The 91,748-nt window shown below is 34.9% G+C and carries 77 protein-coding genes (1 of these 77 only partly in view); 27 read left to right on the forward strand and 50 right to left on the reverse strand.

The window, feature by feature from the left end; genetic code table 11:
- Together H2O64_RS19975 and H2O64_RS19980 are read right to left on the reverse strand one after the other, a co-directional pair.
- A protein-coding gene (locus H2O64_RS19975; RefSeq protein WP_187564000.1) for a hypothetical protein crosses the window boundary here: on the reverse strand, positions 1-1,810 show its 5' portion. Its footprint begins 728 nt before the window's first position; only the first 1,810 of its 2,538 coding nucleotides appear in the window; it begins with the start codon at positions 1,808-1,810; the stop codon falls past the left edge of the window.
- 292 nt (positions 1,811-2,102) lie between these two features.
- Positions 2,103-2,657 (reverse strand): YceI family protein, encoded by a 555-nt coding sequence (locus H2O64_RS19980; RefSeq protein ID WP_187564001.1) that lies wholly within the window; start codon positions 2,655-2,657, stop codon positions 2,103-2,105.
- A gap of 112 nt (positions 2,658-2,769) precedes the next feature.
- On the opposite strand from H2O64_RS19980, the gene H2O64_RS19985 reads away from it, so the two are divergent.
- A complete protein-coding gene (locus H2O64_RS19985) occupies positions 2,770-3,654 on the forward strand; it encodes a winged helix-turn-helix domain-containing protein (protein ID WP_187564002.1) in 885 nt (294 codons plus the stop codon).
- 193 nt (positions 3,655-3,847) lie between these two features.
- Positions 3,848-4,270: a hypothetical protein gene (locus H2O64_RS19990; RefSeq protein ID WP_187564003.1), complete on the forward strand. Its 423-nt coding sequence runs from the start codon at positions 3,848-3,850 to the stop codon at positions 4,268-4,270.
- A 42-nt stretch (positions 4,271-4,312) separates the two neighbouring features.
- Here H2O64_RS19990 and H2O64_RS19995 read toward each other — a convergent pair whose 3' ends face one another.
- Both H2O64_RS19995 and H2O64_RS20000 read right to left on the reverse strand, forming a co-directional pair.
- Entirely contained in the window at positions 4,313-4,762 is a 450-nt protein-coding gene (locus H2O64_RS19995) for a 3-oxoacyl-ACP synthase (protein WP_187564004.1), read from the reverse strand.
- A complete protein-coding gene (locus H2O64_RS20000) occupies positions 4,759-5,871 on the reverse strand; it encodes an NAD(P)/FAD-dependent oxidoreductase (protein ID WP_187564005.1) in 1,113 nt (370 codons plus the stop codon). Before H2O64_RS20000 ends, H2O64_RS19995 begins: the two co-directional genes overlap by 4 nt.
- Positions 5,872-6,082: 211 nt before the next feature.
- On the opposite strand from H2O64_RS20000, the gene H2O64_RS20005 reads away from it, so the two are divergent.
- Positions 6,083-6,751 (forward strand): hypothetical protein, encoded by a 669-nt coding sequence (locus tag H2O64_RS20005; protein ID WP_187564006.1) that lies wholly within the window; start codon positions 6,083-6,085, stop codon positions 6,749-6,751.
- 22 nt (positions 6,752-6,773) lie between these two features.
- Here the strand turns inward: H2O64_RS20005 and H2O64_RS20010 are convergent, their stop codons facing one another.
- From H2O64_RS20010 to pdxA, 8 genes are all read right to left on the reverse strand, one after another.
- The gene (locus tag H2O64_RS20010) at positions 6,774-6,983 is read right to left on the reverse strand and encodes a helix-turn-helix domain-containing protein (protein ID WP_187564007.1); all 210 of its coding nucleotides are present in this window, start codon (positions 6,981-6,983) and stop codon (positions 6,774-6,776) included.
- Positions 6,984-6,986: 3 nt separating this feature from the next.
- Complete coding sequence (locus H2O64_RS20015; RefSeq protein ID WP_187564008.1) at positions 6,987-7,544, reverse strand: DUF2975 domain-containing protein; 558 nt, start codon at positions 7,542-7,544, stop codon at positions 6,987-6,989.
- 298 nt (positions 7,545-7,842) lie between these two features.
- Positions 7,843-9,195: an acetyl-CoA carboxylase biotin carboxylase subunit gene (gene accC / locus H2O64_RS20020; RefSeq protein ID WP_187564009.1), complete on the reverse strand. Its 1,353-nt coding sequence runs from the start codon at positions 9,193-9,195 to the stop codon at positions 7,843-7,845.
- 90 nt (positions 9,196-9,285) lie between these two features.
- Positions 9,286-9,771: an acetyl-CoA carboxylase biotin carboxyl carrier protein gene (gene accB / locus H2O64_RS20025; RefSeq protein ID WP_187564010.1), complete on the reverse strand. Its 486-nt coding sequence runs from the start codon at positions 9,769-9,771 to the stop codon at positions 9,286-9,288.
- Between the two features lie 22 nt (positions 9,772-9,793).
- Complete coding sequence (locus tag H2O64_RS20030) at positions 9,794-10,795, reverse strand: beta-ketoacyl-ACP synthase III (RefSeq protein ID WP_187564011.1); 1,002 nt, start codon at positions 10,793-10,795, stop codon at positions 9,794-9,796.
- 170 nt (positions 10,796-10,965) lie between these two features.
- A complete protein-coding gene (gene rpmF, locus H2O64_RS20035) occupies positions 10,966-11,166 on the reverse strand; it encodes a 50S ribosomal protein L32 (RefSeq protein ID WP_187564012.1) in 201 nt (66 codons plus the stop codon).
- An 8-nt stretch (positions 11,167-11,174) separates the two neighbouring features.
- A complete protein-coding gene (locus tag H2O64_RS20040) occupies positions 11,175-11,714 on the reverse strand; it encodes a YceD family protein (RefSeq protein ID WP_187564013.1) in 540 nt (179 codons plus the stop codon).
- A 74-nt stretch (positions 11,715-11,788) separates the two neighbouring features.
- Entirely contained in the window at positions 11,789-12,835 is a 1,047-nt protein-coding gene (gene pdxA, locus H2O64_RS20045) for a 4-hydroxythreonine-4-phosphate dehydrogenase PdxA (protein ID WP_187564014.1), read from the reverse strand.
- A 56-nt stretch (positions 12,836-12,891) separates the two neighbouring features.
- Here pdxA and H2O64_RS20050 point away from each other — a divergent pair, with 56 nt between their 5' ends.
- From H2O64_RS20050 to H2O64_RS20065, 4 genes are all read left to right on the forward strand, one after another.
- Positions 12,892-13,488, forward strand: a complete 597-nt coding sequence (locus H2O64_RS20050; RefSeq protein WP_187564015.1) for a riboflavin synthase — start codon at positions 12,892-12,894, stop codon at positions 13,486-13,488.
- A gap of 528 nt (positions 13,489-14,016) precedes the next feature.
- A complete protein-coding gene (locus tag H2O64_RS20055) occupies positions 14,017-15,180 on the forward strand; it encodes an efflux RND transporter periplasmic adaptor subunit (protein WP_187564016.1) in 1,164 nt (387 codons plus the stop codon).
- A 3-nt stretch (positions 15,181-15,183) separates the two neighbouring features.
- Positions 15,184-18,468 (forward strand): efflux RND transporter permease subunit, encoded by a 3,285-nt coding sequence (locus H2O64_RS20060; protein WP_187564017.1) that lies wholly within the window; start codon positions 15,184-15,186, stop codon positions 18,466-18,468.
- Positions 18,458-19,774: a TolC family protein gene (locus H2O64_RS20065; protein WP_187564018.1), complete on the forward strand. Its 1,317-nt coding sequence runs from the start codon at positions 18,458-18,460 to the stop codon at positions 19,772-19,774. Before H2O64_RS20060 ends, H2O64_RS20065 begins: the two co-directional genes overlap by 11 nt.
- Before the next feature lie 297 nt (positions 19,775-20,071).
- Here H2O64_RS20065 and H2O64_RS20070 read toward each other — a convergent pair whose 3' ends face one another.
- The 10 genes from H2O64_RS20070 to H2O64_RS20115 all read right to left on the reverse strand — a co-directional run bounded on the left by H2O64_RS20070 (position 20,072) and on the right by H2O64_RS20115 (position 32,266).
- A complete protein-coding gene (locus H2O64_RS20070) occupies positions 20,072-23,116 on the reverse strand; it encodes an FG-GAP-like repeat-containing protein (protein WP_187564019.1) in 3,045 nt (1,014 codons plus the stop codon).
- Positions 23,117-23,173: 57 nt separating this feature from the next.
- Positions 23,174-24,271, reverse strand: a complete 1,098-nt coding sequence (locus H2O64_RS20075; RefSeq protein ID WP_187564020.1) for a hypothetical protein — start codon at positions 24,269-24,271, stop codon at positions 23,174-23,176.
- 141 nt (positions 24,272-24,412) lie between these two features.
- Positions 24,413-25,369 carry an ABC transporter ATP-binding protein gene (locus H2O64_RS20080; RefSeq protein ID WP_187564021.1) on the reverse strand — a complete coding sequence of 319 codons (957 nt, stop codon included), beginning with the start codon at positions 25,367-25,369 and terminating at the stop codon, positions 24,413-24,415.
- A 199-nt stretch (positions 25,370-25,568) separates the two neighbouring features.
- Positions 25,569-25,856, reverse strand: coding sequence for a hypothetical protein (locus H2O64_RS20085; protein WP_187564022.1), 288 nt, complete (start codon positions 25,854-25,856; stop codon positions 25,569-25,571).
- A 168-nt stretch (positions 25,857-26,024) separates the two neighbouring features.
- A complete protein-coding gene (locus H2O64_RS20090; RefSeq protein WP_187564023.1) occupies positions 26,025-28,184 on the reverse strand; it encodes a prolyl oligopeptidase family serine peptidase in 2,160 nt (719 codons plus the stop codon).
- 93 nt (positions 28,185-28,277) lie between these two features.
- Complete coding sequence (locus H2O64_RS20095) at positions 28,278-28,664, reverse strand: DoxX protein (RefSeq protein WP_187564024.1); 387 nt, start codon at positions 28,662-28,664, stop codon at positions 28,278-28,280.
- Between the two features lie 183 nt (positions 28,665-28,847).
- The gene (locus H2O64_RS20100; protein WP_187564025.1) at positions 28,848-29,837 is read right to left on the reverse strand and encodes an aspartate-semialdehyde dehydrogenase; all 990 of its coding nucleotides are present in this window, start codon (positions 29,835-29,837) and stop codon (positions 28,848-28,850) included.
- Positions 29,838-30,001: 164 nt separating this feature from the next.
- Positions 30,002-30,415, reverse strand: coding sequence for a large conductance mechanosensitive channel protein MscL (mscL, locus tag H2O64_RS20105; protein ID WP_187564026.1), 414 nt, complete (start codon positions 30,413-30,415; stop codon positions 30,002-30,004).
- Between the two features lie 87 nt (positions 30,416-30,502).
- On the reverse strand, positions 30,503-31,612 hold the full coding sequence (gene alr, locus H2O64_RS20110; RefSeq protein WP_187564027.1) for an alanine racemase: 1,110 nt from the start codon (positions 31,610-31,612) through the stop codon (positions 30,503-30,505).
- Positions 31,613-31,621: 9 nt separating this feature from the next.
- Positions 31,622-32,266, reverse strand: a complete 645-nt coding sequence (locus H2O64_RS20115; RefSeq protein ID WP_187564028.1) for a thymidine kinase — start codon at positions 32,264-32,266, stop codon at positions 31,622-31,624.
- A 103-nt stretch (positions 32,267-32,369) separates the two neighbouring features.
- Here H2O64_RS20115 and H2O64_RS20120 point away from each other — a divergent pair, with 103 nt between their 5' ends.
- Positions 32,370-33,164, forward strand: coding sequence for a hypothetical protein (locus tag H2O64_RS20120; protein ID WP_187564029.1), 795 nt, complete (start codon positions 32,370-32,372; stop codon positions 33,162-33,164).
- A 218-nt stretch (positions 33,165-33,382) separates the two neighbouring features.
- Here the strand turns inward: H2O64_RS20120 and H2O64_RS24340 are convergent, their stop codons facing one another.
- Positions 33,383-37,414 carry a DUF7933 domain-containing protein gene (locus H2O64_RS24340; RefSeq protein ID WP_187564030.1) on the reverse strand — a complete coding sequence of 1,344 codons (4,032 nt, stop codon included), beginning with the start codon at positions 37,412-37,414 and terminating at the stop codon, positions 33,383-33,385.
- Positions 37,415-37,595: 181 nt separating this feature from the next.
- Here H2O64_RS24340 and rsmI point away from each other — a divergent pair, with 181 nt between their 5' ends.
- Positions 37,596-38,270: a 16S rRNA (cytidine(1402)-2'-O)-methyltransferase gene (gene rsmI, locus H2O64_RS20130; RefSeq protein WP_187564031.1), complete on the forward strand. Its 675-nt coding sequence runs from the start codon at positions 37,596-37,598 to the stop codon at positions 38,268-38,270.
- Positions 38,271-38,507: 237 nt separating this feature from the next.
- On the opposite strand, the gene H2O64_RS20135 is transcribed toward rsmI, so the two are convergent.
- Both H2O64_RS20135 and H2O64_RS20140 read right to left on the reverse strand, forming a co-directional pair.
- Positions 38,508-38,942, reverse strand: a complete 435-nt coding sequence (locus H2O64_RS20135) for a glycosyltransferase (protein ID WP_187564032.1) — start codon at positions 38,940-38,942, stop codon at positions 38,508-38,510.
- A 156-nt stretch (positions 38,943-39,098) separates the two neighbouring features.
- Positions 39,099-40,253: a response regulator gene (locus H2O64_RS20140; protein ID WP_187564033.1), complete on the reverse strand. Its 1,155-nt coding sequence runs from the start codon at positions 40,251-40,253 to the stop codon at positions 39,099-39,101.
- A gap of 298 nt (positions 40,254-40,551) precedes the next feature.
- Here H2O64_RS20140 and H2O64_RS20145 point away from each other — a divergent pair, with 298 nt between their 5' ends.
- The 4 genes from H2O64_RS20145 (at position 40,552) to H2O64_RS20160 (ending at position 46,646) form a co-directional block, all read left to right on the forward strand.
- Positions 40,552-43,632, forward strand: a complete 3,081-nt coding sequence (locus tag H2O64_RS20145) for a hypothetical protein (protein ID WP_187564034.1) — start codon at positions 40,552-40,554, stop codon at positions 43,630-43,632.
- Positions 43,629-44,846, forward strand: a complete 1,218-nt coding sequence (locus H2O64_RS20150; RefSeq protein ID WP_235982966.1) for a hypothetical protein — start codon at positions 43,629-43,631, stop codon at positions 44,844-44,846. Before H2O64_RS20145 ends, H2O64_RS20150 begins: the two co-directional genes overlap by 4 nt.
- Positions 44,840-46,354: a glycoside hydrolase family 2 TIM barrel-domain containing protein gene (locus H2O64_RS20155; protein ID WP_187564035.1), complete on the forward strand. Its 1,515-nt coding sequence runs from the start codon at positions 44,840-44,842 to the stop codon at positions 46,352-46,354. The genes H2O64_RS20150 and H2O64_RS20155 overlap by 7 nt, the downstream gene beginning before the upstream one ends.
- Positions 46,355-46,427: 73 nt before the next feature.
- Positions 46,428-46,646 carry a helix-turn-helix domain-containing protein gene (locus tag H2O64_RS20160; protein ID WP_187564036.1) on the forward strand — a complete coding sequence of 73 codons (219 nt, stop codon included), beginning with the start codon at positions 46,428-46,430 and terminating at the stop codon, positions 46,644-46,646.
- Positions 46,647-46,820: 174 nt separating this feature from the next.
- Here the strand turns inward: H2O64_RS20160 and H2O64_RS20165 are convergent, their stop codons facing one another.
- The 3 genes from H2O64_RS20165 to H2O64_RS20175 all read right to left on the reverse strand — a co-directional run bounded on the left by H2O64_RS20165 (position 46,821) and on the right by H2O64_RS20175 (position 50,014).
- Positions 46,821-48,026 carry a glycosyltransferase gene (locus H2O64_RS20165; RefSeq protein ID WP_187564037.1) on the reverse strand — a complete coding sequence of 402 codons (1,206 nt, stop codon included), beginning with the start codon at positions 48,024-48,026 and terminating at the stop codon, positions 46,821-46,823.
- Between the two features lie 405 nt (positions 48,027-48,431).
- On the reverse strand, positions 48,432-49,685 hold the full coding sequence (locus tag H2O64_RS20170) for an oligosaccharide flippase family protein (protein WP_187564038.1): 1,254 nt from the start codon (positions 49,683-49,685) through the stop codon (positions 48,432-48,434).
- A gap of 50 nt (positions 49,686-49,735) precedes the next feature.
- Positions 49,736-50,014, reverse strand: coding sequence for a hypothetical protein (locus tag H2O64_RS20175; RefSeq protein WP_187564039.1), 279 nt, complete (start codon positions 50,012-50,014; stop codon positions 49,736-49,738).
- A 142-nt stretch (positions 50,015-50,156) separates the two neighbouring features.
- Here H2O64_RS20175 and H2O64_RS20180 point away from each other — a divergent pair, with 142 nt between their 5' ends.
- From H2O64_RS20180 to H2O64_RS20190, 3 genes are all read left to right on the forward strand, one after another.
- A complete protein-coding gene (locus tag H2O64_RS20180; protein WP_187564040.1) occupies positions 50,157-52,220 on the forward strand; it encodes a tetratricopeptide repeat protein in 2,064 nt (687 codons plus the stop codon).
- 67 nt (positions 52,221-52,287) lie between these two features.
- Positions 52,288-52,743, forward strand: a complete 456-nt coding sequence (locus H2O64_RS20185; RefSeq protein WP_187564041.1) for a helix-turn-helix domain-containing protein — start codon at positions 52,288-52,290, stop codon at positions 52,741-52,743.
- Positions 52,733-53,296, forward strand: coding sequence for a PIN domain-containing protein (locus H2O64_RS20190; protein ID WP_187564042.1), 564 nt, complete (start codon positions 52,733-52,735; stop codon positions 53,294-53,296). Before H2O64_RS20185 ends, H2O64_RS20190 begins: the two co-directional genes overlap by 11 nt.
- Positions 53,297-53,465: 169 nt before the next feature.
- Here H2O64_RS20190 and H2O64_RS20195 read toward each other — a convergent pair whose 3' ends face one another.
- The 10 genes from H2O64_RS20195 to H2O64_RS20240 all read right to left on the reverse strand — a co-directional run bounded on the left by H2O64_RS20195 (position 53,466) and on the right by H2O64_RS20240 (position 63,935).
- A complete protein-coding gene (locus tag H2O64_RS20195) occupies positions 53,466-56,063 on the reverse strand; it encodes a DUF6923 family protein (protein ID WP_187564043.1) in 2,598 nt (865 codons plus the stop codon).
- Positions 56,064-56,307: 244 nt separating this feature from the next.
- Entirely contained in the window at positions 56,308-57,018 is a 711-nt protein-coding gene (locus tag H2O64_RS20200; RefSeq protein WP_187564044.1) for a LytR/AlgR family response regulator transcription factor, read from the reverse strand.
- A gap of 94 nt (positions 57,019-57,112) precedes the next feature.
- Positions 57,113-57,430: an Hpt domain-containing protein gene (locus H2O64_RS20205; RefSeq protein WP_187564045.1), complete on the reverse strand. Its 318-nt coding sequence runs from the start codon at positions 57,428-57,430 to the stop codon at positions 57,113-57,115.
- Positions 57,431-57,444: 14 nt separating this feature from the next.
- Positions 57,445-58,494 (reverse strand): sensor histidine kinase, encoded by a 1,050-nt coding sequence (locus H2O64_RS20210; protein WP_187564046.1) that lies wholly within the window; start codon positions 58,492-58,494, stop codon positions 57,445-57,447.
- On the reverse strand, positions 58,495-59,634 hold the full coding sequence (locus H2O64_RS20215) for an FIST signal transduction protein (protein WP_187564047.1): 1,140 nt from the start codon (positions 59,632-59,634) through the stop codon (positions 58,495-58,497).
- A 2-nt stretch (positions 59,635-59,636) separates the two neighbouring features.
- The gene (locus H2O64_RS20220; protein ID WP_187564048.1) at positions 59,637-61,616 is read right to left on the reverse strand and encodes a PAS domain-containing sensor histidine kinase; all 1,980 of its coding nucleotides are present in this window, start codon (positions 61,614-61,616) and stop codon (positions 59,637-59,639) included.
- Positions 61,616-62,155, reverse strand: a complete 540-nt coding sequence (locus tag H2O64_RS20225; protein ID WP_187564049.1) for a heme NO-binding domain-containing protein — start codon at positions 62,153-62,155, stop codon at positions 61,616-61,618. Before H2O64_RS20225 ends, H2O64_RS20220 begins: the two co-directional genes overlap by 1 nt.
- Before the next feature lie 65 nt (positions 62,156-62,220).
- Entirely contained in the window at positions 62,221-62,634 is a 414-nt protein-coding gene (locus tag H2O64_RS20230; RefSeq protein ID WP_187564050.1) for a response regulator, read from the reverse strand.
- A gap of 196 nt (positions 62,635-62,830) precedes the next feature.
- Positions 62,831-63,331 (reverse strand): hypothetical protein, encoded by a 501-nt coding sequence (locus H2O64_RS20235; protein ID WP_187564051.1) that lies wholly within the window; start codon positions 63,329-63,331, stop codon positions 62,831-62,833.
- 13 nt (positions 63,332-63,344) lie between these two features.
- Positions 63,345-63,935: a carboxymuconolactone decarboxylase family protein gene (locus H2O64_RS20240; protein ID WP_187564052.1), complete on the reverse strand. Its 591-nt coding sequence runs from the start codon at positions 63,933-63,935 to the stop codon at positions 63,345-63,347.
- 217 nt (positions 63,936-64,152) lie between these two features.
- On the opposite strand from H2O64_RS20240, the gene H2O64_RS20245 reads away from it, so the two are divergent.
- From H2O64_RS20245 to H2O64_RS20270, 6 genes are all read left to right on the forward strand, one after another.
- Positions 64,153-64,575, forward strand: a complete 423-nt coding sequence (locus H2O64_RS20245) for an OsmC family protein (RefSeq protein WP_187564053.1) — start codon at positions 64,153-64,155, stop codon at positions 64,573-64,575.
- 186 nt (positions 64,576-64,761) lie between these two features.
- Positions 64,762-65,061 carry a GIY-YIG nuclease family protein gene (locus H2O64_RS20250; RefSeq protein WP_187564054.1) on the forward strand — a complete coding sequence of 100 codons (300 nt, stop codon included), beginning with the start codon at positions 64,762-64,764 and terminating at the stop codon, positions 65,059-65,061.
- 287 nt (positions 65,062-65,348) lie between these two features.
- Complete coding sequence (gene recJ / locus H2O64_RS20255) at positions 65,349-67,037, forward strand: single-stranded-DNA-specific exonuclease RecJ (protein ID WP_187564055.1); 1,689 nt, start codon at positions 65,349-65,351, stop codon at positions 67,035-67,037.
- Positions 67,038-67,202: 165 nt separating this feature from the next.
- Positions 67,203-69,278 (forward strand): glycoside hydrolase family 97 protein, encoded by a 2,076-nt coding sequence (locus H2O64_RS20260; protein ID WP_187564056.1) that lies wholly within the window; start codon positions 67,203-67,205, stop codon positions 69,276-69,278.
- A 101-nt stretch (positions 69,279-69,379) separates the two neighbouring features.
- Positions 69,380-70,480 carry an OmpA family protein gene (locus H2O64_RS20265; protein ID WP_187564057.1) on the forward strand — a complete coding sequence of 367 codons (1,101 nt, stop codon included), beginning with the start codon at positions 69,380-69,382 and terminating at the stop codon, positions 70,478-70,480.
- A 7-nt stretch (positions 70,481-70,487) separates the two neighbouring features.
- Entirely contained in the window at positions 70,488-71,756 is a 1,269-nt protein-coding gene (locus H2O64_RS20270) for an MFS transporter (RefSeq protein ID WP_187564058.1), read from the forward strand.
- 5 nt (positions 71,757-71,761) lie between these two features.
- On the opposite strand, the gene H2O64_RS20275 is transcribed toward H2O64_RS20270, so the two are convergent.
- The 7 genes from H2O64_RS20275 to H2O64_RS20305 all read right to left on the reverse strand — a co-directional run bounded on the left by H2O64_RS20275 (position 71,762) and on the right by H2O64_RS20305 (position 79,080).
- Positions 71,762-73,084 (reverse strand): sulfatase-like hydrolase/transferase, encoded by a 1,323-nt coding sequence (locus H2O64_RS20275; RefSeq protein WP_187564059.1) that lies wholly within the window; start codon positions 73,082-73,084, stop codon positions 71,762-71,764.
- A gap of 137 nt (positions 73,085-73,221) precedes the next feature.
- Complete coding sequence (locus tag H2O64_RS20280) at positions 73,222-73,977, reverse strand: UDP-2,3-diacylglucosamine diphosphatase (RefSeq protein ID WP_187564060.1); 756 nt, start codon at positions 73,975-73,977, stop codon at positions 73,222-73,224.
- Between the two features lie 160 nt (positions 73,978-74,137).
- Positions 74,138-74,590 (reverse strand): 6-pyruvoyl trahydropterin synthase family protein, encoded by a 453-nt coding sequence (locus H2O64_RS20285; RefSeq protein WP_187564061.1) that lies wholly within the window; start codon positions 74,588-74,590, stop codon positions 74,138-74,140.
- Between the two features lie 153 nt (positions 74,591-74,743).
- The gene (locus H2O64_RS20290; RefSeq protein WP_187564062.1) at positions 74,744-75,919 is read right to left on the reverse strand and encodes a hypothetical protein; all 1,176 of its coding nucleotides are present in this window, start codon (positions 75,917-75,919) and stop codon (positions 74,744-74,746) included.
- Between the two features lie 228 nt (positions 75,920-76,147).
- Positions 76,148-76,915, reverse strand: coding sequence for an enoyl-CoA hydratase/isomerase family protein (locus H2O64_RS20295; RefSeq protein WP_187564063.1), 768 nt, complete (start codon positions 76,913-76,915; stop codon positions 76,148-76,150).
- Positions 76,916-77,239: 324 nt separating this feature from the next.
- Positions 77,240-78,574 carry an MATE family efflux transporter gene (locus H2O64_RS20300; protein WP_187564064.1) on the reverse strand — a complete coding sequence of 445 codons (1,335 nt, stop codon included), beginning with the start codon at positions 78,572-78,574 and terminating at the stop codon, positions 77,240-77,242.
- Positions 78,571-79,080, reverse strand: a complete 510-nt coding sequence (locus tag H2O64_RS20305) for a GNAT family N-acetyltransferase (RefSeq protein ID WP_187564065.1) — start codon at positions 79,078-79,080, stop codon at positions 78,571-78,573. Before H2O64_RS20305 ends, H2O64_RS20300 begins: the two co-directional genes overlap by 4 nt.
- 202 nt (positions 79,081-79,282) lie before the next feature.
- On the opposite strand from H2O64_RS20305, the gene H2O64_RS20310 reads away from it, so the two are divergent.
- The 5 genes from H2O64_RS20310 to H2O64_RS20330 all read left to right on the forward strand — a co-directional run bounded on the left by H2O64_RS20310 (position 79,283) and on the right by H2O64_RS20330 (position 81,853).
- Positions 79,283-80,077 (forward strand): universal stress protein, encoded by a 795-nt coding sequence (locus H2O64_RS20310; RefSeq protein WP_187564066.1) that lies wholly within the window; start codon positions 79,283-79,285, stop codon positions 80,075-80,077.
- A gap of 143 nt (positions 80,078-80,220) precedes the next feature.
- Complete coding sequence (locus H2O64_RS20315; protein WP_187564067.1) at positions 80,221-80,391, forward strand: hypothetical protein; 171 nt, start codon at positions 80,221-80,223, stop codon at positions 80,389-80,391.
- Between the two features lie 18 nt (positions 80,392-80,409).
- Complete coding sequence (locus H2O64_RS20320) at positions 80,410-80,565, forward strand: hypothetical protein (RefSeq protein ID WP_187564068.1); 156 nt, start codon at positions 80,410-80,412, stop codon at positions 80,563-80,565.
- 251 nt (positions 80,566-80,816) lie between these two features.
- Positions 80,817-81,098: a hypothetical protein gene (locus H2O64_RS20325; protein WP_187564069.1), complete on the forward strand. Its 282-nt coding sequence runs from the start codon at positions 80,817-80,819 to the stop codon at positions 81,096-81,098.
- Between the two features lie 20 nt (positions 81,099-81,118).
- On the forward strand, positions 81,119-81,853 hold the full coding sequence (locus tag H2O64_RS20330) for a nucleotidyltransferase domain-containing protein (protein WP_187564070.1): 735 nt from the start codon (positions 81,119-81,121) through the stop codon (positions 81,851-81,853).
- Here H2O64_RS20330 and H2O64_RS20335 read toward each other — a convergent pair.
- From H2O64_RS20335 to H2O64_RS24345, 5 genes are all read right to left on the reverse strand, one after another.
- Positions 81,843-82,688: an alpha/beta hydrolase family protein gene (locus H2O64_RS20335; protein WP_187564079.1), complete on the reverse strand. Its 846-nt coding sequence runs from the start codon at positions 82,686-82,688 to the stop codon at positions 81,843-81,845. The two genes, H2O64_RS20330 and H2O64_RS20335, sit on opposite strands and share 11 nt — an antisense overlap.
- A 5-nt stretch (positions 82,689-82,693) precedes the next feature.
- On the reverse strand, positions 82,694-85,459 hold the full coding sequence (locus H2O64_RS20340; RefSeq protein WP_187564071.1) for a PD-(D/E)XK nuclease family protein: 2,766 nt from the start codon (positions 85,457-85,459) through the stop codon (positions 82,694-82,696).
- A gap of 70 nt (positions 85,460-85,529) precedes the next feature.
- Positions 85,530-86,900 carry an OmpA family protein gene (locus tag H2O64_RS20345; protein WP_187564072.1) on the reverse strand — a complete coding sequence of 457 codons (1,371 nt, stop codon included), beginning with the start codon at positions 86,898-86,900 and terminating at the stop codon, positions 85,530-85,532.
- Between the two features lie 120 nt (positions 86,901-87,020).
- Positions 87,021-88,214: a glycine C-acetyltransferase gene (gene kbl / locus H2O64_RS20350; protein ID WP_187564073.1), complete on the reverse strand. Its 1,194-nt coding sequence runs from the start codon at positions 88,212-88,214 to the stop codon at positions 87,021-87,023.
- Positions 88,215-88,416: 202 nt separating this feature from the next.
- Positions 88,417-91,563: a UvrD-helicase domain-containing protein gene (locus H2O64_RS24345; protein WP_317173850.1), complete on the reverse strand. Its 3,147-nt coding sequence runs from the start codon at positions 91,561-91,563 to the stop codon at positions 88,417-88,419.
- Positions 91,564-91,748 lie beyond the last annotated feature (185 nt).

The raw sequence follows: 91,748 nt of genomic DNA on the forward strand, positions 1-91,748 counted from the left end.
TTTTAATGTTTGTTGTTGTATACTCAAAATTATCGTCTAAAACCGCATTTTTGAATATATCAAATCGCGTTTGGACTAAAGCTTGAGTCATTTCGTAATTTTCGAGCTTTTGATTGATTATTTTCTGAGTTTCATCTAACAACTTACTAATTTGATTTCTCGATAAAACACTTGCCTCTAATTGTTGTAACTTACCTAATGCTGTTAAGCCTTGAAAAGCATCACTATCGATGTTAAAAGGAATTCTATTTTTTTGCGTAAAGTTTTTCAACCAACTGATAAAGTTGACTGTATTTAAAGCAACTTGACCATATTTTTTTGTTTTTACACCTTCGTGAAGTAAAGAGATATATTTAAACCCTTGAATGTATGTAGCTTTGTATTTTGATAGATTTTCTTTTTCTCCTTCAACGTTTGTCAAAAGTGAAATTCCGTCCATGCCGTTTTCCACCAAATCAAAAATCAATACTGTATACGAATTGAAAAGATCAATAGAAAAAGTTTGATCTTCTAGCGCGTTTATTTTACTTAATAAAGTATTGATACTGTTCACAATTTCAGAAGCTTTTACAATTTGTAGCTTCAAGTTTTGAATATTGGTATGCACATGTGAAAAGAATTTACTTTCATCACCATCTTTTACGTTGAAGGTAAACTCTAGCTTATCGCGTTCGCCTGTATATAATAATTTCCAAAGCATTTCCAATTCAAGCTGATTTAGCTTTAATATTTCTGCTGGAAGTACATATTTCAACTTGCCATCTTCTTCTTGTTGAATTGCTTTTAAAAACACTGTTAAACCTACAATGCTTCTATCAGTAATGGTTTGACTATCATTACCTTGTTTGGTTAAAAAGGTTTCTTCTCCTAACAATAATAATATTTCGTCGGGTTTTTTATTCTTATTAATTTCTCCAAAAACACGCGTAATAGCAGTAAGTCCTGAGATAAGTTCATTCTTTGCATCTTCCTTAACATTTATCTTTAATTTATCGATGACGAGTTTTGCAATTGCAGGCGCATTTTTTGGAATTCCATTCAAATCTTGTTTAAATGTTGCTTTCCAAGTATCGCCATCTGTATATATAGAAGTAAGATCAGAAGTTTCTAACATGGTTAATGAATTTGGGAAAGCTTCTTGTAATAATTCGTCATTTTGCAATTTTTCTAACCATTCACGCAAAAAAGCTTGCATTAATTCTTCTTGCGCTCTACTCAATGCCCAATCTGTAATTCCTTGTAAAATTTCTGCTTGCGATACGCCCAATAACGAACCGATTGCACCTACGGAAGTTCCATCGCCATAAGCGCTATTTCCTTCCAACACATTGATTGCTGCTTTTAAATATTTTAGCTGTTTTGATGAAACTTCTACATTTGCAACAAATGTATTTAGCCTTGTATCGTCACTAATATCTGAAAGTAAAAATTTGTAACGCTCTATTTCAGCATCTAGTTCTGCTATTGCAATATCAGTTACAATATTATTTTCAGGTTGAGCAATTTCTGCTTCTTGGTCATCAGGATCAGGAAAATCAGATCCGCCAGAAGTGCCATCTCCTTGTGGTTGCGCTACATCAGCGTTCATTTCTAATACTATTATTTTTTTAAATTCATCAGTGAAAATACTGTCAATATCACCTCCTTTGAGTTCAATTAGTTCTTGTAATCGAGCCAAGTTTTTGGCATCTTCCACATACGATTGAGCAAAGATTGGAGTAGTAAGTAAAAGCAAAAAGAAAAAGCAAAACGTTTTTAAACTGGTTTTCCCTATGGTCGTTAACTTGGTAATTGGTAGATTAGTTTTCATTATATAATATTTATGGTTGTAGTCAAAAAATAAGAGCTAAAAAAGCATTGATCAAGATATCTAAAAGATGATTTTTATTAGATATAGCGAAGCGCTTTGTTTAAAATGTTTTGGGGAAATAACACATTAAATATAGTAAGAAACTATAATCAAAAAGCTAAAAAAGGCAAATTTTTAATATAATTATATAGCAAAAGAGTCTTCCTAGTTTTAGAAAGACTCTTTTAAGAATTTTATTTCAAAATAATAATAATAAGCGCAACAGGTAAATTAAAACATACTAAGGTTCTAATTACAAACTCAATTTTACTTCAAAACCAATAGCGTCAGAAATGGCTTTATCTTTCAATTTACTATTATAATTAACTCCCCAAAGTGTTCTGTCAATCTTAAACTTCGTTGTCATTTCGGCTTTTTCAAAATCAATTTCAGCTTGAAACTTTACAGGTTGCGTAATACCTTTAATAGTCATATCCGCTTTTGCTTCAAAGCTTGTTGCATCATGATATCGAATCGCTGTAATCACTAATGTTGCCGTTGGATACTTTTTTACGTCAAAAAAATCAGGATCTTTCAAATGCTCTGTCAAACTTTGATTGCCTTCTTCGTTCATATCTTGCGCTCGTAAAGTGTTGAGGTCAATGGTGAAACTTCCACCAGTAATCATATCGTCTTTTTTTATAAAATAACCTTCTTGAAACTGAACAATTCCAAAATGACCACTAAAGTAAAAACTATAATCACAGGACCATTTTATTTCACTTTTAGATGTGTTGATCGGAAGTTGCTCTTGTGCATTCAAAAATGCTATTGAAAATAATGCAATGCAGGATACTAATTTTTTCATCTGTCTAATTTTTTAAATTTAATTTGTTCTCAAAACTAGATCGGAGACAGCCTAAAAAATGTCAAAAAAATGTAAAAGAAGTGTCAACAGTTGTAAAAAGTCATGAAATTGTATGTTATTTACACCAATTATGAGCAAAAAACGCATTTATTTATATAGTGGATTGATTCTTATTGCATTGATGACTTGGGTATTTTCACAACCAAGCAAGGAGCAAACAGACTTTTCTGAGAAGGTAAAAATAGCATTACGCGATGTTGGAAATAAATTATTACTGACCAATAAAGACACGACTTCGCTGATTTTACCCGTGAAAGAAATATCAAGATCAAAATATGAACTTTCGTTTCAAAGTCAGCTTACATTTGAGCCAACGGCATTAGTTTCCATTGTTGTAGAAAGTTTTAAAAAGGCAGCATTACCAACAGATTATCGTGTTGAGGTCATTCAATGTGCAGATGGAGAAGTTGGGTATAGTTATCAAATCACCGATAGCGAAGAAAGTACCATCATTCCATGCGCAGGACGCTTATTACCCAAAAATTGTTATACCATTCAAGTCCGATTTACGGAAATAAAAGCTTCCTTTTATAAAGTATCAACCTTTATATATATTTTCCTTTTGATGGTTCTCATTTTGATGGAAGTGTTCTTTTTTAAGAAAAAACAAGTCGTAAAAACCATTGAAAACCATGAAAATTATGCTTCTTTAGGGAGTTTTCAGTTTTATCCAACACAAAATAAATTAGTAAAACAAGCGACGGAAATCAGTCTTTCCAAAAAAGAATGTGAGTTGCTACAAATTTTCATCGCGAATCCAAATCAAATCGTAACACGTGACGAACTCACCAAAAAAGTTTGGGAAGACAATGGCGTTATTGTCGGAAGAAGTTTAGACACATACATTTCCAAACTCCGTAAAATTTTAAAAGATGACAAAACCATTAAACTCACCAATATTCATGGAGTTGGGTATAAATTGGAAATTGAAGTTTAGATTGTTGGACTTTTTGGACTTCTTTGATTTTTAGACTTTTTTCTTTTTCCGCAGTGTAGCAGACATTTTTCGTTAAGATTTTTTGAATCCACAACATTCCTAAATCTAAGTTTTCCATAAAATTCTTTTAGCTTTAATTTTTAACTAAATTTATCCATAGAAATTGAGTCAAATTATAAATTCAAAATCCATTATGAAATGGAAAATAATTAAAGAATATAAAAGAGAGTACGCTGACACATCCTATTATCTAAAAGCGGAAAGAGATGTGAAAGAAGGAATCCTTGTCATAGAAATTAACTGGGTTGAAAATTTCATGTATGATTTATCAGTTAATCTATACACAAAAAATACGGGTCTGAAATCCATTTTCAAAAAAATATCGAAGCGTTATATTTACGGACATTTAGTTTCTTGTAATGACCGTATTGAAAAATATGGACATCAAATAATGAGAATTACAGATGAATCGCCTATGAGTAAATTCAAAAGATTAGACTCACTTCAAAAGGATATTGTCCTGAATTGGAACTTATTTGATAAACGTAATATAGAAATTAAAACAAAATTACCTGAGAAAAGCATAATTAGAGAAAAAGCATATAACAAGGTGTGAAATATTCTTGAAAACTTACAAAGCATAATTTAATCTTATTCATCACAAAACCTTCTCAATAACAAAAACCTGTTCTCTAAACGAAACGGTATCACCCACTTTTTTGCCTAATAACAATTTCCCAATCGGTGTATTGGACGCAATTGCGTAGAATGTTGAGTTGTTTGCCGAAATTTCGCCAACACTGACGGAAATAAAATAATTAGCCTGAGAAGTATATATAATGGCTCCTAAAGAACCTTGTTTTGCTGTAATTGTAGGATTTACTTTTTGAAGAATTGCGGTTACTTTCTCAATTTCCAACAGTTGATTTCCTAGTTTTTCGCGTTCCAATTGCAACATCGCGCGACCAGTTTCGTGCTTATCGCCAGCCGAACTTTTGGTTTCGGACAACATCGCTTCCTGAATGCTCGCAAAATTTCTTTGAATATTGGCGTTTCGTTCGTTCACGATGTCCAAACACAATTGATGTAGTTTTTCTTTCAAATTCATACCAATGCTGCTAATTCTTTTCCTACCAAACTTCCAATGGCAACGCCCATTCCGCCTAAGCGAACGCCACAAAACACATGATTGGAAAGTGGTTTTACAATGGCTTTTTTCTGCGATCCAACACCCATAATTCCGCTCCAGCGATGTTCAATTTCAAAATTTGTATTCGGTAAAATAGTTGTTTTTAATAATTCTTCCAGCTTTTGCTGAATCAACTTGGTTTGCATCAATTCGGTGGTTTCTTCACCTTTAAAATCTAGATTTCGACCGCCGCCAAATAAAATACGATTGTCAATATTTCTAAAATAATAATAACCTTTATCTAAGTGAAAAGTTCCTTTGATCTGTAAATCAGGAATTGGCTTGGTAATCAATACTTGCGCGCGTGCAGGTTTCACTTTCTCATCGAGTAATTGTGAAGCAAATCCGTTGGTGGCAATCAAGAGTTTTTTTGTGTGAAAGTCAAAATGATTCGTTTGAATGTGCACAGAATTTTCGCTTTCGCTGAAACTTTCTACCGTAACCGAATTTAAAATTTGAATATCATTCGATAGTACTTTTTGTAAAAGCGCATGCATCATTTTTCCGGTATCGATTTGTCCTTCAAACTGATTAAAAATATAATTGGATTGAATCTGTTGAAACTGAAATTTATTCTCAACTTGACTAAACACAGCATCCTTAAAAATTGGCTTCAATAATTGATTGATGGTATCTTTCTCCGCCAAACACGATTCGTACAAGGCAGCATCTTCTTTGGTAAACAATTCATAACCGCCCAATTGCTGAAAATCGATCGTGGTATCACCTAAAGTTTCACGAAGCAATTGTAAGCCTTCATAACGTCTTTTAATGAGTTGAGTTACTTCTTGCTCAGAATGTGTGTTCAAATCGTCTAAGATCTCGGAGAGACTTCCAAAACAGGCAAATCCAGCGTTTTTTGTACTCGCACCTTGTGGCAGCATTCCTTTTTCGAGTAGGATGATTTTTGCGGCCGGATATTGCTTTCGAAGTTGCAACGCACAATTGAGTCCCACAATGCCGCTTCCGACAATAGTGAAATCGACATTTGATAACCACGTTTTATATTCCCAATAACTTAGGTTCATGTATATTTTCAATTTATTTAGCGTTTCAATATAACGAAACGAATGTAATCTTTTTACGGATGTATTAAAAATGCCCTTAATGATTTTGATTCTCGTTGAGATTCTTATAGTTTTAGCAATGCGTAAATCTTAAACTAATAGTTTTGTTTATAAAAAGAAATAAGAGGAATTCCAAGTATGCATTAATTGTAGGTAATTAAAAAAATATTTTATGTTTAAATGGTTTAAGAGAAAAAAACTAAAATTTGAATCTGAATTTCTGAAAACAAAATCTGACGAATATTCATTCCGTTGGTTGGAACTTGGAGATGATGACAATCCATTCAACAAAAAAGTCTTAGATATTAGTTCTTACACTAGCACTACAATGGCATTTACTACGGAAAAAGAAATTGCCGAAAAATATACTGAATTAAGAAGTTCTTTAGGAAAAGAATTAATTGGTTTTGATACTTCAAATTTTAAGAAAACACATGCTAATCTAGAATATTCACATAGTGGAGAACAACTAGAAGGAGTAGCTTTTAAAGCGGATTCAATGGATTGTAAATGGGATATATATGCTTATGACAATTACTTATTCTTTTCTCGAAGTTGGGATGGTAAATTAATCTATAAAGCCAGCTATACAATTACAAGTGACAAGATACTCATCTCTGAAATCTTGTTTAATGATTCCTATTCTGATGATGAAGCGAAAAACGATGTTCATTTTCTAATAAAATCTCATGCAACTGGTCAAGTATTTCCACATACAATCCCAAAAGAACTTACCTCTGATTCGGAAATTGCTCAGTGGTCTTTTGTTAAATTCGGAAATCGAGCTTATTGTGCTTGTTACGATAATATTATAGATACAGTGGTTGTTATCAAAGAATAACTAAAAACTCAACAAAACTTTTTTATTCCTCTCTCGAATACTCCAACAAATCTCCTGGTTGACATTCTAGTACTTCGCAAATAGCTTCCAATGTACTAAAACGCACCGCTTTTGCCTTCCCAGTTTTTAGGATGGATAGATTTGATAGCGTCAATCCTACTTTTTCTGAAAGTTCATTCAATGACATTTTTCGTTTTGCCATCATTACGTCTAAGTTTACTATTATCGGCATAACTTATATGGTTAGTTCGTTTTCATGTTGAATTTCAATCCCTCTTTTTACAATCTTTACAATGACAAAAAGGATTACTGCCATAAAAATCCACACATCAGCTCCTGATATATGCAATGATTCGAGGTTGGCTGTTTCTAATCCTTGTTTCGTAAGCCACGCAGCATATTTAAACCCAGAATAACAGAAGAAACCAATTGCGAAAGATAGATAAGATAATTTTAAAGTGAAACGCGTTAAATCTGAACTGAAAGGCTGAGACATATTGAGTTTTTTGTCCGAGAATAACGCTACTATATGGTAAAACATAATGACTTTTAACACTGCGACAATCGTCATGGTGAAGGTAATGGCAAAGAAATGTCCGTAATCAAAGGTGTAAAGGCTTGCTAAATAATCGGAACCTTCCCAAAAATTAGTGACACCATCTGGGTTTATAGCAAGTGTAATAAACGTGTTGAAAGCCGTTCCGCCAGCTTCAATACATAGACCAATAAAAATGATCCACGAAAGTATTTGCAGTACTTTCAAAATCTGATTTGTTGTGATTTTAATCTCCATAAGTATTCAGTAATTAATAATTATGAAGCAAATATCAATAATTATTTATTGATAAACAATATATTTTTATTCTTTCTTAACAAAAAATAAAAATGCAGTATGTAAAATCATATACAAAAACGTTGGACATATTATAAATGTAGCAGCAATAAGTTAGCTGATAAATTTACAATTATTCGATGCGTTTTTGCCGAGAATTTTACTAGTTGAATATAGATTCCTGCGTTCGCAGTAATAATAAAGCACAAAAAAAGCTCCTTAGATTTTAAGGAGCTTTTTGGTATATATAGAATACTATTTAGTCTTCTGTTTCTTCTTGCATTACGAAATCTTCCATAAACTTCGTTGTGTAGTTTCCTGCGACATAATCTGGATGATCCATTAATTGTCTGTGGAAAGGAATCGTGGTTTTAATTCCTTCGATAACGAATTCATCTAACGCACGTTTCATTTTGTTAATTGCTTCTTCACGAGTTTGCGCCGTTGTAATCAACTTTGCAATCATAGAATCGTAGTTGGGTGGAATTGAATACCCAGCATATACATGTGTATCTAAACGAACTCCGTGTCCGCCTGGTGCATGTAACGTAGTAATTTTTCCTGGAGAAGGTCTAAAGTTATTGTATGGATCTTCCGCGTTGATTCTACATTCGATAGAGTGTAAGTTTGGCGTATAATTTTTTCCTGAGATTGGCACACCATTCGCCACTAAGATTTGCTCACGAATTAAATCGAAATCAATTACTTGTTCCGTAATTGGGTGTTCTACTTGGATACGAGTATTCATTTCCATGAAGTAGAAGTTTCGGTGCTTATCTACTAAGAATTCTACCGTTCCAGCGCCTTCATACTTAATGAATTCGGCAGCTTTTACAGCAGCTTCTCCCATACGTGTACGTAATTCGTCTGTCATGAATGGGGAAGGAACTTCTTCTGTTAATTTTTGGTGACGACGTTGTACAGAACAATCGCGTTCAGACAAGTGACATGCTTTTCCTGAAGAATCTCCGACAATTTGAATTTCAATGTGTCTTGGTTCTTCAATCAGTTTTTCCATGTACATATCATCATTTCCAAAAGCAGCTTTTGATTCTTGTCGAGCAGAATCCCAAGCTTCTTTTAAATCTTCTGGTTTCCATACGGCACGCATTCCTTTTCCACCACCACCAGCAGTTGCTTTAAGCATCACAGGATATCCTGTTTCTACGGCTAGTTTTTCACATTCTTCAAAATCTTCAATAATACCTTCACTTCCTGGAACACAAGGAACACCTGCAGCTCTCATAGTAGCTTTTGCAGAAGCTTTGTCTCCCATTCTATCAATCATATCAGCAGAAGCACCAATAAACTTGATGTTGTGCTCTTCACAAATTTTTGAGAATTTGGCGTTTTCAGATAAGAATCCATATCCTGGATGAATGGCATCTGCATTTGTAATTTCTGCAGCAGCGATAATATTTGCCATTTTTAAATACGATTCGCTACTTGGCGCGGGTCCAATACAAACCGCTTCATCGGCAAATCGTACGTGTAAGCTATCAATATCGGCTGTAGAGTATACAGCAACTGTTTTGATACCCATTTCTTTGCAGGTTCTAATAACTCTAAGCGCTATTTCACCTCTGTTTGCAACTAATATTTTTTTAAACATCTCTTGAAATTTTAAATGTTGAATTTTAAATCATTCACTTTTGAATTGCTCAGAATTGCTTCTTTCGCTTCAAGTGTTATTTAAAATTTCTTATGATGGATCTACCAAAAATAATGGTTGATCAAATTCTACTGGTGAAGAATCGTCTACTAAGACCTTCACTATTTTTCCTGAAATTTCAGATTCAATTTCGTTGAAAAGTTTCATTGCTTCAATTACACACAAAACATCTCCTTCAGAAATAGTGCTTCCTACTTCAACAAAAGTTGGCTTGTCGGGAGAAGGTTTTCTATAAAAAGTACCAATAATTGGTGATTTTATAGTAACATATTTAGCATCTTCGCTTACATCTGCCGCTGGAGCTTCACTTGCTGCTGGTGCTGCTTGATGCGCTGCGGGAGCAGCTTGTTGTTGAGGCATTCCTGCCATAGGAATTTGCTGTACTAATGTTGTCATTTCGCCTTTAGCTTCTCCAGTCTTAATGGTGATTTTTACATCTTCCATTTCAAGTTTTACTTCACTTGCGCCAGATTTAGCTACGAATTTAATTAAATTTTGAATTTCTTTTAAATCCATGAATATAGGTTTTTAGTCGTTTCTAGTTTGAATTATATGCCCACTTTAGGTAAATAGCTCCCCAAGTAAATCCACCACCAAAGGCAGCAAAGATGAGGTTATCTCCTTTTTTGAGTTGTTTTTCATAGTCATGTAAACAGAGTGGCAACGTTCCAGAAGTTGTATTTCCGTAACGCTGAATGTTTACCATCACTTTACTTTCATCTACGCCCATACGCCTTGCTGTGGCATCAATGATACGTTTATTGGCTTGGTGAGGCACCAACCATTGCACATCTTCATTCGTCAGGTTATTATCTTCCATGATTTTTGCACTTACATCTGCCATGTTAGATACTGCGAATTTGAAGACTGTTTTCCCGTCTTGAAATACGGTATGTTGTTTGTTTTTTACTGTTTCTTCTGAAGTTGGTAAGATAGATCCGCCTGCGTCAATTTTTAGGAACTCACGACCAACACCATCACTTCTGAGGTGTTCATCTTGCAATCCTAATCCTTCTTCATTGGGTTCAAATAATACGGCACCTGCACCATCACCGAAGATGATACATGTAGCTCTATCTGTATAATCAATAATAGATGACATTTTATCAGCACCTATGAGTAATACTTTTTTATAACGTCCAGATTGGATATAGCTCGCAGCTGTTGACATTCCATATAAGAAACTAGAACATGCAGCTTGTAAGTCAAAGGCAAATGCATTAGTAGCGCCTATTTTACTGGCTGTATACACAGCAGTAGATGCAACTGGCATGTCAGGTGTTGCGGTAGCAACAATGACTAAGTCAATTTCTTTAGGGTCTAAATTTTTCTTTGCAATTAAATTTTCGGCAGCTTTGATAGCCAAATATGAAGTTCCAGCTCCTTCTTCTTCTTTAAGAATTCTGCGTTCTTTGATACCTGTTCGACTCGTGATCCACTCGTCGTTAGTATCAACCATTGTTTCAAGTATCTTATTGGTTAATACATATTCAGGAGTATAAGCTCCTACAGCTGTTATTGCTGCTGTAATTTTGGTCATACCTTAACGTTGGTTTTTTATTTTTTAACAAAAATTCATTAAAAACATAACGAAATTACTAAAATTCTCTGAAAATCTCGGTAAAATATATCGTTTTTACATTTTTAACAAAAAAATGAATAAATAAAAAACTCTCACGAAAGTGAGAGCTTTTATGACTAACATATATGTTATGCTAAGTTTTCCTCAGTTGTATTATCAATCAATACTTTTCCTCTGTAATATAATTTTCCTTCGTGCCAGTGAGCTCGGTGGTATAAATGTGCTTCACCAGTAGTTGGGCACGTAGCGATTTGAGGAACTGTTGCTTTGTAATGTGTTCTTCTCTTATCTCTTCTTGTTCTGGAGATTTTTCTCTTAGGATGTGCCATTTTCTATGTTATTTATTATCCGTTAATAGTTTTTTTAATGTATTCCAACGAGGATCAATTTCCTCTTCAGTTTCTTTTTTATCTGTACCAGGTTGTAATTCTTCTAACTTATCTAATATTTCAGATTGTAATGTTCCATCTTCAATCCCTGGATGTATTCTTTTTAAAGGCATGGCTAACACAAGCATTTCATAGAAGTATTGTGCTACGTTAATTTCATACTCACCATGAGGAACGATTAAAATTTCTTCATTTTCATCGTTGTATTCGTTTCCGAATTTCACTAGTAAGTCCAAATTACCTTCAATTGGCTGGTCAAAAGGCTCATTAGTTAAATCACAATTTACATTTGCATTTCCTATTGCATTGAATGTTAATTCAAGCATGGTTGCTTTTTTGTGAAATTCTAACGTTGCATTTATTGCAGTTTCATTGAATTCATCAAAGTCAAAAAGTTTAAAGAACGAATTATCAATTTGATATTCGAATTGGTGTTTTCCTTCTTTTAATCCTGTAAAAGGAATATTAAAGTCCTTTAGTTCCATCATCTTAAACATCAGTTTCGAGCGTGCAAAGATATAAATTTTTCTTAATGTACCTTAAGTTGTTAACATTTTTTTGTTTATATCTTGCCAGGCTGCTTCTTTAAAGGATTTTTAGCTATTTCATTGTACATGTTTCGGTTCTTAAAAATCTGTATTCCAGTGAATACTGCTTCTTTGAATGAGTTTGGATCTGCTTCGTTTTTTCCAGCAATCTCATACGCGGTTCCATGATCTGGTGAAGTACGTATTTTGTTTAACCCAGCAGTGAAATTTACACCTTGTCCAAATGATAAGGTTTTAAACGGAATTAATCCTTGATCGTGATATGCTGCTAAGATGGCATCAAAGTTTTTGTAATTGCTTGACGCAAAAAAGCTATCTGCTGCATACGGACCAAAAACAAGTTTGCCTGAATTTTTAATTTTTTCCAACGTTGGTTTTAACACTTCATCATCTTCTACACCAATAACTCCATTGTCTCCAACATGCGGATTGATTCCTAAAACTGCAATTTTTGGTTTGCTAATTCCAAAGTCTTGTTGTAATGTATGGTATATAACAGCTACTTTTTTCTTGATGAGTTCTGGTGTAATGGCGGCAGAAACATCTTTTACCGCAACATGATCTGTTAATAAGCCAACTCGCAATGAGTCGTTTACCATTAACATTAAGCTATCACCTTCTAAGGTTTGTCCTAAATAGTCGGTATGTCCTGGGAACTTGAAATCTTCCGATTGTACATTGTGTTTGTTAATTGGCGCTGTTACCAATATATCAATCATTCCTTCTTTAAGTGCATTGGTCGCTTGTACAAATGATTCTACTGCAAACTTTCCAGCTTCTGGGGATGATTTCCCATATTCGATATTTATAGATTCTCTCCAAATGTTCACTACATTTATTTTTCCATGTTGCGCTTTATCAGCACTTGGAATGCCATGAAAGTTTGTCTGTATGTTGAAATGTTTCTTTTGAAATGATAAAATCTTGGTGGATCCAAAAATAATGGGCGTGCACAATTCTAACATTCTAGGATCTTTAAATGTTTTTAGAATTACTTCTGTTCCGATACCATTCAAATCCCCAACCGAAATCCCTATTTTTATTTTTTCCTCTTTCTTCATCTAAGTATTAAAACTTTTATTTCTAATTTTACATGCAAATTTAACCAAATAAATAGATGTTTACAGGGATTATTGAAGAATTAGGTGTGATTACGCATCTAGAGCGTGAAAAAGAAAACCTTCACATTACAGTTCAAAGCAGTTTAACAGAGGAACTCAAAATTGATCAAAGCGTTGCGCACAATGGTGTTTGCTTAACAGTTGTTGATAGAAATCTTGAAGAAAACACATACATCGTTACGGCAATTCAGGAAACTTTAGAGAAAACAAATGTAGGTGCTTGGCAGGTGAATGATCGGGTCAATTTAGAACGCGCTATGAAATTAGGCGATCGTTTAGACGGACATATTGTACAAGGTCATATAGATCAGGTGGGAACATGTATTTCAATAAAGGAAAGTAATGGAAGTTGGTATTATACCTTTGAATACGATTCTGCATTAAATAATATAACTATTGAAAAAGGTTCAATTACAGTAAATGGTACGAGTCTTACCGTTGTAAATTCTGGAATACATACTTTTTCAGTTGCTATAATTCCATATACATATAGCCACACCACTTTTCAATATTTGAAGGTAGGATCACTTATAAATTTGGAATTTGATGTTATAGGAAAATATGTAGCAAGACTTCAGGGGCTATCAAAGTAGTTACTTTTTTATTTTTTTCCGTATACCATACAAAAGTCCAGCGGCCATTACACCTATTAAACCAGCATCAATCGGGAATCCCGGTGGAGATGGAGGTCCAGGTGGCGGAGGTATGATTTGGGCGTATGTAGGTGTTAAAAAAGCTATTGCTAATATAACAAAACATAACAGGGTCTTTTGGTTCAATTTTGCCATAACGGTGTAAAAGTATGAAATTATAGGATTTGACAAAAGATTTTATGTTATATCATTGCAAAATTATCCATGAAACGCCTAAAAATAACGTCGAACATGTATTTTTGCTTGAATCTCTTCTATCTTTTTCTATAATTACAGGCTATTAAGTTGGCGAAAATACAATAAAAAGAATATAAGTAACAGCTATTTTAGTTAGAAATGTCACTTTGTTAGTATATTTCATTGAACTACTTTTCATGAACTTATAAATTTTATTAAGGTTTTTTTAAGAGTTTTAAAGTAAACTAATGGATAGATTTGCAATCTAACCATCTAAAATTATCCCGCCAAATGCGAAAATTTATACTTTCGATTCTTGGAGCACTACTAATTGTAGGCGCTGTTTTCATTGGAAAACAAATAGCAAGTGGTAAAAAGAAGAAAAGACCCGTTGCTGAAAAAGTGGTGAAAACTGTATTTACGGATACAGTCCAAAACAAAACGATACAAATTATTATTCCAGCAAATGGAAGCCTTGTCGCAAAACGTCGAGTAGAATTGTATGCAGAAGTACAAGGTATTTTTAAATCTAGCGGAAAGCTATTTAAGCCAGGACAAAAGTATCGTAGTGGACAAACGCTAATTCGTATTGATGCTGCTGAGTATTATGCCGGAGTACAATCTTCAAAGAGTAATTTGTACAATTCGATTGCTGCGATTATGCCCGATTTACGATTGGACTTTCCTGAAGTTTTTCAAAAATGGCAAACCTATTTGACGAATTTCGATCTCAATAAAACCACTCCAACATTACCTGAAATGACTTCCGAAAAGGAAAAATACTTCATTACAGGTCGAAATATTGTCACCAATTATTATAATGTAAAGAACTTAGAACAGCGTTTGGCAAAGTATACCATCCGAGCACCATTTTCAGGAATCTTAACGGAATCGCTGGTTACAGAAGGTTCTTTGGTGAGAAACGGACAAAAATTAGGAGAATTTATTGATGATTCTGTCTACGAAATGGAAGTTGCTTTAAGCAAAACCTACGCAAGTTTGTTGAAAGTAGGCGAAAAAGTAGCCTTGAACAATCTTGAAAATACCGAAACCTTTACAGGTGTTGTTTCCCGTGTCAACGGAAGTATTGATGCTACTACACAAACCATTACAGCATATATAGAAGTTAAAAACGACAAGCTAAAAGAAGGCATGTATTTGGAAGCAAATTTAAATGCCAAACAAGAAGAAAACGCTATTGAAGTTACGAGAAGCTTACTACTTGATGACAATAAAATTTTTGTTGTGAGAGATAGTGTTTTAGATGTCATTGATGTAAAACCTGTGTATTTCTCAGACACAAAAGCCGTATTAAAAAATGTGCCTGACGGAACTATCATTTTATCAAAACCTATTCCGGGTGCGTATGCAGGAATGCAGGTAAAGCCATTTAAAGCGAAAACTGAGAAAGATGCTGCTGGAAAAGCAACTCCTGAATCTAAAAAAGCCGAGTAAGCGATGAGAAAATTAATTGGTTACTTCATAAAACATAGCGTCGCAGTAAACATCGTTATACTTACGTTTTTTGCTTTTGGTCTTTACGGAGCCTTCACGCTTAAATCCTCTTTTTTCCCTTTAGTAGGTTCAAAAAATGTAAACATTAATATCACATATCCTGGTGCGTCTCCACAAGAGATTGAAGAAGGAATTGTACTCAAAATTGAAGATAACCTTAAAGGATTAAACGGTGTAGAACGTGTTACATCAACTTCGAGAGAAAATAGCGGAACCATCAATGTTGAGATAGAAAAAGGGAAAGATATTGACTTTATGTTGCTCGAAATAAAGAATGCCGTAGATCGTGTGCCTTCTTTTCCCACAGGAATGGAACCTTTAGTGGTGGCAAAACGAGAATCTGTTCGAGAAACCATTTCGTTTGCAATAAGTGGCACCAATATTCCTTTAGTCACACTAAAACAAATAGGACGGCAAGTAGAAAATGATTTACGAGGAATTGACGGGATTTCACAAATTGAAATTTCAGGATATCCAGATGAAGAAATTGAAATAGCCATCAATGAAACTAATTTATTAGCTTTCGATTTATCGTTTGCCGAAGTTTCGCAAGCTATTAATGAAGCAAGTCTTATTACAACTGGTGGAACAATAAAGACAGATGCTGAAGAATATTTGATTCGCGCCAACGCACGTTCGTATTATGCGGATGAATTATCAAACTTAATTGTAAAAGCAGATGCTTCGGGTAGAATTATTCGATTAAAAGATGTTGCCGAAGTACGCGATCAATTCTCAGAAACACCAAACGCCAACTATTTTGATGGCGATCTTTCCATCAATGTTAGAATTACAAGTACAAATACAGAAGATTTAATTACTTCCGCAGATAAAGTCAAAGAATACATTGTTGATTTCAACGAAAAATATGATAACGTAGAATTAAATGTGGTTAGAGACTTATCTACAACCTTAGTGCAACGTACCGAATTACTTACTGAAAACGCAGTTATTGGTATGATTCTCGTGTTGTTGTTTCTATCATTATTCTTAAATACACGTTTAGCATTTTGGGTAGCTTTTGGATTGCCAATAGCATTCTTAGGAATGTTTATGTTTGCAAGCTATTTTAACGTAACTATTAATGTATTATCCCTTTTCGGGATGATTATCGTAATTGGTATTTTGGTGGATGATGGAATTGTCATCGCAGAAAATATCTATCAACAATACGAAAAAGGGAAAACGCCAGAAGAAGCCGCTATTGATGGTGTCATGGAAGTGCTTCCAGCAATTTTTTCAGCAATTTTAACGACCATATTAGCCTTTAGTATTTTCTTATTCTTAGATGGTAGAATTGGTGACTTTTTTGGTGAAGTCTCTGTGGTTGTTATTCTAACATTAGTTGTATCTCTTGTAGAAGCTTTAATTATTTTGCCTGCGCATTTAGCACATTCCAAAGCATTAAGAGCTAAAAACAAAGAACCAAAAGGCTTGCTACCAAGACTATTTTCAAAACTACGCTATATCAATACATTTGGTGATTTTATCATGAGTTGGCTTCGTGATAAAATGTACAGTCCGACATTGAAATTTGCTTTAAAGTATAAATTTCTAATGTTTTCTTTCTTCATTGTCTTCTTAATTTTAACGAAATCAAGTTTTGATGCTGGAATTATTAGAGGAGCTTTTTTCCCAAGAATTGCGAGTGATAGAATAACGATAACGCTAAACATGCCAAATGGAACCAATGAAAAGGTAACAGATAGCATTATTTCATACATCGAAAACAAATCGATTGAAATCACGAAAGCAATAAATAAGGAATATATAGGAGAAGATGCTGATAAATATTTGGTAGAAAACATGATTCGTACTGTGGGTCCAGGTTCATCAACAGCATCACTTGTCATTAATTTATTACCAGGAGAAGAACGTCCTAATGAAATTACATCGGATCTGGTTTCTAACCGAATAAAAAAAGCGGTAGGACCCGTAATTGGTGTGGAAAGCTTGGTGTACGGTGGTGGTGGAAACTTTGGCGGACTTCCTGTATCTGTTTCCTTATTAGGAAATAATATTACCGAATTGAAAGCCGTAAAAGCAGAACTCAAACAAAATTTAGAAAATAACTTATTACTAAAAGATGTTACCGATAACGATCCTGCGGGAATTAAAGAAATTCGTTTAGAGTTGAATGAAAGTGCGTATGCGCTTGGTTTAAACTTACGAAGTGTAATGCTGCAAGTACGATCTGCATTTTTTGGCGCGCAAGCACAGCGTTTTCAAAGAGGTCAAGATGAAATACGTGTGTGGGTTCGGTATGATAAATCGAATCGTTCCTCTATCAATAATCTTGATAATATGCGAATTGTGACACCAAATGGACAACGTGTTCCGCTAAAAGAAATTGCAAGTTATAGCATAGCGCGTGGCGATGTTGCTATTAATCACTTAGAAGGGCGAAGAGAAATTCAGGTTTCAGCAGATATCAAAGACACCAAAAAAACAAGTGCAACGGATATTATGGCGGAAATTCAAAACGAAATCATGCCTGAAATCTTATCAAAATATCCTACAGTAACACCTTCTTATGAAGGACAAAATAGAGAACGTAACAAATTGTTTGATTCGTTAGGTCCTGTTGGTCTTACAGTATTAATTTTAATATATATTGTGATTGCCTTCACGTTTAGAAGTTACAGTCAACCATTATTACTATTACTACTGATTCCTTTAAGTTTACCTGCAGTTGCTTGGGGACATTGGATTCACGATTTTCCATTAAACATTCTATCTATGTTAGGGATCATTGCCCTGATAGGAATTATGGTCAATGATGGACTCGTTTTAATAGGAAGATTCAATAACAACTTACGAGACGGAATGCTCTTTGACGAAGCTTTATATGAAGCTGGGCGTTCACGTTTTAGAGCGATCTTTTTAACGTCAATAACTACGGTGGCTGGTTTGGCTCCTTTAATTTTTGAAGAAAGCAGACAAGCACAATTCTTAATACCAATGGCGGTTTCTATTGCTTATGGAATTGGATTTGCAACGGTATTAACCTTAATTGTATTGCCAATTTTCTTATCGTTTGGGAATTTTATGAAGACAAACATAAAATGGCTAGCAACTGGAAGAGAAATCACTAAAGAAGAAGTTGAACGTGTAGTTAGAGAGCAACGACATGAAGATCATCTTTTAGAAGAAAAAGAAAAAACGATACTCATAAAAGATGAAAAAGTAATATCTCTTAATGAACAAAACGAAGCAGATGAACAATAGAAGGTATCTTATGTATGTGTTAGTTTTCTTCGGAATTCATGCATACGCGCAACAAATAGTAACGCCCGATGAAGCAATTCAGTTGACATTGGCCCATAATTACGGAATTAAAATTGTCAACAATACGGTAAAAGTTGCTGAGAATAATACAAGTATTTTCAATTCTGGTTACTTACCAACATTGACAGGAAATGCTGGCGGAACGTATAATTTGGACAATACTGAAGCTGAATTTTCTAATGGAAATACAACGGTATTAAATGGTGCGGAAAGTTCGCGTTACAATGCTTCCATCAACTTAAATTATACACTTTTTGATGGTTTGGGCAGATTGTACAATTACAAACGACTTAAAGAACAATACCAATTATCTGAATTGGAAGCACGTGAAACCATCGAAAATACCTTATTGCAATTATTTTCAGTCTATTATTCGGTAGCGCAACTTTCAGAAAATACGGCAACGATTAAAGAAACCTTTGAAATTTCAAAAGATCGATTGGTTCGTTCGGAATATCAATTTGACTATGGTCAGAATACAAAACTCGATGTGTTAAACGCGCAAGTTGATATCAATAACGATAGCATTAGCATTGTAAATACGGAACAACAGTTGAAAAACACCAAACGCGATTTGAATGTCATTTTAGGAAATAAGCTTCCGCAAGATTTTAATGTTGATACTACAATTACATTTCTATTTGAAATTGAAAAAGAAGATTTATGGACAAAAACGAAGGCAAATAATGTTTCGTTATTGCAAGCAGAAAAAAACATTAGTATTAGCTCGTTAGATGTAAAATCGAATCGATCGCAATACTTACCAACTATTGGTTTAACTGGAACTTATGGTTGGAACCGAAACAATAACAACGCTGCGGCGTTTGTGGCGGTTTCTACCAACACAGGATTTTCTGGTGGCATCAACTTGTCTTGGAACTTATTTGATGGCGGAGGAACGCTTACACGCGTAAGAAACGCAAAAATCACGTTGGAAAATCAGCAATTGCAAAAAGAGCAGATTCTTATCGATTTGGAACGTAATTTTAATAATTCTTGGGACGATTATCAGAATAAAATCTTGATTTACGAATTGCAACAGAAAAATATTAAAACGGCAGAAAACAATTTTAATCGCACTAAAGAGAAATTCAAAATAGGGCAAGTAAATTCTATTGAATTTCGACAAGCACAATTGAATTTATTAAACGCTGAACTCAGTAGAAATCAAGCAAAATACAACGCAAAACTTGCCGAATTGGTCATTTTACAATTGAGTGGTGAGTTGTTGAATGTTAAAATATAGATGCTGGACATTAGACCGCTTCGCTTAGATGTTAGATCGCTTTTGCTTTTAGATGTAAAAAAATGCTTTTAGCCTTTTGCTGTTGGCTCTTGGAATTTGTTGTAAAGCAATCCAATTTTGTGCTAGTATTAGAAATCGTCTAATAATCCAACAATCTAAGTGAGTCTAACATGTCTAAATAAAAAACTCCAATACTATATCAGTATTGGAGTTTTTTTTGTTAATATTCTAATCATAAGACAACTAGTGCAACGTCTTAATTCTTAATTCTAAAAGCGAAGCGATCTTATGTCTATTTTATAGTTTAAGGAATTTCTGAGTATATATTTTTCCTTCAGATTCTAAACGTAAAATATAACTTCCTTGGCGTAAGTTTGAAACGTCAATAGAATGTTCAGTTAATTTTAAGTTCATCATACGTTTTCCTTCAATATTGAAAATCGTTGCAATTTTACCAACCAAGTTGATTGGACTGTTGATGTTCATTACTTTTCCAACCGGATTTGGATGAATAGCAATGTTTTCCAACGTTTCATCTTCAATTCCTAAAGCTTGTCCTTCCGTAATTATATGATGCGTATTGATTGTTGGATTCTGCACATTATCAATAGCTCCAGATGGCCAGTAAATAAGAATATTAGTAACTGCTGTATCTGTTCCGATTCCGAAATGTGTATTTAATGTACTCATAAAGCGGAATCCTTCTCCACTACGAACATCTCTAATTTGAACACCAGAAGCTGTATATACTTCCACTCTAGCACCAATTCCATTAATGTTACTCGCAACTCCTGTAGTAGTAATTTTTATCCAATTGTTACCATTAGTATCGTTCGTATATAAAGTTGTGCCAGAAATAGCATCAATAAATCCATCATTATTCATATCTCCAAAAGAACCATTGTTTCCAGATAGAACATTATCAAACACTGTAAATGTAAGATCTCCATTTCCAAATAGAATACTTCCATTAGAAGCAATGTCTAAGTTTCCATCGTTGTCAAAATCGTAGGTTGCATTTTCAATTCCTAAGTTGGTTAATGCTGGTAATATTCCAGAACCAGCCGTTACATTCGTAAACGTGCTGTTTCCATTATTTCGCATTAATTTATGTGTTCCGTCAGCCGTAGAACTTGCGCCTACAAAAACGTCCATATCTCCATCATTGTCAAAATCTCCCCAAGCGGAAGACCACGTTTGTAATGGATCTGCTAAACCTACCGCAGAAGCTACTTCTGTAAAAGTACCTGTTCCATCATTTTCATGCATTTCATTGATGTTAATGGTAGAAGAACCACCACGACATTTTGCAATGAACATGTCCATATCTCTATCGTTATCAAAATCAATCCAAATAGAACCGTAATTTCCTCCACCTGCAATATCTCCAAGTCCACCTTGGTTAAATACCAAGTTTCCTGTTCCATCATTCATATAATATACATTTGGATCAACATCATGACAAACAAAAGCATCTAAGTGTCCATCTTGGTTTAAATCAACAAAATTTGAACGTTGTGAGAATACATATTCAGATCCAGAAATTTCAGTAAACCCAGTTCCTGTAGCATTGGCTCTCATAAACGTTACACCGTTTCCACCACCATATAGTAAATCGGTAAATCCATTTCTATCATAATCGGCAGCAGCCAAACTCCAAGAAGGTGAGTTGTTTGCACTTGTTGTAGTTATGTTTGTTGCTGTACCACTTAATCCACCAAGAGTTTGTTGGTAGAAGATATTTACATTGGTTGTACCAATAGAAACAACATCATCTAAAAAGTCACCATTCATATCTACGGCAGCTCTTTGTGTTCCTGTAGTTCCTACAGTTGATGTTGTAAATGTTGCTGGTGGCGGTGGTGCTAAGGTTGTGAATGTTAAAGGTCCGCCCCAAACACTAGCATCTAATCCGCAAATTGCACGTACATATACTTCGTAACTTGTTCCTGCACTTAAAGTAGTTAAGTTTGCACTTGTTGTACCTGTAGCAGTTCCAGAACCTGTTGGAATTCCTGTTCCTGCAAGTTGTACAACATATTCCCAAGCACTTTCTCCACTGTTTGCAGTCCAAGAAACGGTTGCTGAGGTTTGTGTTATTGCGCTAGCTACAATACTTGAAGGTGCAATACAAAATGATCCACATGTTTCTATACGAACATAGTCAATAGACATGTCTCCATGAAAACCTGTTCCTGTTCCTGTATGTCTAAATTCTAAGTAAATTACTTGTCCAACATACGTATCTAAATTGACACCAACGGGAACCCAAGCTTCTGTTGCGCTTGTTTGTAATTCTCCTGTGTGTGTAAATACTGTTGTAAATGGTCCAGAAGCTGAAGTTCCTACTTTTACATCTAAGGTTCCCATTTCTGCACCATATGCATGTAGGTAAAAAGATAACTCTGCACCATCTGTAGCGGTTGATAAATCTATTGCTGGACTCACCGCAGAAGCAGTTGCAGTTGAATTTCCAGATGCTTCATATTCTAAGTGTGTTCCTCCGCTAAAAGAAGTAGAAGGACCTGTATCTACTGAGTTAGCACTACCTCCAGTAATATCCCAATTTCCATTAGTCCCACTAAAGCTTGTTCCTGTCCAACCTGAACCAGATACAAATTCTTCTGTAAAGATAAAAGTAGATGAACCTGAACCACAGGTAACACCAACTGGTGCTGGCGGTGGACAGTTACTTTGTGTAATTGATCCACTACTTCCAGTACAATTTACATCTTGATCATTTTGAATACTAATAACAACATCGGTTGTGTTGGCATACGGTCCAAATTGAACCATTCCAGCAGCAATTAATGGTTGTGTTGCACTCGCTTGATTGTCAGAAATGGTTAATGACGTTGCTGAACCAATATCAGTTACGTCAACATTTACCAAAAATCCACCACTTGTAGCACAATCATTCACTACTGTATAGGTTGCCGTAGCATTTGTACAAGTTGCGCAAGTTACATCAAAGTCCCACTGCGTATAACCGTTAGCAGTACAGTTTACTGTAACATCAGAATTTATAGAAACTGTAATTGTGTCTCCATTAGATTGGAATGTAAGACCCGTTAAGTCTCCAGCATTTCCATATCCGTTGTATAATTCGGTTCCGTTTGTATCTAGTACAATCAATTCATCCCAAGTATTTTCTACTTGTCCAGCATTGAATGTTACTTGTAAATCTGATCCATCAGAACTTGTAAAGACGAAACTCGTAGTGTCGTCATTAACGTAACAATAAGTTGTATTTACAGAGCCTACTGTACAATCTACGGTAGTTTGTGCTCCTGCAAAATAACAGGATGCAAGAAAGAATAATAGTAAAGTAATTTTTTTCATAAGCTAGTTTTTTACAGTATGAAATCGAAAAGATTCGTTTCATACTGTTGGTTGTAGTTAATCGCATTCGTTTGTCAATCCATCAATCCACTCACCAATAAGCGCAACGGCTTCTTCGTGTATAATACTTCTACCAAGTAATGGCATTCTGAATTCTTCTGCAGTTGTATTAATTCTATAATACATTACAGAGCGTTCTTTTAATCCTGGCGATACAATATCAACCATTCCAGGAATTTCGGTGTCTGGATCTACACAAATACCTATGTTGGTATCGTCAGAAGATTCATCAAACGCAAAACGCACAGGTCTGTAATCACAATGTGATAATTCTGAATGACAGTGTGCACAATTGATATCAATATATGAGCGAACGCGTAAGTCAATTGGTTGCGTTTCATCGCTCCATTTTACAACCGTGTTGATGGTTGCAGGTAAATTATCTTCTAAATAGCCTTCTGCGATTAATTTTTCTAGTTGATTTTGAGAACCATCAGCATACGCAAATAAGCTGTTTAAGTTTTGTGGTTTTACACCAATAGGAACTGAGCTTTCACCTTGTTTATGACAAGTAAAACATTCCACTTCCGAAGGAATTCGGTAGTTTGTGCTTTTTGCAACGCCATTTTCTAAAAAGTCTACATTGGTAAACGAACCTTCTAAACTAAAGGTTGCTTCCGTTTGATCGGCATTCCAGATGTAATCAGCAAAATACCAATCGTCTGCTTTCTTTAACATCAAACGTGTTTCTATAATGCGCGTATTATTATCTGGTTGCACATTGTTATAGTAAAATGATTTGATTAGAATGGTTCCGACTGGAAAGTTAATAAGTTCGTTATCTGCCATGTAGGTTGCTTGCACATCGCTTGGCATCCAAACAAAGCGTTTCTTTTTGGCATAGTCTGTAAATAAAGCAGAAATTGGCTCATACGGAATAACACCTAAGACAGGTTCTTGTTCTTTCATTTCACCTTCAAAAAAGTTGTATTCAGAAAGTGTATCGAAAGGAAAAGCGTCTATATCTAAGACTACGGGCGAAACAGGAATTGGTTCGTACGTGTCATCTGTCCCAGTATCATTATCGTCAGCACAAGAAAATAGCATAGCAGAAAAGAGTGCTATACTAGCAAAATTTAGTAGTTTTTTGATCATGTTTTGGTTTAGTTAATGCACGAATATAAGAAAAAAAACGATTGTTACATTTGATTATTAGTGCGTTACTATTTATATATAACAACTGAACTTGCTTTTATCCTACCTTGAAGTGAGTTTTATTTTGTTACTATGATAAGATTAATTTATTTGAAAAACCTTCAACCCAACCATAACACCAATCTCAAAATCCACCAAACTCTCAAAAAACACCTCAGTACCTTTATGTTTTGCACTAATGAGGTAATGACTTCCTTTAAAATAACTTTGTTGTACCGTTACTTTAAAATCAGAAGTTTCGTCCACTTTTAACTGATGCGGATACACTAAAATGGTTTCCTGAGTAGTTTCCATGTTTGGGAATGCACTCGCGGGCAATTCATTCACTTCTCCGAAAAGCGACGCAACATATTTGTTCGTAGGATGCTTGTACAAGTCTTTTGGTGTGCCTTGCGCTACGAGTTGTCCTTGTTTCAGCACCAATGTCATGTTCGCAAAGGAAAGTGCATCTGTACGATCGTGTGTCGCGACAATACACGTGATGTTTTTCTTTTTGAGATATGCAAAGAGATTTCTACGAAGCGTGTTTTTTCTAAAATTATCAATTTGACTGAAAGGTTCATCTAACAGTAAAACTTCAGGTTCACGCGCAATTGCTTTTGCCAACGCAACACGTTGTAGTTGTCCACCACTGAGTAATTTTGCTTTTACGTTTGCGAAAGCGGACATTTCCACCATTGCTAACAATTCTGCAGTGCGTGCTGTTTTTTCTTCTGGAAAGAAATTAGATAAATAACTTCCAATGTTTTCCGCAACGGTAATGTATGGCATTAAGCCAAAATCTTGCGCTAAGTATTTCATGCGATCATGACCCGGAACCAAATTGTACGCTGGTCCTAATACTTGTGAATCTTTCCAGAAAATTTCGCCAGCATTCAAATCATGTAAACCGTAGATAAGTTTGAGCAACGTACTTTTTCCGCAACCACTTTCGCCAATGAGCGAAACATGTGTTCCTTTGGGAATTTCAAAAGAAACGTGTTTTAAAATCGGTGTGTTTTTTAGATAGGAAAAGGAAACGTTTTGGACTTTTAGCATGGAGAATTATTGAAATGTAAAAATACGGAGATAGTAGAAGAATATTGTTATACTTTTAAAATTGATTTGATACGTCATGCTGAACTTGATTCAGCATCTCACAAGCAGAAGATTTCGTTTATAGGATAAGTGAATCTCGATACAATTTTTCTTCATTTTATTACGAAAAACCACTCGATTTGACGTTTTAGATTCCTGCCTACGCAGGAATGACAGGGAAGTTTTTATTGATTTCTTCCATGACTTGCTGATGTGTGAATGTATTTCCCTCTTCAACATCTTTCAATCCTGCTTCAATCATGAGTTTTTCAGTTTCAGAAACCGTATCGCTCCAATCAGTAGTAGAACGATCATTTTTTATTTCTTTTAACTTGTGAATAATTGCTTCATCTTTTAGATTCACCAACCACTCCATCAGTTTATATTTCTCCAATTGTAAATCCATACTTATAGCTTTATATTCAAAGATAGTAATTTTATCAATCATACTTTTAGACTCCTGCCAGAGTTTATCTTGAGCGAAGTCGAAAGGTAGGAATGACAAATACAAAGCATATATAAAAAACCACCAAACTGAAGTTCAATTTGATGGTTTTTGTAGTGTGTCTTAGATACTGAATTAAGTTCAGCACAAGCTTCTCAAAATTGAGTTTTATTAATCCTTAAATTTTTCTAAAATTGCTTTGTTTGGCAATTCCTTAAAGCCCATATTGTACAGTGTAAAACCGTACATATCAGCCATTTGTTCAATGGTTTTTGTAATTGGTGTTCCTGCACCGTGACCTGCATCGGTTTCTATACGAATTAACGTAGGATTGCTTCCTGATTGTTTTGCTTGTAATTCGGCAGCAAATTTGAAACTGTGCGCTGGCACAACTCTATCATCATGATCGCCCGTAGTGACCATTGTTGCAGGATATTCAACACCTGCTTTTACATTGTGTACTGGCGAATATCCTTTTAGATATTCAAACATTTCTTTGCTTTCGTCTGCAGTTCCGTAATCGTACGCCCAACCTGCGCCGGCAGTAAATGTGTGGTAACGTAACATGTCTAACACACCAACAGCTGGCAACGCAACTTTGATTAAGTCTGGGCGTTGTGTCATGGTTGCACCGACTAATAATCCTCCGTTTGACCCACCACGAATGGCTAAAAAGTCACTCGAAGTATAGTTTTTTTCGATTAGATATTCCGCTGCAGCGATAAAATCGTCAAATACATTTTGCTTTTGCATTTTAGTTCCAGCGTCGTGCCATTTTTTTCCGTATTCGCCACCACCACGTAAGTTTGGTACTGCGTAAATTCCGCCTTGTTCCATCCAAACAACGTTGGCAACACTAAAAGAAGGTCTTAACGAAATGTTGAATCCGCCGTAACCATATAGAATTGTTGGATTTTTTCCGTCCATTTTCAATCCTTTTTTGTGTGTGATAATCATCGGAACTTTGGTACCATCTTTTGAAGTATAAAATACTTGATTGCTTTCGTACTCGTCCGGATCAAAGTCAATGCCTGGTTTTCTATATACTTTAGATGTTCCATCTTTTGGATTGTATGTATAGGTTGTTCCTGGTGTTTTGTAGTTTGAGAATGAATAGTACAATATTTCATCTTCTTTTTCGCCACTAAATCCGCCTGCGCTTCCAACGCCTGGTAGTTTTACTTCACGCACCAGTTTTCCATCGTAATCATATTGTAATACTTTAGAAACCGCATCCACCATATACGTTGCAAAGAAATAGCCTGAACCAGTCGAAATACTTAATACGTTTTCTGTTTCTGGAATGAAATCTACCCAGTTTTCTGGAGCAGGATTTGATGCATCAACCGTTATAATTTTTTGATTTGGTGCATTCATATTCGTACTGATGTACAATTTTGAACCAACATTTTCAATAATGTATGAATCGGTATCTGTATGGTCTAAAACAGTTATTAATTCGCTATCAGGATTTGATAAATCTTTGAGCAACATTTTAGTTCCAGATGTTGAGGTTCTTGGATAGATGATTAAATATCTTCCATCTTCCGTAACGCCACCACCAATATAGCGATGTTTTTCTGCGGGTGTTCCGCCATAAACTAATTCATCATCTTTTTGAGAAGTTCCTAGTTTGTGATAGTATAATTTGTGCTGATCTGTTTTAGCAGAAAGTTCACTTCCTTTTGGCTTGTCGTAGCTAGAATAGTAGAATCCGTCGTTTTCTTTCCATGAAATTCCTGAGAATTTAATATCTACCAGGGTATCTTCAATAATTTCTTTAGAAAGTACATCTCTAATAATTACTTTTCGCCAATCGCTTCCACCTTCTGAAATGGAATACGCAACTATTTTTTTGTCTTTAGAAAAGTTCAATCCACTTCCCATTGAAATTGTTCCGTCTTCTGAAAATTTGTTTGGATCTAAAAATACTTCTGGTTCGTCATCGCCTTTTTGTCTGTAAATTACATATTGATTTTGCAATCCGTCATTTTTATAAAAATAGTCATACTCACCATGTTTGCGGGGCGCGGTAATTTTTTCGTAATTCACTAATTGTGTGTACCGCTTTTTTAATGCATCGCGAAATGGAATATTATCTAAATATCCAAAGGTTGTTTTGTTTTGATCTTTTACCCAAGCTTCTGTTTCTTTAGAACGATCGTCTTCAAGCCAACGATATGGATCTTTTACTTCGGTACCAAATATGGTATCAATCACTTCTTTTTGTTGCGTTTCAGGATATGTCACTACAATTTCTTTTTTTTCAGGTTCTTTCTCGCAAGAGAAGAAAAGTACTGCGAGACAACTAATTTTTAACAACGATTTCATAATAATACAGGATTGGTTAAAGTTCAAATTTAATCTAAAAAAAACCACTTCAAAAGAATTGGAAGTGGTTTTAACATAATGTGATGGTTTTTACTAATAAAACAAAGGTTTAAATTGTGGCCAATGTTTGTAAATTAAGATTCCGTTTAGGAGTGCCACTACAAGAGCACCAATCATTCCACTTGATAAATCTAAGAAGAAGTGAAATAGTAAAATATTCACCGAAATTGGCGCGAGTAATATTAGTGCAAAAGGCACCCATTTTTTTAGAATTAGTAACACAGCAATATAGACTTCTAAGGCGCCAACAACAGGAAGTATGTATACGATGGAGCCAATGGAACCTTTAAGATTAGCAGGCATTGTTATTAGTGACATGAACCCCGTTTCATTGAAAATCATGATGAGTTTGTTAGCACCAAATACGATGAGAATTAATCCTAATATAAAACGGATAATTTTAGTAAAGTTAGAATTCATATTGCGAGACTTTTTTGGTTAGTGTACTCTTAAGGTAAGAAAAAGATAGCGTATTCTCTAAATATTTCGACAACATGAATAATTATAGGTTTTTAATAAGAAGCTGATTTGTAGTATTTTGGAATAAAAAAGACGCTTCGTATTTGCGAAGCGTCCGTAAGTATATGTTGTAACAAAAATCAGTTAAACCAACTTGTGATCTACTAGATATTGTGCAATTTGAACCGCATTTGTGGCAGCGCCTTTGCGTAAGTTATCGGCAACAATCCACATATTTAAGCTATTTCGTTGCGAACCATCGCGACGAATTCTTCCCACAAATACATCATCTTTTCCTTCTGCATAAATTGGCATTGGATATACATTTACATCAGGATTGTCTTGTACCACAATTCCAGGTGATTCGTGTAATAGTTTGCGAACTTCTGCTACATCAAAATCATTTTCAAACTCAACGTTTACACTTTCAGAATGTCCTCCAACTACCGGAATACGAATGGCAGTTGCCGTAATAGCAATGGTTGCATCATTCAAAATTTTCTGCGTTTCGCGGACCAATTTCATTTCTTCTTTGGTATATCCGTTTTCTTCAAATACATCACAATGTGGCAATGCGTTTTTATGAATTGGATACGGATATGCCATTTCTCCTTTTTCACCAGCATATTCACTTTCCAACTGTCGAACCGCTTTTACACCAGTTCCTGAAATGGATTGATAGGTAGAAACTACAATACGTTTGATTTTATATTTTTTGTGTAATGGCGCCAATACGACAACCATTTGAATCGTAGAACAATTTGGGTTTGCAATAATTTTATCATTGGCTGTGAGTTCGTTAGCGTTGATTTCTGGAACGACTAATTTTTTAGAATGATCCATTCGCCATGCAGATGAATTATCAATAACGGTTGTACCGACAGCTTCAAATTTTGGTGCCCATTCGAGTGAAGTATTTCCACCAGCAGAAAACAACGCAATATCAGGTTTGGCATTTATAGCATCTTGCATACTTACAATAGGATATGCGTTTCCTTGATAGGTAATTTCTTTTCCAATTGATTTTTCAGAAGCTACTGGAATTAGGGTTGAAACGGGAAATTTTTGTTCTGCTAATACTTTTAACATCACAGTTCCTACCATTCCTGTTGCGCCAACGACTGCTACTTTCATCTGTTTATTTTTATTTTTTTGTAATTCTATGAAGCAAAACTAGTAATAATTATAGTGCGGTTTGTATAAAAATTTGGAATTATCAAAAGGATCACAAAAAGTTATATATAACACAAAAGCCACTCCGTAAAGAGTGGCTTCTTATTATTATAATTTCGAGAAAATTATTTTTTCAATAAGTCTCTAATTTCTCCTAATAATTCTTCTTGCGTTGGTCCTGCTGGAGGTGCTGGAGCTGCCGCTTCTTCTTTCTTCTTCATTTTATTGTAAGCTTTCACAATTAAGAACATTACCAAACCTACAATTAATAAGTTTACAATAGCATTGATCCAAATACCATAAGATATTACTGCTCCACCTGCTTCTTTTGCAGCTGCTAATGTTTCATATTCTTTTCCATCCAAGGCAAGAAACATATTTGCAAAATCAGTTCCACCTGTAAAGTATCCTACAAAAGGCATTACAATATTGTCTACAAATCCTTTTACAACACCGCCAATTGCTCCTGCCATAATTACGGCAACGGCAAACTCTATGACATTACCGCCAGTGATAAATTCTTTAAATTCTTTCAACATAATATTTGATTGTTAGTTATTAATTGAATCTAAATTTAGTAAAAAATAGTACAACTTTAACATTTGTTGAAATAGAGAATGGATATTTTAACGAAGAAATACACGTTTTACTCGTTGAGATACCGCTGTGAGTAGTTCATACGAGATGGTGTTTATTTTTGAAGCGAGTTCTTCAGCACTTTGTCCTTCACCAAAAATGATGACTTCATCGCCTTCGTTACAACGAATATTGGTGACATCTACCATCATCATATCCATACATACGTTTCCAATGATTGGTGCTAGTTTTCCATTGATAACAACAGCGCCAACACCATTCCCAAATTGTCTGCTAATTCCGTCTGCATGTCCTATTGGAATAGTTGCGGTTGTTTTATAATCATCCGCGACGAAAGCACGGTTATATCCAACACTTTCTCCTTTTTCGATGCGATGTATTTGTGAAATTACAGATTTTAAAGAAGCTATGGGTTGCAGTTTTTTGTCAAATTTTGGATCATTTCCAAAACCGTATAAGCCAATTCCTGTTCTGACCATATCAAAATGCGCTTCAGGATAGTTGAAAATCCCAGATGTATTTACCATATGAAGCATCGGTTTATACTGCATTGCTTTTTCAAAAGATGCACTAATTTCTTTGAATGTCTGTATTTGATTCTTGGTAAATTCTTTTTCATTGAGATCTTCAGAAGCCGCAATATGTGAAAATATAGAAACTGCTTTTAGTTGCGAGAGCGTTTTGAGTTTTTTGGTAATATGATCTACATCAGTGTGAAAAAACCCTAAACGATTTAATCCTGTATTGAATTTTATATGTACCGGATAGTCTTTTTTTCCTTGTTTTGCCGCTTCATGAGCAAACGCATTGAAAATCCGATCGTTGTATAAACTAGGTTCTAAGTTGTAGTTAATTGCATGTTTTAGATTTACTATTTGCGGATGCAATACTAAAATTGGCGTTGTAATTCCTGCAGCTCGTAAATAAGCACCTTCTCGGATGTAAGCTACTGCAAAATAATCAACGTTTAGTTCATCTTGTAGAAACTTAGCAACTTCAACAGCATCGCTTCCGTAGCCAAACGCTTTGACAACGGCTAAGATTTTAGTTCCTGTTTTGGTCTGGGATTTTATAAACTCAAAGTTGTGCTGTAATGCTTTGAAATTGATTTCTAAAACAGATTCTTGTATGTGTAACATTATTGGTAGTTAATTGTCCGATTGTTGTTTTGGAATGATTTCTTCCGCATCATCAACTTCAATCTCTTTCACTGATTCTTTTAGCATTGCTTTGTAATAAGCAGCGCGACTTAATGGCTCGTATTCGTCAGTTTCACCAAGCAAGACCAGATCGTCGCTTTTGGATTTTCTAAAACTGTATTGTGCTAAATTTCCCGTTCGTGTGCAAACAGCATGTACTTTGGTTACGTATTCGGCTGTTGCCATCAATGCTGGCATAGGTCCAAAAGGATTTCCTTTAAAATCCATATCAAGCCCAGCAACGATCACTCTAATTCCTTTATTGGCTAAATCATTACAAACAGCCACAATTTCATCATCAAAAAATTGCGCTTCATCAATTCCAACAACCTCACAATCGTGGGCTAATAATCGAATGTTAGCGGCAGCGGGAACAGGTGAAGAACGAATTTCGTTTGCATCATGTGATACAACTTTTTCATCATCATATCGAATATCAACAGCAGGTTTGAAGATTTCTACTTTCTGCTTTGCAAACTGTGCTCGTTTGAGTCTACGGATCAATTCTTCGGTTTTTCCGGAGAACATTGAACCACAAATAACTTCAATCCAACCAAATTGTTCTTTATGATTTACTGTATTTTCGAGAAACATTTTGTAATTTTCAAGTCGAAAACGAATTTATACTCGTTTTTGTAAAGGTGGAACAAATTTATTAAAAAACCAAAGGTTATACAACGACATTAGCTTAAAAATTATGAAGAAAAAATTAGAAGGAGATTTAGTAAGTATTGCGCATCGCATCCTTAAGTTAAAGGGAAGAGAAGACGTAGTTGCGCTACATAAAGAAGCAAAGGAAGTTTTTGAAAAGTTGTCGGTATTATTGTTTTTTGAAGAACAATTTAAAGATTCTGTGCCTGAGTATGCAGATTCTTCTTTTTTCCAAACTTTAGAAAATGTATACAACCATGATAAGGTAGAACAAAACGCTGAAGATGATGATATTATTCGTCATAGCTTGGTTGCAGAAGATCCAGAACAAGACGATTTGATTGAGCCGTTGATGGAAACTATCAGAAACATGGTGGCTGAAATGCCAGAAGAAGATGAAGATGAGGCAGCAGTAGAAACGCCGACACCATCAACACCAAAACAACAAACCTTAGAAGATATTTTAGCAGATGTATTGCCGCAACCTACGTTTGTAAAGAGCGAAGATGTAGCTAAAGAAACTACAGAAACAAGCCCTGCACAAACCGTTACGAAAGAGGTAAAAGCTACTAAAACGGAGACCAAACCTAAGTCTTTAAATGATCGGTTGAATACAGGAATTTCTATTGGATTAAACGATCGTATTGCATTTACAAAGCATTTATTTGAAGGCAATCAGGAAGATTATAATCGTGTAATTTCGCAATTGAATACTACAGAAACAGAAACAGAAGCGAAAGACTTTATTTATAATATGATCAAACCCGATTATAAAAATTGGGCAGGAAAAGAAGAGTATGAAAATCGCTTTATAGAGATTATAGAACGTAAGTTTGCGTAGTTTTTTTAGACTTGCTTAGATTGTTGGATTGTTTAGACTTTTTAGATTTTGTACTTCGATAAACAAGTAGAACTATCGAGAAGCACTTTGATTTCAATAATTTTACTTGTTTAGAGGTTCGTCAAACTGAACTTGATTCAGTTTCACATAATAGTAAGATTCATTTGTAAAGATGCTGAATCAAGTTCAGCATGACGAAATTTTGGCTACCAAATTTTCTAATAATTAACATAAACCCAACCCGTTTTTTCAATGGTATTTCCTTGTAATTTTAATACATAGAAATATGTTCCAACAGGTACAATTTGATTCTTCTCAAAGAGCACAACATTTTGGTTGCACTCGCCATTCCAGTCGTTTGCGTAGTTTCTTGTTTTGTACACAATAGTTCCCCATCTGTTGAAAATGATCAATTCGTTGTCCGAATAATTGTCTAAACATTCAATTTCCCAAACATCATTTATTGTATTGTCATTTGGTGAAAAACCACTCGGAATTTGCAAACAATCAGGCAGTGTAAACGCTTCTGCTGAATTATTCGTGAGATCCAAGTCAACATCATCCTGACTCACTATTTGTACAACATTTGTATAATCATCGCCGTCTACAACGGTTACATTAATTGTTAACGTTGCCGAACTTCCTGCTGTTAATGTAGCAATTGTCCATAATTGTGTATTAGAATCATACAAACCGCTACTTGTGGTATGTGAAACATAATTATATCCATTTGGAAGCATTTCTTCGATGACAATATTAGAAGCATCTAAAGCACTATTGTTGGTAATTGTAATGGTAAATTGTACCGATTCGCCAATAGAAGGTGTATCAATATCTACTTCTTTTTCAATGCCTAAATCAATACAGGAAACAGCAGTAATAGTAATCATTTCTCTTGCAATTCCAGGACAGTTATTTTCATTGATAACTTCAATTTCATACACTATATCTGCTGTAATTATTGAAGTTTCAAAGCTCGTTCCTGTAAATATGATTTGAGTTGGATCGGCACTTTCATACCAATTATACGTATACGCTATCGTTGGATTGTCAATAGTAAGTGTCGTTGTTGTTCCAGAACAGACTTCTGCATCCGCAATGCCTAAGTTGATATCATTGTGAATTTCAAAAACGTCAACTTGAATTTCAGTTTCATCATCATCCGCCAATCCATCCGCTAAATCGTCTATTGTAAAACTCGTCGTTACATCGCTGTCTAAATCAGTCGTATCTGTCGCAGTAATTTCTGCGGTACTTTCATATTGATTCGTTAAGGCAACATCTACATTTAAAATCGTTGTTGTAATTTCTGCGGTAAACGTATTGCTTCCAGCTGCAGCTGAAATACTAATATTGGAAAGTTCCCAAATTCCTGTTGTATTTGTGTACGTTCCGCCTGCATTGTCTGAAATATAGGTAAATCCTAAAGGATTCAAATAGTGTTCAATAGCAACGCTTGTCACATCATCAGGACCATTATTGGTTACCGTTAACGTAAATATTGCTTCATCGCCTTCACAATATTGCGTTTGATTTGGTGTTAACGAAATCTCTAAATCAGCACTTGGTGGAAGTGGTAATACATTTAAGGTTGCAAAAACGCTTGTTGCATCTATATTATTTAAGTTTGAAAAATTGGTAAATTCATTTGTATAGAAACCACTTGTGGAAGAAGTAACTAATACCGAAAATGTACAATTGGCAACTCCGGCAGGAAATACCAAATTGGCAATTCCAACAAAATCATCATTTGTCAATCCAACAAAATCTGCTGTACAACCGTTACTTTGTACCCAAGACGGATCGCCCGCTAAGACAATTCCCGCAGGTAAATTATCTGTAAAAGAAATTCCAGATTGTGCTAAGTTTCCAGGAACATTTTCAATCGTAAAAGTTAATAAAGATGTTTGCGATGCTATAATTTCATCGGGCACAAAACTTTTAAATACTTGTGGTGAAATTACTTGAACATTAGAAATAGAAATATTTGTACTTGGATCAAATTCTCCATTATTAGCAGGATCTGGTTGTACTTCAGCAATATTGTTAAACGAACCTCCAAAATTTGGTGCTACTACAGGAATTCGTAATTGTATGGTTGCATCTGGATCTAACAATGGAATAACACCAGAAACTATATTTGTAGCTGAATCTACAGTAAATGTTGTCACACAAGTAGCACTTCCACTTGTAACGGTACATGTTGGTGTTCCTGTAATGGTAAATGCACTATTGACAGTTGTGCTAAAAGTTGCGTCTGTAGCTGTTGAACTAATGACACTATTGGTAATATCTACAATCCACTCAAAATTACTATTGATAGGAACCGTTGGCGAAGAAGGAAACGTTTGTACGATTAAATCTACGCAAGGTGTTAAAAAACTTGTAGCAATGGATGTCTTTGTAAAATTTAGCCCGTCCAAAATAGTTCCTGTAACACCATTGGCAACGGATGTTACCATACTTGAACATTCGGGAGTCCAATTGACAACAACTTCAAACGTAATAGAACTTTGGGGAGCAAGTTCCCAATTTTCAGCGGCGGTAATCTCCCAAAAAACATCATTCGTTAGTGTATAATTGGTGCCAATATTTGCATTCGTTACATCATAACAACTTGCTGTTCCTGTGGTTGAAACACAGTTTACCGATTGTAATACGGCAGTTACAGTAGTCGCAGTTATAGGAGAAGCATAAAAGTCTACTAATGACAATGGAATTGACACTAAATTATTATTTGTCACTGTAATTTCATACGTAATATCGCCCCATGGAATAGGTTCGTTTGCGGAACCGCCTAATGGTAATGTTGGACTTATTTGTGTTTTGGTAATTAGAAAATCATTGATACTAATACATTGAGCAGTTCCAGGTGCTTGCGGAAGAACGGTATTAGAAAACTCATTATTATCATCAGGATTACAATCAACATGTTCTAACATATTGATAGTACTTCGGTAATTAGAAATAATTACATCATTGGAAGGACAAATAGGTTCTATATAACGAACAACAGTTCTTGTGACGACTTGACCGCCCGAAGGAATTATATAATCTTCCACGGACCAAAATTGCCCTGTAGGACCAATTACATAATTAGTGGTTCCACAATTTAATCCACCTGTGGCACTAATGCATTGTACAGAGATAATTTCCCACTCCACACCCAAATTTTGTAAAAAGAAACGAATTGTGGTATCTAACGGACCATTATTAGTTACGGTAGTTTCATAGGTTACCGTTTGGTTATAATCGGCAATAATTGCTCCACCTGCAGGATCTGTTTGAATTGTATTAATGGTAACATCTGTACACGGACAAAGTACAGAAAGTAATAAATTTGTAACTTCAATATTTGACTGTGTTGCCGATGTAGTATTATTTGCTAACGCTACTCTGGCAAAACTTCGCGTTCTGATCAAGCTAGATTCTAATCCGCATTCGCCTTCAAAATAGGCATACACAACTCTAAATGTAATACTTGATTGTGAAGGAAATATAATTTGGTTATCAAACAAATACATTTCTTGTGTTGGAACAATTACCGTAGGATTTCCGGAAGTAACGCCTAAATCTGCCGGACATGAAACGCCGTTCGTACTACCAATACATTGCAACGAAATTAATTGTACCAATGCTGTTCCATTATCTGCGGTAGATTGCATTCCTTGAAACAAACTAAAATTATCAATAGGATATTCAATGGTACTATTATTTGTAATAGTAAACTCAAACGTAACTTGATCGCCCCAAGCGGAAATTGCAGTTCCTGCTGCTGGCGAAATCTGCTGGTAGTCTATCACAAAATCTAACGGAACATTATTTACGTCCATAGAAACGATAGATGTATTACTATCGGGCATGGTATCTGTGGTGCCTGTTGGCGGAAAAGCTTCTGCAATTGTTGAAATTCCTCCTAATTCTGTAGGCGCTCTTAAAGTAATTCGAATTTGTACGCTAGAATTTGTTGGCATGTTTGGAAGCAAGCCTGTTATCAAATTTGTTCCTCCATTAAACACCAAATTTGTAGCCAAATCTGCGCCACCAAGCGGGTTGATGCTTTCAATAGAAACGAACGTAACATTTGGATTTAATTGTTGTGAAAATGTAGCATTACTAACAGAATTTCCAGAATTACTAATGGTGGTAACATAGTTAAATTCTTGAAATAAAAATACATTTGGAATGGTAGTTCCGCCAGCATCTGTAACTTCAACACTAATAGATAAATCTGTGGTTTGACTCCACACAGATGTGGATATTAACAGGAAAAAGAGGTAAAATAGTCGGCTCATATATTATAAATGATACGCAAAACCTTAAAAGGTTGCGTATATATAACAATAAAGGTACAGTAATTACGACTTATATTTTTTTAATAGTTATTTTTGAATTGAAATTTAACAGGAACTTCAACTTCTAAACGCAGCATTGATGAAACTTTATATTGTGCCAACACCTATTGGAAACTTACAAGATATGACCTTTAGAGCGGTTGAAGTTTTGAAGAGTGTCGATCTTATTCTTGCGGAAGATACACGCACAAGCGGAAAACTGTTGAAGCATTTCGAAATTGGTACACACATGCAAAGTCATCACATGCACAATGAGCATAAAACGATGGAAACGTTGATAAAACGCATGCAAGCCGGCGAAACGTTTGCATTGATCAGTGATGCAGGAACGCCCGCAATTTCAGATCCTGGATTTTTACTCACACGCGAATGTATTGCGAACAATATTCCTGTAGAATGTTTGCCAGGCGCCACAGCTTTTGTACCAGCGTTGGTGAATAGTGGTTTGCCAAATGATAAATTTGTCTTTGAAGGATTTTTGCCTGTAAAAAAGGGACGGCAAACGCGCTTTAAAATTTTAGCGGAAGAAACGCGCACCATGATTTTCTACGAATCGCCACATAAACTAGTCAAAACGTTGGGGCATTTCTGTGAATATTTCGGCGAAGACCGACAAGTTTCTGTTTCCCGTGAACTCACAAAACTATTTGAAGAAAACATTCGCGGTACTGCAAAAGAAGTTTTAACACATTATGAAAACAAACCACCAAAAGGCGAGATTGTTGTTGTGGTTGATGGGAAAAGGCAGTAGTGAGTTATTAGTAGTGGGAATTGAGAAAATTACGTCATATCGAGTGAAATTCTGAAAGAATTTAGTATCGAGATAAAGTAATTTTCAAAATAATTCGTGAATTCGCGGCAAAACAAGTGAGATACTGCACTTCGATAAACTCAGCATACCATTCAGTAAGACGAAAAAACCAATAGCAAGCAGCTAAAAGCTAGAACCCAAAAGCGAAGCGACCCAAAACCTATTACCTAAAAAAACCTAACTCGCTTCCCCCAAAATTCCATGCAACGAAAACACATTCTTATGCACCATGCATTTGGTTTTTTTAAACAAGTTTGTAACAATCTTTTTTTCCTGTTGGATAATTTGAAACATCTTTTCAAGCATTTCGAAATCTTGTGATTTGTAACGTTTCAAGCATAAAATATAGGGCAACTCTTTCTTGCTTGATAAATATCGAACGCCAGCTTTAATGGCGGCAGAATGACCTTTGTCTTTTTTTACATCAATAATCGAAATAGGAACCATTGCATCTTCTTGAATTTCCTTCAATAGTTCCAACGTTTTATCTGTACTTCCGTTATTCACAAAACAAATAGAGAGTTTACTTTTTTCAGCAAACAGATGTACAAATTTTTGGACTTCAATTGCTGTTTCGTCATTTCGGAATAATATCAAAATTCCAATCTTCATTTTTGGTAGATTTTAAGGTTTCGTGAAACTCAATTTTGAGAAGCCTGATAAGGTGAACTCAAAACTGAAAGTTGAACTAACTTCGCTGAAGAGCGAAGTCTTTTTTTATGTATTCTAAAATATTACGCAATTTCAAAATCGGTAGTTACTTCCTCTTTAGTTGAAGCTTTTTTTTTTACCTCTATACGACCAAGCTATCTGACCCAATTGTCCAATAATTTTGATAGAATCTTTCATCGATAACTTTGATCCGTCTGCGTGAATCCAACGTTTCAATGGCTTCTCGCACATCATTGCACGCGCTGTTTCCAATCCGAAATGTCTACGCATACGCATAAAAATTTCCACATCAAACAACCACTTTGTAATGAACTTTTTATCAAAAGCTAAATTGATCACATCTTTATGGAAAATCTTCGCACCACATTGTGTGTCTTTAAAATTCATGGATAAAATATTTCTGATAATCAAATTGATTGTCATACTGATAATCTTACGCGCAGATTCTTTCGTAATATTTGCGCCCATTCTGCTAATTCGTGAACCACTCACAATCTTAAATTCCGAGTTTTCAATCGTAGAAACCAAATCATCAAAATCTGATAAATCCGTAGACAAATCTGCATCCAAAAACCCGATATAATCCAAATCTTCTTGTTGCGCCATAAGCAACATTCCCAAACGAACTGCTTCTGCTTTTCCGCCATTTTTTTCACAATCATACACGGTAATAAAGTCTTCACGTCCTTTTTGTAATTTGTGCAAAACATCTAACGTTGCATCTTTACTTCCATCATTCACAAAACACAAATGATAGCCTGAATTACGATCAATAAAATCTGTAAATTCTTTACTTAATAATCGCTCTGCTTCATCATAACAAGGAATCACAACACCAACACATCGTTGCTGAATCATCACATTATTCGTGCTTTCTGTATTTGTTGTTTCTGGAATACCAATCAATCGTTTCACACGTGCACAAACTTCGTTCAGGCTCAATGGTTTTTTCATATAATCGTTAATACCTAAATCGAATCCTTTTGTAATCATGTCATCATTTGTATTTCCCGATAATATCATAATTGGCGTAGCTTCTTTTTTATCGCTACGAATATGTTTTACGATTTCCATTCCGGAAATGGTTGGCATATTCATATCTACAATGACTAAATCTGGTTGAAACGTATCGTACAATTCAATGCCTTTAAAAGCGTTTGTTTCGGTTATAACTTCGTATCCTAATTCGGCTAATCTGCTTTCTAAAGGAATCAACACTAACTTCTGATCGTCTATCGCTAATATCTTCATAATGGATAATTTTTTAGGGTTACTTACAGGTCAAAAGTAGGTTGGATTCGCTGAGGATTTTGCTAGAAGTACTCAAAACGAAACTATCCTTAGACGAAATGCAATTTCCTTTAGTCCAATTAAAAATTACACCGTTTATCTTTACAATAATGAAATTACATGATGATGAGTTGTTTTAATAGCGTCATTCTGAACTTGATTCAGAATCCCATTAAGCTGATTTTAATTATTATGAGAAACCGAATCAAGTTCGGTTTGACGAGATTTTATTAAAAAGTGAATGCATCATATATAAAACATGAAAGAGACAACAAACAAACTACTACTATTGGCACTACTTCTCGGAGTTGTGTTTCATGGTGCGTCTATCTTTTTTACGTTGGAAACTACCTATGATGCGTTAATCCACTTATTCTTTGCCGATCATTATGCAAACAGTTGGTTTGAACCTTGGAATTATAAATGGTACACAGGATTTACGGTAATGAGTTATCCGCCGTTAGTACATCAATCTATTGGTGCGTTATCGTTAATTGGCGGTTTAAAATTTGGACTTTTTACGGTGGCAATCATTGCGGTGATTCTATTCATTACTGGTGTGTATCGGTTCTCTTTGCTCATGACAGGAAACAAAAGAGTCGCTGGTTATGCGGCAATTTTGGCGGTTTTCTCGTCTTCATTTGTAGAAACCTTGCATATTTTTGGACAATTGCCAAGTATTGTAGGAATTTCTGTGTTGATGCATGCCTTACCCGAAATTTATTTGTGGTTAAAAACAGGAAAGTATAAATACCTTTTTACGTCGCTTTCGCTGATTGCAGTTACGGTTACCTCACATCATGTAACACCAATTTTTGGGATGATCTTTTTCATATTTCCGTTAATCGGGATGGTGCTAATGGACGCTTCTCGCGAAGAAGTAAACAGTACAAAAGAAGTAACGTTTATAGTTTTTTGGAAGCAATTTTTAAAGCTTTTCAAGCGAATTATTAGTTTCGGAATGTTGTCACTCGTGATTATTGTCGGATGTATCTTACCCTATTGGATCAATTCCAAAAACAATCCAATTACGCAAGTACCAATTCCGCACGGTTCACGCGATCACTTTATAGAAATTTCGTCTTCAGGATTGGTTTTCTTTCTAATTCCTTGGGGAATTTTACTCTTTCTATTACCATATATATTTTACAGATATTACAGTAAACGCTATCTATTTTTTGGCTTGTCAATTACCATATTGTTCGTTTTAGGAACAGGCGGAACAACGCCAATTCCACGAATGTTATTGGGTGAAACGGCTTTCAATATCTTAACCTTGGACAGATTCACGTTGTGGGCTTCCATTATGTCATTACCGCTTTTTGGCGAATTTGTATATCGTTTTGTTGAAGGTGATTTAAAAGCATTGCTACAAGAAAAATTTGGCGCTATCTATCACAGAATCATTGGTGGCGGATTAGCAGGTTTATTTGTCTTTATGACCATTTTCACGATGAGTTTAGGCTATTTCAGACCATCGCAACCGAAAAAAATAAACATGTTGCCTATTGTGAATTTCCTCAATCAAGATCAACACGATCAATGGAGATATCTAACACTTGGTTTTGGCGATCAAATGGCTTGGTTATCAGCACAAACAAACGCAATGACAGTTGACGGAAACTATCATTCTGCACGACGTTTGCCAGAATTGACAACACGACCAATAGAACGTTTAGAAAACTCAAAATTCAAAGGCGTTGCCGGAATCGGATCCTTACAACAATTCTTAACAACGCCCGAAAAATACAATCTAAAATATATATTTTCCAACGATAAATTTTACGATCCAATTCTCTATTTCTGCGGTTGGCAACGCTTGCCACAATTGGAAAATGGAATCATGGTTTGGGAACGACTCAACGTTGCCCCACTTTCATCAATTTTACCGAAAGATGAGGTTTCAACCTGGCAAAAAATGTTGTGGGGAATTATGCCGTTTCTCACGTTGATATTGGCGTTTATACTCAACATTCAACCCATCTTTCTGAGATACATTCAGCGAAAGCGAACTGATTCACAAGCATATCTAAATTTCAAAATTGAATATGGAAATTTCTCAAGAAAACTTGTAAAAGTGAATCATATTTGGGCAATAATTCTCACGTTGATTCTTTGTTTTGGAACCTATCAATTCTACCTAAAAAACGATGCACAACGTTCGCCCGAAAATGTCGTAAAGGCGTATTATGATGCACTCGATTTTAAACAATTTGAAAAAGCATACAGTTTCATCAATCCAGAAAACAAAAGTACAATTGCGCAATACATGTTGGAGATTTCTTCTACGGACGGATTGTTGAGTTCGTATGCAAAACTAGACGCATTGGAAACTGAAATCATTACGGAAACGGATCGTTTGGTTACGCTGAAAGTCACCTCAAAATGGATTACACCATTAGAAAAAATTCAAAAAGTAGACTATAAAACGGTTCTAAAACACAACGGAAAATGGTTTTTACAACCAGAAACTGTTGAAGCCGATTTGCCGCCCGATCAATTAGTTGAGAACAATGAAACTTCGTATTTCAATCACGGACGAAGACGTATTACAACCGAACAAACCTATCATGAAGATGTTTTAAAACAACCAGTTTTGGAGATTATTTCCGCAAAATTGGTCAATCATAATGGACATTACGCAATTGTTGGTGAAGTTCAAAACATTGACAATGTACCCGCGGATGTGGTTTTAAAAGGAACCTTGTACAACGATAAAAATGTGGAATTGGCAACGTACAACGCCAAATATCATATCAAGCACAAATTGATGCCGAAAGAAGTGACGTCGTTCCGAATTAACTTTGAAGGAATTGCATGGTCAAACACGCAAGATTCCATTCCGAAAACCTTCAATCCAGACGAATTTACACCTGCGCATTTTGAAGATGAACCGACAAAGTTCAATTTGCAAGCAGCAGGAAATGTTTCTGGCTTGGATTTGTACAAAAATATCGTGTTGAATGATGTAGAAATTGATCAGAAAACCATCAAAGGAAACTTGTTCAATAGCGGTTTGCAAGAAATTACGGTTCCACAATTATTGATCACGTATTATGATGAAAACAAAGAATTGTTGTGGGTAGATCATTTGTTTTTGGACAGCGGAATTCGTCAGCAACGAAAACAGGCTTTTAGCTATAAATTATCAGGAAATGATGCCATAAAAATTATCAGTACGGACATGGAAAACTGTTACGTAAATGGTTTGCCAAACGCGGACATTTCTGCGAAAATTCTATCCAACAGAAAACAACAAGATGCATTGCAAAAAATAACGCATTCGGTGTATCAATATGTGAAAATTGAAATGAACGCGTATATCGGAAATCCAAAATGATGAACTTAAAATATATAGCAGTTTTGTGTAGCTTTTTCTTTTTTGCGTCAAGCGCGAAGGAACTCAGCGCGCAAACAAATGAAGCAATTCAACTAGAAATTTCCGAACGAGAATTCACGGCTGGCGAACCGATTGTGTTGAAATTCTCGGGAACGCAAAACACTTCCATTCTACTATATTGCGCTAATAGTTATGGTTCCACTTTGATTACGCCTAAAGTTGAGAATAATCAATTACACTATACAATTCCAACTCAAATCGCTACTAAAATTGGCGCTGTCAACTGGAAATTAGTAACTGAAAACAATTCGCTTTCAGGCACATTTACGGTGCTTGCGCAAGCAAAACCTGTTTCTATGGAAACCTACGTTGGTCCGCCAAGTATTGCCGCAGGCGGAAACGATTATACGATGTTAGTGGTGATTCCAACCGACAAATTGGGCAATCCATTAAAGTCAACTACGGAAGTAACTGTGAAGCATCAGTTTTTGGCAAACGAAACAAATGAAACGGTTTTCACTAAAAATTTAATTGCGTATCAAAATATTTATTCGCCAATAGAAAGTGGCAGAATGTTGTTGTCAACAGAATGTTTAGGTTTGAATTCTAAAGAATATACCGTACATGTTTTGCCTGCGGTTTCGACAAATTTCGAAATTTTCGCCAAGCGTTCACATGAATATGCGGATGGAAATCAAATCACGACGTTTACAACTTCGGTGCTAAAAGATGAACACAATAATATTGTCAGTGATGGAAGTTTCGTCACGTTTTACATCACAAATTCAGACGGAAACCTATTGAAAACTTCAGGAATGACCATTAAGGGAGTTGCAACTGCAAAAATGATGCATCCTGATCATTCAGCAACTTGGAGTGTAAAAGCATCTGTGACAGGAATTTCAGAAAGCAATACAATTTCGTTGACGTATAAAAAAGTCATGGACGATTTCACGGTTGCATTCTCAGAAAACAACAGAAATATTTCGGTTGGACCTTTGAAAAGCTTCATGAATCAACTAATTCCAGATGGTTTACAAGTGAAATTAATCATCTATCAAAACAAAAAAATCATTAAAGAATATTCAAAAGAATCGCGTGAAGGATCTGTGAATTTTGAATTAAACTCAAATATTTTCGGCAACGGAAACTACGATTTCGAAATTACAACCGCAGGAATTACAAAAACATTTCAAGGGAAGAAACTATGGTAAAAACCGATAAAAATATCATACGAGGATTTTTAGTATTCTCCTATGTCGTCATCATTTCGATGTTGATTTTCTTAATCAGCAGTTCGTTTAGTTACCTAAATACAGGCGCGGACAGAAGCAAATTATTACACACGGAAGTTAAAAAAGCAGAAAACTATTCACCAAAAATTGTTTGGGTAGAAGACGGAAACGAAGGTAGAAATGTCGATGAGCAAACATTAATCAAGATTGAAAATGATTATTTGGATGCTTGGTATGTGCGAAATGTGGCGTATAAAACTAATCAAACCGTTGGAATTGCGGATTATTACACAGACAATGCACGCAAAAATATAGCAGAATTTGTAGCGCAAAATAAAAAACAACAGATTTCTGTAGAAGCAACCACACTTTCACACCAACCGAATATTGAATTCTTTAGTGAAGATGGACAATTAGTGGTTTTGTCTGATAAAAATGTGGTGGAATATAAGAAGCTTTTCAAAGACGGAAAGTTTGTCATGGAAACCACAGAAACGGCGAATTACAAAATAATTTTATTGTTGGAAGATGGTTTTTGGCGCATTCGACATTTGGTAAAAGAAACAATTGCAGATTTTGATAAAACGATTCAAAATAAATCATTTGCTAACTTGAATATTAAAGGCATTAATTACTATCCGCAAGCGACACCTTGGGATATGTTTGGCGATCAATTTGATATTAAAATCATTGAAAACGATTTCAGTATTATGAAAGATGCGGGTTTAAATACGATTCGAATTTTCATTCAATATGACGATTTTGGAAAAGCAGAAGTGAAAGAAGAAAAACTACAAAAACTACAGCAAGTTTTAGATGCTGCCGAAACCAAAAAACTCAAAGCGGTGGTGACACTTTTTGACTTCTACGGAAATTACGAAGTGTTAGATTGGACATTGACACACCGACATGCGGAAACGATTGTGTCGCGATTTAAAAATCACAACGCAATTCTCGCTTGGGACATCAAAAACGAACCGAATTTAGACTTTGAATCACGTGGAAAACAAACTGTACTAGCGTGGTTAGATCACATCCTTTTAGTAGTAAAATCGATTGATACAAAACATTTGGTGACCATTGGTTGGTCAAACACAGAAAGTGCCCATTTACTAAAAGACAAGCTTGATTTTGTATCGTTTCATTATTACGAAGATCGTGCAAATTTTGAACAATCCTATTTAGATTTAAAAGCCAAAATACCAAACAAACAAATCGTTTTAGGAGAATTTGGAGAATCATCTTATGGCGGATTTTGGAAACCGTTTGTAGGTTCTGAACAAAAACAAGCTGCATATTTCAAAGAAATGCAACAAGTCTTAGCTGCGCAAAACATTTCATTCATGTCCTGGACATTATACGACTTTGAAGACATTCCAGCTTCGGTTGTCGGAAGTCGTCCGTGGCGAACAAATCCTCAGAAAAAGTTTGGATTTATTGATAAGGATGGGAATAGGAAATTGGCTTTTGAGTTTGCTGTGGAGTGATATTACATAATAAATTATATCTGAATGCATATAATTCAGTGTATTTATCTAATTTTATATCTAAATACATATAATGAAGTCTTTGTCAGAATTTGTAAAAGAGCGTAGAAAAGAAGTTGACTTAACTCAAGAAGAGTTTGCCGATCGAGCCGGAGTAGCCTTGACAGTAGTTCGTAAGATAGAACAAGGCAAAACAAATTTGAATATGAATAAGGTAAATTTAGTATTAAGTATGTTTGGTCATGTATTGGGATCCTTAAACAGTAAAGAGCTAATAGATGAGACAAGGTAAGGTTTAGAATTAACAGATACCCAAATACAAGGTGTTTTTAAGCGTATGTTAAAGAATAAACCTAAAGCTTTTAAGTGGATAAAAAGTTCTTTTTTATCAGACGAAATGAAGGAAGCTTATAGGAATGTTCTGGAAGAACGATATGAGCGATTACTTTGAATTTAATGATGTAAGCTAAACAACCAAATCACCAACTCGCTCACTTTTTTTTTCAATAATCGCTTCAAATTCTTCCAAATACATATCCGTAATGCGTTCCATAGGAAATGCAGTAGCAGCTTTGTAATTGGCCTTTTCGAGCGAAATTCGGTAGCTTTCGTTGGTTACAATTGCTTTAATAGCATTTGCCAAACTATCTACGCTATTAGGTTCAAAGAATTCACCTCTATAACCTTCATCTTTTACTAACAAGGCTAAGTCACCTAAATTGGGCATGACAACTGCTTTTCCGTAACTTCCGGCTTGGTGCAACACACCAGAACTTCCCGTAGTTGACGTATATGGAAATACCACAACCGCACTTTCGTTGAACAGTGGCGCAACGTCAGCTTCTTCCACATATCCTGTAAATGTCAATTGTGAAACATGCTTGTATTTTTCTTGAACATTTGCCAAATACCCTGGTACATTTGGATTGTCGGTTCCTGCAATGACGATTTCTAAATCTAAACCAGAAATCTTGCGAACTTTCTCCACAGCTTCAATCATGGATTCCACTTTTTTGTAGGTTCCAAATTTTCCAAACGTCATTATTTTTAATGGACTTCTTGGCAATTTGAATGAAGGAGTTGAGGCAACTTCAAACGTTCCGTGTGGAATCATAATTATGTTGTCTGCTAAGTATTTTGCCTCTAAGACATAAGCATATTTTTGCATGGTTACGGCAACTTTGTCTGCATGTAATAATAAGCGTGTTAAGTTTGTTCCAATATAATTATAGACTTTTTGTACTAATTTATTTGAGGTGAATCCGGCACTTTCTAAATCAACTTCTTCTAAAATATTATGTAATAACACAATGTTTGGGATTCCTTTCATTCGACAAACTAATGGAAGCATTAAACCCAAAGCCGCCGCAATTTTTTTATCGCCAAATTTCATGAATTGCAAGTTGAACAAAACGGCATCTGGTTTTGAACGATTAATCGCTTTTGTTACCGAAATTAAGTTGGTGTAGCTGTTAAACTTCCAACATTCCTTAACGGTAATTTTGCAACCGTCTTCTGTAAAGTTGAGATCTTTTGCGGCTGGAGTTTTGTCCGTTAACAAAATGATTTCTGTAACATTTTCCTTCTGGCGAAAGCTTTTCACTAAGTGATATGCGTATTCATTTAACGTTACCTTACTTGGTGGATAGGCTGTTACGATTGCTAGTTTCATAATGTGTTCTATTTAATTATAGTACAAATGTGCATTTTCAACACTTGAAAAATAGACGACTTGTGTCGAAATGCGAATAGGGTTCGATGAAATGCGAGTAGGTTTAGATTTCTAATTTGAATGATTTATGTTACTTTCATTTTAGTTCGTATCATTTCTATTTTAAGTTAAAAGAACTCATGAATCTTCGATTTCTTTGCTTACCCACATTTCGGCTCCGCTCAATGTTCAACCACGAAAAAACTTTTCTATACTGCGGAAAAGGAGAAGAAAGGAATAAAATTTAGAGTAGTTTACGTCATACTGAACTTGATTCAGTATCACATAAGAGTGAGAATAATTTAACATAACAAACAGTCTAAAAGCGAAGCGGTCTAAGAGATTCCCGCCTACAGGGGAACAAGTCTAAGAGCGAAGCGATCTAAATTTATTCTCAAAGAAGAAAAAAGACAATTGCACAACCAATAACAAAACCATCGCAATGCTTTGAACATGGACAACTTGTGCTAAACTTTCGTGAAAGAAAACAACCAATACAATTTGAAGCATTCCAAAAATGCCTGAAAGTACCACAGGAATGTATTTGTCTAATGATAAATAGTAATAGGCGAAGATGTTGGAAATTGCGAAAATGCCTGTTGCCAATGCGTATTTCCATAATAGTGGCGCGATTTCGAGATAGCTTTCGCCAAATAAAACGTGTACGATTTGTTCTGGAAATAGGACGCAAGCGAAAATGATTGTCGCTGCAATTATAGCAATGTAACCAACATATTTTAGCAATACAGAAACGGTTTCTTTTCCTTCTTTTTGCAATTGTACTACGGTTGGTAACAACAACATAACAAACATCCACGCGATGAAATACACAACACGTCCAATTAATGCCAACGAAGCATACAAACCTGCATCATACGATTCAAAATAGTGTTTTACGAGTAAAATATCGCTGTTGTTAATGATGATTTGTGTCAGTTCGTAAAAAGCAGTGATGATGAAAAAATTTCGGACGAGTTTACTTTGTGTCGCGTTTAATACGTTTACTTTTTTTAGGGAAATATGTTTGAATTTAAAAGGCATTAAACCAAATAAGAAAGACGCTAAAATCCCTAAGGAAATAATCAAAGATGATTCAATGTTAAGAAAATATAATAACGTCAACGTGATTAACAATCGACTGATCATTTCTGCTTGATACGTCACAGAAAGCGAAACCAATTGCTGCTTTCCTTGAAAAATGCCTCTGTTGACACTCATGATGAAATAAAGTGGAATTCCGAATCCGAACGCGACAAACATACTTGACGATGAGGTTTTGAAAAATGTTTGCAATTCGGTTGCGAAGACAACAATCAACAATCCTAAAATGATTCCTGTACTAATAGATTTTTTATACATATTCGCAGCAAAAGCTTTGAAAACAGAAGTTTCAAACACTACGGAGAATTTTGCCGTTACAAGTTGAAACGTCATCGCTACAAATGATAATACCAATAAAAAAGTAATCAATACGGCAGCATCTGCAAATTTTTCGGGTCCTAAAAAACGTCCTAAAAGTAAATTGTAGACATAATTTCCACCATTCACCAATACGCCACTTATCATGAAAATATGTGTTGTAGTAAGGATCCTTTTTATTTTTTTTGTGAGTGCGATCATGTTTTTATTTTTGAATACTGAATACTGAATACTGAATACTGAATACTAACTTACGCTACTTGCGAACAATTAAAATCTTGGTAAATGTTTTTGCAACCATTTCCGATGACGGAAAACATTTTTTGATTTTGCACTGCAATTGCGATTAATGATTTGATTCCTTCCAAGCCAGCTTCATCAATTTCTGTGATTCCGTCAATATTGATGACTATATTATGATGTAGTTCAATGATTTCCTCGAAGTGAATGATAAACGATTGTTTCGTAGTAGTATTTAGTTGTCCATGTACTAAAAAAGTTCCGTTTTGTGCTGTGATTTGTAAAGCCATAATTGAAAGGTTTTGAGGTTAATTCTGCTGCAAATATCTCAGAATCACTACCAAATTAGGCGTGTTGTCGGCGAGATTCAATTTACTTGCGATGAATGAAGCGTCGTTGGTGCTTACCTTACAATTGTCTAAAACCAAGATCATGAACACAAAATATACAGTGCTTTTTTCGTTCCTATTTATATCTCTTTTTTGCTTCTCTCAGAACATGAAAGAAGGATTTACCTATTTGGAAACTGGAAAATATCCGCAAGCAGAAACTTTCTTTGAAACCATCCTAAAAGAATATCCAAACAATAAAACAGCACGCTTGTGTTATGGACGCGCAATTGGACTCAATGGCAATTCGGCGGAAGCCAAAAACATCTTCACGAAGTTGTTGAACGATTATGCAAATGATTTTGAAGTAAAGTTGAATTATGGCGAATCGTTATTATGGAACAACGAGTTTAATCTCGCGAAAGCGTACTACCAAAAATTAGTACAGGAAGACGCCAAGAGTTTTCCAGCGTTATTAGGTTTTGCAAATACATTGTCCAATTTAAAAGCATATAAAGAAGCATTAAAATATGTAAATAAGGCGTTGGAAGTTTCTCCAGGAAATCCAAATGCGTTGACGTCCAAAAAGTATATGTATTTAGGATTTGCCTATCAAAAACAACAATTGCAAGAGTATAATGAGTCAGAAATGTTGTTGAAAGAATGTTTAACGCTTTTCGCGAATGATAAAGATGCATTGTTAAACTTGGCAAATTTGTATTTGATTATGGGCGAATTTGAAAAAGCAGAAGAAACGTATCTAATTTTAGCAAAAGATGAATCCAATGCATTGGAATCGTTAAATGGTTTATCGCTTGTTGCACATTTAAAAGGAAAAGAAAAGAAAGCATTACAGATTAGTCAGAAAGCATACAATCTTTTGGTTGGTGTAAATGATGAAACGAAAAAACAACAAACGACAGAACGTTACATTCAAGCATTAATTTGGAATAAAAAGTATGCAAAAGCAAAAAATTTGATTGCTGATTTGATTTCAACACAACCAAACGAAAACTGGGTTTTAGCATTACGCGCAACTTTGAATACCTATAAAAGTAACTTTAAAAAGAGTTTGGCTGATTACGATCAGATTTTAGTGAATGATTCCACTTCATTTGATGGAAATTTAGGAAAAGCCAATGCCTTGAAAGCATTAGGAAAGTATGATGAAGCGTTTGCTTCCGCAGAAAATATCCTGAAGTTTTATGACAACCAGAAAGATGCTGTAAATTTCATTAAAGAGTTGAATACTACGTTTACACCTTTCTACGAAGGAAAAGCGTCGTACACGTTTGATAATGGCGATAACGAAGCGTTTTCGGTTCAGAATAGAGTTGAGTTTCCATTTTCGACGAAGTTTAAACTTTTTGGAAACTATAATTATAGAACCACCAATAATACGGTTACAAACAACAAAGCGACTTCCAATGATGTTTCTGCTGGTTTGGAATATCAATTGTTGCCAACGGTGACTTTTAAGGGAACCTTCGGAATCATGTCGGCAAAAGCACAAACGAACGATTTTACACAATTGTTAGCGGATGTTTCCTTGAACATAAAACCATTCAAAATGCAAACCTTGGATATTGGTTACAAACGAGAAATTCAGAGTTTCAATGCAGATTTACTCGATCGTGAGATTGTACAAAATAACTTTTATACAAATTATAATGTGAGCACGAATTTTAACTTAGGTTGGTTTACGCAGTATTTTTATACGTCTCAGAATGATGAAAATTCAAGACATTTATTGTTTACTTCTTTGTACTATAACCTTTTGAGCAAGCCTTCTTTGAAAGTTGGTGTGAATTACCAATACATTACGTTTGAAAAGCAAGTGCCCACGATTTATTTTAGCCCTTCGACATTCAACGCTGGTGAAATCTTCTTAAACTTAATTAAAGATGAAGCAATCACAAAGCCAAACGAATGGTTTTACGAACTCACAGCTGCCACAGGTTTGCAATATATTGAAGACCAGAAAAGTCAAAGTACGTATCGTTTCCAGGGGAAATTAGGGTATAAATTCTCAGATCGTTGTTTGGCAAACATTTTCGCAACTCGAAGTAATATTGCGTCTGCAACTGCTGCCGGATTTACGTTTACGGAAGTTGGTGTGCGATTGAAGTGGTATTTGAACAGTAAGCCTACATTTAGAAAAAATTAAGATTTCTTTACAATATCGTTTCGTTTATTTCGTTTATATTTGTTTTAATACCTGAAACAAAACTATTATGGAATATCTTCACGACATACAAAAGCCTTCAAAAAAGGAGCAGCTAGCCGCAATGGAGTCCTATAATGCGTTGGCTGCTAGATTGGCAGAATTACATTCAGAAAATCCAGAAATAGAAATTGAAGAAACTTCTGAAAAAATTAAAATTCCTTTAAAAGCACTCAAACTTCTAGCAAAAATTCTTCAAGCAACAAGTCAAGGAAAACCTATTTCTGTAGTTCCTATTGCCACAGAGATGACTACACAAGCGGCCGCAGAACTGTTAGGCTGTTCACGTCCGCATATAGTAAAACTCCTAGAAAGTGGCGAAATTCCATTTACAAAAGTTGGAAGACATCGCAGAGTAAAATATGAAGATATAGCACGCTATAAGAAAGCTAAAAAAGAAGAGCAAGAGCAATTGCTTATTCAAATGATGAAGTCTGATGAAGAATTAGGTTTGTATGATTCATAGTGTTCGTTTTACGGCGGTTTTAGATACCAATATTATTTATCCTATTGAAATTAGAGATTTACTTTTTTGGTTTGCACATTATGATTTGTTTACTGTAAAGTGGAGTAAACATATTTTTGATGAATGGGAAAGTGTCATGAAACGAAAAGATATTAGTGAAGCTGAAATTAAAAAACGCACTAATTTTGCCAGCTTAGCTTTTCCCGACGCATTAGTCACAAATTATGAATCACTCATAGAAAGTCTGTCATTGCCAGATGAAAAAGATTGTCACGTATTAGCAGCAGCAATTAAAACAAACGCAAATGTAATTGTCACACATAATCTCAAAGATTTTCCAAAGCCATATTTGGCTACTTTTGGTTTGGTTGCTAAATCGGCGGATGATTTTATCGCGGATATTATTGACTTAAATCATAGCAAAGCCATAGAAGCTTTTCGGAAATTAGTATTAAATAGAAGAAATCCTGATTTAGACGAATTTGAAGTTTTAGATAATCTACGAAAAAATGGATTGAATAATTCTGCAGACTATTTACATTCGTTGATTTAATACACTAAACAACAAAAAGACAAAAGAATCGCTCCTTTTGCCTTTTCTATCAACCAATGATAATCATGAAAAAAATTTGTGAAACTCGATTTTGAGAAGCTTATGAAAGCGCATTCAAAATTACAAGTTGAATGAACTCCGCTGAAGAGCGGAGCCTTTAAGTTATAAACTACTCTACAATGAGTTTTATAATTTTATACGTCTGTTTTGAACCAATAATTTTACAGAAATACAATCCGGAACGCAAGTTTTGTCGGTTTAGGGGGATTTTGTTCGAGCCATTTTCAGTCGTAATTTGCGCCTTATAAACTATTTTGCCTACTTGGTCGTACATAACAAACTGTACGTTCTCGGATTGATTTGCTGTAAAGTGAATATTTGTGTGTGTTGTCATCGGATTTGGAATCGCCGCAACATGTTGTGTTTCGTTTTCAAAACCAGGAACACTTAAAGTACTTTCATTGGAGAAATATACCTGTTTTAAATTCATGGTTTTGGTGACCATTTGTCCATTTTCAGAAACCATCGTGAAAACTATTGTAACAACATCGTTTAGCTCAATATTTGAACCAGTTGTTGAAGTAAAACTTGACAATGGAATATTGAATTCTTGTTCGGTTTCTGTTAAGCTGATGGTCGTTTTGTATTGTTCCGCCCAATCAGAAATGCTTTGTTTTACAAGGGTAATTTCTAAATTTCCTGTTCCGCTTGCGATGAGATTAAAGGTATCATAACCAGAAATATCTACCGCTTTAAATCGGGGTGTTAAAGCTCTGTAAGCGGCAACATACGTACTTGTATTTGCTCTTAAAGCGACGTTTCTTTCTATTGGAAATACGTCCGTATCAAAACTGTTTGTATTTTGAGAAACTGTATAATTACTTACCGTAGTATTGACTTCCGAATCGTCAATTCCCCAAGGTCCATCAGACATGAATAAATCATCTGGTGTTGCAATTCCGTCGCCAATTCTGAATCCGATATCGAATAAGTTTCCTGTCGGTACTTGTAAGTTGGTAATGTAATTTCCGTTTAAGTCTAATGTTGAAGTTGTATTGTTAAATTCGCTCGTTTCTGTCGTTCTAAAACCTGCGTCAAAAGCGACATTTCCTGTTGCATTTGTGTTTACTATTTGTAAATCTAATGCGCCATTTGTATAGTTTCCTTTTCTAACAAAAACTGTTGGCGGCGTTGAAAGGGTATAGTCTGAAATTGGTTTTTCAATATTTAATAAATTCAATACTTCTTCTCCCAAAAGATATAAATCATCTAAAGAGTTTGACCAAATTTGAAAGTTGTAAAAAGTAACATCGCTTTCATATCGATCTAAATTCCAGTGACTTTCCACCGCGAAATTTACTTCGTTATTGATAACTTTCGCCGAAAAGCTTAAGACAAATTCAACTGTATTATCTGTATTTCTGATTAATGATTTTATAAATGCTTGTCCATTAATGTCTATTGTTGACACAGAGATCAATTCCGCGCCAAGCAAACGATCGCAAATATATTTAGTATGTTCGTACACGCCATTTTCTGTTTTTAAAGCTAAAATAGATGCGACTGCCGTATTATTTTTGATATAATCTACTGAATAAATTTCGGTTGCATTGGTAATGTTTATTAAATCGGAAGGTGTAGATTCAATCGTTTCATCTTCGTTGATAACGGCTAACGGAATAAAATCTTGTAGCACAAAACCATTCGCAGTATTTTCTGCATAAAATTGCGATCTTGTCACTCTTGGAGCATTTCTTTTGTCAAACTTAAAACTTGTTTTTGCTCTGTTGTAGTTTCGTTTGTTGATTGCATCCGACAATCTTCTATTACTTTCCAAACCGCCTTCATTAGCGCCAGAAGTTTCAGGATTTATGACATCACATTCACCATAACCAGAACATGAAGGATCTTGGCAATCAATTAGTCCGTCGCCATCATCGTCAATTCCGTTATCACAAATTTCTTGCAAAACTGGTGCTGTTGGACAACGCGCGCCGTCATTACTTGCGCTTGAAGGTCCAAAAGCAAATAGATTAGAATCTATGGCAATTGTTCCATCTAAATCTTGTACACGTTGAATGACATAAATAGTTCCTGTTTGGTTTGCAGATACGTAAAAACGTCCTGAATTATCGAAATAAACAGCGCCATACGTATAGTTTAAACCTGATAGAATAGGAACTTCGCCAAGCGATTGTACAACACTTGTTACAGGATCAATTCGATATAAAATATTTGTACCTTTTTCAACCGCGTATAAATTATTGTCAACCGCATTAAAAGCCCAATCGTGAATACTGAGGTTTTGTGATAAATTTTCGGTTGCTACATGTTGTGTGTATGTTGTAGAAGTTGGATCAACATCTATTTTATAATACGTTGTTCCACCACCTTTTAAATAGTAAATTCCAGCGGCACTTACATCACCAACATATCTATTTGATGTTGGCAATTCGTCTATATAAAAAGAAGTTGTTTGAAAATCCTGTCCAATACGAATAATGGTTTTTTCAGGTGTACTCAACGATCCCCAAATGAAACCATCTGCAGGATTGTATGCTGCTGCATTAATGCTTCCGGGAGTAACATCTTCGGCAATTAAATACGAGTTTCCAGAAGCTAAATCAATGGAATAGACATCATTATATTGAAATAAGTACGCGTCTTGCACACAATTGAACGGATCATTTTGTGCCGTAAGTGAAAGACTTGATATTGCTATAAATAGTGCAAGAAGTTGATATCGTAAAGTAATTATTCTTTTCATGATTCTAATTTATACTACAAAACTAGCTTCATAAAAATGATAAAAACACGATCGTCGGCGCGATCATTTTAAGTGTAGACGAAATGCAATTTGCTTTAGATTAGCTTTTAGATATTTTGATTTTTGGACGCACTTTGCTTTTAGAATGTTGGACATTTTATGCGAAAGGATTATCAAAAAAGTCTAAAAGCGCAGCGGTCTAATATCTAAGAGCGATAGCGATCTAATAAGCGCAGCGATCCAATTACAAAAGATCCAAACGCTTCATTAATTCAGGACGTTTTGAACGACTTACCGGAATAACATCTTTTTTGATTAAAACGCTATTATCTTCAATATCAACGATTTTCTTTAGATTGATAATGTACGAACGGTGAATTTTTAAGAACAACGATTCAGGGAGTTTTTCTTCGATTTTCTTTAAGGTAGAATGTACAGTGTAATTTTTATCTTCTGTTTTGATGTGAATGTAATCGCCTTTGGCTTCTACTAAATAAATGCTTGGAATGTCAATTTTTATCAAACGACGATCAATATTAATATAAAAGTCATTTTCATAGTCTGAATCATCATTGATCGTTTCCGAAGTTTTGCTTTCTATTGCTTGATATTTTTTGGCTTTTTGAACTGCCATTTTAAAACGATCAGTAGCAACAGGTTTTAATAAATAATCTACAATACAGTCATACTGAAATGCTTCAATAGCAAACTTTGGATCAGAAGTCGTTAGGACAATACTTGGCGGATTTTTTAAGGTTTTTACAAAGTCAAATCCTGTAAAGTCCGGCATGTGAATGTCTAAAAAGATGAGGTCAACTTCGTTTTCATTCAAATATTTAATGGCTTGTAATGCATTAGGAAATTCGGCTAATACATGCAATGAATCTATTTCATCACAAAGCGTTTTAATAATTGTTCTCGCCAACTTTTCATCATCAATAATAATACAGTTCATCTGTTTATTTTTATTTAATTAATTCGGTCAGATAGAATTTGCATATAAACATATTGGTTGCCAACAACAAATAATTATAGCTCATTTCATACCATTAAATAGTTTTTATATACGCTGTAATTGTGGTTAAAATTTGCTCGAAATCTTCAGCGCCATCTCTATTTTTTTCACGGAGATTGTGCTCATACGTATTTGCTAATTCATAACTTTTTTCAAGTCCAAAAATACTAATTTTGTGCTTAAGCCTGTGTACATTTTCCTCTATTTTTTTGTAATCTTTTTTTTCTAAACTATCGTAATAATCCTGTTTTTCTTCAGGAAACTCCGTTTTGATGACGTCGATTAGTGTTGCTCTAATCTTTTGATCGCCTCTCGCTAATTGTTCTATGTAGGTTAAATTTGGGTACTCCATATTTTTATTCCTAGTTACTTTTTCAAGGTAAAATAAAAGGTTGTTCCTTCTGTTGGCTTGGATTCTATCCAAATAACACCTTCATACAGATCCATGATTTTTTTGACGATTGAAAGTCCAATACCCGAAGATTTATAGTCGTTTTCTAGTTTTTGAAATGCCATAAATACTTTTTCAAAGTATTTTTCTTCAATTCCTTTGCCATTATCTTTTACATAAAACTCCCAAAAATCGCTTGCATCGGTATATCCAATTGTAATTTCCCCTTGCGGTTTGTCGTTGAATTTGATAGCATTGTTGATAAGGTTTCGAAATAATTCTTCCAATCGAAAATGATCGCCCGTAACGACAGGTAATTTTTTTGGAATTGAAATGTTTATATGTTCAGGAATTTCAGTAGTACTCACTACTTTTTGAACAACGAAATGTGTGTCTACTTTGTAGAAACCTTTTTCAGCACTACCAATGGTAGAATATTTTAAAATTCCTTTGACCAACGTGTCCATTTTTTCAACATTACCACGAATGAGTTGAATGGTGTTTTTTCCGTCTTCGTCTAAAATTTCTTCATAGTCACTTTGCAACCAATATGTTAATGCGTCAATGCTTTGTAAAGGCGATTGTAAATCGTGTGAAACTAAGTGTGTATAATTATTGAGTTCTTGATTTTGACGTTCTAAATTTGTCAATAATTTGTCACGTTGCTGATTGATTTGAAGAATTTCTTTGGTTTGATTGTCTATCAAATCGACTAAAGTTAACGAATCTAACGCTATATTTTCTTGCTGTTTTGAGTTTGTTAACTCATACGTTTTTAAGGTATTAATAACATTTTTCAACTTTTCAATGACTTCTTTTTGCGAATCTAATTCCTTTTTTAGTTTTTCGTTTACTAAAAATAATTCTTCTGAACTAATCGCAGTTGCGCGTTGCAACATTATAAATTGTTCATCAGATGTGTTGTACGAGCGATTTACCGCATCTAAAAAGCGTTCCAGTTCAGGATTTTGCTTTAAATCATCGCTGAGGTATTTTCGTAATTGTCTTTTTAGTAGTGAATTCATCTATTCGCTAATTAGCGTAATTGTCATCGTTTGATTGTGTAATTGGCAGTTTGTCTCACCTTGAAAAGGTGCTATTTCTCCATAAGAATATAATCCGCAAATCGTGGTATTTTCACCAACGACTTCAATGATTTCTTCTATTTCTTCTTCCACACGCTGATCGAGCACTAACTTTCGTCCAATACAACTTACTAAAAGTGCCAATTCGGGTGCTGTATTTCGTGATTTTAATGCTTGAATTGCCGCATTTTCAGATGCTTCTACAATACTATCAACATTTGTCATCATCAATTGTACGCGCGAATTTTCAAGAATATCACCAGCTAAAATCATGGAGTTTTCTTCTTCATTTATGTTTAAAATGGTTCGAACTATCGATTGCTTATCGTTTGTCGATTTCACTTTAAGTGGATATAATAATGCCGCGCCAGGCAATTCTTTTGATTTTTCGCCTAAATATTTTTTGTATAAATCCAGCGCAGGTTGATGGTCTAGTTCGTACAATACATTCGCTTTTGATTTGGTCACAATGCGTTCGGGTCCAAAAGGTGTCCAACCGCCGTTGATAGAAAAACTGATGTCTAAGGTTTCCCCGTATAAACCAATCGCGACAATTTCGCCTGCTTTTGGCAATTCGTTATACGAAGCAATTGTTTTTTCAAATCGTGCAGCATCGCCACACAAAGCGCCCGTAATGAGCAAATTGTTTTCCGTTGCCGAATTCATGCCTTGGGTAAGCTGACTTCCATTGCTAAAACTTCCTTCCGAAACAATAAAGATATGTTTTAAACCTTCATTAGAAAATTGTTCAATGAGATTTTTGCCAGTTTTGTAACTGTCAATTTCTGCATTGTTTTCTAATACATTCGCCGTTTTGATTTCAAATCGACTTCGCTCAAACTCAATTGCAGTAATGCTAATACTTTCGTCATCTACATAGTGTGACGTAATATCGCCAGCCGTAGAACCAAATACTAAATGTCCGTCGTTAAAAAGTGTTTTGATTTCGTTATAAATCGTTTCACTTTCCAACAAATACCTGTTTCCAAAAACGAAGACCAACGGATTTTGTAGCGGAATGTTCTCGCTAATATATTCCCAATCGGACGTTTTTGTTTTTTTAAGTTGAACAGTTTTCATACTTATTTTTTTATTGTAAAGAAAAATGTGGTGCCTTTTCCTACTTCACTTTCTAACCAAATATTTCCTTCGTATAAGTTAACAATTTTTTTCACGATAGAAAGCCCAATACCAGTAGATTCTTTACTTTTATTTAAAGAATGGAATATTTTGAAAATACGATCGTGGAACTTTTTTTCAATTCCGATTCCGTTGTCTTTTACAGAAAATTGATAGAAAGATGATTCTTCTACAAAATCAATTGTTACAATTCCGTTGTCTTTGTTGCTAAATTTAATAGCGTTGCTTAGTAGGTTTTGAAAAAGTTGTTGAAACTTTGTCGGATCGCCTTTAAGCACCGGTAATTTTTTTGATACGTTGATAGAAACATGTTCAGGAACGAATAATAATTTATTCAAATCTTGCATTGTTTGGTTTAAATCTACTTCTTGCTGTTCGTTGATTTCTGAACCTGCACTAGAATATTCTAAAATGTTAGAAATCAATCGTTCCATTGTTTCCAGTGTTTCTTCAACAAGGTTGAAGTTTTGCAAGGTTATAGCGTCTAATTTGCCTTCATTGTCTGTTTTTATCCAAGAAATTAATGCATCAATGCTTCGCAATGGAGTTTTTAAATCGTGCGAAACCACATGTGCATATTCATACAATTCGTTGTTACTATTTTCGAGTTCTTTTAGGATTTTTTCTTTTTGTTTTTCAAGCGATTTTAGCTCGGTGATATCTAAATGGATTCCAATAGAACCAATAACTTCACCTTGCAAATTGTAGTTTGGCGCGCCACTAATCAGCCAATCTCTAGCTTCTCCACTTTTGTTACGAGCTTTGATTTCGTAGGAGTTGGATTTGCCAGCCAATCGTTTTTTATTTTCTTCTACAATAACATTTTCATCTTGTTCAATTGGGAACACTTTGCCACCAACTTTACCAATGAGTTCTTCTTCGGTGTAGCCCGACATTTCACTGAAACTTTGATTTAACATCAAAATTTGATCGTCATTGTCAACTTCTACCAAACCTAGATTCATATTAGCAATAATGCTACTATATTTTTCTTTTTGTGCTTCTAAACTTTTTCTATAGGTTCTTTTTAAGGTAACATCAGAAAACGTCCATAAGTATCCTTTCGATTTCTCGCCTGTTTTGATTGGAATATAATTGCGTTCCAATATTTTTCCATCAATCATTTCCAATTCGTCACCAATCACTAGTTCTTTCGCATCATCAATTGCGCGCATGCGTTTCATAAAGGCTTCAGGATCTTTAAAAAGCACTTTGTTTTGTTCGGAAGCTTCTTTACAATTCATTCCGACTAATTCTGTTGGTTGGATATCAATATTGAAAAGGTCACAAAATTTCTTATTCGTCAAAACGATTTTACGATTTTCATCTTCCAAGACAATTCCGCTATCCAAATTGAGAATTAATGTAGCCAATCTATTTTCAGATTCAATCAGTTTTTCATCAAATGCTTTTTGATCGGTAATATCTCTAATAATTCCTTGTGCGGCAATTGCTTTTTTGTTTTTATCGTACACTAAACTCGCGTTGATTTGAACCCAACGCACTTCTTTAGTCTTACTTATTATGCGTGCTGTGTAGTTGGTAAATGTTCCTTTTTTAATCAATTCGCTGAACGATTCAAATGCATAAGCAGCATCTTCTGGGTATATTAGTGAGGTAGCATTTAAAGCTTCTTTTGTAATATCGTAGCCGAAAAGATCAGTAGCGGCATCATTCATTTTCAATACATTTCCACCTAAATCCATCACCATATATGCATCTAGAATATTTTCAAAAACACCTGCTAATTGTGATGATTTTTCGTTGACCGAATCTTCTAACTTTGCATTGATAACTTTTAATTCTTCAGACAACACATACAACTCTCTGGATTTGTCTTCCAGAATTTTTTCTGCGGCTCTTCTTGCTGCTTTCTCTCTTTTGAGCGCACGTTGTAATATGTCGATCTGTTCTTGACTCATTAGTTTTTTTGAATGCTGAACTTAACTTCCGTTCCGTCTTCTTTAATTTTTTCAAGAATAATTTCGGCGGAACTGTTAAAATGTTCGAAAGTTTTGTTCATTAAGCCCAATCCAAAATGATGCATGGCTCTGCTCGATTTATAGATCAAAACCAGCGAATTTTCTGTTTTTTCTTCAACTATAAATGTTGGTAACTCTGCATCAGGATATATTTTTCGGACTTCTACATGAATGTGATTTTCAATAGAAGCAATCATTTCTATCGGATCTTTGTACGTTGCTAACAATCCTGGATAACTACTTTCAATAACGCTAAAAAAGTGTTCGGCGTATGTGAGTAATAAATCATCAATAGAAATATCTGTACTTTCGCTTAAGTGTTGTAATAACTGCAACATTTCAGAAAAGCGATACGTTCCAATAGATGTATACACACCTTCAGATTCCAATTCAGATTGCTCAATGATTTTATCCACCATTTCCAGACCAAATTTGTCTTCTACTAAGTCTAAAAATTCTGTAAAAATGATTCCTTTCATGTGTTTTTAGTATTTAGCAAGATTTTATCAGTTAGAGCGTGTTATGTAGAGTGCTTTCTTAAACGTTAGGCACTTTTTAATTCATTAATAGACCAATACGAAAGCGTAATTTCTATTTTAGAAACGTAATCTTCGTATTTTAAAGGTTTTAAGATGTACCCAGAAATTCCAATGCGGTAACATTCTAAAATATCTTTTTTATTATCTGATGTTGTTAAAATAATCGTAGGAATATGTCGTAAATCAGGATCATTTTTTAAAATCGATAAAAATTCGATCCCATTAATTTTGGGCATGTTTAAATCGAGTAAAATAATATTAGGAAGATTTTCTTTTGTTTCTAAAATTGCCAACGCTTCATCTGCATTTTTTGCTTCTGTAATTTCATGTTTTGCTTCCAACAAAGAAACCGTACGATTCATCTTCATGATTTCGATCATGTTGTCTTCGATTAACAATACTTTTAATGATTTCGGCATTTTTCTTATTTAAGCAATTATAACTGCAATTTTAGGGGAATAAAAACCAATAAAAGTTGAATGCAGTTTAACGAAGAATAAGTGTAGACGAAATGCAATAAAGTGTAGATGAGGTATTTTGATGATTTTTGTTTTCACCTGAAAAACAACTCTTTAAAAAAGAAAACCCTTACAAGTAGCAAGGGTTTTCTCGAAATTATAATTTATATTTCTTCTTAAGATTATGACTTTCAATAGCATCATACAACGTGTATAACAATGCCATGACAATAGCACATTTCCACAAAATTCCGCTGTATAATAATATAGGATCCGCTAAATACAATAAGAAATAATAACCCAACATTACACACAAAGCGAGTGAAACAAATAAAATCGGTTTCTTTGGCGATAAGTAACCAAAAGTAGCCAATAATGCTGCAACTACTAAGTAAAAAACGACATCTATTATACTACTAAATTTTACATACACTAAAATTGCATTCAGCACTTGAAAACCTGCAAGAACATATAAAATGATGCGTGTTTTGCCAACCATTTTGGCTGAGTTATCAATTTTTGACTTTCGCATGGTTTGTCGCCCAATCCAAATTGCTTTCTCTTTTTCTGTTCCGATCAACGGAAATCCGCAATTTTCACAATGTACTTCTACTTGAGAAACTCCTGCTTTGCAATACGAACATATATTTTCTTCCATTCAATAAAAATAATTATACGTGCTTTCCTTTTTCCCAACCGTGTTTTCCTAAATATTGATCTCCACTTTCGACAGCGCCTTCTTCAATTGAAGTTCCCATACTATCGTTCCAACGGTTTAAGTAGCCAAATAATGAAATAACACCTAGCATTTCTACTATTTCGCCTTCGTTCCAGTATTTGTATAATTCTGTTTTAATATCTTCATTTACCGCATTTGGAATGATAGAAGCTGCCAACGAAAAATCTAACGCAGCACGTTCCGCATCTGAAAATGAAGGATGTGTTTTATATTCCCAAACATTGTCCAACTGTTCTTGTTCTGCTCCGTAGCGTTCTGCAGCTCTAATAGCGTGTGCTTGGCAATATCTACAACCTGTGGCATTACTACTTACCCAAGCAATCAATCGTTTCAAAGCCGAAGTTACACGACCTTCATTTGCCATTACCGCTTTATTTAAGTTGATAAAAGCTTTTGAAATGGCGGGTCTGCGTTGCATGGTTAAGACCGAATTTGGGCAAAACCCAAGCGTTTCGTTAAAAAATGCTGCTAATTCTTTGGTTTCCAAATCATGATCAGGATTCAATGGCGTTACTAATGGCATAATCGTATATTTTTAAATTAATTACTTGTATTTTTGAATTCTGTAATCGTTTTCAATTACAGCATACGAATTTAAGCAAATAAAAACAGTAAATAAATTAAAGATCCTGCTTTTCAGTAGGATTAGTTCAACTTACAATTTTGAATGCGTCTTAGATACTGAATCAAGTTCATCACAAGCTTCTCAAAATTGAGTTTCACTAAAAAAATCTTCAAACATGGCACATAAAGTTACGACGCAATGGAAAGGAAATATGTTATTCGAATCAGACAATCCGAGTGGACATAACGTATTAATTGATACTTCGCCTGAAAATGGCGGAAACAATGATGGATTAGGTCCAAAAGCACTCATGTTATCTTCATTGGCAGGTTGTTCAGGATTGGATGTAGTTTCCATTATGAACAAAATGAAAGTCACAGTGGACGACTTCAAAATGGACGTTGTGGGCGAATTGACAGACGAACACCCAAAATATTACCATTCTGTAAAACTAGATTATCATTTTTACGGAGCTGATTTAGACGAAAAAAAGCTCCAAAGAGCGGTTGATTTATCCGTAGAAACCTATTGTGGTGTTATGGAAATGTTCCGTCGTTTTGCAAAATTGGAAATCAATACGTATTTTCACAAAAGCTAACTATCTTGTTTGGCTATTGAAAATCGTCATTTCGAGTAATTTTTGAAGAAAATTGTATCGAGAAAAAGATTTTTAATACTACAGTAGAATAATCTTCCTCAGTTTAATTCACATTCGTCACTTCGAGTGATTCGCTTAAGCGAATTGTATCGAGAAGTGCTATGAACGCTAAATTAAATATGGAAAATGAAATTATCATACGTGTACATTTTAAAATGTTCTGATGAATCTTACTATGCAGGAGTTACCACAAATCTTGAAAAAAGATTTGTGCAACATCAACAAGGTTTCTACAAAGAAAGTTATACATATAGAAGAAGACCATTAACAATCGTTTTTTATGCTTCTTTTACAGATATAAATATTGCAATAGAAAACGAGAAGCAAATAAAAAAATGGTCAAGAGCTAAAAAGCAAGCTTTAATACACGATGAATACGAAGCATTACCTAATTTAGCAAAGAAGAAATTTAGAATAAAAAAGTAGATCTCGATACAAAAATCCTAACGGATTTCCACTCGATCTGACGCAGATAATCCAAGCCGTTACTTCGAGTAATTTTTGAAAAAAATAGTATCGAGAAGATTTTGAAACGAAATATTTGTAGAATAATAAATAACCAATAAAACTAGATTTTGATATAAATCTTCGTGATTTTTATTCGATTTGATGATAGTAATCCAAAACGTCACTTCGAGTGATTTTCGTAGAAAATTGTATCGAGAAGTACTCTGAAGCCAAAAAGTACATTAAAAATCTAAACAAGAATTACCATGCGTTGGACATTAAAACCAAAACCAGAAGCACATAAACTCAAGCATTTAATGGAAGCGTTGCAAGTCAACGAAACTGTTGCGACACTTTTATTACAAAGAGGAATTGAAACTTACGAAGCGGCAAAAACCTTCTTTCGTCCTTCGTTAGACGATATTCATGATCCGTTTTTGATGAAAGATATGAATCTCGCTGTCGCGCGAATTGACAAAGCAATTGCCGATGGTGAAAACATTATGGTATATGGCGATTATGATGTTGACGGAACAACTTCGGTTGCGTTGGTTTCTTCGTATCTAAAAACAATCTACCCAAACATAGCAAGTTATATTCCAGATCGGTATGAAGAAGGGTATGGATTGTCCTTTCAAGGAATTGATTTTGCGGAAGACAATGATATTTCATTAATTATTACACTCGATTGTGGCATCAAAGCCATCGATAAAGTAGCGTATGCTTCCGAAAAAAACATTGATATTATTATATGCGATCATCACCGACCGGGAACCGAATTGCCAAAAGCAGTTGCGGTTTTAGATCCAAAACGAGACGATTGCAACTATCCGTATGACGAATTGTGTGGTTGCGGTGTTGGTTTCAAGTTGATTCAAGCATTAAGCTCTAAAAGAGGTCAAACTATTGAAGATTTATTTCCGTATTTAGACTTGGTTGCAACCGCAATTGCCGCAGATATTGTGCCGCTTACAGGCGAAAACAGAACCTTAGCACATTTTGGAATGCAAGTGATCAATTCGGCACCAAGAGCAGGAATTAAAGCAATTATTGATCAATTAAAAAAGACGTCACTTACCATTACTGATGTTGTTTTTGTCGTTGCACCACGAATTAATGCAGCGGGAAGAATCAGTCAAGGATTGCACGCAGTAACATTGCTTACTGAGGACGATCTTGAGGTTGCCAAACAATACGCAGCATCTATTGAAACGTATAACACGGAACGTCGCGCGCTCGATCAAGAAATTACAAAAGAAGCTTTTGAGCAAATAGAAAAATTAGAAGAACAAGAACGTTTTACCACAGTTGTATACAATGAAAATTGGCACAAAGGTGTCATAGGAATTGTGGCTTCACGCTTGATAGAAACCTATTACCGTCCAACACTAGTATTCACAAAAAGTGGCGATAAAATTGCGGCTTCTGCACGTTCCGTCAAAGGATTTGATGTTTACAATGCCTTGGAACAATGCAAAGAACATTTGATTCAGTTTGGTGGACACAAATACGCGGCAGGATTGACAATGAAAGAAGAAAAGTATCAAGATTTTAAAGATGCGTTTGAAGAAGTTGTCAAAAATACGATTGATAAAAACTTGCTGACGCCAGAAATTCTAATTGATACAAAAATCACGCTCAAAGAAATTACGCCAAAATTTTATAGAATTCTAAAGCAATTTTCACCATTTGGACCTCAAAATATGAGTCCTGTTTTTATGAGTACACAATTGCAAGACAATGGTTGGGCAAAATGTGTTGGCGCTGAAAAAGATCATTTAAAATTGAATGCGGTTCAACAAAGATCAAATCCTATTGCAGGTATCGGATTCAACTTGGGCGATAAACTTTCTACCGTAAAAAACAAAAAACCGTTTGACGCTGTCTATTCTGTAGATGAAAACGAATGGAACGGCAATGTAACGCTTCAATTACGCTTGCGAGATATTAAATAATGTATCAATGTATTATTTTGAAAATGTACCAATTTGTATCGAGAAATACTCGGAAACAGAATTAGAGGTCATTTCAAACCACAACTTATCAACACGAAAACGATTGCATAACTTCGTTTTATTCCGAAAAATGTACTTTTAGTAGCTAAATCAACCATAGGTATTATGAAAACCATTTTTAAAGCGATTCTTTTTCTTGGAATCTATTGTTTTATTTCTTGCGATAAAGAAACTACAGCAGTTACGATAAGTTCTCCAGATGAAAAATTGAAAGTTGCTGTTTTTCTGTCTGAAAAAGGCGTTGCGCAGTATACAATAATTCGTGATACAAAAACGGTTATTGATACGTCTTCACTAGGTTTTGACTTAAAAGATATGCCTTCTTTACATGCGAATTTCAAAATTGTAAAGACACTTACCAAAACGGTTGATGAGACTTGGAAAATGCCTTGGGGCGAACAGGAAAATGTGCGAAATCAGTATAAAAAATTAACGGTTGAACTTCAAGAGAAAGATTCGTTGCAACGAAAATTAAATTTGGTGTTTAAAGTATATAATGATGGAATTGGTTTTCGATATGAAATTCCTTCGCAAGAACATTTAAAAGAAGTCATTATTACCGATGAAAACACACAATTTCAATTGACTGGCGATCATACTTCGTGGTGGATTCCGGGCGATTGGGATATTTATGAACACTTATATACCACGTCAAAAATTTCCAAAATTGATGCATTGAGCAAAGCAAATCATGGAAGTTTAGCACAAACCTATATTCCTGAAAATGCAGTCAATACACCAGTTACCATGCGAACAGCTGACGGTTTGCACATTAGCATTCATGAAGCAGCATTGATAGATTATTCGGGAATGACGTTGAAAGTTGACACGGAAAATTTATCCTTACAAAGTGAATTGGTAGGTTCAGAACGCACAAAATACAAAGTAAAAAGAACCACGCCATTTACAACACCTTGGCGAACAATTCAGGTCACAGAAAAAGCTACAGAATTAATTGATTCTAAACTGATTGTAAACTTAAATGAACCTTCTAAAATTGATGATATTTCATGGTTTACGCCGATGAAATATACTGGAATTTGGTGGGAAATGCATTTAGGAAAATCTTCTTGGGACAAAGCAGCGGGAAAACACGGCGCAACCACGGAAAACGCCAAAGCATTCATTGACTTTTCTACCAAAAACAATATTGGCGGCGTACTAATTGAAGGTTGGAATACAGGTTGGGAACATTGGATTGGCTTTGAAGATCGTGAAGGAGTTTTTGATTTTATCACACCTTATGACGATTATGATTTGGAAGAAGTAGTGCGTTATGCCAACGAAAAAGGAGTGGAAATTATCATGCATCATGAAACGTCTGCGGCGATTGGAACGTATGATAAACAAATGGACAAAGCATACAAACTCATGCAAGACTTGGGAATTCATTCGGTAAAATCGGGTTATGTTGGAAAAATTATCCCGAAAGGAGAATATCATCACGGACAATGGATGGTGAATCATTACAACAATGCAGTCATTAAAGCTATTGATTATGAAGTTGCCGTAAATGCGCACGAACCAATTAAAGCCACAGGTTTGCGAAGAACCTATCCAAATATTATTTCGCGTGAAGGTTTGCGCGGACAAGAATTTAATGCGTGGGCAGCCGATGGCGGAAATCCACCAGAACATTTGCCAATTGTAGCATTCACACGAATGTTGGCAGGTCCGATAGATTATACACCTGGAATTTTCAACATCAAATTAACGCCGTATAAAGAAGACAATCAAGTCAATACGACGATTGCGCAACAATTGGCGCTGTATGTGGTTATTTACAGTCCCATTCAAATGGCGGCAGATTTAATAGAAAATTACGAAGGAAATCCGGCGTTGCAATTCATTCGCGATGTTGGTGTCGATTGGAAACAAACCAAAGTTATCAATGGAGAAATAGGCGATTTTGTCACAATTGCTCGTGAAGAACGCAACACAGGCAATTGGTTTTTGGGAAGTATTACAGATGAAAATCCACGCGAATTAAACGTTTCTTTAGACTTTCTAGAATCAAATACAACATACACGGCAACGATTTATAAAGATGCTGAAGATGCACATTGGAATGATAATCCAACAGCAATTGTTATAGAAACTATGGAAGTGACTTCAGAAACAAATCTAAACTTAAAGTTAGCTGCTGGTGGTGGAACTGCGATTAGTTTTCTAAAGAAGTAATTTTGCAAAATTCTGATCTTTCGCATTTTTGTGGAACATTGTGGTTTAATTAATCTTTTACACCTTGGGTAATAAATTTTTAGCAAAATCGTTTAGATGAAATGAAAACGATCGTTCAGCTTTCAGTATTTCTTGTTACATCATTAATATTTTCTCAGAACTTAGTCCTAAATCCAAGTTTTGAAGAATGTTCAAACTGTGAACGTTCTATGGGACAGTTTGATAATAATGTCACCAATTGGAGTACGCCAAGTGGCGGTTCTACAGATTATTTCAACTATAAAGGCAAAAAAAGCTACAATCACTATAACGGTTATCAGAAACCGAGAACTGGAACTGCACTAGCAGGAATTTATGTTTTTACAGAAAAAAACTATCGAGAATATATTCAAGGAGAATTAAAGAAAACGCTCGAAAAAGGAAAAAAATACACGATTACTTTCTACGTGAGTTTGGCTGAAAAATCTACGAAAGCCACAACAGATTTAGATATTTTATTTACAGAAGAAGCATTAAAAAAGTGTTACCATTCCAACCATTGTGAAAAACAAATTAAACCTAAAAAAGCAACCGATAAAAAGTTTACAAAGGTTGAGATTAGCAAAGGTCGCTATTACAAAGAAAAATTAGGCTGGACAGAAATTACCTTTATGTATGAAGCTTCAGGATTTGAAAATTATTTTTCGATCGGAAATTTTAATTCCAACAGGAAAACAAATTTGATAAAAATGCAACGTGCATTGGACTATGAATTTTCGTATTATTACATAGATGATGTTTCCGTAACACCTTTAGAAAAAGAAGTTACAGCGATAAAAGAACAAGAAGAATCAGTAGAAGTAACACCACTAAAAGTAGCCAAAATTTATACGTTTAAAAATGTGCTTTTCGAATTTGATAAAGCAACCTTAGTACCAACTTCTGTAAAAGAGCTCGATGAATTATATGTGTATTTACAAGAAAAACCAACACTTACAATTGAAGTATATGGACATACAGATGCTATTGGAACTTTAGAAAGAAATAAAGAATTATCTTTGGAACGTGCAAAAGCCGTATCGGATTATTTAATCGCTAAAGGACTAAAAGATTCGAGAATTGAATGGTTTGGTTTTGGAAGTTCAAAACCAATAGTTTCTAATGATACGGAAGCACAACGAAAGAAAAATAGACGTGTAGAGTTCAAATTGAATTCGCAATAAATATTCCATGGAAAAACAAGATCCGTACGCAGCATTGCGATTTAAAGAATTCAATATCTTTTTACTTGTTAGATTCTTTTTGGTTTTTGGTTGGTCCATGCAATTCATTGTGATTGAGTGGGAAGTGTATTCCATTACCAAAGATCCATGGTCACTTGGTTTAATTGGACTCATGGAAGTCATTCCTGCGGTTACGATGGCATTATTTGCTGGACATATTGTAGATCAGCGCGAAAAGCGAAATCTGCTAGCCATCTGTATCGCGTTTTTCTCCCTAATTAGTTTCGGATTATTTTTACTGACATCACCTGAAGTTACTGCTCAATGGTCTCAAAACTCAATATTATACAGTATTTATGCGTTGGTGTTTTTTGGTGGATTTTTACGTTCGTTTTTTGGACCAACCATCTTTTCATTAATTGCGTTAATTGTTCCTAAAAAAATATATCCAAATGCTGCCACATGGAGTAGTTCTACATGGCAAACAGCTACGATTTTAGGACCCGCTTTCGCTGGATTTACCATCAACTGGATTGGTGTACATTGGTCACTATGTATCATTTTTGCACTCGTAACCTTGTCATTTATGATTCTTTTTCTAATTCCGAAAAAACCAATATTGAACCCGAAAATTGGCGAGAATGTATGGAAAAGTTTGTCAGAAGGCATCACATTTGTTTGGAATGAAAAAGCAGTTTTAGGTGCGCTTACGCTCGATATGATTGCGGTTTTATTTGGTGGCGCTGTTGCGTTATTGCCAATATTTGCACAAGATATTTTAAAAGTCGGCCCGGAAGGATTTGGAATGTTGCGCGCTGCGCCGGCAGTTGGAGCCGTATTAACCATGTTAATTACTGCCTACATTCCGATTAGCAAAAATGCAGGAATGAAATTATTGGGTGCCATTTTCGGATTTGGTGTGTGTATCATCATCTTCGGATTGTCTACAATATTCTGGATTTCGCTTGTTGCTTTATTTTTAAGTGGCGTTACCGATGGAGTTTCTATGGTGATTCGTCAAACAATTTTACAACTCAAAACACCTGATGAAATGCGCGGACGTGTGGCTTCTGTAAACTCTATGTTTGTAGGTTCGTCAAACGAACTAGGAGCGTTTGAAAGTGGTGCCACAGCAAAGTTGATGGGAACAGTCACGGCAGTTGTCTTCGGCGGAACCATGACCTTAATTACCGTAATTACCACAGGATTAATTTCTCCAACATTTAGAAAATTAGATTTAACGGAAGATATAAAAGCACATCAAGACGAAAAATAGATTTTCTATTGCCGTATTTCGTTGAGTCTATTTACCAACTCATCTTTTATAGCACTGTCTGTGGCATTCAATGGCAATTGATTTGCGCTTAATAAGTTCGGATTCTCGAAAGGGTTCACACTCAAATCATAGAAAGCTTCTGTTCCATTATCAAATAAAATATATTTATGCGTGGCATTTCTAATCGTATAATTAGATCCGCCAGTACTACTAATTTCAGCATATACATAATCACGTGTTTCCGTATTTGTAGTGGATAAAAGTGTTTTAAAACTTTGGCTGTCGTTAACTTCAGAAGTTCCAGTAGCTGCAATATCTGCAATTGTAGCAAACAAATCCGTAGTATTTACTAATGCTTCTTCAGTATCATTAAATCTTGTAACGTTTTTTCCAGAAACAATCATTGGGACATTTATACCACCTTGATATAGAGTTCCTTTTGCGCGTTGTGAAATGTATTCTTGTACAACCTGATTCGGCGTACCATTATCACCAATAAAAATGATAACTGTATTTTCTCTTTCTTCTGTAGACATTGAACTTAATAATCTTCCAATTTCAGAATCCATCGCTTCTAACATTGCCATGTAATACGGAATTGGATTTGCATCAATACTTGCGGTATCATCAGGCAAATTTCCTTGTGAATGTAATTCGTTTGGTGGCAAATGAAAAGGTGTATGTGGCGCATTATACGCTAACCATAAAAACCAAGGATCGGTTTGATTTGAAACCCAATCAATCGCTAAATCTGTAAATTTTGTGGTTGTATATTCTGTAGAATTTGCTGTTTGTTGATTTTCTGTCAAATTCCAATTCCAGTACGATTGTACGCCGCCAGATAACAAACCAGCATAATAATCAATTCCCATGTCTGTTGGATGTGTTGGACTTGTAGATAAATGCCATTTTCCAATGACTGCAGTTTTATATTCAGGACTATTTGTCGTTAAAAATTGTTGTAACGATGTTTCTGAAGTTGACAAAACATCTCCAACATTTAATACATTCGTTCGGAAGCCATACTTTCCTGTGATGATGCTCGATCGTGTTGGCGTACATGTTGGATTTGACCATAAATTCGTGAATCGAACTCCAGAATTTATCATGTTTTGCAAATTGGGCATGTTCGGCTTTATAGTTCCAATATCATAACCTGGCGTAGCATCTAAGCCCATATCATCAGCAATAATCAATAAAATATTTGGACTGCTTTCTACAACAATTGGTGTTTCTGTTGGAGTACTTGAAATTGCTACATCGTCACTTCCACAAGCAATATATAATACAGTAATAAGGAAAAGGGTAATTATTTTTGGAGCGTTCATTAAGATGGGTTTCTGAATAAGACTATCGTTTGCGTAAATGGTTTAAACAGAATTTTATTTAGCAGTTCAAGAAATTAAAAAAAGAGTGTTGTGCTCTAAAATCAGAATAGCTCATAAAGCCTTATACAAACCAACGATTACTCATATTTCTTCAACGAAAGTGTTTTTCCATCAAATTCGCCATAGGTATAATACTGAATCCAATCGCCCAAGTTTACATAGCGACTTTTTTCGTTGAGGTCAATTTCTAGTGGTAAATGGCGATGTCCAAAGATGAAATAATCGTAGTGTTTGGTTTCAAGCTTACGCTTAGAATATTGTACCAACCATTCGTTGTCTTCTCCTAAAAATTTAGCGTCATCATCGCCAGAAATTAGTTTGTTTTTTACCGATAAATATTGCGCAATTCGCATGCCAATATCAGGATGTAACCAACGAAAACACCATTTAAAGAATGGATTCGTAAACACTTTTTTCATGCGCTTGTATCCTTTGTCTTTAGGACCTAATCCGTCACCGTGACCAATGAAAAAAGTAGTTTCGTTAAAGGTGAATTCTTGCGGTTTGTGATACACAGGAATGTTGAGTTCTTTCTTAAAATAATCATCCATCCATAAATCATGATTTCCCACAAAGAAATAAATTGGAATGCCTTTGTCGCTGAGTTCGGCTAGTTTTCCGAGCGTTCGCACAAAACCTTTTGGAACAACGGTTTTATATTCAAACCAAAAATCGAACAAATCGCCCAATAAAAAAATAGCGGCGGCATCATGCTCAATAGCATTCAACCAAGCCACAAATTTTTTCTCTCTCGGAAGACTCGCTTCTGCCGTTGGCGCGCCTAAATGGTTGTCGGAAGAGAAGTATATTTTTTTTCCTTCGGGAATGTTCATGGTGTAAATATAAGAATTCTTGCATTCCTGCGTAGGCAGGAATCTATTTCTATATTATTTGTCAAGTATGTCACATCGAGCATTATTGAGATCAAAATATATTTTGATTGAAAATACTTAGCGAAGCTATCGAGATGCTACACTTATAAGTGCTAAATAATTATTCGTTATCACTCGCAAACCATTCCGCGCATGACGAATCGGTTTCTTGTAAGCGCAATGAAAATAGTTGAATTGTTTCTGGAAGTCTTTTTTTGATTTTTGAAGCAAAATCGATCACCATATTTTCACTTGTTGGCTGATAATCTGCTAGAATTACACTGTGTCCTTCACCGCGCATTACCATAGCCAAGGAAGCATGTGGTGTATTTTTATTAAATACAATTGCGTGATCAAATACATCTACGACTTCTTCTTTCACGATTTTTTTCAGATCGCTAAAGTCAATCACCATTCCCCATTTTACGTTTGTATTGTCTGTAATAGGATTTCCAATAACCGTTACCGAAAGTTTATAACTGTGTCCGTGTACGTTTTTACATTTCCCGTCATAGCCGTATAAAGCATGACCGGTTTCAAAATTAAATTGCTTTGTAATGCGAATTTTGCTCATTTTCATTTTCAATTAATGCGCAAAGATAGAATATTTTACCTTTTGTCATTCCTGTGAAGGCAGGAATCTCTTTTTAATCCAAGAAGTTTAACGAGTCTAAAAAGTCTAAGTCAGTCTAATTTTCTTTTTCGCCACGAATTCACGAATGTTTTTTTATTCCAATTGCTTAAAATAAGCTTCAGGAAGTTGCTCTTTAATATTTTTAAAGGGAAACTTTGGGTTTTCTGCAAAAGATAAAAAGTGGGAAATAGATATATTTTGAATATTTTCCTTTTGAAGTAATGCTTTTATAACAGCTTTTCCATCACTATTTAATTGCTCGTATGTTGTATTGAATTTCTGTTTAGCAATAGCATCGTAGTGTTTGAGATACGCATCATTAATGACTGCATTGAAAATTGTAAAATGTTTGTAGTTTGATTTTAAATCAAAAAGGGAAACTAACTGAGTATTGTTCGATACAATGGAATCAACTTTTTTTGTGAATGTTTCCAAGTTATATTGTTTCTTACCAATATGAAAACGGTCATTTACAAGAAATAAAGATTGTGTGTTTTTGAATTTAAAATCTTCTAACGGTTTGTCATTCATTGTGGTATATATAACTTCAAAGTCCATATCATTTATTTTTTGATTGTACTTTATGTTAAAAATAGGCGTAATTCGATTTTCTTGTGAAAATATTTTTTGTTCAATTTCTTGGTCAATGACTTTATATTTTACATGATCGACAGTGTAAAAAACAAGCGCATTCATTTTTGTTAATTCAAAAAAAAGATATTCTAAATCTTCCATTTTAGCATCTTTATCGCAAATGAGTACTACTCTTGCAGGAGAAGATAACTTTGAACACGATCCTACTTCATGAGAGAAATAGTCCAAAATAGCTGCAAAATTTGCATATTTATCATTGAGTTGCAGTTTAAATTCATTGGAGTTCGGCACTTTCCCGTATTTGATATAAATTAATTTTTCATCAGGATTAGCTTCTTGAAAATGATATGTTTTTAGCTCAGGCAACTTTATGTTTAATAGAGAAGAAAAAGAGTCTTTTTTATATACATTTCCTTCAAAAACCATTGAATCTTTTGAAATAGAAGTTTTAAATGTGTTATCTAAAAATGTGAGGCAATTATTATTAATTGATAACGGATAGGTATTCCAATAATTTCCAGATTCGCTCAAAGAAATACTGTCAGCATCAATTTTCATAAAAGTAGGTGAAGCTCCATATGAAAATTCGCATGTCCAAGTTCCATAATACTGTTCTTTTTTCGAACAAGAAAGTAGAAGCAATGCTATAATAGAACTTAGAATTACTTTCTTCATAAGGATAGGATTGATACGTTTGAATGTATCAAATTTTATGCCTTACTTTTTTGATGAAAGTAATAGCTTTTATTGTGTCCTCGACTGCGCTCGAACTTGTAAAGGTTAGGTAATTGTAATATAATAATGAGATAAAACTTTTAGATTCCTGCCTTCGCAGGAAATCGAATATTCGACGAAGTCAATGACAAACTCCAATAATCTAAGCCAGTCCAAGAAGCCTAAAAATCACTTCCGAAACTTCGCCAACGCATTCTTAGTAAAATCTGATAAAACCAACCTTCCTGAAAGTTCAGCACGCTCGGATAAAAGCGCATCCCAATTTTCGGTGTCTTCCCACAATATTTTTTTCATACCAGCCAATGCATCCGGATTGTACGAAGCGAGTTTTGCTGCGAAGATTTCTACTTCGTTGTCTAACTCTTGTTGGGTTTCAAATACTTTGGCAAATAAGCCCTTTTCTTTTGCCCAATACGCCGTTTTCCATTCGCTTGGCGCGAGACTTAACTCGGAGAAACCTGCTTTTCCAATTCGGTTTTGAACCGCAGGCGCAATGACAAAAGGACCAATTCCAATCATTAATTCTGAGAGTTTTACAGAAGCAGCTTCCGTTGCAAATACATAATCACAAGCGGAAATTAAGCCAACGCCGCCACCAACAGCTTTTCCTTGTACACGACCAATAATGAGTTTTCCACAGGTTCGCATGGCGTTGATTACGTTTGCAAAACCGCTAAAGAATTTTTTTCCGTCTTCCAAGTTTTCAATCGCGACGAGTTCATCAAAAGAAGCACCCGCACAAAAAGCACGATCGCCTTCACTTTTGAGAATGATCACGTTTACAGTGTCATTTTCTCTAAGGTTGTTCAATTCGTTGGTCAATCGATCTAGTAACTCACCAGGAAAAGAATTGCTTGCAGGATGTCCAAATTCAATCGTTGCGATGTTGTTTTGAATGTTGGTGTATAAACTTCCGTTGGTTCTTGTTGTGGTCATGGGATTTGTTTTCGTGTTTAACAAAAGTAGGAAGATAATTTCGTTCATTCAATCTTTGTAGAAAGAAGTAGTTCTCGACTGCGCTCGAACAGACAAAATCTAACCGTCCAACAAGTCTAAAAAAATTAGTTTATCGCATTGTCATTCTAAATTTAATTTAAGATTACACTTTTGGATATAAGAGTAACAGATTGCCACGAATTTTTTCAAAATTCTCGCAAAAACGAATAAATTTTAAATTTAGTTAACAGTAAGCATCTAATAAGTCCAACAATCCAAGTAAGTCAAAGAAGTCTGAAAAAGCAGGCTGAGCGGAGTCGAAGTCTACTTTTTGGAAATTTTCGGAATAAATTCTCTTCGGAAGATAATGATTAACGGGAAACCACGTGCTAGCATCCAAAGTGTGAATGCAATCCAAACGGCGTATAGTTTTAGATCAAGCGCATCTAAAATAAAGATCGTTGGAATGAACACCACGAAGGTAGCAATGAGTAATACGTTTCGTAAAGTTGCCATTTTCCCCAATCCTTTGTAGATTCCATCAAAGATGAAAGCAAGGGCGCAAAGCGGTTGCATAGCAAGAATTAAGATGAAAACTGCATAGAATTCTTCTAAAACAGCTTGTTCTTTTGTAAAAATTCGCCCAATAGGATAGTATAAGATTCCGCCAATAACCAACATGAGCAAACCAACAACAACGGCATATTTTGTCAATCGTACGCTGAGTTTTACCAATTCCTCATAATTTTCTTCGCCAAAGAGTTTTCCTGCTAAGATATTTCCAGCACTGGAATAACCATCAATAAAAAAGGCGCCAAAAAACCATAGATTTAGTAAAATAGTATAGGCAGCACTGTATTTTGGACCATAAGCTGCGGCAAATGAAGTTCCGAAATATAAAGCGACGTTCAACGCAATGGTTCTAATGATTAAGTTGAGAATCATCACAGAAAGTTTTGGCAACTCTTTATGAAGTGGTAATCGTATTTTTAATGGAATTTGTGTCTTTTTTATCATATATATAACCGCTAATAACGCCATACATATTTGTGAAATTAAACTCGCGTATGCTGCGCCATCAACATGCATGGCAGGAATGTATCCTTCTATTCCATACACCAATGCAAAGTCTAAAACCACATTGAGTAATGCCCCAAAGATGGCAATAATCATAGGAATCATGGTGTTTTGCAAACCTCTGAATACACCAAAAATGGCAAAAGTGAGCAGCGTAAAAGGCAATCCAAAGATTCGGATTCTGTAATACGAACTGCTATAGTCTAGAATGATGCCTTCTGCATTGTAAAAATTCAGAATGTATTCGGCAAACGGATAGGTAATTACAATTAATACAATACTAATTGTCAGAATGATTCCGATAGCTTGCGCGGGCAAGGTTTTGATTTGTTCTAGTTTGTTAGCGCCTAAGTATTGTGAAACTAATGCAGAAATGGCGCTTCGGGTTTGTCCAAAAACCCACACTAGCATGGAAATAAACGCACCTGCAATTCCGACAGCACTTAAAGCTTCCGTAGCGTTTATGCTCACATTTCCAACAACTGCTGTGTCTGTGATAGACAATAATGGTTCTGCAATTCCTGATATTAATGCGGGAATTGCGAGTCTGTTGATGTCTGCGTTGGTGATACGTGTTTTCAAAGTATGTATTCGTAACAGTAAAAAGGATATACAGTTTGTTTGGGAAAGTGTATGTTTCCTAATTTCTTATAGCCGCGAAGTTCGTAAAACTTTTGGTTTCTAAGGTTCTTACTGAACGTATCTAATCTTATGGAACGATAATTATTTTCTATGGCATAGTTTTCTGCAAATTGCATTAACTGCTGTGCGTATCCTTTTCCTTGCGTTTCTGGGTGAACCGCCAACCGATGAATGTATAGATTTGCACCATCTGGCGTAAGCCAATCAACAGCTTTATATTCTTCATCCATAAAAGTAGAAATGACAATGCAACCTACAATTTGTGAAGGATCAAACAAAACAAACAATTCATTTCGATGCACATCGGTTGAAAAAGCATTTCTGTTAGGGTAATTTTCATTCCATTGAAAAATTCCTTTTTGAATCATGTTTTTAGCGCAGGCTTTGGTAATGATTAATAATGCATCAATATCTGCTAAAGTAGCCCTGCGAATTTGTAAGTTCATGGATGTTTTGGTGTGATTTTTTGTTTTAAAGATATTTATTTTTTGAGGTATAAAAAATAGAAAATCGATCTTAGAATTAAAAAATGATTATTTTTGCAGAAATTTAGGACAATGAAATGCGTCATATCATATAGTTATTAGCAACTTACGTGATTTTTGGTAAATTTTTTCTTTGACTGAATTAATACATAAAAATAAACAGATGAAAAATATATTAGTTCCTATTGGAGATTCTCAGAATGCAAAGAATACATTGCAATATGCTATTGATTTTGCAGAAGTAATCAATGCAAAAGTATTTGTGTTTAGAGCTTTTAAAGTGCTTTCGAAAGCAGGAACAATTTTGAATGTAGATGATATTGTGGGTCGTGAGACGGCAAGTTATGTAAAAGAAGTCGTAGCTAGTGTTGATCTTAAGAACGTAGATGTTTCTATTATTTCAGCAAAAGGAAATGTACTTGATAGTATTAACTCCATTGATAAAGAACTAGGAATTGATTTAATTATTCTTGGGCCAAGAAGTACGTCTATTAAAGAAGAGATGTTTTTAGGAACTACTTCAGGAAGTATTGTGAAGCAAACCGATATTTCTGTGTTGGTTGTTCCAGAAGGATATGCGTTTAAGCCAATTAAAAAGGTATTAACTGCTATAAAATCAGGAGTTATTAAGCGCAAAGAAACTTTAGAGCCGTTAGAGCAAATTCTGGAAGCTTTTGGGGCAAAGATGCGTTTGTTACAAGTAAAAACGCCCGATTTTTTACCTGAAGATTTAGAGTTTTACTCAGAGTTAGCAGCCATTACATCTGCGTATAAGAGTTCAGAAAACGCAACCTTGTTTCAAGGAGTTTTGGAGCATTTAAACGAAAATAATCCAGATTTAATTTGTGTGTTCAGACGTAAACGCGGATTCTTTAAAAAATTGTGGGAACAAAATTCTATCAAAAAAGTTGACTTTGAAAGTCGCTTGCCGTTATTGGTTTTGAAAGGAACAGAATAAGACATATTTTATAATATATATACAGAAAGCCATTCAAGAATTATTTTGAATGGCTTTTTTTATTAGTTGTCTGCATTATAAAAATGCGGAAGCTACTCCATATAATTTTTTGTACTTTTAGGTATTAACTAAAACAGAATACCATGAAAAAAAGAAATTTAAAGAGTTTACACTTGCGCAAAAACGTAATTAGTAATCTAAAAATTGACGCTTTAAAAGGACAATTGAGAAGAGGTTCGGACGATCCGAATTGTAGTGGTGATACAGCAATTATATACACGTGTCATGAAACATGTAATAATCAAGAAAGATAAACCTATAACGAATTAATTATGAAAAAAAGAAATTTAAAAAGCTTACGCTTACAAAAAAGAGTAATTAGTAATTTTCAAAATCAAGCAATTAAAGGAATGTGGCGCGATAGCGGAAGCGGTGATACGCATCCAGATTATACCTGTCATCCAGAAACGTGTAATAAAGTAAGATAATTGTTATGCTAGAAAAATTAACACAATATGAAGTTCAGCATGCTAATGAGATTAGCGGTGGACTCACAACGGTAGAATATATTATTATTTTGGCATAGTATTATTGCCTGATAAAAGATTACAACGTATTTAGAGCGAGCTTCGGCTCGCTTTTTTTGCACTCGTATTTAAATAATTACGACTATAAAAGCTGTTTTTTTTCAATTTTCGACTTTAACTTAGGATCAGTTTAATTCTTAAAACATTTAATTATGAAAAAGAAAAAGTATGGAAAATTGAAGCTTAACAAGTTTGAAGTTTCTAATCTAAATTTCACTAACTCAGTAGTTGGTGGAGTAGCAACGTTAACGGTTTGCTTTTCGTGCGATCCGAACGATTGTGTGTCAGATGGAACCCATTGTGATTGTGGAACCATAAGATGTGACGGCGGTGGCGGCGGAACAGCATCTCGCCCTAATTGCATTACTGCAAATTGTGGGTATCCTACAGACGGATGTCCTAGTGCAGATTGTGTAAGTTATGACTGTTCATAATCTTAATCCATTTTTTAATTATGAGTTTTGAAACCACACTATTTCAAAATTTTTTAAATCAATTATCTTATAGTTCTGAGATTGATCTGATGATTCTTTGCGGAAGTTATGCTTTAGGCACAGCTACCGAAACATCAGATATTGATCTCAGAATTATTCTTTCCAACACTTCTACAATTTCTGAAAGAAGAATAAAAACACTAGAAGGTTATCAATTTTCTTATGCAACTCACACAAAACGTAATTATAAAAAACTCATTGAACAGCAATTTGCGAATGGAAGTAAGTTTGAAGCCCGATTGTTAGCAACAGGAACTATTATATATCAGAAACCGGACAGTGATGTTGCTATCAAAAATTTTGCTGCAAAAATCATTGAAACACCTTTTAAAAAGCTTTCGCAATACGAATTGAATAGAGTGCGCTACGGACTCAGAAATCAGTATGAAAAAGTGATGAAACTCTCTAAAGAATCAAGCTTTTTCTCGTATAATTATTTTTGTTTTTTGAAGAATACTTTACAAACGTACACCAATATTTTAGGAACAGAATATATTTTAGAAGACAAACTAGAAGCGTATTTTTATTCAGAAGAATTTAGAAAGTTACATCAAATGCAAAATATTGATGATGAATTTTTTAAATCATTTTTTAAACAAGCGATTCAAGAAGTAAAAAAGACAAATCTAAAACAACTATACGAACATTTGGAAACTAAAATCGGAACTATTTCTTTAGAGGATTTTACTTTTTGATAAAATCAATCGTAGCATTTACAACTGCTTCCAAATCCTTTGGTAAATACGTTTCGTTCCACGGATGTTTCGCGCCAAAAACATGATCGGCATTTTCAATAAGCTGTAATTTGCTGTTTGGATTCCAAGCATGTAATTCATTTGCTTCTTCAACCGGAACCGCAGGATCTGTTGTTCCGTGAACAATTAAATGCGGAATTTGTATGTTTTTTGTTGCTTTCTGAATGTCTAAACGTGTTTCATTTGTTTTAAAATCTTCAAAAAACTGATAAAAATGCGGCATTTCTTGCTTCGTTCTGCCGTTTACAACATACATAACGCCAGTATTTTTCCAATGTTCTAAAGCTTCTCCTTTCGGGAAACGTGACGCGTAGTCTGAAACGCCCGCCCAAGAAATCACATTCGTAATTTTGGCTTCTTCGGTGGCTTTTATAGTTACGATTCCGCCGCCGCGGGAATGTCCAATAAGTGAGCTATGTTCAGTGTTTATTTCATCAGAAAATTCAAAAGTAGTATTTGTAACGTAATCGATCACGAATTGCAGATCGTTGAGTTCTTGGGTATAATTATTTTCACCGAATGCTTCTAAATCAGGAAAGTCAATTGGTTCCGAGATCGTTCCGCCATTGTGCGAAAAATTAAACTTCAAAAAGAAAAATCCAGCATCGGCAAAAGCTTCCGCAACCAAATCCCACGCGCCCCAATCTTTAAAACCTTTGTAGCCATGACAAAAGATCACAATAGGCTTTGTTTGATCGTTCTTTGTAAAAAAGTAATCAACTAGTATATCTTTTTGGTTATTGCGTGTTAAAACGTTGTTTTTGAGCTTCTGCATCATGATTAGACTTCTTTTTCAGTGAATGGAATGGTTTCGTTGCAAATTTCAAGAATGAGTCGTTTGAGTTCGATCAAAAAATCATCTAAAGTTTCCGAAGTTACCAATTGGTTTTTGGTGCGACTTCCAGGTTTATCTTTCGTTCCAAATTTTAAAAATCCGCTTTGTAAATTTTTAAAAGAAATAATTCCGGCTTCGGTATCTTGTTGAAATGGTTGTTTTTGATAAATCATGTAGGCATACGCCAATACTTGAAAGCTTTTGCTGTATTTATAATCTTGCGTAAGCAAATCCCATTCGACAATTTCTACATCGCCTTGCGACACTTTTCCTGTTTTATAATCAATAATTCGCATCACGCCGTCCAATTCGTCCACACGATCTACTTTTCCACCAATATATACGGGAAAATCAAGCTCAGGAATGTCTACTTTGGCTTGTAATGTTTGTTCTATTTGTAGAATTCGTAATGTTTTGCCTGTTTGTAACGTTTGTATTTCTTGATTTAAAAAGTTGGTGACATAACGTTTGGCAACCTTGAAAATGATGAGGTTTTTTCCACGTTTGATATTTCCTTCTCCATATGTTCTTTTGAAATTTTCCGTGACTAATGGTTCTACTTTTTTAAACATCGCTTTGATGTCTGCTACCACAATAATTTTTCCTTCAAAAGGTTTGTACAACAACTCCAACGTATCATGAACCACAGTTCCGAGTGTGTTGGCTGCGACCGTTTCTTCAACAGCTTCGTATTCTTTAATGCCCAATATTTTTTGATAATAAAAATCGATGGGATTTCTAATATAGGAAGTCAACGCAGAAGGCGAGAAGCTTTTGTTTGCAATTTCTTTGACGCGCTCTAAAATATGCGCTTCTTTTTGCACGACTTGCAAATGGTTTTCAATTTTTGGCACTTTCGGAATGACGACATGTTGCGAAACCGTATGATTTGGCATTGCGTAGGTTTCTAATTGCATCAAGAAACGACTTTTTTCGCCACCATTCAAACCGTCAGCTTCGGTATTGTATAGTAAATATACGTTTTCAGCTCTGTGCAATAATCTATAAAAATGATACGTGTAAATGGCATCTTTTTCTTTGTATGTTGGGAGATTGAACTGTTTTTTTAGATCAAATGGAATAAAGGAATTGTTACTTTTTCCAGAAGGCAAAATTCCTTCGTTTACCGAGGAAAGAATCACGGTTTTAAAGTCTAAAACGCGTGTTTCTAACATTCCCATTAATTGCAATCCTTGAAGCGGCTCACCTCTAAAATCGAGCGTTTCTGTACTGATGATTTCTTTGTACAGCGCTAATAACGATTTTATATCTGTGATGTAATTGTGTTGTTTGGTCAACAGTTGTAATTGATTGAATACTTCGTTGAAACGATATAAATATTCTAGTGCTAACAAATGTTGTTCGCGATGTTCAATCAAAGTAGTTTTTAAGCGACGAATTAATGTGATACAATGTTGAATTGCCACTTTTGGTTTGTTGTTCCAATAGGTAAAAAGCATTTTGGCAATATCTTGAATGTCTTTAGGAAATCGTTCTACAATCAACTCCGTATTGACGTAAATGATATTGTTTGTTTGAATGTACTGAATGATGTCAGCCGCTAAGTTTGTGTCTTCTTGTTGAAATAGCGGACGCAAATTTGTGTCTGAAAGCACATTGATGATATTTTTATAGTAAAATGTATCGTTTCGATGATGTTCTTGAAGTAGGTATAAATTATTGAATGTGGTTGCCAGTGGAATATCTTTTAGTGGAAAACCCATCGTAATATTGAGTTTTTCAATTTCGATCGGCAATGAGTTTAAACACGGAATTAGTAATTGTTCGTCACCTAAAACCACTGCAACATCTTGTAGTGTTTCTTCTTTTTGTTGTAATTCTTGTAGAATTTCTCCAATGTGTTTTGCCTGCGTTACATTTTTGGGAACACCAATGATTTCAATATTTTTTTTACTTGAAAAATTATCCGCAACCCACGAGAAGTCGTTCTTCTTAAAGTAATTCCAGTCATAACGATGGCGGCGCAAAAACAAACTTGCATCGTGTTCGGGATCGTCAAAAAATACGTGATCCGTATCCCATAAAATTTCTGCCAAGCCAACTTCTAAAAACTCTTGAATGATTTTTTCTTCGGCAGTATTCAACGCATTGAAACCAATGAAATAATGTTTTTTGTCTTCGTTTTTTTGGAGATAGAACTCTAAACTGTCAACCGCTTCTCTGTAGACCAAACCTTGATAGGCAATTCCTTTTTGCGTGATTTTTTCGGTCAGTGCGTTATAATAGTCTTCAAGCTTATTCCAAAACGTAAGATAGTTTTTGACTAAGGTTGTTGGTTCTTTTTCCAACGACCAATGATTGATTTCCTGAATTGCACCTAAATAATTAAATATATCCTTTTGCGGAATCAGATAGCGATCAATTTCATTAAAGTCTTGTAGTAATATTTGCGCCCATTTTGAAAAGGAATCAAAAGGTTCTTGCGATTCTTTTGGTGTGAGTTCTTTGTATACGGTGTAAAATTCAAAGAGTAATTCGGTATTACTTACAGCTGTATATCCAGAAATTTGTTCCACCAATTCTTCTATACTGAGAATATCAGGTGCAAAGGAAGTCTTTTGAATTTGTTGTGAAAGTTCATGTTTTAAGAAAACGCCTGCTCTTTTGCTAGGCAATACCAATGTAAGATGGCTTATGTCGGTATTGTTTTCTAAAATATAGTGAACAACATGAGAAAGGAATGACTTCATGTTGTAAAAATAAAAAAACGCCTCGAGATATCGAGGCGTTTTTTATGAAGTTATTTTGAGTTTAAATTAATTATCTAACTAATTTAATATCTACTCTTCTGTTTTGTGCTCTACCTTTTCTAGTTTTGTTAGAAGCGATAGGATCAGATTCACCGTATCCAGTTGCAGTAAACGTGTTGCTTACTTTACTTTCTAGGTATTTCTTAACTGCGTTAGCTCTTTCTTGAGATAATTTCATATTTAACGCTTCAGAACCAACACTATCAGTGTGACCACCAATTGTGAATTTTTCGTCTGGGAAACCTTTCAATAATTCAGCAATCTTGTCTAAGATAACGTACGTTTCAGCTTTGAAAGAATCTTTTCCTGAGTTGAAGTATACAGTTCTAGCTAAGTTATCTAATACTGTAATTTCAGTTTCAGTCATTCTAGCGATTGGAGGACATCCGTCGTTTTCAGCAACACCTGCTACTACTGGACATCTATCATCTTTGTCTAATACTCCGTCTCCGTCTTTGTCAGTCCATGGGCAACCTTTGTTTGCAGATGGTCCAGCTTCAGTAGGACAGTTATCTTTAGCGTCAGTGATTCCGTCACTATCAGTATCAGGACATCCGTTCATTGCAGCAGAACCTGCTACTTCTGGACAGTCATCTTTACCATCAGCAATTCCGTCACCGTCAGTATCAGGACATCCGTTTAATGCAGCTAAACCTGCAGTATCAGGACAGTCATCTTTACTGTCTTCGATTCCGTCACCGTCAGTATCAGGACAACCATTAAATTCTGGTAAACCTTTTACATCTGGACAAGCGTCATCTTTGTCAAAAATTCCATCATCATCAGAATCCTTTCCACCAAACTTGATAGCAATACCTGCCATGTGTTGGAAGTGAGGAGCTAAATAATCCTCGAAAGAATGCTTGTAAGTTGTTTGTAAGTTGAATGCAATGTTTTCTGTGAACCAGTAGTTAATACCTAAACCTGCGTTTACTGTACCAGCTCCAACATTATCAACCCAAGTGTAACCTCCACCAACTTCTACATAAGGATCAAATTTCCCCATGTTGTAAAGTTCGTTAATGTTGTACTTGATAAGTGCGTCAAATCCGTAGTAAGTTAAATCTTCTACTTTGGCGTCACCGTACTTTTCAATTTTGTTTACCGAACCTCTTAATCCAACAGAAAATCCGTCTCCAACGTACTTAGAAACACTAATTGAAGAAAGTGTTGGTAGGATGTTGTAATGGTCTCCTACGTTAAAATATTCGTCAAACCATTTACCCGTAATACCTGCTGCTTCCATATCATTTGTTGGATAGAAGTCAACTGCATTTATGGCTACATTAATTTGCCAAGGGTTATTTGAGTCTTGAGCTTTTACGTTGCTGAATCCTACTACAAGCAACAAAGCAACTAAAAATCTGCTAAGATGTTTCATGTTTAATTATTTAATTTTAAGTGTTAATTAAAGGACAAATGTAAGTTGTTAATACTTATTAACAAAGACAAATATATTAATTTTTTTAGAATCCTTTAAGAAATATTTGTAATTAAGCTTTTAAATTACATTTAATTCTTTCCCAATCTCTGTAAACGCAGTAATAGCTTGGTCTAAGTGAGCCTTCGTATGAGCGGCAGATAATTGTACTCGTATTCTTGCTTTTCCCTTAGGGACTACAGGATAGAAAAAACCTATTACATAGATTCCTTTTTCTAGTAGTTTATCAGCCATTATTTGCGAAAGCTTCGCATCATAGAGCATAACTGGTACAATTGCCGAGTCGCCATCTACGATATCAAAACCTGCGTCTTTGATTCCTTTTTTGAAATAGTTGGTGTTTTCTTCTAGCTGATCACGTAAAGTTGTATCGGTTGCTAACATCTCAAATACTTTGATAGATGCGCCTACAATAGCAGGAGCTAGGGAGTTTGAAAATAAATACGGTCTTGAGCGTTGGCGTAATATTTCAATGATTTCTTTTTTCCCTGTGGTATATCCGCCCATAGCGCCGCCCATTGCTTTTCCAAGTGTTCCTGTAATGATGTCAATGCGTCCCATTACATTTTTCTCTTCCAATGTTCCGCGTCCTGTTTCGCCAATAAAACCAGTAGCATGACATTCGTCAATCATGATCATGGCATCATATTTTTCGGCTAATACAGCAATTTCATCTAAAGGTGCTACCAATCCGTCCATGGAGAAAACTCCGTCAGTAACAACGATTTTAAAGCGTGCACCATCTGCATTTGCTTGTTGCAATTGCTTTTCCAAATCTGCCATATCATTGTTTTGATAGCGATAACGCGCCGCTTTACACAAACGAACACCATCAATAATAGAAGCATGATTTAACGAATCAGAGATGATTGCATCTTCTTTCGTAAGTAAAGGTTCAAAAACACCACCATTAGCATCAAAAGCAGCGGCATATAAAATGGTATCTTCTGTTCCGTAATATTCTGCTATTTTTTTCTCTAATGTTTTGTGAATGTCTTGCGTTCCACAAATAAAACGAACAGACGACATTCCAAATCCGTGCGTGTCCATCGTATCTTTTGCTGCCTGAATTACATCTGGATGCGAAGACAATCCTAAGTAATTATTAGCGCAAAAGTTAAGAACGGTTTCGCCAGTGTTTATAGTAATTTCAGCTCCTTGTGGTGAAGTAATGATGCGTTCTTTTTTATAAAGTCCGGCATCTTTAATTTCTTGAAGTTCTTTTTCTAAGTGTTGTTGTATACTTCCGTACATGTTGTTTAATTTTTTACAAAAATAGCTACGATTTTTGAGTTATACCATTTATCATTTGAATTTACTGTAATAAAACACCCTTTTTCCCTTTCCTCTTTATTAAAAACAGAAACCGTAGCTAAGGCTATGCTTTCCTTTTTTAACTCGAATAAAGAAAAAAATCATTATTTTCTTATTCAGGAAATTCAAACAACAACTGGTATTATATATATTTTATGTCAATTTCTTCATTGATGTACAACAAGATTTTTTTTGTGACATTAAAATCCATTTCTACCAATGTATCTGCATATTCATACACTTGTTCTACATAAAATGGATTGTGCATTCCTGTTTTGTAGTCAATAATTGTCGTTTCGTTGTTTGGATTGACAACGATTCTATCAGGACGCATTATTTTTCCAGCTTTTGAAATGATGTCTTTTTCATTGTAAACTGTTGCATCTTGATTGAAATACGGCGCAATTTCAGGGTGATTTATTACACGATTGATACTTTTTGACAATTTTTCACGCTGTTGCTCGTCAATTATTCCTTTCGAAATATATTCGTCCAACACAAAATCAATGTCCGATGGATATTTTATTTGCGCCAATACATCATGAATTAAGTTTCCTTTTTCAATCGCTTCTTCCTGCGTTGTATCCCACAATAATCCTTGTTTGGTGAGTAAATGTAAGTTATGATCTTCTTTTGCGGTGCTGATAAATTGCTCTTGTACAATCGTATTAATTTGTGCTGAATTATTCGCTTTCGCTAGATTTTCCTCAGAATCACCAAATGTGTAGGTTGTTAATTCATCATTCCAATGATTATTTTCTTTCAAGTAATTGATAAATAAGCCTGAAAATGTTTGCAAACGTTCGTTTCCGCTCCGATCAACTTCTTTTTTGGTAATCACATGCAATTGTTGCTCAGCTCGTGTAAACGCAACATATAAGATGTTGAAATTGTCCAATTCCAATTCCGATTGGCGTTCTTGATATAAAGTTGCGCCGAGTTCGCCATATTCTTGAATGGAACTATTTAAGTTTAAATACGCTTCTTCAAAACCATGAAACTCTTCTTTTGGAATCGGATACCACAATTTTGGTTCTATTTCTTTGTAAATATCTGTGTTTGCAAACGGAAAGATCACCACAGAGAACTCCAATCCTTTTGCTTTATGAATCGTCATAATCTGAATTGCATTTTCCGAACCAGAAGCCACAATGCTTAAATGATTTTTTTTCTTTTCCCAATGTTCTAAAAAGCCTGCAAAACCGAGTTGCTTCTTTTGGGTATATTCCAATACAAAATCTAAGAAAAATTGCAAATACGCATCTGATTTGTCCGTAAGATGGAACGCGCGAATGCAATATTCTACGGCTTCGTACAATGATAATTGCAAGAAATACGTAAAGTCAAAATTAAATTCGGTTAGCGCTTTAAATAATGCTTCAGGTTCAAGCGAAACATGTGTTTTTAAAAATTGATGTGTTTGTGAAATAGCTAGTTTTTCTGTTACCAGATAATTCAATAAATGCAGCTTTACTTCGTTATTTTTTGGTTGAATCGCCAAGCGAAGCACGTCATTGATAAATTGCACTTCTGGTGAACGTTTGATGAGCAAGGTTTCCGACGAAATGATCGGAATTTGATGTGCCGATAAAATATCTGCAATGGCAATTCCTTCCGATTTTCTTCGCGTAAGCACACAAATATCTTTGTATTGAAATCCTTTTTCTAATAATTCTTGAATTTTTAAAATTACCTTTTCAGGAATGATCTCAAATTCTTCTTCAACCGTTTTGGCTTCTATAAAATCAAAGGAAATAAATCCGCCTTTTTTGTCGTTTGTCAATTGCGCACTTCCGTATTTATATATGTCACCATATTTTTCGTTGCTGAAAAATTTTGAAATGTGTTGAAAGAAACTGTTGTTAAAGTTGATGATTTCTTCGTAACTGCGGTAGTTTCTAGGTAATTCAACTTTTTCTTTTCCAACCATAAAAGGATCAACTTCATGATTCAACCCAATGAATTGTTCTGCTTTTCCACCACGCCAACGATAAATAGATTGTTTTGCGTCGCCAACAATGGTTAACGAACCGCTTTTTCCTGCTAAAACTTCAGTTTGTAGCTTATTTGAAATCAATGGAATTAAGTTTTCCCATTGCATGATTGATGTATCTTGAAATTCATCAATGAAATAATGTTTGTATTTTTCACCCAAACGCTCATAAATAAATGGCGCAGGTTGGTCTTTAATAGTTTCACTAATTAACGTATTGAATTCCGAAATCAACAATAAGTTTTGTTCTTCCTTGATGATTTCCAGTTCGTGCTGAATCGCGTTTAGCACAGAAAGAGGCGTTGCATTTTTATAGAAATTTCTTAAAAAACTTAATTCGTACACATTCGCTTTGCAACTGTGATAGACATCGTTGAGTTGTGGCAATAATGAATCAATAGTTGCGGCTTTCGCAGGATCTAACGCTTTTTTATAGATAGTTCCGTTTTCTAAAGCTTCTGCTAGTTTGTTTCCGTACAAGCGTTTTTCGTCAAAATCTTTATCGGCAATTTTCTGAAAGTGGTTTGGTAAGGTTTTACGAAGAAAATCATCAAATTCTAATCCGGCACTTTGTATGAGTTCCAATACTACTTTTCCTGCGTTGGAAAGTTCTTCGGAAGTTGTATTGATTTTAGTTTTAAGCAATTTTTTTAATTCGCTAAAATCTTCAAGTGTTTTGTGTTTTAGTTTTCGAAGATGTGGTTCTTGATTTTCATTTAGCAATAGTTTTGCAATTTTATTCAAGTCAAAAGCAATGTCCCAACTTTTATCGTCGTCTGCTTTTTCCAGTGCAAAATCGATCAAGACTTCTGAAATTAATTTGTCTTCACCCGCTTTTGAAATCAATTGATCAACAGCTTCGTTTAGCAATGCATCTGTATCGAGTTCTACTTCAAAATTCAACGGAAGTTTTAAGTCGTATGCAAATGTTCGGATAACGCTATGTGTAAATTTATCAATTGTGGCAACTTCAAAAAAAGCATAGTTATGTAAAATACTTTTGAGCACTTCTTTGGCTTTCTGCTGCAATTGCGCGGGATGCAATTTTAAATCTTCAGCTAATTCTATAAACATCGGCGCATTCGTACTTTCTTCATCAAATGCAAATGCATTTAAGTTTTGAATGATTCTCGCTTTCATTTCGGCGACAGCCTTATTTGTAAAAGTAACCGCAAGAATTTGTTTGTAAGCTTCTTTATGATTTGTGTTTAAAAGGATGCGCAAATAGTCTTTAACGAGTGTATACGTTTTTCCAGAACCGGCGGAAGCATTGTAAATGATAAATGGTGTAGACACAAAAAGAAGTTTAGTGATAGCTACAAATATAATCTAAATTGTAAAGTGGACGTAAAACAAAAAGAGGTCGTCTAAAAAGTAATTTTTAGGCGATTTTCTTTTTGGTCTAATTTTGTTTTGATCTCAAGCTTTGATTAATTGAGATTAAAAACGGTCACAATAAAAAAGCGAAGTTAGTTTACAGT

It is taken from the genome of Kordia aestuariivivens (genome assembly GCF_014397005.1).
Taxonomy (GTDB): domain Bacteria; phylum Bacteroidota; class Bacteroidia; order Flavobacteriales; family Flavobacteriaceae; genus Kordia; species Kordia aestuariivivens.

What these genes read in the sequence shown, in the direction of transcription:
- H2O64_RS20190 (WP_187564042.1), top strand. Translation starts at nt 52,733, where the DNA reads ATGATTCATAGTGTTCGTTTTACGGCGGTTTTAGATACCAATATTATT.
- H2O64_RS20080 (WP_187564021.1), bottom strand. Translation starts at nt 25,369, where the DNA reads ATGCTAAAAGTCCAAAACGTTTCCTTTTCCTATCTAAAAAACACACCG.
- H2O64_RS20165 (WP_187564037.1), bottom strand. Translation starts at nt 48,026, where the DNA reads ATGAAACTAGCAATCGTAACAGCCTATCCACCAAGTAAGGTAACGTTA.
- H2O64_RS20175 (WP_187564039.1), bottom strand. Translation starts at nt 50,014, where the DNA reads ATGGCTTTACAAATCACAGCACAAAACGGAACTTTTTTAGTACATGGA.
- H2O64_RS20305 (WP_187564065.1), bottom strand. Translation starts at nt 79,080, where the DNA reads ATGAACTTACAAATTCGCAGGGCTACTTTAGCAGATATTGATGCATTA.
- alr (WP_187564027.1), bottom strand. Translation starts at nt 31,612, where the DNA reads ATGTTACACATACAAGAATCTGTTTTAGAAATCAATTTCAAAGCATTA.
- H2O64_RS20040 (WP_187564013.1), bottom strand. Translation starts at nt 11,714, where the DNA reads ATGATGGAACTAAAGGACTTTAATATTCCTTTTACAGGATTAAAAGAA.
- kbl (WP_187564073.1), bottom strand. Translation starts at nt 88,214, where the DNA reads ATGTACGGAAGTATACAACAACACTTAGAAAAAGAACTTCAAGAAATT.
- H2O64_RS20290 (WP_187564062.1), bottom strand. Translation starts at nt 75,919, where the DNA reads ATGAAGAAAGTAATTCTAAGTTCTATTATAGCATTGCTTCTACTTTCT.
- rpmF (WP_187564012.1), bottom strand. Translation starts at nt 11,166, where the DNA reads ATGGCACATCCTAAGAGAAAAATCTCCAGAACAAGAAGAGATAAGAGA.
- H2O64_RS20330 (WP_187564070.1), top strand. Translation starts at nt 81,119, where the DNA reads ATGAGTTTTGAAACCACACTATTTCAAAATTTTTTAAATCAATTATCT.
- H2O64_RS20260 (WP_187564056.1), top strand. Translation starts at nt 67,203, where the DNA reads ATGAAAACCATTTTTAAAGCGATTCTTTTTCTTGGAATCTATTGTTTT.
- H2O64_RS20280 (WP_187564060.1), bottom strand. Translation starts at nt 73,977, where the DNA reads ATGAACATTCCCGAAGGAAAAAAAATATACTTCTCTTCCGACAACCAT.
- H2O64_RS20160 (WP_187564036.1), top strand. Translation starts at nt 46,428, where the DNA reads ATGAAGTCTTTGTCAGAATTTGTAAAAGAGCGTAGAAAAGAAGTTGAC.
- H2O64_RS20225 (WP_187564049.1), bottom strand. Translation starts at nt 62,155, where the DNA reads ATGAAAGGAATCATTTTTACAGAATTTTTAGACTTAGTAGAAGACAAA.
- H2O64_RS20050 (WP_187564015.1), top strand. Translation starts at nt 12,892, where the DNA reads ATGTTTACAGGGATTATTGAAGAATTAGGTGTGATTACGCATCTAGAG.
- accC (WP_187564009.1), bottom strand. Translation starts at nt 9,195, where the DNA reads ATGTTTAAAAAAATATTAGTTGCAAACAGAGGTGAAATAGCGCTTAGA.
- H2O64_RS20310 (WP_187564066.1), top strand. Translation starts at nt 79,283, where the DNA reads ATGAAAAATATATTAGTTCCTATTGGAGATTCTCAGAATGCAAAGAAT.
- H2O64_RS19995 (WP_187564004.1), bottom strand. Translation starts at nt 4,762, where the DNA reads ATGAATTTGAAAGAAAAACTACATCAATTGTGTTTGGACATCGTGAAC.
- H2O64_RS19980 (WP_187564001.1), bottom strand. Translation starts at nt 2,657, where the DNA reads ATGAAAAAATTAGTATCCTGCATTGCATTATTTTCAATAGCATTTTTG.
- H2O64_RS20220 (WP_187564048.1), bottom strand. Translation starts at nt 61,616, where the DNA reads ATGAGTCAAGAACAGATCGACATATTACAACGTGCGCTCAAAAGAGAG.
- H2O64_RS20000 (WP_187564005.1), bottom strand. Translation starts at nt 5,871, where the DNA reads ATGAACCTAAGTTATTGGGAATATAAAACGTGGTTATCAAATGTCGAT.
- H2O64_RS20205 (WP_187564045.1), bottom strand. Translation starts at nt 57,430, where the DNA reads ATGGAGTACCCAAATTTAACCTACATAGAACAATTAGCGAGAGGCGAT.
- H2O64_RS20195 (WP_187564043.1), bottom strand. Translation starts at nt 56,063, where the DNA reads ATGAAAAGAATAATTACTTTACGATATCAACTTCTTGCACTATTTATA.
- H2O64_RS20315 (WP_187564067.1), top strand. Translation starts at nt 80,221, where the DNA reads ATGAAAAAAAGAAATTTAAAGAGTTTACACTTGCGCAAAAACGTAATT.
- H2O64_RS20120 (WP_187564029.1), top strand. Translation starts at nt 32,370, where the DNA reads ATGAAGAAAAAATTAGAAGGAGATTTAGTAAGTATTGCGCATCGCATC.
- H2O64_RS20340 (WP_187564071.1), bottom strand. Translation starts at nt 85,459, where the DNA reads ATGAAGTCATTCCTTTCTCATGTTGTTCACTATATTTTAGAAAACAAT.
- H2O64_RS20270 (WP_187564058.1), top strand. Translation starts at nt 70,488, where the DNA reads ATGGAAAAACAAGATCCGTACGCAGCATTGCGATTTAAAGAATTCAAT.
- H2O64_RS20060 (WP_187564017.1), top strand. Translation starts at nt 15,184, where the DNA reads ATGAGAAAATTAATTGGTTACTTCATAAAACATAGCGTCGCAGTAAAC.
- H2O64_RS20320 (WP_187564068.1), top strand. Translation starts at nt 80,410, where the DNA reads ATGAAAAAAAGAAATTTAAAAAGCTTACGCTTACAAAAAAGAGTAATT.
- accB (WP_187564010.1), bottom strand. Translation starts at nt 9,771, where the DNA reads ATGGATTTAAAAGAAATTCAAAATTTAATTAAATTCGTAGCTAAATCT.
- recJ (WP_187564055.1), top strand. Translation starts at nt 65,349, where the DNA reads ATGCGTTGGACATTAAAACCAAAACCAGAAGCACATAAACTCAAGCAT.
- H2O64_RS20010 (WP_187564007.1), bottom strand. Translation starts at nt 6,983, where the DNA reads ATGCCGATAATAGTAAACTTAGACGTAATGATGGCAAAACGAAAAATG.
- H2O64_RS20185 (WP_187564041.1), top strand. Translation starts at nt 52,288, where the DNA reads ATGGAATATCTTCACGACATACAAAAGCCTTCAAAAAAGGAGCAGCTA.
- H2O64_RS20065 (WP_187564018.1), top strand. Translation starts at nt 18,458, where the DNA reads ATGAACAATAGAAGGTATCTTATGTATGTGTTAGTTTTCTTCGGAATT.
- H2O64_RS20180 (WP_187564040.1), top strand. Translation starts at nt 50,157, where the DNA reads ATGAACACAAAATATACAGTGCTTTTTTCGTTCCTATTTATATCTCTT.
- H2O64_RS20145 (WP_187564034.1), top strand. Translation starts at nt 40,552, where the DNA reads ATGAAAGAGACAACAAACAAACTACTACTATTGGCACTACTTCTCGGA.
- H2O64_RS20170 (WP_187564038.1), bottom strand. Translation starts at nt 49,685, where the DNA reads ATGATCGCACTCACAAAAAAAATAAAAAGGATCCTTACTACAACACAT.
- H2O64_RS20230 (WP_187564050.1), bottom strand. Translation starts at nt 62,634, where the DNA reads ATGCCGAAATCATTAAAAGTATTGTTAATCGAAGACAACATGATCGAA.
- H2O64_RS20335 (WP_187564079.1), bottom strand. Translation starts at nt 82,688, where the DNA reads ATGCAGAAGCTCAAAAACAACGTTTTAACACGCAATAACCAAAAAGAT.
- H2O64_RS20085 (WP_187564022.1), bottom strand. Translation starts at nt 25,856, where the DNA reads ATGATTGATAAAATTACTATCTTTGAATATAAAGCTATAAGTATGGAT.
- pdxA (WP_187564014.1), bottom strand. Translation starts at nt 12,835, where the DNA reads ATGAAGAAAGAGGAAAAAATAAAAATAGGGATTTCGGTTGGGGATTTG.
- H2O64_RS20250 (WP_187564054.1), top strand. Translation starts at nt 64,762, where the DNA reads ATGAAATTATCATACGTGTACATTTTAAAATGTTCTGATGAATCTTAC.
- H2O64_RS20235 (WP_187564051.1), bottom strand. Translation starts at nt 63,331, where the DNA reads ATGGAAGAAAATATATGTTCGTATTGCAAAGCAGGAGTTTCTCAAGTA.
- H2O64_RS20155 (WP_187564035.1), top strand. Translation starts at nt 44,840, where the DNA reads ATGGTAAAAACCGATAAAAATATCATACGAGGATTTTTAGTATTCTCC.
- H2O64_RS20005 (WP_187564006.1), top strand. Translation starts at nt 6,083, where the DNA reads ATGTTTAAATGGTTTAAGAGAAAAAAACTAAAATTTGAATCTGAATTT.
- H2O64_RS20090 (WP_187564023.1), bottom strand. Translation starts at nt 28,184, where the DNA reads ATGAAATCGTTGTTAAAAATTAGTTGTCTCGCAGTACTTTTCTTCTCT.
- H2O64_RS20055 (WP_187564016.1), top strand. Translation starts at nt 14,017, where the DNA reads ATGCGAAAATTTATACTTTCGATTCTTGGAGCACTACTAATTGTAGGC.
- H2O64_RS19990 (WP_187564003.1), top strand. Translation starts at nt 3,848, where the DNA reads ATGAAATGGAAAATAATTAAAGAATATAAAAGAGAGTACGCTGACACA.
- H2O64_RS20150 (WP_235982966.1), top strand. Translation starts at nt 43,629, where the DNA reads ATGATGAACTTAAAATATATAGCAGTTTTGTGTAGCTTTTTCTTTTTT.
- H2O64_RS20135 (WP_187564032.1), bottom strand. Translation starts at nt 38,942, where the DNA reads ATGAAGATTGGAATTTTGATATTATTCCGAAATGACGAAACAGCAATT.
- H2O64_RS20115 (WP_187564028.1), bottom strand. Translation starts at nt 32,266, where the DNA reads ATGTTTCTCGAAAATACAGTAAATCATAAAGAACAATTTGGTTGGATT.
- H2O64_RS20140 (WP_187564033.1), bottom strand. Translation starts at nt 40,253, where the DNA reads ATGAAGATATTAGCGATAGACGATCAGAAGTTAGTGTTGATTCCTTTA.
- H2O64_RS20030 (WP_187564011.1), bottom strand. Translation starts at nt 10,795, where the DNA reads ATGACCAAAATTACAGCAGCAATAACAGCTGTAGGAGCTTATACTCCT.
- H2O64_RS20240 (WP_187564052.1), bottom strand. Translation starts at nt 63,935, where the DNA reads ATGCCATTAGTAACGCCATTGAATCCTGATCATGATTTGGAAACCAAA.
- H2O64_RS20070 (WP_187564019.1), bottom strand. Translation starts at nt 23,116, where the DNA reads ATGAAAAAAATTACTTTACTATTATTCTTTCTTGCATCCTGTTATTTT.
- H2O64_RS20075 (WP_187564020.1), bottom strand. Translation starts at nt 24,271, where the DNA reads ATGATCAAAAAACTACTAAATTTTGCTAGTATAGCACTCTTTTCTGCT.
- H2O64_RS20210 (WP_187564046.1), bottom strand. Translation starts at nt 58,494, where the DNA reads ATGAATTCACTACTAAAAAGACAATTACGAAAATACCTCAGCGATGAT.
- H2O64_RS20245 (WP_187564053.1), top strand. Translation starts at nt 64,153, where the DNA reads ATGGCACATAAAGTTACGACGCAATGGAAAGGAAATATGTTATTCGAA.
- H2O64_RS20215 (WP_187564047.1), bottom strand. Translation starts at nt 59,634, where the DNA reads ATGAAAACTGTTCAACTTAAAAAAACAAAAACGTCCGATTGGGAATAT.
- H2O64_RS20100 (WP_187564025.1), bottom strand. Translation starts at nt 29,837, where the DNA reads ATGAAAGTAGCAGTCGTTGGCGCAACAGGAATGGTAGGAACTGTGATG.
- H2O64_RS20095 (WP_187564024.1), bottom strand. Translation starts at nt 28,664, where the DNA reads ATGAATTCTAACTTTACTAAAATTATCCGTTTTATATTAGGATTAATT.
- H2O64_RS20275 (WP_187564059.1), bottom strand. Translation starts at nt 73,084, where the DNA reads ATGAACGCTCCAAAAATAATTACCCTTTTCCTTATTACTGTATTATAT.
- H2O64_RS20285 (WP_187564061.1), bottom strand. Translation starts at nt 74,590, where the DNA reads ATGAGCAAAATTCGCATTACAAAGCAATTTAATTTTGAAACCGGTCAT.
- H2O64_RS20015 (WP_187564008.1), bottom strand. Translation starts at nt 7,544, where the DNA reads ATGGAGATTAAAATCACAACAAATCAGATTTTGAAAGTACTGCAAATA.
- H2O64_RS20265 (WP_187564057.1), top strand. Translation starts at nt 69,380, where the DNA reads ATGAAAACGATCGTTCAGCTTTCAGTATTTCTTGTTACATCATTAATA.
- H2O64_RS20200 (WP_187564044.1), bottom strand. Translation starts at nt 57,018, where the DNA reads ATGAACTGTATTATTATTGATGATGAAAAGTTGGCGAGAACAATTATT.
- mscL (WP_187564026.1), bottom strand. Translation starts at nt 30,415, where the DNA reads ATGTTGAAAGAATTTAAAGAATTTATCACTGGCGGTAATGTCATAGAG.
- H2O64_RS20345 (WP_187564072.1), bottom strand. Translation starts at nt 86,900, where the DNA reads ATGAAACATCTTAGCAGATTTTTAGTTGCTTTGTTGCTTGTAGTAGGA.
- H2O64_RS19985 (WP_187564002.1), top strand. Translation starts at nt 2,770, where the DNA reads ATGTTATTTACACCAATTATGAGCAAAAAACGCATTTATTTATATAGT.
- H2O64_RS20325 (WP_187564069.1), top strand. Translation starts at nt 80,817, where the DNA reads ATGAAAAAGAAAAAGTATGGAAAATTGAAGCTTAACAAGTTTGAAGTT.
- H2O64_RS20295 (WP_187564063.1), bottom strand. Translation starts at nt 76,915, where the DNA reads ATGACCACAACAAGAACCAACGGAAGTTTATACACCAACATTCAAAAC.